This is a genomic window from Dysosmobacter sp. HCP28S3_G4 (genome assembly GCF_052065175.1).
In the GTDB taxonomy this organism is placed as follows: domain Bacteria; phylum Bacillota; class Clostridia; order Oscillospirales; family Oscillospiraceae; genus Oscillibacter.
In genome coordinates, this window is sequence record NZ_JBQHUP010000001.1 from 1 (window position 1) to 113,797 (window position 113,797).

Consider the following 113,797-nt stretch of genomic DNA (forward strand, 5'->3'; position numbering starts at 1 on the left):
CTTCGTGGGCGGCCGGTTCCGGCGTATGCTTCGCCAGTCTGCCAGTGTGTAGTATGCGATGCCGAGCTGGTTGGCAGCGTTCTTCACCCCAATCTCATCAGACAGCTTGAGCGCCTCTTCCTTGAATTCCTTGCTGTACTTTCCCATTGTGATCCCCTCCATCTTTGTTTTTCACTTTAACAGATTTTTGGGGAATTTGCGACTGCACTTAAAGGGTACCACTCCAGGGAGACATCTCCGGCGAAGCCGCCTTGTGCCGCTTTGCGGAGAAGGTCATTGCGGAGTATGGCCATGTGGACTTCCTCGTAAACAACGCCAAGCCCCTGTTCAAGGGCATCGACAGCTGCACTTGGGAGGAGTTCAACTATGCCCTACGGGTGGGCGTCTCGGCGCCCTTCCGGCTGACACAGCTGTTCCTGCCGCACTTCGCGGAGGGAGCCAGCGTCGTGAACATCTCCTCCAGCCGGGACCGTATGAGTCAGCCCTTCAGCGAGAGCTACACCGCTGCCAAGGGCGGGATCGCTGCTCTGACCCACGCCATGGCGGTGAGCCTTGCCGGAAAGGTGCGGGTCAATTCCATCTCTCCCGGCTGGATCGACACGGATTTTACCGTCTATCATGGTCCTGACGCCGTCCAGCACCCAGCGGGCCGGGTGGGGAACCTATGGACATCGCCAATATGGTACTGTTTCTATGCTCAGACAAGGCGGGCTTCATCACCGGCGAAAACGTCTGCATTGACGGCGGGATGACGCGCCAGATGATCTACCACAATGACTGCGGCTGGCAGTATCAGTTGGAACATGAGGAGCTTTGATCGATATGAAAAGAAGATATCTCTGCTGTCTGCTGACAGCACTTCTGGCTGTTGGCCTGACCGGATGCGGCGGGGCGAACGGGGCAGGGAAGTCTGCTTCGTATCAGCAGATCACTGCCGAAGAAGCAAAGTCCATGATGGAGGAACAGGCGGATGCCGTGGTGCTGGACGTCCGGGAGCAGGACGAGTACGACGGCGGACACATCCCCGGCGCGGTGCTGCTGCCGGTGGGCACCATCAATGAGGATACCGCCGCGGCCGTCATTCCGAAGAAGGACACCGCGGTGCTGGTGTACTGCCGCAGCGGAAATCGCAGCAAAACGGCCTCCCAGGCGCTGGCTGACCTGGGCTATACTCAAATCTATGAGTTCGGCGGCATCAGGGACTGGCCTTATGAGGTGGAGCGGTAATCGGAAAATGTAAAATATTGGCGCTATTTGATTATCCAGAAATTGACAAAATTCGATCTTTGGAGTATAATAGAGTCAAAGTCAGATAAAGTTGGGTCAGGCTGTCTAAAGCGGTCCCGGAGTCTGAAACAGCCCTGCGGGTCCGCAGGGCTGTTTTATCTAAAAGGAGAAAGACTATGATGCAAATTCTTAAGAAACAGGAGGGAGTCCATGGAACGATATCTGGCACATATCGCGGAAAACGGCCGGGAGCAGACGGTAAAAGAGCATTTGGACGGAACGGCGAAACTGTGCGGCGGATTCGCCGAAGCCTTCGGCGCGGGCCGCCTGGGCTGGATGGTGGGGGAGGCCCATGACATCGGAAAATACTCAGCCCCATTTCAAAGGCGCATCCGTGAAAAAGATGTGGCAACAGACCATTCCACCGCAGGCGCGCAGCAGGCCGCAGGCATTTGGGGTCCTCCAGCGGCCTATTGCATTGCCGGACACCACGGCGGGCTTCCCGACGGCGGCTGCCGTACGGATGTCCCGGGCCAGCCGACGCTGTCCGGCAGGCTGAAAAAGCAGGTGGCACCTTACAATGCGTTTTCTACTGAGGTCACGCTGTCCCGGGTCCCGGTTCAGATCCCGCACGTCATGGGGCGGGGCGGCTTTACGGTCTCCTTCTGGACACGGATGCTGTTTTCCTGTCTGGTGGACGCGGATTATCTGGACACGGAGGCGTTCATGCAGGGCAGCCCGCCGCCGCGGGGCCGTAGGCTGGAGGCCGATGTTCTTCTGGAGCGGCTGAAGACCTATGTCGCCCCGTGGTGGGACGCCAAAACGGAGCTGAACCAGGTGCGCTGCCAGATCCTGCGGGCGTGCCTGGACGTGGGCACACAGCCGCCCGGACTGTTTACCCTCACCGTGCCCACCGGCGGCGGAAAGACGGTGTCGTCTCTGGCCTTTGCGCTGCGTCACGCCAGAGAACACGGGAAAAAACGCATTGTATATGTGATCCCCTTTACCAGCATCATCGAGCAGACCGCGGACAAATTCCGGGAGATCCTCGGAGATGAGATGGTGCTGGAGCATCACTCCAATGTGGACTATGACGACACCGAGGAGGCGGACGCGGAGACACGCCGCAAGAAGCTGGCTACGGAGAACTGGGATATGCCGGTCATCGTGACCACGGCGGTACAGTTCTTCGAGTCGCTGTTCTCCAACAAGCCGTCCCGCTGCCGCAAGCTCCACAATCTGGCGGACAGCGTCATCATCTTCGACGAAGCCCAGACCATCCCACTGCCGTATCTGAAGCCGTGCGTGCGGGCCATCGCCGAACTGACCGTCAATTACGGCGCGTCCTGCGTGCTCTGCACGGCGACGCAGCCGGCGCTGGGGCCGCTGTTCCGGGAGGTTTCGCCCCAGCTGACCCTCCGCGAGATCGCACCGGAGATTGACCCGGCGGTGTTCCGGAGAGTGACCTATCACCATATTGGAAAACTCAGCGACGAAGACCTGGCCGCGCGGCTGAACGGCCATACACAGGCGCTTTGCATCGTCGGCACCCGCAAGCGGGCCCAGGCGGTCTATGACCTTCTGGAGCGGGAGGGGAGCTTCCACCTCTCCACACTGATGACGCCCAATCACCGCCGGTCTGTCCTGGCGGAGATCCGCAGGCGGCTGAAAGCGGGACAGCCCTGCCGGGTGGTCTCGACTAGCCTGATCGAAGCTGGAGTCGACGTGGACTTTCCGGTGGTCTACCGGTCGGAAGCGGGTTTGGATTCGGAGATCCAGGCCGCGGGCCGCTGCAACCGGGAGGGAAGGCGTCCTGCCGGGGAGAGCATGGTGTATCTCTTCCAGCCGGACGGAACATACACCGCGCAACTGCCCCACGCGCTGAAACGCCCATTGGAGACGGCGCGGCAGGTCACACGGGACTGTGCCGCGCTGGACGATCCTGAGATCATCGAGCGATATTTTTCTACGCTGTACCAATATGAGGGCGAGGCGTTAGACCAGAAGAACATCGTTCCGCGACTGGAAGCGGGCGCACAGGACAATAGCTATCCGTTCCGTACCGTGGCGGAGAAGTTCCGGTTGATCGAGAATGACACCCGCACGGTGCTGATTCCCCGCAGCGATGACGCCCGTGCACTGGCTGACCGTCTCCGCGAAGGAGAGCGCAGCCGCGCTCTGCTGCGGCAGGCCGCGCAGGAGTCGGTGAACATTTACCCGCAGCATTTTGATACCCTGAACGCACTGGGCGCGCTGGAGATACTTGATGAGAATGTCACCATTTTGAGAGACTGCACACGCTACAATGAGCAGACCGGTCTTGCGCTGCTGTCCGACAGTGGCGTGGGGATATTCCTGTGATGAAAAGGCCGCAGGGCAGATGCCGTAACATCTGCCCTGCAGCCTGAATGCACTATCCGTTATTTCCTGATTTCAACCCACGCTTCTTTTGATTGAAGCGACGCTGACAGTATGCCCTAAATGCAGTTATGATAATACGATAGTAGAAAAAATGCGCTCTATCTGTTATATCCTGAAATTGACGCTGATATCCGGGTTATAATCGGTTAAGCTATGTCCAAACCAAGGAAAGGAGGTCCTGTCTGATGGTGGAGGTGCGCGGGACAGGCAGCCGGAGTATCCGGCTGCCGCCCTTTCAAATATTTTTAAGTGAGGTGATTTTCGTATGAGCCAGGGGATCCAAGTGGAGGTATGGGGCGACTATGCGCTGTTCAGTCGTCCGGAACTGAAAGTGGAGCGCGTCAGCTACGACGTCATGACGCCCTCCGCCGCCCGGGGCCTGATCGAAGCCATCTACTGGCATCCGGGGCTGCGGTGGCACATTGACCGCATCCATGTTCTGAATCCCATCGCCTTTACAAACATCCGCCGGAACGAGGTCAAGGACAAGATCGTGTCCTCCAATGTGCGCTCGGTGATGATGGGCGCGGACAAGCCCCTTGCCATCTATACCAGCGAGAGCATTCAGCAGAGGGCGTCCATGGTGCTGACGGATGTGCGCTACGTCATCGACGCCCATTTCACCATGACCGACAAGGCGAATCCCACGGACAATCCAGGAAAATTCATCGACATTGCCCGCCGCCGTCTGGAACGGGGACAGTGCTACCACCAGCCCTGCTTCGGCTGCCGGGAATTTCCCGCTAATTTCCGTCCCTGGGAGGGCGGACCTGTTCCCACCATCGGCGAGACCCGTTCCCTGGGCCTGATGCTGTATGACATGGACTATTCCGACTCCCGCAGTATCCAGCCCACGTTTTTCCGGGCGGAGCTGGTGAACGGCGTGCTGGAGGTGGCCGGAAAGGAGGTGCTGCGATGATCCTGCAGGCGCTGTACCAATACTATGACGCGCTGGCCGCCCGGGGCGAGATCTCTCCGCCCGGATGGTGCGATGCCAAGGTGTCCTTCGCCCTGGATATCGACGAGAGCGGCACCCTGCGCGGCGTCATTCCGCTGAAAAGAGTCCCGGACGGAGGCAAGAAGGAGATCCCGCAGACGATGCGGGTGCCTGAGCAGGTGAAAAAGACCTCCGGCGTGGCGGCGAATTTCCTGTGCGAGAACAGCTCTTACTTTCTGGGCGTGGACGGCAAGGGCAATCCGACCCGTTCCCGCCAGTGCTTTGAAGCGGCCAAAACCCTTCACGGAGCCATTCTGTCCGGCGTGGACAGCCCCGCCGCCCGGGGCGTGCTGGGATTCTTTGACCGATGGCAGCCGGAAAACGCCGAGGCGCATCCGGCACTGGCGGACTACCTGGAGGAGATCAAAAAGGGCGCGAATCTGGTCTTTTCAGTCAACGGGCAGTACGCCCAGCAGGACCCGGCCATCCGGGAGGCCTGGCAGAACCACTGTGCCGCCAAATCAGACGGCGCCGTCGTGGGCCGCTGTCTGGTGACAGGGCAGACTGCTCCCATCGCCCGGCTTCACCCAGCCATCAAGGGCGTCCAGGGGGCGCAGTCCAGCGGCGCGTCACTGGTGGCGTTCAACGCCACGGCGTTCGAGTCCTATGGCCATGAGCTGGCGGACAAAACCGGCCAGGGCCTGAACGCCCCGGTCTCCGAATCCGCCGCCTTTGCCTACGGCACGGTGCTGAACCGTCTGCTGGCGGACCGGGAGCATGTCCAGTATATCGGAGACACCGCTGTCCTCTGCTGGGCGGAGGATGCGGAACCCCTCTGCCAGGACCTGTTCTGCGGCGCCATGTTCGGCAGCGCGTATGAACGCATCACGCAGAAAGACCTTTGGGGCACGGTGAAAGCCCTTGCGGACGGCGCTCCCGTGGATCTTGACGGCATCCCGCTCCATCCGGAGAACCACTTCTATGTGCTGGGCCTCGCTCCCAGCGCGGCCCGTCTGAGCGTGCGGTTCTTTTTGCAGGACACCTTCGGCAATATGCTGAAGCATCTGCTGGAGCATTACCAGCGGCTGGAGATCGCGAAGCCCTCTTACGTCGAAAACGGCGCGCTGCCGCTGTGGAGGCTGCTCGGCGAGACTGTGAACCCTAACAGCCGCGAGAAAAAAGCCTCGCCGCCCATGGCAGGGGCGGTGGCCCGGTCTGTCCTGACAGGCGGGATGTATCCGGTCTCCCTGTTTGAACAGACGATGATGCGGATCCGGGCGGAGCAGACCGTTTCCTATGGCCGCGCCGCCATCATCAAGGCGTTTCTGACGAAGAATGACCAATTCCGTGTTCCAAAGGAGGTTTTGACCGTGGAACTCAATGAACAGAGCGCGTATCTGCCCTATGTGCTGGGACGGCTGTTTGCCGTGCTGGAGCGGGTGCAGCTGGATGCGAACCCCAACATCAAAGCGACCATCAAGGACAAGTACTTCAACAGCGCCTCGTCCTCTCCCGCCACTGTTTTCCCGCTGCTGACCAAGCTGTCCCAGAGCCATCTTCACAAGCTGAACACCAGCCTGCGGATCTCCTATGAAAAGCGGATCACAGAGCTGGAGGGCCGCATTTGCCAGACGCTGCCCGCCCATATGTCCCTGCCCGAGCAGGGCGCGTTCCATCTGGGATATTACCATCAGGTACAAAAACTGTATGAAAAGAAAGTGAAGGAGGACGCTGATCATGTCTGAGCCGATCAAGAACCGCTATGAATTCGTCATTCTCTTCGATGTGGAGAACGGGAATCCCAACGGAGACCCCGACGCCGGCAATATGCCCCGCCTCGATCCTGAGAGCGGTTACGGCCTGGTGACCGACGTCTGTCTGAAGCGCAAGATCCGCAATTTCGTGGAGACCGTCAAGGAGGATGCGCCGGGCTACCGCATCTACATCAAGGACGGCGTGCCCCTGAACCGCTCGGACGCGGAGGCCCTGGCCCACTGGGATGTCGACGAGAAGACCATCAAGGAGGCCAAGAAGAAGGACGAGCATCTGGATGAGAAGATCCGGGACTTCATGTGCCAGCAGTTCTTCGACATCCGGACCTTCGGCGCCGTCATGACCACCTTCGTCAAGAACAATCTCAACTGCGGCCAGGTGCGGGGACCGGTGCAGCTGGGCTTCGCCCGGTCCATCGACCCGATCATCCCCCAGGAGGTCACCATCACCCGCGTTGCCATCACCACGGAGGCGGACGCGGAAAAGAAGGGCACCGAAATGGGCCGCAAGTATATTGTCCCCTACGCCCTCTACCGCTGCGAGGGCTATGTCTCCGCGAATCTGGCCCGCAAGACCACCGGTTTTTCCCAGGAGGACCTGGAACTGCTGTGGCAGGCCATCCTGAATATGTTCGAGTACGACCGGTCCGCCGCCCGGGGCAAAATGGCGGTGCGGGAGCTGATCGTCTTCAAACACGACAGCGAGCTTGGCAATGCGCCGGCCCACAAGCTGTTCGATCTGGTGAAGGTCCAGAAAAAGGAGGGCGTGGATACGCCGCACGGTTACAGCGACTACACCGTTGCGGTGGACGAGTCCCGCCTGCCGGACGGCGTCTCCTGCACGCGGATGGGATGATCTACGCGGAGGAGGACTTCCTCCAGCTGTCCGGCTTGCAGCACTTTAAATTCTGCCGCCGGCAGTGGGCACTGATCCACATTGAAGACCAGTGGCATGAGAACTATTTCACGGTGGACGGTTCCCTGCTGCACGAGACCGCCCACAACGCAGAAGCGCGGGAGAGCAGGGGAGACCTGCTGATCCTCCGGGGACTGCCGGTGTTCTCCCGGACGCTGGGCGTCTCCGGCCAGTGCGATGTGGTGGAATTTCACAGAGACCCGGAGGGTGTCCCATTGCAGGGCCGGGAGGGGCTTTGGCGGCCCTTCCCGGTGGAGTACAAGCGCGGCAAGCCCAAGGCACACTCAGCCGACGAGCTTCAGCTCTGTGCCCAGGCCATGTGTCTGGAGGAGATGCTGTGCTGTGACATTCCCAGGGGTGCCCTGTTTTACGGGGAGCCCCGCCGCCGGACCGCGGTGGACTTCACGCCGGAGCTGCGTCAGGAGGTGCGGGACTGTCTGGAGGAGATGCACCGGCTCTATGACCGGGGGTATACGCCGAAGGTCAGGCAGGGGAGCATGTGCCGCGCCTGTTCCCTGAAGGATCTGTGCCTGCCGTCCCTGACCCGCAGACGGTCCGTGGCGGAATACCTCAGCGCCGGAAAGGAGGATACCCCGTGAAGCCTCTTTTGAACACCCTGTTTGTCACCTCTGAGGACCTCTATCTGACGTTGGACGGTGAAAATGTCGTCGCCAACCGTGGTAAGGAAATGGTGGCCCGGTATCCGCTCCATACGCTGCAAAATATCGTCTCTTTTTCCTACGCCGGGGCGTCTCCCGCCCTGATGGGCGCCTGCGCCAAGCGGGACGTGGGGCTGGCGTTCTGTTCGCCCCGCGGGCGGTTTCTGGCCAGAGTCGGCGGTGAGAGCCGCGGAAACGTCCTGCTGCGCCGGGCTCAGTACCGGGCGGCGGACGATCCGTCCCAGAGCTGCCGCATCGCCCGGAGCATGATCTTCGGCAAGCTCCACAATGCCCGCTGGAGCATTGAGCGGACCAAGCGGGACCATGGCCTTCGGGTGGACTGCGGCAGGCTGGACGCCGCCTCCCGACGCATACAGGGCCTGCTGGAGCCGGTATTGGAGGAGACGGATCTTGACAGCCTCCGGGGGCTGGAGGGGATCGGCGCCGCCGCCTACTTTGAGGTGCTGGATGAAATGATCCTCAGCGGCAAGGAGGACTTTTTCTTCCATGAGCGAAGCCGCCGTCCGCCGCTGGATCGGGTAAACGCGCTGTTGTCCTTCGCGTACAGTCTGCTTGCCCATGACTGCGCCTCCGCACTGGAGGCGGTAGGACTGGATTCCTATGTCGGCTTCCTGCATCGGGACAGGCCGGGGCGGACCTCTCTGGCGCTGGACCTGATGGAGGAGCTGCGGCCCTGTCTGGCGGACCGGTTCGTCCTGACGCTGATCAACAACCGGGTGGTGAAGGCATCGGATTTTCTCTCTGCCGAGAATGGTGCGGTTCTGCTGACAGATGACGGACGGAAAGCCTTCCTGCAGCGTTGGCAGGAGCGAAAGCGGGAGCAGTTGACCCACCCCTATCTGGAGGAGAAGCTGCCCTGGGGAATGGTCCCCTATGCGCAGGCCCTGCTGCTGGCCCGGTATCTGCGGGGTGATCTGGACGGCTATCCGCCGTTCTTATGGAAGTAGGTGGTTTTCTTGCTGGTGTTGATCACATATGACGTGAACACGGAGAACGCCGCCGGGCGGAAACGGCTGCGGCAGATCGCCAAACAGTGTGTGAACTATGGCCAGCGGGTCCAGAATTCGGTGTTTGAGTGTCTTCTGGATCCCGGCCAATGCCGGAGCCTGCAGGCAAAGCTGCTGAAGATCATGGATCAGGAGCGGGACAGTCTGCGGTTTTATTATCTGGGCAGCAAATACGAAAATAAGATCGAGCATTTCGGGGCGAAGATGACGTATTTGCCGGAGGAACCGCTTATGATTTGAGTCTGTGCGAACCGGAAGCGAACGGAAGAAGCGGACAGGTTCGCACCGGAAAAGCCTTTGAGATTTGAGAAATTTTTTGAAAAATACGTGTGTTTTGACAGAAGCGAATGAGACTCAGCATTTGCTTTGTCATATGTGTCAAAAGCAGCGAAAATTTTTAGCTGTTTTTGCTGTCGCCCTCCGCGAGGAGGGCGTGGGTTGAAATATCCGGCCTTCTGCGGCGATGCGGATATAAAGACGTCGCCCTCCGCGAGGAGGGCGTGGGTTGAAATAATTTGCACGATGTCTGTCCTCCTGGCCCTGTGCGGTCGCCCTCCGCGAGGAGGGCGTGGGTTGAAATATAGGATGAGTAAACGCCTTGACCTTTTCCAACGTCGCCCTCCGCGAGGAGGGCGTGGGTTGAAATTTTGCCTTTCTCACGGAAAACCGACCATGCCTCCGGGTCGCCCTCCGCGAGGAGGGCGTGGGTTGAAATGCTCACACCTTGCAAAACAAGCAAATCGCGGATGTCGCCCTCCGCGAGGAGGGCGTGGGTTGAAATAACAAAGCCACATCTTACTATGCTGACAAGTACAGTCGCCCTCCGCGAGGAGGGCGTGGGTTGAAATGCATATGCCATCGATATATATGGAATCACCAGATGTCGCCCTCCGCGAGGAGGGCGTGGGTTGAAATCCTTTGCGCCGCCGTCTCCGGTTCCAGGTTGCGGAGTCGCCCTCCGCGAGGAGGGCGTGGGTTGAAATCAGGCTCGTTATCGTTGAACCGGCTCAAATCAGTCGCCCTCCGCGAGGAGGGCGTGGGTTGAAATCGACAAGGACAAGGAATGGCAGGGAAAGCTGGACGTCGCCCTCCGCGAGGAGGGCGTGGGTTGAAATGACGAGTGGACGGCCTATGTGACGCGGGCAGAGGCGTCGCCCTCCGCGAGGAGGGCGTGGGTTGAAATAATGAAAACGACAAGCCTTATCTGGTAGATAAAGGTCGCCCTCCGCGAGGAGGGCGTGGGTTGAAATCAGAAGCCCGCCCAATGGGAGACGCTCAAAAAGGTCGCCCTCCGCGAGGAGGGCGTGGGTTGAAATATCCACTTTACATTGTAGGTCCGGGGAGTTTCCAGTCGCCCTCCGCGAGGAGGGCGTGGATTAAAATATCCGCACCTATTTCCAGAGAAAGTTGACAAGCTCAGACGCCCTCCGCGCATGGCGTCCAAACGACTCGTTGACCAATGGTTCCGAAGGATCTATAATAGCAGCATCGGTACACGGCCTTTGGACTCCATTCTCAATGGGCCGTCATGCCCTGAATCCGACCGGCGGCTGTCCGTCACTGTCCCCGGACAGCATCCCGACGGCCGCAATTCATCTACAGGAGGAACAACCATGCTGGAAACTGGCATCAAAGCACCGGATTTTACCCTGCCGGACAAGGACGGAAACTCCGTCAGCCTGTCTGACTTCACCGGAAGAAAAGTGGTACTCTATTTCTATCCCAAGGACAACACCCCCGGCTGCACCCGGCAGGCCTGTGCCTTTGCGTCGGCCTATGAGGGCTTCAAGGCGAAGAACGTGGCAGTCATCGGCGTCAGCAAGGACTCCGTGGCCTCCCACCAGAAGTTCACGGCCAAGTATAGCCTGCCCTTTATCCTGCTGTCCGACCCGGAGCTGCAGGCCATCCAGGCATATGACGTCTGGCAGGAGAAAAAGCTCTATGGAAAGGTCAGCATGGGCGTCGTGCGCTCCACCTATATCATCGATGAGAATGGCATCATCGAAAAGGCCATGCCCAAGGTAAAGCCGGACACCAATGCGGCGGAGATCCTGGAATACCTGAATGGAGCAGAGGAGTAACAGTCCATGCAGCTGGGTCTGACCTGGCCGCTTCAGCGGCTGCTTCATCAGGCGGTTCCCTACGGGGAGCCGGTCTCCAGGCTGATCTGCTGGGACCTGCACTGCATCACCCTCCACGGCCGCAGCAGTCTGCTGCTGGTCCACTGTGCCAGCCGGTATACCTGTGTGCGGTTCGACATGACCGCCGCTGATTGGGCGGATCTGCCCCACACGGCCATGGAGGAGATCCGTCTCGGACTGCTGGACGCGGGACTGGATGCCCTAAAGGTAGACCGCTGGCTGTCCTTCGCCGGCGGGCCGGAGCTGACCCGCACCCATGGCCGCAGGGAAGTGGCCTTTTTGAACCGGGCCTGGGAGGACGTCCTGGCCGCTGATGTGCTGACGGATCCGTCCTGCCAGCGCCAGCCCGCCCTGAACAGCGCCGTCAACAGTTTGCTCTGCCGCTGCGCCGGATTTGAGGGAACGGACAGCGCCTTCGCCTTTCTGCGGCGCTGCTTTGACGGGCTGTCATGAAACACCACACAACAGGAGGGGACATGATGAAGATCCGTCTGGAACAGGAAGCGGATTTCCGGGAGGTGGAGAACCTGACCCGGGAGGCGTTCTGGAACGTCTACCGCCCCGGCTGCATGGAGCATCTGGTGCTGCATGTCCTTCGCCGGGACCCGTGCTTTGTCCGGGAATTGGACTATCTGGCGGAGGAGGACGGGAGGATCGTCGCCCATATTGCCTACGCCAGAGGGCGTCTGGAGACGGAGGACGGCAGGACGGCGGATTCCCTGCTGTTCGGCCCGGTCAGTGTGCTGCCGGAATGTCAGGGCAGGGGATACGGCAGTAAACTCATCGAATTCACCTTGGAGAAAGCAAGGGAGATGGGCTTTCCCACTGTGGTCATCACCGGCGCCCCGGAGTATTACAGCCGCTTTGGCTTCGTGCCTGCCGCCAGCCGCGGCATCTATCTCAACGGCCTGGACAAATCCATGGATGCTCCTTTCTTCATGGTCAAGGTCCTGGACGAGGCCGCAGCAAAGGAACTGCGGGGCGTCCACTACGATCCGGATTGCTACGAGGTGGACGAACAGGCTCTGGAGGAATTCGACCGGGGATTCCCGCCCAAGGTGAAAGAGAAACGCCCGGGCCAGTTAGTCTGAAACTACTAGCGAACGCGAAATGTAAACAGAAGAAGGGGAGACTGCCATGCTGGCCTATACCTATCTGGAACAGGGAAAATTCGCCCTGCTGGACAAGCCGAAGCCCGTTTTGCAGAGTGACCGGGATGCCATCGTGCGGGTGACGCTGGCCAGCATCTGCACCAGCGACCTGCACATCAAGCACGGCTGCGTACCCAGGGCGGTGCCCGGCATCACCGTGGGCCATGAGATGGTGGGCGTGGTGGTGGAGACGGGCGCCGCCGTCACCACGGTCAAGCCCGGCGACAGGGTGACGGTGAACGTGGAGACCTTCTGCGGCGAGTGCTTCTTCTGCCGCCACGGATGGGTGAACAACTGCACCGATCCCAACGGCGGCTGGGCGCTGGGCTGCCGCATCGACGGCGGACAGGCTGAATATGTCCGGGTTCCCTACGCGGATCGGGGGTTGAATAAAATTCCGGATGGCGTCACGGACCGGCAGGCCCTGTTTGTGGGCGACGTGCTGGCCACTGGCTTCTGGGCGGCCCGCATCTCGGAGATCAAGCCGGAGGACACGGTAATGATCATCGGAGCAGGGCCGACAGGGATTTGTGCTTTACTGTGCGTGCTGCTTAAGGGACCAAAGCGGATCATCGTCTGCGAAAAAGACCCGCAGAGGCGGCGGTTCGTGGAGGAGCACTATCCCCAGGTGCTGACAGTGGCTCCGGAGGGCGCCTTGGAGTTCATCCGGCGGAACAGTGATCACGGCGGGGCGGATGTGGTGCTGGAAGTGGCCGGTACGGAGGTCACCTTCCGCATGGCCTGGCGGTGCGCCCGGCCCAACGCCGTCGTCACCATCGTGGCGCTGTACGACAGTCCCCAGACCCTGCCCCTGCCGGACATGTATGGCAAGAATCTGACCTTCAAAACCGGCGGCGTGGACGGCTGCGACTGCGCCGGGATCCTGGATCTGATCGCGGCTGGGAAGATCGACACCACGCCGCTGATCACCCACACCTTCCCGCTGAGGGACATCGAAGCGGCCTATGATCTGTTTGAGAACCGGCGGGACGGTGTCATCAAGGTCGCCGTGGAAGGGGGAGCACCACATCATCCGGCCCATTATGAAAGACCCGGTGTTCCTGGTCCAGAAGTCCGCTCCGGCCATGGAGGCGGATCTGGAGACGGCGCAGGACCTGCTGGACACCCTGATAGCCCACAGGGACGGTTGCGTGGGAATGGCGGCCAATATGATTGGCGTCGCCCGGTGCGTCATCGCCTTTGACAACGAAGGGGAGTACATGGTGATGTTCAATCCGGAGATCGTCAAGTGCGCGGGACCCTATGAGACGGAGGAGGGGTGCCTGTCCCTGACCGGGACCCGGAAGACGAAACGATACCGCTCCATCAAGGTGCGGTATCAGAATGACCGCTTCCAGATTCGGCTCAAAACCTTCACCGGCTGGACGGCCCAGATCATCCAGCATGAGATCGACCACTGCCGCGGCATCCTGATCTGAACGGGAGGCCGCGTTTCCCTTTGCAATTTTCCAAGGGTGTGGTATACTGCTGTCAAGACAGTGCGGCAGCTGTGCCGCTTTGATTCTCAACTTACTGGGAGGAGGCTCTCCATGCAGGCAGAAGAACGCCGACAGACCATCTGTGAACAACTGCAAACAGCGGACCACCCGGTCAGCGCTGCGGCGCTGGCGGCCCGGTTCTCCGTCAGCCGTCAGGTCATCGTGGGCGACATCGCCCTGCTGCGGGCGGCAGGCGCCAATATCTCCGCCACGCCCCGGGGCTATGTCATCCAGAAGTCCCCGGCGGGACTGATCCGCCGGATCGCCTGCCGTCACAGCGCCGCGGGCATGAAGGAGGAACTGAACGCCGTGGTGGATCAGGGCTGTACAGTGCTGGACGTCATTGTGGACCATCCCATCTACGGCCAGCTTACCGGACCGCTCCAGCTCTCCAGCCGGTACGACGTGGAGCAGTTTATGCTCCGCTGCGCCCAGGCCGACGCCCAGCCCCTGTCCGCTCTGACGGAGGGTATCCATCTCCATACGCTGTCCTGTCCCGGTGAGGACGCCTTCCAACGGGTCCAGGCGGCCCTGCGGGAGATGGGAATTCTGATTGAGGGCTGAAAGTTTCTGTTGACAACTTCGCAATTTGTGGGTATAGTGTGGTAGACATGTGTCAAGACATATGTCTACCACACTTGTTATACAAGGGGAAAAGGGTGCTTCACATGGAAACTGTCAAAGCCTTTCTGAAACGTAAAAACATCGTATTTTCCGCCCGGCGATACGGCATCGACGCCCTGGGCGCCATGGCCCAGGGACTGTTCTGTACCCTGCTCATCGGTACCATCCTCAACACATTGGGCAGTCAGTTCCACATCGGCTTCCTGACGGCTGAAGTGGTTACTATCAACGGGACCGCCTATACCATCGGCGGCATGGCGTCCTTTATGAGCGGCGCCGCCATGGCGGTGGCCATCGGCTACGCCCTTCAGGCGCCGCCGCTGGTGCTGTTCTCTCTGGCCACTGTGGGATACGCCTGCAACAGCCTGGGCAAGGCCGGGGGACCGCTGGCAGTGCTGTTTGTGGCCATTATCGCCGCGGAGTGCGGCAAGGCCATCAGTAAGGAGACCAAGGTGGATATCCTGGTGACGCCCATCGTCACCACCCTCATCGGCATCGGGGCCGCCTGGGTCATCGCGCCGCCCATCGGTCAGGCGGCCAGCGCCTTCGGACAGCTCATCATGCGGGCAACAGAGCTGCAGCCCTTCCTGATGGGCATTCTGGTGTCCGTGCTGGTGGGCGTCGCTCTGACGCTGCCCATCTCCTCCGCCGCCATCTGCTCCGTGCTGGGCCTGACGGGTCTGGCCGGCGGCGCCGCCGTGGCGGGCTGCTGTGCCCAGATGGTGGGCTTCGCCGTTATGAGCTTCCGGGAAAACGGCTGGGGCGGCTTGGTGAGTCAGGGCATCGGCACCTCCATGCTGCAAATGCCCAACATCGTGAAGAATCCCCGGATTTGGATCGCCCCCACGCTGGCCTCCGCCATCACCGGCCCCATCGCCACCTGCGTCTTCCAGCTGCAGATGAACGGCGCCGCCATCAACTCCGGCATGGGCACCTGCGGCCTCTGCGGACAGCTGGGCGTGTGGACCGGCTGGGTGTCGCCCAGTGAAGCGGCCATCGCCAACGGCGCCGCCGCCATCGCTCCCACGGCCTTCGACTGGCTGGGGCTCATCCTCATCTCCTTTGTCCTTCCCGCCATTCTGGCCCCGGCCATCAATCAGGTGTGCCGCAGACTGGGCTGGGTCAAGGACGGAGATTTGACGCTGGACTGAGCGCGTTTCCATATTGCGTGTCAAGCACCGTTCACACGATGTGGGCGGTGCTTTTCGCTGTCCGCAGGGGCTTGGAGAATAAAGACCCCGTTAAGAAGTGCGGCGCCGGGAATTGACATTGCGGGTGGGCATGGTATGATTAGGGATGGAAATAAACGAACTGCGCAGGCAGCTGCGCGGACGAAGAAACAGAGGAGAGCGTATGCTGAATTTTTTAAGGCGTGAGGGGATCGATCCCGGGATCATCGGGGAGGTGCAGGCCTTCCGGAACAAATACCCGACGGCAGAGGAGCTGACCGGCCGTGTTCCGGTGCCCCGGTATCTCTATTACGGCAGAGAGGTCTGGGAGGAGGCGATCACAGCCCTTCTCAGCGGAGAGAATCTGCTGCTGGTGGGGCCGAAGGCCACCGGTAAGAATGTGCTGGCGGAGAATCTGGCCGCCGCCTTCGGCCGTCCCAGCTGGGATGTGTCCTTCTACATCAACACGGACGCCGCCACCCTGCTGGGGACGGACACCTTCCACGACAACCGGGTGACGCTGCGGAAGGGCCCCATCTACCAGTGCGCGGAGTTCGGCGGCTTCGGCGTGCTGGACGAGATCAACATGGCCAAGAACGAATCCCTGGCGGTACTCCATGCCACGCTGGATTTCCGCCGCAGCATCGACATGCCTGGCTACGACCGCATCCGGCTCCATGAGGCCACCCGGTTCATCGCCACCATGAACTATGGATACGCCGGCACCCGGGACCTGAACGAGGCGCTGGCCTCCCGCTTTGTGGTCATCGACATGCCCGCCATCACCCAGGAGGGGCTGGTGAAGCTGTTGCGCCGGGAATTCCCGGACCTGCGGAGCAATTACGCGGAGCAGTTCGCGGGACTCTTTCAGGATCTCCAGAAAAAGTGCGACGGCGGCGAGTTGTCCACCAAGCCCCTGGACCTCCGGGGCCTGCTGGCCGCCGTGCGGCTGATGCACACCGGCCTGGAGGGCAACCGCGCGCTGGAGATGGGGCTTGTCAACAAATCCTTCGATGACTTTGAGCGCCAGCTGGTAAAGGACGTCATCCAGACCCGTCTGCCGGAGGAGATCGCCTACGGGGATGTGTTCGCCTGATGGACGTGCTGGACAGTGAAAAGCGGCGGGCCCGGAATCTGATCTGGAACGCCGCAGGGGAGTACGGCTTTGAGCCGGAGTTCAAGGTCTATGACGAGAAGGGCAGAGCGGACCTGTACTGGAACTGCGTCATCGGCGCGGTCCGCAGGAACTACGGAGCGGACACCATCGACAGGCTGTTCGCGTCTTTCCGGGGCAGCGAACAGGAGGACCTGTACGAACAACTGGTATGGCTTGGCCTGGAGAACGCGGTCTATCAGTGGGAGGCGGCCCATCGTCCGGCGCTGCCCGCTCTGCGAAGAAGCTATGCCAGGCGTGTCTTGGCCCACAGCGGGCCGGTCCCCCATGAGGAGCTTCCGCTTCTTCTGGAGGAGGCCCATTTCCGCCGTGCGCTGGGGGAAGATCCCCATCTGATGCCCCGGGAGCGGGCCATGCTGGATGCCCTGGAATTCTCCGGTGATCTGGACGGTCCCGCGCTTTTTCAGGAGACACTGAATTTCCTGAGAAAGTACTGCCATTTCACTCCCAGTGAGGGACAGGAAGGCAATGGGCAGTCCCTCAAAAAGCCGCCGCTCCTGCACCGGCTCTTCCGGAAAGTCTCCGCGGGACATCCCTCCGTCCGCAGCTTCGGTCATGGCTATGGCGAACACACAATGATAGGGATGGCCAGCGGGCAGGCCCCCGCGGAGTTTCAGCGGCGCCTGAGCGACCAGACGCTGGCCCAATCGGAGGCGACCCTTCGGAAATACGTCCGGGACTATTTCGGACCGCCGCTGTATCAGGAAGGGCAGATGGCGGAGCTGGAGCATGAACTCTGCACCGGTGCGCACCAGTTCTGCCGCCTGTATTACGCCAGGGGCGAGGACACCTGGGACAGCAGCATCCGCGGATACGTGGGCGCACGGCGTAAAGAAGCCCTGAAACAGATGGCGCGGAACAGAGCCGCCTACGATGCCGACGCCGTCCGGAACCGGGCCAGCATCCTCCGCCTGACGGCCCGTATCCGGAACGCCATGATGGCGTATTTGCAGCCCATCGCGGTCCATTCCGTGTCCGGTTCTTTGGACGGCGGACGGGTGTGGCGTGGATTGTATCTAGAGGACGACAAGGTCTTTACCAGGATCCAGCGGTCTGATCCCGGCGGCCTTTCTGTGGACATCCTGCTGGATGGCTCCACCTCGCAGAAGGAGCGTCAAGAAGCAGTGGCCGCTCAGGGATACATGATCGCCGAGGCCCTGACCCGCTGCCGGATCCCCGTACGGGTCTCCTCCTTCTGCTCTCTCAGCGGATACACCATCATCACTCGCTACCGGGATTACCAGGAGACAGACCAGAATCAGCGGATCTTCCACTATTTCACCGCCGGCTGCAACCGGGATGGTCTGGCCATCCGGGCGCTGGGAAAGGAGCTGGAGGATTCGCCCTGTGAGCACAAACTGGTCATCCTGCTGTCCGATGCCGCCCCCAACGATGTGATCAAGATCTCCGTCAACGGCGCCTATCTGGACTATACGGAGCAAAACGCCGTTCAGAATACCGCCATGGAGGTCCGCTCCTTGCTGCACCGGGACATCCCGGTGATCTGCGTGTTCACGGGCACTGACAGGGATTTGCCTGCCGCGCAGAGCATTTACGGCCGGAATTTTACCCGTAGCCGCAATCTGGACCACTTTGCCGACACAGTGGGCACATTGATTCAGAATCAGATTCGGGATCTGTGAGGGGATGACCGGTCTGCTGACAAACAACGCAGCGCAGACTTTCTGAAGAAAGCCTGCGCTGCGTTATTACATGCTGCTGAGTGAGACGCTAGCTTGCTTAGTGCGCACCGGCGGCCTGATAGATATCCCCGTTGCCGATCCAGGTCCCGTCCGGGACGGCGGCGCCTTTCTGCACCATGGAACCAGCGGCCAGATGGACATAGTCGCCCACAGTGGCGCCGCGGTCCACAACGCTGGCACTGGACAGGATCACGCCCTTTCCAATGCGCGCAGAGGCGTTGACAACGGCTTTCGCCCCGAAGATCGTCCCGGCCCCGGCCTGGACCGTGGGGCTGACGGCGGCTGTGGGATGACACGGCACCGGCACGATAAAACCGGCCTCCTCCAGCTGCTCGATCAGTGTCCGGCGCAGATGATTGTCTCCGATGGCCGCAAAGGCAATGGGGAAGACATCCAGATAATTCCAGTAATTGCCGATGACATCCAGAACGCCCGGCAGATTCCGGTCATCATCCAGAAATGCGATCCTCTCAAAAATGCCGATGGCCTCGGCGGTCTCCCGGACCATATGTCCCTGACTGCCAGCGCCCAGGATCAGCAGGTTCATCCGCCGGAGCTGTATCCCGCAGACTTTTTGTGCGGGGGCTGACACCACAAAATTCAGATCCGCTGTCAGATACTCCGCAAAGCGTTTCGCCAGCACATTGGGCTGCTTGATGCCCACATAGGCGCAGAGGCTGTACAGATCCACACCCGCCTGGATCCGGCGGCGGATGAAGGCGTTGCGGAGCTCCATGGCGGACAGCCTGTCCGCCACATGATACTTGTTGCAGATGTTGGTCAGGACATTCTGCATGGGATAGAAGGCGGGCACTTCCGTTCCGCCGGTCATGACGAAGCAATCGCCGCTGGAATAGAGCTTCCGGGCCTGACGCAGATAGGACAACAGCTCTCCCGGCATGGGCAGGTATCTGGGATCGTCGGCAGGGAGGAACTCTGCCGCCCGGTCGGCGGTGCAGCCCTTTGGCCGCCCGATAATGTGGACGATGGAGAGTGTCCCGGCATCCAGATCGATATCACGCCACCGCAGAGCGGAGACCTCAGAGAGCATCAGACCCATACGGAGACAGAGATAGGCTGCGACTTTCCGCGGCTCCACGTCTTCGGTCAGACCACGTTCAACTAAATTGCACTGCTGTTCAGTGAGCATTGGCTCCAACCCTTATTGGATCTGCGCTTTTCAGAAAATAAAAGCGTCGAAATCGAGTACAAATCAATATTCAACCAATCATTCATCCGTGTATTTCGGTACAGCACTGAAATCTGAAGGCCGATAAAAAGCAGAGAATCGGATATTCCCACAGGAGGCAATGCTGCCAGCCGAAAATCACACGAGAGTACACAGCAAATTCCGTGAAATCTTACCATGTCTTACCGCAAAAATCAATATGCAGGCGGCTTAGGATACGGTAACTTTTGTCATTTAATTTGTCAGAATTTCCTAACATGCGGAAGGTGAAGCAGAATAGGTCACCGCTTTCTGTACGGAAAGACAGCGATAACCTGCGCAGCTTTTTCTCTCTGGAACCTGCTGATACCGATTTTCTGCATCCGGCAGGAAAAGAATACCGGAGAGGAACATACCATAGTTGGAGAAGGGGGGACCACCATGGGCGTATCTGTGAAACTGGCACAAATTCTGTATGACCGGGAGATCACGCGAAAGGAGGACGCCCGGTTCCTCTGGGAGTTTCAGCGAGCTGTCCTGCTGGCACTGAATGAAGGCGGCGCTCTCACGGATGTGCAGCTTCGATATGCCGAGGAAAAGCTGAAAGAGCAATACCGCGCGGCTATCCGGGAACAGAATGGAGAACAGCGCTGAGGCGTTCGGAACCGTGCGGTGCCTGTGCGGAGACATATTGGAGGGATGGAATGATTTGGGTGGCAAGCTACTGCCGGGTATCCACCGACAAGGATGATCAGGCCAATTCCTTTGAGAGCCAACAGCGTTATTTCAGGGAGTACATCCAGTGCCAGCCGGACTGGGCGCTGTACGAAATTTACGCGGATGAGGGCATCACGGGCACGTCCACAAAAAAGCGGGCGGCCTTTAACCGGATGATCCGGGACGCCCGCATGGGAAAGTTCCAACTTATCCTCACCAAGGAGGTCAGCCGGTTCTCCCGGAACATCCTGGACACCATCTCCTATACCCGGGAGCTGAGACAGATCGGCGTGGGCGTGCTGTTTATGAACGACGGCATCAGCACATTAGAACCCGATGCGGAACTGCGGCTCAGCATCATGGGCTCCATCGCCCAGGAGGAGAGCCGCAAGACCTCCTCCCGGGTGAAATGGGGCCAGACCCGGCAGATGGAGCGTGGAGTTGTATTCGGAAGGTCCTTGCTCGGCTACTATGTAAAGGGAGGAAGCATTACAGTAGAACCGGAGGGGGCGGAGGTAGTACGGCTGATCTTTTACAAATACGGAGTGGAGAAGAAGGGGACCTCTGTCATTGCGAGAGAGCTTCGGGAGGCGGGGATTCTGACCTGCCGGGGAAATCCAAAATGGAGCAGCAGCCACATCATCAAGATCCTGAAAAACGAGAAGTACGTTGGAGATCTTGTACAGAAGAAAACCTTTACACCGGACTACCTGACGCACGCCAAGAAATACAATCACGGTGAGGAGGCGCTGGTGGTCATCCGGAACCACCACCAGCCTATCATTGACCGGGAGCTGTGGGATACGGTCCAGGAGGAACTGAAGAAACGGAACATCCACGGACAACAGGGGTGCGGCCATTCCAACCGCTATGTGTTCAGCGGGAAAATCAAGTGCGGGGAGTGCGGCGCCAGCTTTGTGGCCCGAAAAAGATATCGCAGAGACAGGACTTTCTACAGGAGATGGAGCTGCTTCACGGCTGTCAGCGAGGGGCGGTATTCGGACGCCCGGAGCGGTCAGCTGGGCTGCGATGTGGGGAAGACGCTGCGGGAGGACGCTGCTATGGACATTCTGCGGCAGGCGATACAGTCCCTCCGGATAGACAGGGAACGGATCATTCAAAATGTAGCAGCGCTGGCGGCGGAGGCTGTCCGGGACGGTGAACAGGAGGGAGAGGACTGTGCCGGAAACCTGGAGGCGGAAATCAGGCGGATCAAGGGAAAAAAGGAGGACGTTCTGGACGCCTTCTTTTCCAAACGCATCACAGAGGACGAGATGCGCATGATGAACGGACGGTACGGCAGCCAGCTGACGTCCCTGCAGCAGCAGTTGGAAGCTGTACAGTCCAGAGAACAGACGTGCTGGGATCCAGACAGGCTCCGGGCAGATCTGGAGAAGCGAGTCGCAGCCATCGTATCCTGCCGGACGGACAGCGAGGTCTTTTACAAAACAGTGTTGGATCATATGACGGTGTACAGGGACGGCCGGATTGAGGTGCGGCTCCATCTGCTGCCCCAGACGTGGGTGCTTCTGCCGGACAATCCGGATGCCTCACCAGGTTCATTTTGACCCCTCGGTACCGATATCGGTCAGTAGCCCCTTCAGTTCCGGATAGGGCATGGAGTACCGCTGGCTCAGATACCGCAGGGAGGCGCCCAGTTCTCCGTCCGGACCGCCATACTGGCTGATGATCAGCGCCGCCAGCCGGGGATTGGTGTTCTTGATGTTGACGGGATACTGCAATTTCTTCTCATAGACAAACATCAGCGTTTCCCTCCTTCATCCCAGGGCCAGGGATCTCTCAGCCAGGCGTAGCCGTCCTCCGGCGTCAGGTCTGTCTGGAGGATGGGGCCGTACATTTTCTGATACTTCTCCCGGCCCTCGTTGGCCAGCTTGATATAGGACCAGTACAGGTCCAGGACCTCCTGGTCGTCGGGATGGGTGGTGAGATACAGCCCCAGCTCATCCACGGCAAAATCCAGGGCCATCAGCTCCGCCAGAGCGGTGTTGTTGATCTTCAGATTCTCCGTGATGGCCGCTTTGAAGGGCAGATTCAGGCCGGGAAACAGGGTTCCGGTCTGAAGCGCCTCTCCGCGGTTGTACCGGGAGGGGTTCTTCTCCTGCATAGCGATATAAGGATAGGCCAGGGAGCCACAGGGGCAGGGCAGGGTGCCTTTGCCGGTCCCACAGCCGGTTTCATTCGGTTTTTCCGTCTGCAATGCGGATTCCTCCTTTAGCATAGTCGCGCAGGGCATTCCCATACGCTCATTCCAGTTTATGTGTCCGCCTGCAGTTCGGTTCTGAGGGTCCGTCACGATTTCACCGCTGGCGCATAAAAGCAGAAGACATTTCCGAGAAATTGTGTTATAATGCAGCATACGGGACCTGCCGGAGCACATAAGCTCTGTGGGGGTGCTGTGTATGGTGATATTTATCGAAAAGAGGCAGCTGCTGGCAGTGGCACTGGCAGTGTCTGTTCTGGGCGGGATGGCCGCCGTGCTGTGGACGGGACATTCCCATCTGCTGGCAGTCTCCGGAACGGCGGAGCTGGCGCAGCGGACGGTCTACATCGTGGACCCGGGTCACGGCGGAGAGGACGGCGGCGCGGTGGCCGGAGACGGCACCGTGGAGAGCGGCGTCAATCTGGCGATTGCCCTGCGGCTGAACGACCTGCTGCGGTTTTGCGGACAGAACACGCGGTTGACCCGGCAGGAGGATGTGTCCATCTACTCGGAGGGCGCGAAGACGCTCCGGGAGAAGAAGGTCTCGGACCTGAAAAACCGGGTGGCCATGGTGAACGGCCAGCCGGGGTCCATTCTGGTGAGCATCCATCAGAACAAGCTGCCGGAGGCGCCCCGCGTCCATGGCGCCCAGGTGTTTTACAACACCGTGGACGGCGCGGATGCGCTGGCGCAGCAGGTGCAGTCCGTCCTGAACCAGACGGTCAACGCCGGGAACGGCAAGGAGAGCAAGCAGATCTCCAGCACCATCTATCTGATGAAAAATGTCACGGCGCCGGCGGTGCTGGTGGAGTGCGGCTTTCTATCCAATCCGGATGAGACGGCGGCCTTACAGCGGCCGGAATATCAGCTGAAGCTGGCGGCGGCCATCACAGGCGGTCTGCTGGAGAGCGCGGGGGAGGGTGAAAACACTCCCGGCGGTATCACGGAAGAAGATGCTTCCGCGATGGAGGGAACATGAAACAGAGAACACCATTTTACTGTACGGAGTGCGGCAATGAGCTGGCGAAATGGGCGGGGAAGTGCCCCGCCTGCGGCGCCTGGAACACCATTGTGGAGCAGCCGGAGACCAAAAGCAGCGGCAAGGGGAAAGGGAAGTCCGCCCTAGGCAATCAGATGACCCGTCGCCGGGCCTGTCCGGTGACAGACCTGGAATCGTCGGAGGAGATCCGCTTTTCCACGGGTATGGGAGAGCTGGACCGGGTGCTGGGCGGGGGAGCCGTGAAGGGCTCCCTGGTGCTGGTGGGCGGCGCCCCCGGCATCGGCAAATCCACTCTAATGCTGCAAATCTGCAGCAAGCTGTGTGAGTTCTCCAAGGTCCTGTATGTATCAGGCGAGGAGTCAGAGCATCAGTTGAAGCTCCGGGCAAAACGACTGCGGGTGGAGAGCGGCCAGCTGTACGTCATCTCCGAGACCAGCCTGTCGGACATTCTGGAGACGGTGGCTGAGGAGAAGCCGGATGTGCTGATCGTGGACTCCATTCAAACGCTGTACAACGATGAACTGGACTCCACAGCAGGCAGTGTCACGCAGGTAAAGGGATGTACCTTGTCGTTGATGCAGCTGGCAAAAGGGCAGAATATCACCGTATTTGTCATCGGACACGTCAACAAGGAGGGCTCCATCGCCGGACCGAAGGTGCTGGAGCACATGGTGGACTGCGTGCTGTATTTCGAGGGAGACCACCACTCCTCCAACCGGATCCTCCGGGCGGCGAAAAACCGCTTCGGTGCCACCAACGAGATCGGCGTCTTCGAGATGGAGAACGAGGGCCTGCGGGAGATCCCCAATCCGTCGGAGGTGCTGCTCTCCGAACGGCCGGAGGACGCCCCGGGGACCTGCGTGGCCTGCGTCATGGAGGGCGTCCGTCCGGTGCTGGCGGAGATCCAGGCGCTGGTGGTGCCCAACGGATACGGAAGTCCCCGGCGCACCAGCAACGGCTTTGACTACAACCGGGCGGCCATGCTGCTGGCGGTGCTGGAAAAGCGCGGGGGGCTGAAGGTGTCCGTCTGCGACGCCTATCTGAACATCATCGGCGGGCTGTATCTGGACGAGCCGTCGGCGGATCTGGCGGCCATGGTAGCCATTGCGTCCAGCTATCTGGACAAGCCTGTGCCCCAGGACCTTCTGGCCATCGGAGAGGTGGGCCTCACCGGGGAGCTGCGCAGCGTCAGTCAGATGGAACAGCGGATCTCCGAGGCCCAGCGGCTTGGTTTTAAAAAATGTCTGATCCCGGCGCGACGGGCGGAGCAGCTTCGGAGCCATTACGCGTTGGAGCTGATCCCGGTCCGAAATATCGGTGACGCTTTACGCGCGGTCTTTCACCAGCGGGGATAAAGTGGACGCAGGCCCCGCCGCTGGTGGGATATCCGGCGGCCGCGGCCCATTCCAGACAGCAGACGCCGTCCTGCTGATAGATACAGCTGCTTGTGCATGGGATCCAGTTCATGTTCATCCATCACTTTCCGTTTGGCGTTGGAGTCTTTGGATCTAGCATGAACCGGACAGCCATGTTTTATGTTGGCGGATTTCACCTGCGCTGTCCGAGTCTGCGGCGCCGCGGATCCGGCACCGCAGATCGTAGAATTTCCTCAGAAGGGAGGTCATTTTTGGGTACGGTAGTTTTTGAACAAAATGTAAATTTTGTTCAAAGTAGGGGAGACAGAATTGCGCTGAAAGGGCCTTTTCCCGGGAAAACCCCTTCTGAACCTCCGGAGCCGTTTCTGATGCCTTGGTCTGGTTCCGGGATGTGACTGTACAGCATCCAGCATGACTGTTATTTCATTTCGGAGTTTTACGTCATCAGTTTGTTTGTCTGTATCAACAGTCCGCGCATTTTGTTTTGCTGACACGTTCAGCGGTTCAGCTGTGATCAATTTCAAATGTCCGCGGTTTTCCAGCGATTTTCGGACGTTCGGGCGATGCTTTCTTCATTCGCTGTTCTTCTGATCGCTCCAGAGCTGTCTCCCGATATCTACAGTCCCAAAATATCCAATCATGAATGATTATCGTACAGAAGCGCCACCGATCCTTCGGGATTTTCTGGCATACCATGAGACCATCCAGGGCCACTCCAAGCGCACGGTGGACGAGTATTTCCTGGATCTGCGGAATTTTTTCCGCTATCTGAAGCAGTCCAGAGATCCATCGCTCCGGAACAAGGAGCTGGATGAGCTCGACATCATGGATGTAGATCTTGAGTTTGTGAAAAATGTAACATTAACAGATATCTACGAATACATGGCCTATCTCAGCCGGGACCGGGTCCAGCATCAGAACAGTCAGAACTCCGGTTACGGTCTCAATGCCGCATCCAGAGCACGCAAGATCGCCACGATCCGGTCGTTCTATAAGTATCTGACGGTGAAGGCGCATCTGTTGACGGAGAATCCTGTGAAGGATATGGACTCCCCTAAGCTGAAAAAGACGCTGCCCAAATATCTGACACTGGATCAGAGCGTCCAGCTTCTGGACTCTGTTCATGGCAAGAATCAGGAGCGGGATTACTGCATCCTGGTCCTGTTCCTGAACTGCGGACTGCGGATCTCGGAGCTGGTGGGACTGAACATCAGCGACATCCAGGGCGAGGCGCTCCATATCCTGGGCAAGGGCAACAAAATGCGGGTGGTTTTTCTCAACGACGCCTGCCAGACCGCGCTGGAGGAATATCTGGCGGTACGGCGTCCCATCACAGGGCAGGATGAAGATGCCCTGTTCCTGTCTTCACAGAATGAGCGGATGAGCCGTTCGGCCGTTCACGCCATGGTAAAAAAGCGGCTCAGCGAGGCCGGGATAGACGCCAGCCAGTATTCCTCCCATAAGCTGCGCCATACGGCAGCCACGCTGATGCTCCGGAACGGCGTGGATATCCGGGCCGTGCAGGAGGTCCTGGGCCATGAGCACCTGAACACCACGGAGATCTACACCCATATCGACAATGAAGACCTGCGAGTAGCTGCCAAGGCAAATCCCTTGTCACATATTAAAAAATCAAAGAAAGCCAACAAAGAGACTGCGGAATAACTGGGTCCTTGGGCCGGTCACGGACGAATCACGCCGGTGATATGAAGATAGCGCACCTTCTGATATTCATAGGTGGACAGCGGACGATTATCCGCGTCATAGCTGTGGGCGGCCACCAGAATCTCCTCTGTGGATTGAGGCTTGTTGGCCCGGACCACCACTGGAGAATGCTGAAACGCAACGCCCTTGAAGCTCAGCTGGACGATATCGCCGGGCATGATCTCCCAAATGGGCACTTCCTCCGCAACGGGTCCCACGGAGGGTGTTTTCCGGGTGAGAAAGTTATACAGATACGGTACGCCGGTCCAGGCCGGTGCCTTCTGATTGGAGTCGATATAGTACCAGCCGAAGGTCGGCGTGAAGTTCATGACACCGCTGCCGGCGAAAATGCATTGAGAGGCGAAATTGGTGCAGTCGCCGCCGATATCCTCATAGTCATAAAACGCCGGATTCCGGCCGAAAGCCCACTCATGGGCATAGAGCACCGCGGCCCGGCGGTCGTAACTTCGGATGAATTCCATGGAGGTCCCCCCTTCCCTGCCAGTGTATGAGGAAATGCGGGCGGGGTGACACGGCTTTTCAAAGAAAAAACGAGGAGACATCCAATGGATATCTCCTCGTTTTTATGTATGATCGCTGTATGGATCCGGAAAATCAGGCCTTATGGTCGCAGCCCAGGACGTCCACGATCTTGTGGGCAACCATAGCCTTGATGGCGGCACGGGCGGGCTTCAGATACTGGCGGGGATCGAAGTCGCCGGGATGCTCCGCCATGTACTCACGGATGGTGGCAGTCATGGCCAGACGCAGGTCGGAGTCGATGTTGATCTTGCAGACGGACAGCTCGGCGGCATGGCGCAGCTGCTCCTCGGGGATACCGACGGCATCGGGCATCTTGCCGCCGTACTCGTTGATCTTCTTCACGAAGTCCTGAGGCACGGAAGAAGAGCCGTGCAGCACGATGGGGAAGCCGGGCAGGCGCTTGGAGACCTCTTCCAGCACGTCGAACCGCAGGGGAGGCGGAACCAGGATGCCCTTCTCGTTGCGGGTGCACTGGTCGGCGGTAAACTTGTAGGCGCCGTGGCTGGTGCCGATGGCGATGGCCAGAGAGTCGCAGCCGGTCTTGGTCACGAACTCCTCGACCTCCTCGGGACGGGTGTAGGAGGAATCAGCGGCGCTGACCTTCACGTCGTCCTCGATGCCGGCCAGGGTGCCCAGCTCAGCCTCGACCACAACACCGTGATCGTGGGCATACTCTACGACCTTCTTGGTGATCTCGATGTTCTCTTCGAAGGGCTTGCTGCTGGCGTCGATCATGACGGAAGTGAAGCCGCCGTCGATGCAGGACTTGCAGGTCTCGAAATCGGGGCCGTGGTCCAGATGCAGGGCGATGGGAATATCGGGGCACTCGATAACAGCGGCCTCCACCAGCTTCACCAGATAGGTGTGGTTAGCATAGGCACGGGCACCCTTGGAAACCTGCAGGATCAGGGGAGCCTTCAGTTCCTGAGCAGCCTCAGTGATGCCCTGAACGATCTCCATGTTGTTGACGTTGAAAGCGCCGACCGCGTAGCCGCCGTCATAGGCTTTCTTGAACATCTCGGTAGTAGTGACCAGTGGCATAGTATCATCTCCAAATTACATCTTATTTCCGTCCAACTCCCCTTTCCGTCGGGTAAAGGTATCCCAATAGAAAAAAGAAGCAAACGATTTTCTTCTATGATAATATCACAATAAAAATAAAATGCAAGTATTTACATTTGAATTTCACAATGTTATGATAGGAAGAACATGGACGATCGCTCCGTGTGAGATTCAGCACCTGCGTATTCAACGATTTTTAGGAGGAGTTTTCTGTTATGAGTGAATTGAAAGGCGCTTGTATTTTCGGCCAGTCCGGCGGCCCCACTTCCGTTATCAACGCCAGCGCCTACGGCGTTTTTGACACTGCGTTGAAGAATCCCAACATCACCCGCGTTCTGGGCGCGGAGCACGGCATCAAGGGCGTACTGAATGACCGGCTGTTCGATATCGGCCAGGAGGATCCCGCGGAGCTGGAACTGCTGAAGTACACTCCCTCCTCTGCCTTGGGTTCCTGCCGCTATAAGATGGCGGATCCGGAGGTGGACGACACCGATTACAAACGGATCCTGGAGATCTTCAAGAAGTACGACGTGCGCTACTTCTTCTACAACGGCGGAAACGACTCCATGGATACCTGCAACAAGATCAGCAAGTACATGCAGAAGGTTGGCTATGAGTGCCGCGTCATGGGCGTGCCCAAGACCATCGACAACGATCTGTTCGGCACCGACCACTGCCCCGGCTTCGCCTCTGCCGCCAAGTATATCGCCACCAGCTGCATGGAGGTCTATCAGGACGCCCGCGTCTATGACACCGGCATGGTCTGCATCATCGAGATTATGGGCCGTCACGCCGGCTGGCTGGCGGGTGCTGCCGCTCTGGCCACCGTCTACGGCGCCGGTCCCGACCTGGTGTACCTGCCCGAGGTGGACTTCGACATGGAGAAGTTCCTGGCCGACGTGGAGCGCATCTATAAAGAGAAGGGCAACTGCATGGTGGCCGTCTCCGAGGGCATCCACTATGCCGACGGCTCCTTCGTCTCCGAGGCCAAGACCTCTGCCACCGACGGCTTCGGCCATGCCCAGCTGGGCGGTCTGGCCACCACTCTGGCCGCCATTGTCAAGGAGCGGACCGGCGCCAAGGTCCGTGGCATCGAGCTGAGCCTGCTGCAGCGCTGCGGCGCCCATCTGGCCTCCGAGACCGATATCGAGGAGTCCTATATGTCCGGTAAGGCCGCCGTGGAGAACGCCGTGGCCGGCATCACCGACAAGATGGTGGGCTTTGAGCGGGATATCCAGGACGGCAAGTACGTCTGCCGCACCAAGCTGCTGCCTCTGACCGATGTGGCCAACACCGAGAAGAAGGTCCCCCTGGAGTGGATCAACGCGGAGCACAACGGTGTGGAGCGTCCCTTCATCGACTACGTGCTGCCCCTGATCCAGGGCGAACCCAAGCTGCCCAAGGAGGATTCCCTGCCCCGCTTTGCCCGCCTGAAGAAGGTCTTGGCGAAGTAAGCCATCCGGGTTTCCTATCATCGAAAATTTTGTCAGATTATCTCCGGCCTTTTAGAGAAACGATAGAGGGAGCGGCGGATCACCGCCACTCCCCTTTCTTATCAGCAGAAATGGAACCGTATACAAAGGAGGCATTTTAAACCATGATACGTATCTGGCTGCGCAGCCTCTCCGCGCTGTGTCTGACCATCGCGCTGTGTGTGAATGGGCTGGCGCTCTGGACGGCAGCAGCCGCCTTTGACGATGTGCCCGAGAGCCACTGGGCCTACAGCGACGTGATGTACCTGCAGGAGCGGGGCATCCTCCAGGGCGACGGCGAGAGCTTCTCGCCGGACGCCGTCACCAGCCGACAGGTCTTTGTGTCCATGCTCTGCCGGGCTGCCGGCCTGGATGACCGGAATTTACAGGGCGGAAGCGACTGGGCGGAGCCCTCCATGGCCTATGCCTCCCTTCGGGGCTGGTTCAGTCCGGATGAGATCACCCGGGACAGCTGGACGGAGCCTGTCACCCGGGAACTGGCGGCGATGCTGGTGCTCCGAAGCCTGCTTCCTGAGGAGAGTACGTTCCTGTTCGCGCCCGCCTTCCGGGACCAGGCGAATGTGGGGGACGAATACAAGCCCTATGTGCGGACGGTCCGGCGGCTGGGCCTGATGGACGGCGACGAAAGTGGGCGCTTCCTGCCACATGACACCATGACCCGAGCGGAATCCGCCGCGCTGATCGCCGGGGCCCTCCGCCTGCGGGACAAAGACCGCGCCGCCGGAGGCGATGGCGTGCAGGTCCCCGTCCTCATGTACCACGACGTATCCTATCTGGGACAGGGCTATTCCAAGACGCCGGAGCAGTTCCGGGCGCAGATGGAGGAGCTGAAAAACGCCGGGTTCCACACGGTCTTCTTCTCCCAGCTCATCGACTACGCGGAGAACGGCACGCCCCTGCCGGACAAGCCCATCGTCATCTCCATCGACGATGGCTACCACAGCAACTACACCTATGTGTATCCCATCCTGCGGGAGCTGGGGATGAAGGCGGAGATTTCCCTCATCGGCGCCGCCATGGAGAGCGCGGAGTGGAGCCTGAGCTGGGATGAGGTGCGGGAGATGCAGTCCAGCGGTCTGGTGTCCTTCCAGGCCCACGCCTCCGATCTCCACGGCGACCATTCCGCCGAGGGCGGACGGCTGGGCGTTCTGAAGCTGGAGGATGAGAGCTGGGAGGATTATATCCGGGTGCTGGACGAGGACACGGAGAAGATCATGGCCGAGGTGAAGAAGCAGACTGGCGTCCGGCCCCAGGTCTATACCTACCCCAGGGGCATGAACAACGCCATGGCTGACGCTGTCATGGCAGACCACGGTGCGAAAGTCACCCTGACCACCCGAAACGGCATCGCGGAAGTGATCCCGGGAAAACCTGAGACTTTGCGGCGGATGGACCGCATCGGAATGGATTTCCAGAACGGCAGTGTGGTGGAGCTGCTGCGGCAGTACGGCTATCAGGGATAACAGAACGTCCGGCGCGGGAGCGATCCCGTGCCGGACGTTTTCTGTCACTTGTTTTTCTGCCAAATGGTCCAAAGACCCTCCATCAGCAGGTATTTGTCATAGATGATCTTGTTGCGGCAGTACTTCACGATCACGGGCGCGTTACCCCCGGTGGCCACCACGGTGATCTCCTGTCCGTGGAACTCCTCCCGGATGCGGTCGATGATGCCGTCCAGCATGCCAGCAGTGCCGTAGACGATGCCGGAGCGCATACAGTCCACGGTGTTCTTGCCGATGAGGGTCTTGGGACGCTGGAACGAGATGTCCGGCAACTGGGCGGTACTGTGGCTCAGGGCCGCCAGCGATACGCTAACGCCGGGCAGCAGCAGTCCGCCCTCATAGTTCCGTCCCTTGGAGATGACGCCGATGGTGGTGGCGGTGCCCATGTCGATGGTGACGATGGGCGGCGAGAACTTCTCCAGCGCCGAGACCGCGTCCGCCACGATGTCCGCGCCCATCTGGGTCTGGTTCTCCATGCGGATATTCAGCCCGGTCTTGACGCCGGGACCCACCACCATGGGCGGACGGCCCAGAAGACGGGTCAGGCCCTTTTCCATCATAAAGTTGCTGGGAGGTACCACGCTGCACAGGATGGCGCCGGTGACATCGTGAAGATCATAGTGATAGAGGGCGAACAGATTCATCAGATCGACGCAGATCTGATCCGCCGTTTTGCGGCTGTCCGTGTCCAGTGTGGCCAAAAATTGCAGTTTCTTCTCCCAGTCGAACAGCCCCACAGAGGTGGTGGAGTTGCCCACATCGATGGCTAACAGCATCTGCCTCTCCCCTTCCATTTTATCATTGTATATGTTATCATTTTTTCCGGGACAGCGCAAGTGCAACTGTATGGCTTGTCCCAAAAGGAAGGGAGCGGAATGATTATGAGCCAGCCAAAAAAGCAGGTTCTTCCCAAGGAAAGAACAGTCATCGGCGGGCCTGACCTGCGCGATGATATCCGGCGTCCGGAGGTGGAGGCAGTTCATGGCCGGTTTCCCTGCCCCTGCTGCGGATGCCGGACGCTGCCCGTTCCGGCAGTGGACGCCATCGCCTATATCTGTCCGGTCTGCTTCTGGGAGAACGACGTGTTCCTCCGCTGTGAAAACGAGCCCAGCGACGAGAACCACGGTCTGACCCTGCTCCAGGGGCAGGAGAATTACCGGCAATACGGCGCCGTCCTCCCGCGCCTGATCCCATATGTCCGCCCGCCTCTGCCGGAGGAAGCGGATGTTGCTGACGAAAGAGAGCGGATCTGAAAAACACCGGGGAGAGACAGGTCATCCCTGTCTCTCCCCGCACTCCTTTTTCCCCTCGTCGATCTGACGGTACAGGTCCTCCAGCGCATCAGCCAGACCGCCGACCTGGTCGATGAGGCCCAGCCGGACAGCCTCCTGTCCATAGATGACGCTGCCCACGTCGGCGGCCATCTCTCCGGTCTTCAGCATCAGATTCAGAAAATCCTTCCGGCTGATGCGGCTGTTGCGGGCAACGAAGTCCACGATACGCTCCTGGAGCCGGTCGAAATAGTTGTAGGTCTGAGGGGCGGCAATGACGGTGCCGCTCATCCGCACCGGATGGATGGTCATGGCCGCTGAGGGCACGGCGAAGCTGGTCTTGGCCGCCACCGCCAGCGGCACGCCGATGGAATGGCTGCCGCCCAGTACCAGGGATACCGTGGGCTTCCGCATCCCGGAGATCAGCTCCGCAATGCCCAGGCCCGCTTCCACGTCCCCGCCCACGGTGTTCAGCAGGAACAGGACCCCTGCGATGTCGTCGTTCTCCTCCAGAGACGCCAGCAGCGGCATGACGTGCTCGTACTTTGTAGTCTTGGTGTTCTGCCCGGCCGTCATGTGGCCCTCGATCTGTCCCACCACGGTGAGACAGTAGATGTTCCCGTGGGCCGTCCGGGTGACGGCGCTCCCCAGGTCAACCAGCTGTTGGGTCCGGGGTGCGGTATTGTCCTGGTCTTTCTCGGCGGGGGTCTCGCCGACTTTCGTCTGTTCTGTCATAGCTGCTCTCCATTTCCTTGATTTTGTTATGTATTTTTAACCCCTCTTCCTGTTTTCATCCGCTTTCCTTTTTCTTTTTCCTGTGGTATAATTTTATCACTATTTATGAATGATGATTCAATCGTTTTCCTGAAAGGAGTTACATATCATGTGGAAGAAAACCTGTTATCGGATCGTGGTGAAGGTGGGCACCTCCACCCTGACCCATGACACCGGATCGCTGAATTTGCAGAGCATGGAGCGTCTCATCCGGGTGCTGGCGGACCTCAGCGGCTACGGCCATGAGGTGATCCTGGTGTCCTCCGGAGCCATCGCTGTGGGCACCGCCAAGCTGTCCCTGCCGGAGCGGCCCAAGGAGTTGCGGATGAAGCAGGCCGCCGCCGCTGTCGGTCAGTGTCGGATCATGCACATCTACGACAAGCTGTTCTCCGAGTACAACCGCTCCGTAGCCCAGATCCTGCTGACGGGCGACGACGTGGATGATCCCGTCCGGGCGGAGCATCTGTCCAACACCTTCTCCGCCCTGCTGGAGATGGGCGTCATCCCGGTGGTGAACGAGAACGACTCCGTCTCCTCGGCGGAGATCGAGACCGGTCGCCACAAGGTGCTGGGCGACAACGACACGCTGTCCGCCATCGTGGCAAAGCTCTGCAATGCGGATCTGCTGATCCTCCTCAGCGACATCGACGGGCTTTACGAGGCGGACCCCCATACCCATCCGGAGGCGCAGCTGATCCACCGGGTCCCGGCCCTGACGCCGGAGATCCTGGAGATGGCCGGCGGCGCCGGTACCTGGCGGGGCACCGGCGGCATGGCCACCAAGCTCTCCGCCGCCCGCATCGCTATGGGAGCCGGATGCGACATGGTTATCACCAACGGTGCACGAATGGATGACCTCTACCGCATCGTGGCGGGCGAGGATATTGGAACGCGGTTCCTGGCGTCCGGCCGGGAGGAGCACTGACGGAAGGCGGACGGTCCGACCGATGAAAGGAATGATTTTATGACAGCATTGCAGCAGCAGGGAGCGGCGGCACGGACCGCCTCCCGGGTACTGGCTACCGCCGGTACGGCAAAGAAGAACGCGGCCCTGGAGGCCATTGCGAAGACGCTGGAAGCCCGGCAGGACGAGTGGCTGGCGGCCAACGCCCAGGATCTGGACGCCGCCAGAGAGGCGGGGCTGCGCCCTGCCCTGCTGGACCGGCTGACCCTGACCCCGGAGCGGGTGGCGGGCATCGTGGCCGGTGTGCGGCAGGTGGCGGCCCTTCCGGACCCCATCGGCAAGGTGGACCGGATGGAGACCCGTCCCAACGGCCTCATCATCGGACGCCGCCGGGTGCCCCTGGGCGTCATCGCCATCATCTTTGAGGCCCGGCCCAACGTCACCGTGGACGCGGCGGCGCTGTGCCTGAAATCCGGCAACGCCTGCATCCTCCGGGGCGGCAAGGAGGCCATCCGCTCCAACCGCTGCGTGACGGAGTTGATGCGCCAGGCCCTGGAGAGCGCCGGGCTTCCGGCGGACTGCGTCTCTCTGGTGCAGGACACCAGCCATGAGAGTGCCAACGAACTGATGCACCTGGACGGCTATGTGGACGTGCTGATCCCCCGGGGAGGCGCCAATCTCATCCGGGCCGTGGCAAAGGAGGCCAGCGTGCCGGTCATCCGCACCGGCGAGGGCGTCTGCCATGTGTATATCGACCGGGAGGCGGACCTGGACATGGGCGCCCGCATTCTCGTGAATGCCAAATGCTCCCGGCCCTCCGTCTGCAACGCGGCGGAATGCGTCCTGATCCAGGAGGATGTGGCGGCGGCGTTTCTGGAAAAGGCCGTCCCCCTGCTGGACGAATACCATGTGGAGCTGCGGTGCGACGAGACGGCGCTGGGCATTCTGGGCAGCCGGGGCGTGCCTGCCGTGGAAGCGGACTGGGACAGCGAGTACGGCGACTACATCCTGGCAGTCCGGATCGTGAAGGACGCGGCAGAGGCCATCGACTTCATCAACGCCCACGGCACGGGCCACTCTGAGGCTATTGTAACAGCAAACTACTTTACAGCTCAGCATTTCCTGGACGCGGTGGACGCAGCGGCGGTGTACGTCAATGCCTCCACCCGGTTCACCGACGGCGGTGAGTTCGGCCTGGGAGCGGAGATCGGCATCTCCACCCAGAAGATGCACGCCCGGGGCCCTATGGGCCTGGAGGAGCTGACCAGCTGCAAATACGTGGTCTACGGCGAGGGCCAGGTGCGGTAAATCTGCTTTGAGACCGCCTCTTCCCTGCTTCCGTGGATCCTGTAAGGAGGAAAATACAGATGGACGATATGCTTCAGCGGATCCAGGCTATGGAGAGAAACAGTATCCGTCTGCATATTGCCGGACCTGTGCCGGATACCCGATCTTTTACCCGCTTCGGCGGTGTGCCGGATGTCCCCGCCGGGTTCCAGTGGCCGGTGTTTGAGACGGCCACCTATGATGACGATGCGGTGAAGTGCCGTCCGCTGGCCTTTCTGGCCCAGTTCGACTGCGGGGAACTGTCGCCTTACGACAAGGATGGCCTGCTGCCAAAGACGGGCCTGCTGTCCTTCTTCTACGAGCTGGGTTCTCAGCGCTGGGGCTTTGACCCGGCGGACGCGGGCTGTGCCCGTGTGTTCTGGTTCCCGGACACCGCCGCCCTCTCTCCTTCCGCACTTCCCGATGATCTGCCGGAGCCGTACCGTCTGCCCGCTCTGGGGATTGATCTGGCTGCGGAGCCGTCCTGGCCCGACGGCGAAGATTTCTTCGCCTTGTCCGGTGGACAGGGAGACTGGGACACATTTGAAGTAGCCCGTGCCATGGCCGGTGGCGATCTGGAGGTCGGAGATCGCTCCTGCCTGCTGGGCTGGCCGGACACCATGCAGGGAAACATAACCGTGGAGTGCGAGCTGGTGAGCCGGGGCATTTACATGGGCGGCACTGAGCCCATCCCGCAGGATGCCCTGGACGAGGCCCGGCGGACCTCCACCCAGGACTGGCAGCTGCTGTTTCAGCTAGATACTGTCCAGGACGGCGAGTTTGAACTGATGTTCGGTGACTGCGGACGCATCTATTTTTATATTCGCAGAGAGGATCTGCTGGCCCGGCGGTTTGACCGGGTATGGCTGGTCCTCCAGTGCGGATGATTTTCATACAAAGGAACGTGATACCAATGGCTGTTTATGGATTTATCGGCACCGGCAACATGGGCGGTGCCCTGGCCCGGGCTGTATCCCGTAAGGTCTCCCCTGCCCAGGTACTGCTGTCCAATCGGACGGCGGAGAAGGCCCAGGCGCTTGCCGCGGAGCTGGGCTGTCAGGCTGTGGACAATCAGACGGCCGCGGCCCAGGCGGACTATCTGTTTCTGGGCGTCAAGCCCCAGATGATGGCGGACATGCTGGCAGGGATCGCGGAGACCCTGGCCAGACGGGAACAGGCCCCTATTCTGGTGACCATGGCGGCGGGTCTGACCATTGAGAGCATCCGGCAGATGGCCGGCGGAGACTATCCTGTGATCCGCATCATGCCCAATACCCCCGCTTCCATCGGCGAGGGCATGATCCTCTACGCCGTTGGGAGTGGTGTCCCGGAGGACGCTGTGGAGACCTTCCTCGCCGACATGTCCGGCGCAGGCAAGTTCTCCCTGCTGCCGGAGCATCTCATCGACGCGGGCAGCGCCGTGTCCGGCTGCGGGCCGGCCTTTGTGGACCTGTTCATCGAGGCGCTGGCGGACGGCGGCGTGGCCTGCGGCCTGCCCCGGGCCAAGGCACTGGAATTCGCCGCTCAGATGGTACTAGGCTCTGCCAAGCTGGTGCTGGAGACTGGAAAGCATCCCGGCGAGCTGAAGGACGCCGTCTGTTCTCCCGGCGGCACCACCATCCAGGGCGTCCGTGTTCTGGAGAAGCAGGGCTTCCGGGCGGCGGCCATGGACGCCGTCATCGCCGCCTACGAGATGACGGTGGCGCTGAAAAAGTAAGAAATACACGCAAAGGAGCCTCCCATCCGAAAAGATGGGAGGCTCCTCATTTTCGCGTTATTGTGTTATTCCGCCTGATAGACGGCCTTCATGCCCTTATAGGTCTCGTAGCAGTCCAGTTTTGCCACCACTTCGAAGGGGGCGTGCATGCTCAGCACCGGCACACCGGCGTCCAGCGTGGTGATGTTCCGGTTGGCCATATACATAGCCACGGTGCCGCCGCCGCCGGCGTCCACCTTGCCCAGTTCGGCGATCTGCCACAGGACATCCGCGTCGTCGAACAGATGGCGGACGTAGGCCACCGTCTCGGCGCTGGCGTCGGAGGCGCCGGACTTGCCCCGGGCGCCGGTGTACTTGCACAGGCCCACGCCGTAGTTCAGATAGGCGGAGTTCCGCTTCTCGTACACGTCGGAGAAGTTGGGATCAAAGGCCGCCGTCACGTCCGCGCTGAGGCAGAAGGACTTCTCAAAGCACACCCGCAGAGGCACGTCCTGGGCGTCGCACAGGTCCTCCATAAAGGTGTCAAAGGCGGCGGACTGCATGCCGGTGACGCCATCGGAGCCAATCTCCTCCTTGTCTGCCAGAATGCAGACAGCGGTCTTCTCCGGCGTCTCCTCCAGATCCAGCAAGGCCCGGAGAGCCGCAAAGGCGCACACCCGGTCGTCGTGGCCGTAGGAGCCGATCATGGAGCGGTCCAGACCGATGTCGCAGGCGTTGGCGGCGGGAACGGCCTCCAGCTCCGCGGAGGTGAAGTCGTCCTCCGTGATGCCGTACTTCTCGTTGAGGATCTGCATGACCGCCAGCTTCACCCGGTCACTGCCCTCATCGTCTCCCACCGGACGGCTGCCCAACAGAATGTTCAGAGTCTCGGCGGGGATTGCCTGGGCCAGGGGCTTCTTGGCCTGCTCCGCGCCCAGATGGGGCAGCAGGTCTGTGATCACCAGTTTGGGGTCCCCGGCGTCGTGGCCGATGTTGACGGTCACATTGGTGCCGTCCTTCAGGGCGATGACACCGTGAAGTTCCAGCGGAATGGTGGGCCACTGGTACTTCCGCAGTCCGCCGTAGTAGTGGGTCTTGAAATAGGCCAGCTCCGTGTCCTCATACAGCGGATTGGGCTTCAGGTCCAGCCGGGGAGAGTCGATATGGGCGGCGGCGATCTGGGCACCCTCCTCCAGGGTCTTGTTTCCCAGATGGGCCAGCATCACGGACTTGCCCCGGTTGCAGACATACACCTTGTCGCCGGACTTCAGGGCCATGCCCCGCTCGTAGGGGACATAGCCCGCCTTCTTTGCCAGCATGATGATCTGCTCCGCGCAGAGCCGCTCCGTCTTGCCGCTGTCCAGAAACCGCTTGTAGTCCTCACAGTAGGCTTCCATGGCCTCCACATCGGCCTTCTTGATCTCATCCCAGCCGTTCTTCTTCCGGGAGAACAGCTTTTTCTTCAGATCCTTGTTCTTGTCAGACATTGTCCATCAAAACCTCCAAATGCGCTTACAGCGCAGAAATTATGGTCCGGTCACACAGCGCCGTGCTGCTGTTCCTCCCGGATCTGCTCCACCAGCTTTTCGAAGAACTTCCTGGCTTCCGCCTGGAATGCCTCCGGTGTGGCCGCGGCGTTTTCCAGTTCGCAGTCACAGTGTTCCCGGTAATAGTCGTCGGACTTCTGGGCACCAATCCGCATCCGGGCATACCGCTCGTCGATGCCGTCCCGTGCCATGATGCGGCGGACCCGCAGCTCCAGCGGCGAGGTCACCGCCACGGTACGGTCGCAGAGCTCATCCAGTCCCGCTTCCACCAGAGAGATGGCGTCGATGGCGCAGATCCTGGCGGAGTTCTCCTGAATGCGGCGCTCCAGCTCCGGCTTCACGAACCGGAGCACGATGGCGTTGAGCCGCTCCAGACGGGTCTTGCTGCTGAACACGATCTCCCCCAGCCGCTGGCGGTCCAGGGTGCCGTCGGGGGCGAAGACGTGGCCGAACTCCGCGGTGATGGCCTGCTGAAGGCCCCGGTCCGTCCGAAGCATCCCATGATAAACCTGGTCGCAGTCCAGCACCTGGCCGCCCATGGACTCAATGGCCCGGAGGGCGCTGGTCTTGCCGGAGCCGGTGCCGCCGGTGATGCCGATGATGACCCGGCCATCGTCGGCGTCCACCACATGGAAGCCCGCGGCCTTTTTCAGCCGGTTGTTGATGGCCAGACCCAACCCACGGTTGTCGGGGCACTGGGCGAAGATTTCGGAGACGCCGCTGCCGTCAAAGGTCCGGAGGGCATCGAAGACCCGCTGGGCCTGGGCCTGTTTGTCGCCGCTGGGGCCCAGGGTGTGGACCTCATGTCCCGGAAACAGCGGGGCGTATTCGTCAAAGCAGATGACGCCCGCGCCCTCCGTGAGACGGCGCTTGATCTCCTGAGCCGACTTCTCCGGCGCGCCTGTGACCACGGTCACAGGCGCCTGGGGCGCGTAGTGGCGGTATTTCATGCCGGGGGCCTTGGGCTTCTCCCCCTCCGTCAGGGGCATGGTGACGGCCTTGTCCACCTCCACTTTGCCCAGCACGTTCTCCAGCTCTTCCAGCGGCAGTCCGCCGGGACGCAGCAGACGGGGCGGATCGCAGGTCAGATCCAGAATGGTGGACTCCACGCCCACGGCGCAGGGACCGCCGTCCACGATGCCGTCGATCTTTCCGTTCATATCCTCCAGCACGTCCGCGGCACAGGTGCAGCTGGGCCGTCCGGAGGTGTTGGCGCTGGGCGCCGCCACAGGCACGCCGGCCTCCCGGATGACCGCCAGTGTGACGGCGTGGTCCGGGCAGCGGACGCCCACGGTGTCCAGTCCGGCGGTGGTCTCGTCGGGCACCACCGGATTCCGCTTCAGGATCATGGTCAGGGGTCCCGGCCAGAACCGTCGGGCCAGCTCATAGGCTAGCGGCGGCACGTCCACGCAGTACCGGGTCAGCCACTGGGGACCGGGAACGTGGATGATCAGGGGATTGTCCTGGGGACGTCCCTTGGCCTCGAAAATCTTCCGGACGGCCTTGCCGTCCAGGGCGTTGGCGCCCAGGCCATACACCGTCTCCGTGGGGATGGCCAGCAGCCCGCCGTGGCGGAGGATGGCCGCAGCCTCCATGATCTGGTCCTCGATCTCTTTTCTGGGACGCTTCGTGTCCCGCAGATCAAATAGTCTCGTTTCCATTGTATCGCCTCTATCTCTCCTCCCCGGCTGTCCCGGGGAGATTCTGTCCCGTTTCCGTGGGTTCAAAACCGGAGGAAGTTACGCTTCTCCCCCGTTTTTCAGCTTCTCCGCCTGGCTGGCGGTGACCAGTGCGTCGATCAGCTCGTCCAGATCGCCGTCCAGAATTGCGTTCAGCTTGTACAGCGTCAGCCCGATGCGGTGGTCCGTCACCCGGCCCTGGGGGAAGTTGTAGGTCCGGATGCGCTGGGAGCGGTCTCCGCTGCCCACCTGGCTCTTTCGCTCCGCGGCCTCCGCGGCCTCCCGTCTCTGCCGTTCCTCCTCATAGAGCTTGGAGGCCAGGATGCGCATGGCCTTGTCCCGGTTCTGGAACTGGCTCCGCTCCTGCTGGCACTCCACCACCGTGCCGGTGGGCTTATGGATCAGCCGGACGGCGGAGGAGGTCTTGTTGACATGCTGTCCGCCGGCGCCGGAGGAACGGAACACCTGCATCTCGATATCCGCCGGATTCAGCTCCATGTCCACTTCTTCCGCCTCCGGCAGCACCGCCACCGTGGCGGCGGAGGTGTGGATGCGGCCGCCGGACTCCGTCTCCGGCACCCGCTGCACCCGATGGACGCCGCTCTCAAACTTCAGCCGGGAGAAGACGTCCGTGCCCTCAACCAGCAAGGAACACTCCTTTACACCGCCCAGCTCCGTTTCACTGAGGCTGACGATATCCAATCCCCAGCCTTTGGACTGGGCGTACATGGTGTACATCCGCAGAAGGGCGGCGGCAAACAGCGCGCCCTCCTCGCCGCCGACGCCGGCCCGGATCTCCATGACCACGTTCCGGCGGTCGTTGGGGTCCCGGGGCAGCAGCAGGATCCGCATCCGGTCCTCCAGCTCCTCCAGACGGCGCTGGGCCTCCGCAAACTCCTCTTTGGCCAGCTCCCCCATCTCCGGGTCGCCCAGCAGGGACCGGGCGGATTCCCGGGCAGCGGAAGCCTCCTCATATTGATGGTACGCCTCCGCCAGCGGCTCCAGCTCCCGCAGCTCCTGATTCAGCGCCCGCAGCTTGTCCGGATTTCCGTAGACGGCGGGATCCGTCAGCTCCTCGCTGCGCAGATCATATTTTTGGGCCAGCTCTCTCAGTTTGTCCAGCATTTTGATTCTCCTTCCTGATCATCAAAATCAGAAAGGGACGCTATTCCGCCGCCAGCAGCTCCTGCACCTGCCGGAGGAAATCCTCCTCCCAGAACACATATCCCACGGAGCCGCTGCGCAGAGAGACTGCCGCCTGATGGGGACGGGCGGTATAGCCGTCCATCTGACGGTAGACGTCCTCGCACTTTTCCTCGCTGCTGCGGGTGACCACATAGGCCACGTTCTTCAGCTTCCTGCCGTAGGCCTTCAGAAAGGCTCGCATGACGGAACTGCACCGTCCGGCCCACACCGGTGTGCCCAGGATCACCAGCCGGTATTCCTCCAGCGGCTTGCAGGTCTCAAAGGAGTTCAGAGGGGCGGTGTTCTTCTTCACGGCGTCCAATCCGCAGCGGATCCAGCCCCGCCAGCCGCCCCGGGCCACGTTGTCGGTGATGCCCACCACCTCGGCGTCCAGGGCCTCGCCGATCTCCTCCATGGCCTTTCCGGTGTGGCCTGTCCGGGAATAGTAAATACACAATACGTCGCTCATATCGGCCTCCAAATGCGCCAGGGGGCGCCGAAAATCAGTCAAATATCACGGTTTTCACAACCGCAAATGCTTCCCGCAGATAGTAGTTCGCGCTGAGGTGCTTCCACGGCAGCTTCGCCGGGATGCCCAGCGTGGCACCATAGCCCGCCTTCTGTGCCGCCAACCGGGCGCGGGCCACGTGGAAGTCGTTGGTCACCACGGCCACGGAGTCCTCCGCCGTGTCAATCCCCCGCGCCTCCAGCAGCGAACTGGAATAGGCGAAATTCTCCGCCGTGTTGGTGGCCTGTTCCTCCAGGATCAGACGATCGCCGTCCACGCCGTGGGCGGTGAGCCAGTCGTACATGCACTGGGCCTCGGTGATGTCCTCGCCGTAGCCCTGACCGCCGGTGAGCACCGCCGGAATGTCCGGGTGCTGCTCCAGATAGTCCAGCGCCGCGTCCAGACGGGTCCGCAGGGCCATGGAGGGCGTGGTGCCGTTGACGCCGGCCCCCAGGACCACCACCGCGTCCGTGGGCAGGACCGACCAGTTCCGCGTTCCCTCCTGGACAACGAACATCTCAATGGAGATCAGCACCGCCAGCGCAAGGGTCAGAACACCGTAAAATACCCGCCGGACGATCTGCCAGCACCGCTCGCCCCCGGCCTGCCGGTCCAGAAAGACGGAGAGCGCCAGCAGCGCCGCCGTGCCCAGCAGGAGGAATCCGGAGAACCGCATTCCCAAGCCGCGCACCAATATCAGAACCAGACCAACAAGGACCAGCACCACCGCCATAACCAGACGGATCTGCCCCGTCTCCCGGCGCTTTCCGCGGTAATTTGCAACTTTAACCCTCTGCCGCCTCACTCAAACTCTCCCACTTCTCGTACAGGGCGTCCAGCTCTGTCTGGGCGTCCTCTTTCTCTTTCAGCAACGCGTTCAGCTTCTCGTAATCGCAGGCCGCGGCCTCCATGTCGGCGTCCAGCTTTTCCAGCCGCTCCTCCGCTTTGGCGATGTCCCTCTCGCAGATGGTCAGCTGCCGCCGGGCCGCCTGCTGGGCCTTGTTTCCACGGGGCTTTTCTGTGATGGTCTTCTCCTTTACAGCAACTGGTTCCGCTTTCTTTTCCGCCGCTTCCTGTGCCTTCACCGCCCGGTACTGGGTGAAGCCCATGGGATAGTCGGTGATGGTGCCGTCCGCCAGCTCCCAGATGCGGGTGGCGAAGCGGTTGATAAAGTAGCGGTCGTGGCTGACGAACAGCAGCGTCCCGTCGTAGGCCTCCACCGCCTCCTCGATCCACTCCCGGGAGTCGATGTCCAGATGGTTGGTGGGCTCGTCCAGGATCAGCAGATTGATCTCATCGTCCATCAGCATACACAGCCGCAGGCGGCTCTGCTCACCGCCGGACAGGACGGACACCGGCTTCAGCACATCCTCGCCCCGGAAGTCATAGGCCGCCAGACGGTTCCGGGCGGACTGGGCCGACAGGCCCTTTTTGGCGGCCATCATGTTCTCCACCAGATTCCAGTCCGGATGGTCGAAATGGATGATCTGGGGCAGATACGCCGCCTTCACCTGGGGACCAATGCGGATGCGGCCGTCGTCGGGGTACTCCTCGTCCATGATCATCTTGATGAGGGTGGACTTGCCGGTGCCGTTGTCGCCGATGAGGGCAATGCGCTCGCCACCCTCGATCTTCAGGCTGATGTGGTCGAACAGATGCTTGTCCCCGAAGGATTTGGCCAGATTCCGGAGGGACAGAACCTCGTCTCCGTGGAACTCCGCCGCGTTGAACCGGGCATCCATCTTCCGGGCCTTGGTGGGCTTGGAGGTGGTGCGCATCCGCTCGATGCGCTTTTCCATGGAGATGGCCCGGCGGTAAGTCTTGTCCATGCCCTGAAATGCCCACAGCCGTAGCTGTTCCGCTGATTTTTCCAACTGCTCGATCTTGGCCTGTTCCTTTTCGTACTGCTTCATCCGCTCCTGATAGCGGCGCTCCTTCTCCACAGCGTAAAAGCTGTAGTTGCCGCTGTAGAACTCCGCCTTGCCGCCGTTGATCTCAATGACCCGGGTGACGATGCGGTCCAGGAAATAGCGGTCGTGGGAGATCACCAGCACCGTTCCCCGGAAGCCCCGGATATACTCCTCCAGCCACTCCGTGGCGTGAAGGTCCAGGTGGTTGGTGGGCTCGTCCAGCAGCAAGATATCCGTGTCCTCCAGAATGAGACGGCCCAGGTTGACCCGGGTCTTCTCGCCGCCGGAGAGACTGGCGAACTCCTGCTGCCGCATGGCCTCGGAGATGGACAGGCCGTTGGCCACCTTGTTGACGGCCACGTCCGTGTCGTATCCGCCGAAGGCCTCGAATCTCTCGTTCAGAGCGCCGTACCGCCGCAGGATGGCCGGGTCGCTCTCCCCCGCCGCCATTCTGGCGGCCAGTTCCTCCATCTCCGCCGCCAAATTGTGGAGCCGGGAGAAGGCGGTGCGCAGCACATCCTCCACCGTATAGCCCTCGGGGTACACGGGGATCTGGGAGATCAGCCCCAGACGGCGGCCCTTTCCCACCATCACGGTGCCCTCGTCCCAGTCCAGCTCCCCGGTCAGGATCTTGAACAGGGTGGTCTTGCCCGCGCCGTTCCGGCCCAGAAGTCCCACCCGCTCGCCCTGGTCGATCTGAAAGGTCAGTCCGTCCAGGATATTCTTTCCGATTTCAAAGGACTTTACCAGCCCTTCGATCTGTATCTCGATCATACTTTCCTACTCAACTGATAAATATTTGTCAGCGGCTGAGCTGCTCCACCAGCCAGCCGAAGTGCATGGCGTGGGATGCCTTGATGAGCATCACCGTATTGTCTCCGAAGCTGTCCCGGATGGAGGCCAGCGCCTCCTCCTTGGTGGCAAAATGCCAGACCTGGCCGCCGCTGTTCTCTGTGCCCTCGGCGATCTTGGCGGCCTTGGCGCCCACGGCGAACACCTGATCGATGCCCAGCATGGCCGCCAGCGCGCCGATGTTGTAATGGGCCTGATCCGTCAGCGCCCCCAGCTCGCCCATGTCGCCCAGCACGGCGATCTTACAGTCGCACTCCGTCTTCGCCAGGATCTCCAACGCCGCGGTCACGGACTGGGGGTTGGCGTTGTAGCAGTCGTCCAGGATGGTCCGGTTCCCCGGCAGGTTCACCAGCCGCATCCGGGAGCCGGTGGGCTCATAGCTGGCCACGCCCCGGATGATCTCCTCCGGCGTCAGCCCCAGCCGTTCGCCCACGGCCACCGCCATGGAGGCTGAATACACCATGTGTTCGCCGGGAGCGGGGATCTCCAGACGGTAGGTGTTGTTCTCCGTCTCCACGTCGCAGGTGATGCCGCCCACGCCGTGGTCCTGAGTGTCCGTCACCCGGACGGAGCAATGGGCGGACCGGCCGCACCGGACGGTCTGGAAGGGCAGCTCCAGCGTATCCAGCAGCGCGTCGTCGCCGTTGAGGACCGCGAGACCGCCGGGCTTCAGATTCTCGAAGATCTCGCTCTTGGCCTGGAGAATGCCATCCCGGCTGCCCAGATACTCGATGTGGGCGTCGCCGATGTTGGTAATGACGGCGATGTCCGGCTGGACCATCTCCCCCAGATAGCGGATCTCGCCGAAGTGGTTCATGCCCGTCTCGATGACCGCCGCCTGATGCTCCGGTGTCAGCTGGAACAGCGTCAGGGGCGTGCCGATGTCGTTGTTGAAGTTCTCCGGCGTTTTCAGCGTCCGATACCGGGCAGACAGCACCGCCGCGATCATCTCCTTGGTGGTGGTCTTCCCCACGCTGCCGGTGATCTGGACGAAGGGGATGTCGAACCGCTCCCGGTACGCCTTCGCCAGGGCCTTCAGAGCCAGACGGGTGTCCTCCACCTGAATGTAGAATTTGTCCGGGCGCAGCGTCTCCGGAAGTCTGGCGCACAGACAGCCCGCCGCGCCGGCGTCCAGCGCCATGTCGATGAAGCGGTGTCCGTCGAAATTCTCGCCCGCCAGCGGGATGAACAGGCATCCCTGCCGGATCTTCCGGCTGTCAGTGGACACCTCCGTCACAGCGGGAAGCCCCTCCTGCGGATTCTGCCACACACCGCCCACCGCGGTCTCGATCTCTTTTACTGTAAACGGCTGCATATTGCCCTCCACGCGCCACGCAGGCACTGAAATGAAATCATCCCGGTCATGCTTATCCTCTCCGCCGGATATGGGCGGACAGCTCCAGAATCTCCTGGCAGACGTCGGCGTAGCTCATGCCAACGGCGGCGGCCTCCTTGGGGACGAAGCTGGTGGGCGTCATCCCCGGCAGGGAGTTGGCCTCCAGGCACCAGAGCCGTCCCTCCTGATCCAGGATCATGTCCGTCCGGGAGTAGACCTCCAGTCCCAGACAGCGGTGGACCCGCAGGGCCAGCTCTCCCGCCGCGGCCATCTGCTCCGGCGTCAGATCCGCCGGGCAGGTCTCCAGCGCGGCGCCCGCCTGATATTTGGCAGTGTAGTCGAATTCCTTCCCGGCAGGCACGGTCTCCACCGCAGGCAGCCACCGGTCGCCCAGCACGGCCACCGTCAGCTCCCGGCCGTAGATGCGCTCCTCCACCAGCGCCTTGCTGCCGTAGCGCAGGACCTCCAGAAGCGCCGCTTTCAGCGCCGCCCGGTCCTCCGGCAGATAGACGCCCAGAGACGAGCCGCCGCCGGGAGTCTTCACCACACAGGGCATGGGCAGCTCCTCCGCCAGACGGTCCACGTCCTCGGCATAATCGGCAAGCAGCCGCCACTTGGGGGTGGGAATGCCCGCCGCGTCCATCAGCTGCTTGGAGACCGTCTTATCCATGGCCACGGCGGAGGCCAGATGGCCGGAACCGGTATAGGGCACGCCCAGCAGGTCCAGCGCCGCCTGAATGCGGCCGTCCTCGCCGTCCTCGCCGTGGAGGCCCAGGAACACCATGTCCGCCGCCGCGCAGACGTCCAGCACGTGGGGCCCCAGATGGCTGGGGCCCTGGTCCGGACGGCTCCGGCGCACGGCCTCCAGGTCCGGTGCCTCCGTTCGGATGGCCGCGTCGGGGCACAGTCCGTCCGGCGCGTCAAACAGCGTCTCCAGATTCGCGGGGACCGTGTTCAGTCCCAGGAACATATCCACCAAAATGGCCCGGTGGCCCTTCTCCCGCAGCGCCCGGCAGATGCCGGTGCCTGATACCAGGGAGACCTCCCGCTCTGTTGAGATGCCGCCGGCCAATACAACGATCTTCATGCGATTCCTCTTTTCTCACACTCTGTGCAGTCTCTATCCAAGGCTATGTCAGTCTCACACAGTTTAGCACAGCTATCCCCGAAATACAACCAAAAACGGCTGAAATGTGCGTATTACATGGCAATGTAGGGCAGGACCATGGACGCCAGCAGGGCGAATATCATGACCGCCACCAGGATCAGGGCCATGATCCGGGTCTTCTTGTTCATCGATTCGGTTCCTCCTCCCGTGTCAGAATCTTGCGGATGCTCTTCTCCGCTTTGCTGCGGGGAAGCATCAGCTCATGGCCGCAGCCCAGGCAGCGGAGCTTGATATCCATGCCCACCCGCAGGATCTCCCATTGGGTGCTGCCACAGGGATGGGGCTTTTTCAGTTCCACATGGTCGTGAAGATGCAGGTCCATGGTCGTTCCTCCTGTCAAACTGCCGCGCTGCGGCGCATAAGATGGTCTGTAACCGCGCCGGACGCGAACTGTGATCACTTGATCAATGATGGATCATAAAAGGTGTGTGATGAAATAATGCCGGAAAACAACATCTATCTCCCGGAGGGGCTGCGGCCCCAGACGGCTCTGACGCTCCCGGCTCTGCGGGAGGCCATGGCGGAGCGGACAATCCTGGAGGGACCGGTGGTCCGCTGTGACAGCCGCCGGGACCTGTATATCGATCTGGGCGGCATCCGGGGGCTCCTGCCCCGGGAGGAGGCCGTGGCCCCGTGGATCAGCGGCTCCGGACGGGACATTGCCCTTCTGAGCCGGGTGGGAAAGCCCGTTTGCTTCTTTGTGACGGACATCAGCGCCGACGAAAAGGGCGCCCCTGTGGTCCGGCTCTCCCGCCGGGCCGTACAGGAACAGGCGAAGGAATGGTTCCTCTCCGCCCTGGGGCCCGGTTCGGTGGTCTCCGCCGTGGTGACGCATCTGGAGTCCTTCGGCGCTTTCCTGGACATCGGCTGCGGCATCGTCGCCATGCTGCCCATTGAGAACATCTCCGTCTCCCGCATCCCACATCCCGCTGTCCGGTTCCGGACAGGGCAGCGGATCCTGGCGGCGGTGGCCGACGTGGACCCCGCCGTTCCCCGGTTCACCATGACCCATAAGGAGCTGCTGGGCACCTGGATGGAGAATGCCAGCCGCTTCCATCCCGGTGACACGGTTCCGGGGGTGGTCCGGTCCGTCAAGGACTACGGCTGCTTTGTGGAGCTGACGCCCAATCTCTCCGGTCTGGCAGACCGGAAGGCCGGTGTGCGGGAGGGCGACCGGGTCTCCGTCTATATCAAGAGCATCCGGCCGGAGCGGATGAAGATCAAGCTACACATCATCGAGACGCTGCCGCCGGAGACGGCCATCCCGCCCCTGCGCTATCAGATCACCGACGGCCAGCTGGAGCGGTGGGTCTACTCCCCGCCAGGCTATGAAAAGGAACCTGTGGAGACGGTGTTTACTGATCCGTCCCCTTGATCTTCTCCCAGTAGGCCCTGGCGGCCTGCTCGTTCTTGTTGGGGCCGTACTCATAGTACCGCGCGTTCCGGATGGCGTCCGGAAGATACTGCTGGCGGACCCAGTGGTTGGGATAGTCGTGGGGATAGAGATAGTGCTGCTTATTGTCAAAGCCCGTGGTGTCGGCGTGGACGTTCTGGAGCTGTCGGGGAATGTCCCCGGTGCGCCCCGCCCGGACGTCCGCCATGGCGCGGTCGATGCCCGCCTCCACGCTGTTGGACTTGGGGGCCGTGGCCAGCAGAATGGCCGCCTGGGCCAGCGGCAGCCGCGCCTCCGGAAGGCCCAGCTGCATGGCCGTGTCCACGCAGGCCTTCACGATGGAGACGGCCTGGGGATAGGCCATGCCCACGTCCTCACTGGCGGAGCACAGCAGACGGCGGCAGGGCGTCACCAGATCGCCCGCCTCCAGGAACCGGGCCAGATAGTGCAGCGCCGCGTCCGGGTCGCTGCCCCGCAGGGACTTCATCAGGGCGGAGGCGATGTCGTACATGGCGTCGCCGCCCTTGTCGTACCGCATGGCGCTCCGCTGGGCCACCTGCTCCGCGTCCGCCATGGTCAGGGTCAGCGTTCCGTTCTCCGGCGACGCCGCCCGGCACAGCAGCTCCACGGCGTTGATGGCCTTCCGCACGTCTCCGCCGCAAGCCGTGGCGATCTGGAGCGGGACTTTCTCCTCCCACTCCAGGGGCAGGGGCGACCGCTCCTGCTCGATGCGCAGTGCCCGCTCCACGGCGGGCAGCGCCTCCTCCGGCATCACCTGCTTGAACTCAAACACCGTGCTGCGGGACAGCAGGGCGCTGTATACGTAGAAATAGGGGTTCTCCGTGGTGGAGGCGATGAGCGTCAGGGAGCCGTTCTCCATGAACTCCAACAGGCTCTGCTGCTGCTTCTTGTTGAAATACTGGATCTCGTCCAGATACAGCAGAATGCCGCCGGGGGCCAGCAGGGTCCCCACGTCGGCGATGATGTCCTTGATGTCCTGCAAGGACGCCGTGGTGGCGTTGAGCCGGTGGAGGGTCTTGTTGGTCTGTCGGGCGATGATATTGGCAATGGTGGTCTTCCCGGTGCCGGAGGGGCCGTAAAACACCATATTGGCGTCAGCGCCGCTCTCAATGAGCCGGCGCAGTACCGCGCCGGGGGCCAGCAGGTGCCGCTGTCCCACCACCTCGTCCAAAGTCTTGGGACGGATCTCATCCGCCAGGGGACGCTGCATGGCGTGCCCTCCTTTCCTGTTCTCCCGGCAATACTTACCGAGGGTAATCATATATTATAGCACAACCGTTCTGTGGATTCTACAGAAAAATCAAAGGTTTTTCCATATCCCGCTGCCTTTTGGTTTTGCTGCATTTTCCTCTCGCAAACTGTCGGATTTTGTGGTATCCTGTCCCTTGAGGTGACCGCCATGAAATCGAAAGCCGCGCTGAACCGTATTATTGAAACGCTGAAAGAACTCTATCCCGACAGTCTCTGCTCCCTGCAATACGAAAAGGACTACGAGCTGCTGTTCGCCGTCCGTCTGGCCGCACAGTGTACCGACGAGCGGGTGAACAAAGTGACGCCCGCCCTGTACGCCCGGTTCCCCTCCCTGGAGAGCTTTGCGGAAGCCGATCCCGAGGAGGTGGGCGAGTACATCCACTCCTGCGGCTTTTTCAACGGCAAGGCCCGGGACATCGTGGCCTGCTCCAAAATGCTGCTGGAGCAGTTCGGCGGCAAGGTCCCCGGCACCATGGAGGAGCTGACGTCCCTCCCCGGTGTGGGCCGCAAGACCGCCAACCTGATCCTGGGCGACGTATACGGCCAGCCCGCCTACGTCTGCGACACCCACTGCATCCGCATCACCGGCCGTCTGGGCATCACCGACGGCTCCAAAGACCCCGTCCAGGTGGAGCGACAGCTGCGGGAGGTCCTTCCGCCCAAGGAGTCCAACAACTTCTGCCACCGCATGGTGCTGTTCGGCCGGGACACCTGCACCGCCCGCAGCCCCAAATGCGAGGGCTGTCCGCTGGCAAAGGACTGCGACACCCGGAAAGCGGCAAAAAAAGCATAGGGGATCGGAAACGTGCCTGCGCGCGGCCCACGCAGGCACGTTTTTTGCGCCCGGCACATATACTGCAATGAAGCGCCGGCGGGGCGGACGATGTCTGCCGGCGCGGGGGATGCTAACATTTCTGCTGGCGCATGGAGGCTTCATATGGACGAAAAGACGAAACAGCTCATTGAGACACTGAAAAACAATCCGGGCACCGTTCAGGCGCTGTTCCGCACCCAGGACGGACAGAATCTGATGCGGATGCTGACCCAGGAGGATCACGGCGCGGCCCTCCAGCGGGCGGCCCAGAGCGCCGCCCGGGGCGACACCTCCGAGATGGCCCGGATGGTGTCCCAGATCATGCGCAGCCCCGAGGGGGTGGCGCTGGTCCAGCGCATCAACAAGGCGGTCCAGAAATAACCGGAAGGAGGGACGGCGGCGTGTCGGAATTTGATGAGAAACTGAATGCGCTGCTGTCCAATCCCGACAGCATGGCGCAGATCATGCAGCTGGCCCAGTCCCTGTCCGGACAGGGCGGCGGACCCGCGCCCCAGCAGCAGGCGGCGCCCCCTCCCCCACCGCCTCCGCCGCAGACACCGCCGTCGCCGCCTTCCGGCGGAAACGGGGATATCCTGTCCGCGCTCTCCGGCGGACTGGACCCGCAGATGCTGACCCGCCTGATCCCGGTGATCCAGGAGTTGGGCCGCAGCGACAACAGCAGCGCCAGACAGCTGCTGGGCGCCCTGCGCCCCTATCTGCGCCAGGACCGTCAGGAGAAGATCGAGCGGGCGCTCCAGCTGGCCCGCATCATCCATATCGGAAAGAAATTCTTGTCCAGCTGGGAGGGATGACAGGTGTATAACCGCTATATCCGCAACGACCGGGGGTCCTACACCCGCGTCCCGGAGGAGCCTGAGCGCCCTCAGAAGCCGCCGAAAAACGGTCCGGACACCCCCCCGCCGCCTCCACCGTCGAAAGCGGACCCGCCCCGCGGCGGGCATCCCCATCCGGAGGGAACCGGCGGACCCGCCGGCGGACCGCCGCCCGGCGACTTCGGGCCGGATGGGCCGGGCGCATGGGATACCAGCGGTCCATCCTCCCAGCGGGACACCAGCGACATCATCAGCCGGCTTCTGCGGCATCTGCTGGACCGGTTCCATCTGGAAAGCGTGGACACCGGGGATCTTCTGCTGCTGATCCTGCTGTTTCTCCTGTACGAGGAGAAGGCGGATGAGGAGGTCCTGTTCGCCCTGGGATTGCTGCTGATCCTGTAAAATGGACTGTTCATACGAAAACACCGGACTCCTTCTTCCGGCGCGGCGCGCCGCGTTGGGAAGGGAGTCCGGTGTTTGATTGTTCTATAGGCTTATTTCCGGCGCTCCGCCAGCACATCCGCCAGCGTGCGGAGAAACTCCGTATCACCCTGCCAGTTCCCCTGGTCCAGGGCGGCTTTGGCCTTTTCCGTATAGTCCAGCACCCGGCGCTCGCACTCCTCCGTGCCCAACAGCGTCACATAGGTGGTCTTCTCGTTGGAGGCGTCGGAGCCGATTGGCTTGCCGAACTCCGCGGCGTCGCCGATCACGTCCAGGATGTCGTCCCGGATCTGGAAGGCCAATCCCAGGTTGGTGGCGTAGTCCCTGGCGGCATTGAAGCAGGACTCGTCCACCGCCCGACGGCCCATGGAGGCCGCAACGCCCATGAGACAGGCCGCCCGCAGCAGTGCGCCGGTCTTCTTATCGTTGATGGCCGTCAGTTCCGCCTCCGTGTGGGACTGCCCGTCCCCCAGGGTGTCCTCATACTGACCGCCGCACATGCCCTGCTCTCCGGCGGCCTCCGCCAGAACGCGGGCCGCCAAGGCTTTGGACATGGCCCCGCCGCCGTGCCGCCAGGTCCCGTCGGCGGACAGCACCGTCTGAAAGGCCGCCGCCTGTAAGGCGTCGCCCGCCAGCGTAGCCGCGCACTCGCCGTAGACCTTATGATTGGTGGGCCGTCCGCGGCGCAGATCGTCGTTGTCCATACAGGGCAGGTCGTCGTGGATGAGAGAATAGGTGTGAAGCATTTCTACTCCACAGCCAAAGTCCAGAGCCTCCTCCGGCGTTCCGCCCGCCGCTTCACAGAACTTCATGGCCAGCACGGGCCGGATGCGCTTGCCGCCGGCCAGCAAACTGTACCGCATGGCCTCCTGCAATCCGCCGCCGGGAAAGAACTCCGCCAGACGGCGCTCCACCATCTGCCGCGCCTCATCCATCTGCCGCTGAAATTCCAGCTGTTCCATAGTAACCACCTGTTCCGCCGCTGTGCGCGGCATCCTTCAAAATCAAAATTTTCCCCGAAACGGGAACACTTCTTTATCCAATCCGGCCCGGAGACTGCTCAGCCCTCGCTGTCAAAGGGCAGCTCCACCGGCGCGCCGTCGGGGCCCTTCATCAGCTTGACCACCTTCTGCTCCGCCTGATCCAATTCTTTCGAGCAGGACGCGATGAGCTTCGTCCCCTCCTCAAACAGGGTCAGAGAATCCGCCAGCTGGGCGTCCCCCGCCTCCAGCAGAGAGACGATCTCCTCCAGACGGGCGATCTGTTCCTCAAAGGTCTTTTTCTTCTGTGCGCTCATGGCTTGTCCTCCGTCTCTTATTTCCGCTATCCGCAAAGGCGCGGTCCACCGTGCAGGACAGTCCGCCCTCGCCCAGGACCACAGTCACCGGCGTGCCGGAGGGCGCGTCCTGCCAGCTCCGGACCAATGCACCGTCCTCCTTCTGCACCATGGCGTAGCCCCGGCCCAGGACCTTCAGGGGGCTCATGGCGTCCAGAGACGCCGCCAGAGCAGAAAACTTCTGCCGCCGCAGAGACAGCGTGTGGTTTTCCAGATCCCCCAGCCGCTGCTGCAAATGGGTCAGCAGCATCCGCTTGTCCTGGACATAGGCCAGCTGGTCCCGCATCACCCTGCGGGAGGACAGGGTTTCCACCCGCTCCCGCAGGGCTTTCAGACGCTTTGTCTCCGCCTGCTCCATCCGTTCGCCGGCACCGTGGAGCCACCGTAGCAGCTCCGCCTGATCCGGCACGGCGATCTCCGCCGCGTTGGAGGGCGTGGACGCTCTGGCGTCCGCCACAAAGTCCGCGATGGTCACGTCCGGCTCATGGCCTACGGCGGAGATAACGGGAATCTCCGATTCATAGATGGCCCGGGCCACCCGCTCGTCGTTGAAGGCCCATAGGTCCTCCATGGAGCCGCCGCCCCGTCCGGTGATGAGGACGTCTCCCACCTTCCAGCGGTTGGCGTAGCGGATGGCGCCCACGATCTCCGGCGGGGCCTCCGCGCCCTGTACCCGCACCGGCAGCAGGACCACCTTGGCCAGGGGGTACCGACGCCCCAGGATGCGGATCATGTCGTGGACCGCTGCTCCGGCGGAGGACGTGACCACGGCGATCCGTTCCGGATAGGCGGGCAGCGGCTTCTTGTGGGCCGGGTCGAACAGCCCCTCGGCATACAGCTTCTGCTTCAGCTGCTCAAAGGCCAGGGCCAGATCCCCCACGCCCTCCGGCGAGAGGGAATTGCAGTACAGCTGATAGGCGCCGTCCCGCGGGAACACCGTGATGCGGCCCTGGGCGATGACCTTCATGCCGTTCTCCGGCCGGAACCGCAGCCAGGATGCCTGTCCCCGGAACATGACGCACCGAAGGGCGCCGCCAGTGTCCTTCAGCGTGAAGTAGTGGTGTCCCGAGGGGTATATTTTGTAGTTGGACAGCTCTCCCCGGACGTAGATGTCCTGTAAGGCGGGCACACCGTCCAGCAGGGACTTGACGAACTCGTTGACCTGGGAGACGTCATAAATGGTCTGTTCCAAAGGGATCCTCCTTCCTGCGCCCGGTGCGGGAGACGCTTATGCCAGCCGCTCGATCAGCGCCACGGCCTGGGCGGACATTCCGGAGCCGTCGCCGGTGAAGCCCAGATGCTCCTCAGTGGTGGCCTTCACGTTCACCTGCTCCTCCGGGATGCCCAGACACTCCGCCATGTTCCGGGCCATCTGCGCCTTGTAGGGCGCGATCTTCGGGGCCTGGGCCACCAGCGTGGCGTCGATGTTCACCACGGCCCAGCCCTGCTCCCGGAGACGCTCCCCCACCCGGCGAAGCAGTTCCAGACTGGAGATGCCTTTATAGCGGTCATCGGTGTCCGGAAACAGCTTGCCGATGTCCCCCAGCTTTGCCGCGCCCAGCAGCGCGTCCATGACGGCGTGAGTCAGCACGTCGGCGTCCGAGTGGCCGTCCAGGCCGCGGTCATAGGGTACCCGGACGCCGCCCAGGATCAGGTCCCGGCCGGATATCAGCCGGTGGACGTCGTATCCCTGTCCGATCCGCAGAGTTGTCATATTGCGTAAAACCTCCCGTTTGTTGACCCGCAGCCGTTTACCGGCTTTGCAGGAGCGCCGCCGCGATGGTCATGTCCAGCGGCGTGGTGATCTTCAGATTGGCTTCGTCGCCCTCCACCAGATAGACCACCTTGCCCAGACGCTCCACGGCGGAGCAGTCGTCCGTCAGCTCCGCGCCGGCTTCCAGCGCGGACTGCAAGGCCGCCTTCAGCAGATCCGCCTCAAAGATCTGGGGCGTCTGGATCGCCCGCAGCGTACTGCGGTCCAGCGTCTCCCGGACGGTGCCGTCCGCTGCCACCTTGATAGTGTCCTTCACAGGAATGGCGGGAGCGGCGGCGTTGCACCGGGCGGCCTTCTCCGCCACGGCGTCGATGAGGGCCGGCGTCACCAGCGGACGGGCACCGTCCTGCACCGCCAGCAGCTCCGTGCGGGGATCGGCCTCCAGAGCCGCCCGGAGGACCGATTCCTCCCGGCTGTCTCCGCCCCGGACCACTTTCACCGGCTTTTGGATGCCGTAAGTACGGCACAGTTCGGAGAACGGCAGGATGTCCTCCTCCCGGGCGGCGATGACGATGGCATCCACCCGGGAGGCCAGATCCAGCGCCGTCAGTGTGCGGGCCAGCACCGGCACGCCCTCCAGCGGCAGCAGCAGCTTGTTGACCTCCCCGCCCATGCGTGTGGAGCTGCCTGCCGCCGCCACGATGGCCGTGCAGAAAGGCCGCTGCGCCTCCTGGAACCGTCTGAAAAAGCCCATGTCCATCCTCCCTCTCCGATGATCTCATAATACCGGTATTATACCGCCTGACGGCGCACTTGGCAAGGGAAATCGGGGTTCCGGCATCGAAGGGAAAATCATCTCTATAACGAAAGACGGAACGGCCCTGCCGTTCCGTCTTTTATCCAGTCGTTCAATCAGTCGTTGTCCCAGTTGTGCCAGACGTTCTGCACGTCGTCGTTGTCCTCCAGGAAGTCGATGAGACGCTCCATATTGTGGACATCGCCCTCGGAGGTGAGGGTCACGTAATTCTGAGGCACCATCTCGATGTCAGCGTTGACGAAGGTATAGCCCTTGGCCTCCAGTGCCTTGACCACGTCGTTGAAAGCGTCGGGCTCTGTGGTGATCTCCAGTGCGGAACCGTCGGCCTCGAAATCAGAGGCGCCGGAGTCCAGCGCGTCCATCATGACGGCGTCCTCGTCCAGCTCGCCGTCCTCGTTGTCGATGACGATGACGCCCTTGCGGTCAAAGGACCAGGACACGCAGCCCTGGGCGCCCAGGTTGCCGTTGCACTTGTCAAAATAGTGCCGGACCTCGGGAGCGGTGCGCTGACGGTTGTCCGTCAGGGCCTCCACGATGACGGCCACGCCGCCGGGGCCGTAGCCCTCATAAGTAACGGACTCGTAGTTGTCGGTGTTGCCGGCGCCAAGAGCACGGTCGATGGTGCGCTTGATGTTGTCGTTGGGCATGTTGACGGCCTTGGCCTTGGCAATGACCGTGGCCAGGCGGGAGTTGTTGGCGGGATCGCCGCTGCCGCCGCCCTCTTTCACCGCCACGATGATCTCCTTGGCGATCTTGGTGAAGGCGGCGCTGCGCTTGGCGTCAGCGGCACCCTTGGTCTTCTGAATATTATGCCATTTGGAATGTCCGGACATAGTTGATTACTCTCCTTCTACATAGTACTGAATGACTTCCCGATGGGAGGCCGATTTTTCGAGATACAGCGCCGGAAACAGTTTCCGCAGCTCCGACAGGATGACAGGGCACACCACATCTTCCGTGGGGAAGTGCCCGGCGTCGATGACGTTGATGCCTTTGGGTTTCGCGTCCAGGAACTGGTGATAGCTCAGATCCGCCGTGACAAAGGTGTCGCAGCCGGCGGCGATGGCCAGATCCATGTACTCCCCGCAGGCGCCGCCGCCTACCGCCACCCGGTGGACGGGCTTTCCGGCGTCGGCATACCGCAGGCCGTTGCAGCTCAAGGCTGCGGAGACGCGCTTTACAAATTTGCCGAGTGGAACGGGGCCGCAGGACAGGGTGCCCGTCCGTCCGATGCTATCGGGCGTCAATGGCCCAGGATCGACCACCCCCAGTGCCTCTGCCAGGGCATCGTTGACACCGCCCATGGCGGCATCCAGATTGGTATGCATGCAAATTCCCGCCAGGTCCTCCCGCACCATACGGCGCAGCAGACGGCCCTGGGGCGTATCCTCTCGGAGGGTCTGCACCGGCAGCCATTTGCAGTTCATCACCGGATGATGAGCCACGATCAGCTGGCAGTGCTTTTCCAGTGCCTCCGCCGCCACATCCTCCGTGATGTCGAGGGCCACCAGGACCCGGGAGACCTCCCGGTCGGGATCTCCCACCAAAAGGCCCACATTGTCCCAGTCCATGGCCAGTTCTTTCGGGGCAAAATCAAACAGTGACTGTTCGATTTCACGGACAGTTGGCATGCCGCCACTCCTCTCTCATTTCCATCAGCGCGGTGATCTCCGCCCGGAGACGGTCCGCTTTTTCCCTGCCGGCCGGATCCGTTGAGCGGTTCATCCCCGCCACAGCGCTCAGCAGACGGACGATCTTCTCAATCAGATACCGGTCTCCCAGCGGGTCCTCCAGCAGCCGGACGCCGCCCAGAAGCTGGCCAAGAGACAGGTCCATCTCCCCTGCCCGGACCTCCATCACCGGATACAGCGTCCCACGGTCCAGGACCAGGGCCTCCCGGACGATGGCGTAGTGATGCTCCATCAGGAATCGCCGTAGCGTTTCCGCATGGGTCATGGGCTGGAGCAGCAACATGTGGCGGCCGTCTGCCGTCCAAGGAGCGGCGGTCAGAATGGAGGCGATGTTCTCCCCTCCCATCCCAGCGATGGCCACCGTGTCGCACTCCTCCGGCGTGATGGCGGAGAGACCGTCGCACAGCCGGTAGTCGATGCCCTCCGCGCCATAGACGCGGCCCGTCTCCCGGGCACGGTCCAGCGGGCCGGGGCGCAGGTCGCTGGCAATGGCATGGACCACGCGGCCATGGAGCCGCAGCCACACGGGCAGATAGCCGTGATCCGTGCCAACGTCAGCGAGCTTTGCGCCCTGGGGCACCCAATCCGCCAGCAGACGCAGCCGGGGAGAGAGTTCCAGTTGTCTTGCCATAGTCCCTCCTCGTCTGCCAGTGCGCAGACAAAGCCGAAATTTCTGTGTTCTGCGGGTGTTTTTTACACGACAAGAGCGCATACAGGCATCTGCCTGTATGCGTCCTGTGTGAGATGGATTTACTGCACCTTGTTGGCTTCCTCGTTCACCAGGGCCAGCAGCTTGTCCACGTCGATGCCGTGGACCATGCAGGCCTCCTCCACGGTCTCGCCGCGGGAAGAGGGGCAGCCCAGGCAGTGCATGCCGATGGACAGGAAAATAGGCGCGGTCTGAGGAGCCACGTCCAGAATATCACCGATGATGGTGTCCTTCTTGATCTCGATCATGAGGGATTCCTCCAAATTATAATAATTCCGTCATTTCTTCTGAAAATGAACGCAGATATTATACCCCACTTCTTTTCAGAATTCAATAGAAATCCGCAGGTTTCTGCAAAAGATTGGGCGCACGAAGTGCGGAATCGGATAAAAAGAAAGGACACCCGGAGGCGTCCTTTCTTTTTGATGGCTTGTTATCTCTGCTGCTCGCGCATCTTGGCGAAGCACTCGCTACAGTAGACGGGACGATCGCTCTTGGGCTCAAAGGGAACCCGAGCCTCGCCGCCGCAGGCAGCGCAGACAGCGGTGAAGTACTCCCGGGGACCACGGGCAGCGGCCTTGCGGGCGTCACGGCAGGCCTTGCAGCGCTGGGGCTCGTTCTGGAAGCCGCGCTCAGCGTAGAACTCCTGCTCACCAGCGGTAAACACGAACTCCTTGCCGCACTCTTTGCAAACTAAGGTCTTGTCTTCGAACATGATTTTACCCTCTCTTCGACAGAAAAAATATATGCGTTCAGCGCTTGCTGAAATCGCCGGAAAGTAACTGCTGTGCCATTTTACGACGGATCCGCTGCACAGCGTTGTCCACGGATTTTGGGGGTCTGCCGACTGTCTCGGCAATCTCCCGACAAGAAAGGCCGTCTAAATAGTACCCCAAAATCTTCGCTTCAAATTCGGACAACTGTTTCCGGACACCAGTCAAGAGACTTTGGGCGTGTTCCCTGTCGATGAGAAAATCTTCAGGGTTCCGCTCTGCCAGATTACCGGTTCCAGAGGTGTAGGAATTACTATCAAAGAAGGGCGTATCCAGAGGAACTGACTGATTCAGGGGAAGGTGCTTATCACCCGCCGCAGAGCGGAGGGCTGAATATAGCCGGTTGCGAATGCAGGTTTCCGCGAATGTCCGGAAGGAGGCGGCTTTGGAGGCGTCGTATTCCCGGACCGCGTTCATAAGCCCAATCATCCCCTCCTGGGTCAGATCTTCGCTGTCCCCGCCGATGAGAAAATACGGACGGGCGCAGGTACGGACCAGACGGCTGTACCTCGTGACCAGAAGCTCTTCGGCCAGACGGTCTTCCTGACTGACCAGACGGCAGAGCTCCTCATCTGAGAGCAGACGCAGGCGATCAAATTGGGTCTCACCACGATTTCGCATATGTTATTATACCTGTCTTTTATCGGAATTGTCAAGCAAAATATCAAAAATATTCAGGGGAACCGTCAGATTTTTAGTGATTTTATAAAATCCGCCAGACGCTCTGCTGTTTTTTCGGCGATTTCCGTGGTCTTTGCCTCCACCATGACCCGGATCAGGGACTCGGTTCCGGAGGCGCGGACCAGAACGCGGCCCTCGCCGTGAAGGGCGCTCTCCTCCCTGTCAATCGCTTCCTTCAGCGCCGGAGACGCCATGATGCTCTCCTTCACGCCCCGGTCGTGGGGCACTTCTACATTGACCAGCACCTGGGGATAGACCGCGCAGACAGAGACCAGCTCGCTGGCCTTCTTTCCGGACCGGGCCAGGACCTGCAGGAACTGCAGGGCGGTCACTTCGCCGTCACCGGTGGTTTCCAGCTCCGTGAAGATGGTGTGGCCGGACTGCTCGCCGCCGATTCGGTAGTCGTGGCGCAGCATCTCCTCCAGCACGTTCCGGTCGCCCACGCTGGTGCAGACCAGCTCAATGCCGTGGTTCCGGCAGAATTCGTGGAGGCCCAGATTGCTCATGACTGTGGCCACGATGGTGTTGCCGTTGAGCTTGCCCCGGCGCTTCATGTCCAGAGCGCAGACGGCCATGACCTTGTCGCCGTCGATGGTGTTTCCCTGCTCATCCACCAGCAGGCAGCGGTCGGCGTCGCCGTCAAAGGCCACGCCGATGTCGTAGCCGCCCTTCACCACCGCGTCCGCCAGACTCTCCAGATGGGTGGAGCCGCAGCGGCTGTTGATGTTCACGCCGTCCGGGTCCTTGTGGATGAAGTCCGTGTGGGCCTTGAACCGGCCGAACAGCTCCGGCGCCGTGGCGCTGGCCGCGCCGTTGGCGCAGTCCGCCAGAATCCGCAGGCCAGCCAGGTCGCTGTCCGCCGTGGAGGCGGCGAAGTTGATGTAGTCCTGCTTCAGCTGGCGCATGCCGTGGTGCCGCCGCCCGATCTCCTCCCGGGTGCGGAGCTTCATGGGCTCTGGGGAGAGGATCTTCTCTTCAATGCGGCCCTCCACCTCGTCGGAGAGCTTGTAGCCCTGGCCGCTGAAGACCTTGATGCCGTTATGCTCATAGGGATTGTGGCTGGCGGAAATGACGATGCCCGCGTCCGCCTTCTCCTGCCGGGTCAGATACGCCACCGCAGGCGTGGGGATGGTACCCAGGGGCTTCACGTCGCCGCCCACGGAGCAGATGCCCGCCATCAGGGCGGACTCCAGCATATCGGAGGAGATGCGGGTGTCCTTGCCGATCATGATGACAGGCCGGCGGCCCGTCTCCTCTGCCAGCACTGTGGCCACTGCCTGGCCCACGCGGAACGCCTGCTCCGCCGTCAGATTTTCGCCCACGACGCCGCGGATGCCGTCGGTCCCAAATAATTTACCCATAGATTCAATTTCCCTTCTATTCATGTTCATGCCAAAGCGCATGATAGCGCTGCGTTACAGTGACAGCTGCTCTCCCTCCGGGGCGAAGCCGCCGGGCAGGGACAGATGGAGGTGCTGGTACGCCTTCTGGGTCACGCACCGGCCCCGGGGCGTCCTGGTCAGGAAGCCCAGCTGCATCAGATACGGCTCGTAGACGTCCTCCAGCGTGACGGACTCCTCGCCGATGGTGGCGGCCAGGGTCTCCAGGCCCACGGGGCCGCCGTTGTAGTTCTCGATGATGGCCCCCAGCATCCGCCGGTCCACCGGGTCCAGACCCAGATGGTCGATCTCCAGGGCGCACAGGGCCTCGTCCGCCACCGCCTTCGTGATGACACCGTCGGCCTTCACCTGGGCGAAGTCCCGGACGCGACGCAGCATCCGGTTGGCGATACGGGGCGTGCCCCGGCTGCGCCGGGCAATCTCATAGGCGCCCTCTGGCACGATGTCCACGTTCAGGATGCCGGCGGAGCGGGTGACGATCTTCGCCAACTCCTCCGGCGTGTACAGCTCCAGCCGCAGGGTCACGCCGAACCGGTCCCGCAGGGGCGCGGACAGCTGTCCCGCCCGGGTGGTGGCGCCGATGAGGGTGAACTTGGGCAAGTCCAGACGGATGGAGTTGGCGCTGGGGCCCTTGCCCACGATGATGTCCAGGGCATAGTCCTCCATGGCAGGGTACAGGATCTCCTCCACGGACCGGTTCAGCCGGTGGATCTCGTCCACGAACAGGATGTCGTTCTCGTTGAGGTTCGTCAGCAGCGCCGCCAGATCGCCGGGCTTCTCAATGGCCGGGCCGGAGGTGATGCGGATGTTGACGCCCATTTCCTGGGCGATGATGCCCGCCAGGGTGGTCTTGCCCAGGCCCGGAGGGCCGTGGAGCAGCACATGGTCCAGCGGCTCCGTCCGCTTCCGGGCGGCCTCGATGAAAATGGCCAGATTGTTCTTGGCCTTCTCCTGGCCAATGTACTCCCGCAGCGTCTTGGGCCGCAGGGAGCCCTCCTGGGCGTCCTCCTGCAGGAAGGTCTTGGCCACGATGGGCTCCTCGTAAATGTCGTTTCCGAAGTCGATGCTCAAAATGTCACTTCCTTAGGTTTCCATATCCCCTGCGCCGGGAGAGCTTTAAAACCGGCAGTCCCGGCTCCCGAAGGACTCCAGGATATCCCGGACACTTTCCAGAAACATCTCCTCACCCCAGGTGTTGACCTTGAAAAACACGGCCTGACTGCCGCCGGAGGTGATGGCGGAGAGGAACAGCTCCTCTCCCCTGCCCGCCAGCGTCAGGTTCAGACTCACCCGGTTGCCGCCGGCAAAGCTGTACCGCTCGTAAACCCGGACGGCGCAGCGGACGTCCCCGGCGGCGTAGTCGCTGCCGTCCTCATAGGTGGCGGAGGCGCTGCCGCTGAGGATGCCGTTGTGCAGGCGCTGCAATACGGCATCGAAGTCTCCCGTGATGGTGCACTCGAATTTTGCCATGTCACTTCACCATCTTTTTCAGACTCTGACGGATGATCTCCTCCAGAGGCAGTCCTTCCACGTCCACGCCCTTCATGGCCTGAGCGGCCTCCTGACTGGAATAGCCCAGCACCGCCAGCGCCTGTGCGGCCTCGGCGGCCTTGCTGGTGAACACGGTTGCCGCCGGAATGCCCTGACCGCCGGAGAAGTCCAGACCGGCGGCGGTCTCCTTGCTCATCTTATCCTTCAGCTCCAGGATGATGCGCTGGGCGATCTTCTTGCCGATGCCCGGCGCCGCCGTCAGGGTCTTGGCGTCCTCCGTCACGATGGCCATGGCCAGGGATTCCGGCGTTGTGGAGGACAGAATGGCCAGCGCCGCCTTGGGCCCCACGCCGGAGACGCTGATGAGCAGCTTGAAGCTGTTCAGCTCGTTCTGGGTGGCGAAGCCGTACAACTCGAAGATGCCATCGCCCACGTTGAGATAGGTGTAGAGCTTCCCCTTCTGGCCCTTTTTCAGACGGCTCAGGGTGTTGTTGGTAGTCTTGCAGGCGTAGCCCACGCCGCCGCAGTCGATGACGGCCAGATACGGAAGAATCTCGGCAACCGTGCCGTCCAGATAGTAGAACATATGTATCCTCCAGCGTGTCTCCAACCGAGAAATCAGGCGTTGATGTGGTTACAGAAAATTTCTGATTCCTCATTTTTGATTTCTGATTCGTTAAATAGTTTCCTTCACATCCGTGACCTGGGGCAGACGGGATGTGGCGCTTCTGGCGTGGCAGATGGCCAGGGCCAGCGCGTCGGCGGCGTCGTCCGGACGGGGCACCGACTTCAGCTTCAGCAGACGGCGGGTCATGTCCATCACCTGGCGCTTCTCCGCCTTGCCGTAGCCCACCACCGCCATCTTCACCTGCGACGGCGTGTACTCATGGAGCGGGATGCCGCATTTCTCGGCGGCGTACAGGATGACGCCCCGGCCGTGGGCCACGGCGATGCCGGTGGTGATATTGTTGTTGAAGAACAGCTCCTCAATGGCGATGGCGTCCGGCTTCGTCTGGCCGATGAGGTCCTCCATGTCCGTGGCGATCTGGTACAGCCGCTTGGAGAGAGGCAGCCCCGCCGGGGTGGTGATGGCCCCGTAGGTCAGCATATGGACTTGTGCCCTCTCCGCCTCCACCAGACCGAAGCCGATGGTGGCCACGCCGGGATCAATGCCTAAAATGCGCATGGGCCTCCCCTTCCAGGTTACATTCTATGTCAGTATAGCAAATTTGAAGGCGGAGCGCAACAGGGAAAACACGTCGAAATTCTCTGCTGAAACCCGCAGAAAAGCCGGAGAGAATGCGCACGGCGCATTCTCTCCGGCTTGTTGACACAGAGAATTGTCTGACCGTCCATCACGGCAGGGGGATCACTATGTTGATCTGGAAGGCGCTGAAGGGCATTTCCGGCACCATTTTACCGGCACATACAGAAATTGATGAGCGTCATTCTGCACGAATCATTTGATGGGAACGGCCACAGGGATCGTCTCGGTGGTGACATGGCTGTAGTTGGGGCACAGCCACACCTCGCCGCCGTCGTATCCGCTGAGGGGCAGCACCACGTAGAGCCGGCCCTCCGATTCCTCCAACGGCTCTGTGATGGGACCTTCGATGTAGGGCGAGCCGGTGGTCATGGAGATGCCGTTGCCCTCGTGTTGGTTTCCCTCCGCGTCATAATAGGTCATGCCGAAGGGCGAAAAATGGTGGCCCTCCTTTTCCAGAACGCTGAACTGGACAAGCCAGCCGTTGTCACGGCGCTCCGCGCTGTACAGCTCCACGCCCTCCGGCAGCCAGTCCGCCGTTCCGTTTTCCAGGTCGATGCGCACCCGCTCCCGGTCTTTGTCCAGCCATTTGGCGCCGGTGATGCGGAGCGTCAGATGTTCGCTGCTGCTGAAGTAGGGGCTGTTCAGCCAGTAGGACAGCATGGCGGGACTGCCCTCCGGGTCACCAGTAGCGCTGATGCCGTTGGTGATGGATGCAAATGTCTCGCCCCGCTCGTTCTCCAGACAGAAGTCCAGGCTCTTCAGCCAGGCTGTGTTGTCCGGGTCCCCGGTCACGTTCATTCGCACATGGGTGGGATAGACCTCCGCCTCCGTCACCGTGACGGTCTGGCCGTCCAGCGGAAAGGTCCGGTTCACCGGGATCAGCTCTCCTTTGGCGGTGTAGTCCGGGTCAAAGGTCATATCGAAGGTGAACTGCGCCAGGATGTCCGGCTCCTCCGGCTGAGGTTCGTCCAGCATGGAGTACTCCGTGGGTTCCTCTGTGTGGGTCATGTCCTCGGTATAGGTCGTCGCGCCGAAGGTCATGGTGAAGCCCTCCGGGACGTCGCCGTCCATGTAGTCCAGGGTGAATTGCAGCAGGCTTCCGGGAGGCTGGCGGTAGTCGGCGCCCATGATGGAGCAGTGCTGATCCGGGGTGAATTCCGGCATCTCGGCGGAGAGGTTGTCGTAGTCCCCCTCCAGGGTGAAGAAGATGTTCACCTGCTTCCGGTCCACGATAATGTACTGGATCGTGGCGGTGATGCCGTTCACCGTCTGGGACTGTCCCACGGGCTGAACGTAGTCATTTTCCACGGCGGCGCTGAGGGACGGCGACCAGGCCACGGCCTTCGCCAGTTCCCGCAGCACCGGCACGGAGCCGCAGGCCCGGGCAAAGGGCGGGAACAGGTTCACCAGCAGGACGAATCCGGCAAAGCAGGCCGCCAGACTGACGGCGGGAATGCCGAAGATCCGCCGTTTCTTCTGTGAATGATAATCCCTTGACAGTGTTTTTTGAACAACGGTTTTCAGTTCTTCCGGGGTGTTTTCCAGCTCCGCCAGCAGGGCTTCGTATTCCGGATTGCGGTTCATGGCTTCGCCTCCTCTCCCAATTCCAATCGCAGCAGCTGCAGCGCCCGGCGCTGTCGGGTGGACGCCGTCCCCTGGGGAATATCCAGCGCCGCGGCGGTCTCTGACAGGGTGTATCCGCCGAAGTACCGCAGCACCACCACCTGACGCAGCTCCTCCGGCAGGCGGCGGATGGCCTCCTTCAACGGCAGGGCGTCATAATCATCGGGACCGGCGGTGTCCGGCAGGGCTTCCTCCCCTTCCGGGGCGAACCGTTTCCGGCGACGCAGCTCCCGGTGGCACTGGTTGATGAGGATGCGGGTGATCCAGGTGTCGAAGAACTCCGGCTGACGGAGCTGCTTCAGGTGGCGCAGGGCCTGATACACCGTCTCATCCACCGCCTCCAGGGCGTCGGCCTCGCTGCCCAGGTACAGATACGCCGTGCGGTACAGGCGGACTTTGACGGCGTCTGTCCGGCGGACGAATTCCTGGCGGTCCATGGCGTCCCTCCTCTCTCTTTCTGATGATTAGAGTCTCTGGAAGCGGATTTTGATTGCGGACGGGAAAAATTTTTTTCATAGCGCCGGACATGCAAAAACGGAGCCGCCGCAAACGCGGTGGCTCCGCCATCCGGCATATGTAATGCGCTGTCACGCCCTGGGATGGGCCTTCTGATAAACGTCCTTCAACTGGTTCTTGATGACGTGGGTGTAGATCTGGGTGGAGGAGATGTCCGCGTGGCCCAGCATCTCCTGGATGGAGTGCAGGTCCGCACCGTTCTCCAGCAGATGGACGGCAAAGGAGTGGCGCAGCGTGTGGGGCGTGATGTCCTTCTGGATGCCCGCCTTCTCCTGATAGAATTTGATGATCTTCCAGAATCCCTGACGGCTCATCCGCTCGCCGTTCATATTGACGAACAGAGCCGGTTCCTCGGTGTCGGCGATGATCTGTGGCCGGACGTTCCGGACATAGTCCTGCAGCGCCTTGACGGCGGTGCGGTACATGGGGATGATCCGCTCCCGACCTTTGCTTCGGCAGCGGATGAAGCCTGCGGACAGATTCAGGTCGTCCAGGTCCAGGGAGATCAGCTCGCTGACCCGAATGCCGGTGGCGTACAGCAGCTCCAGCATGGCGTGGTCCCGGCAGCCCTTGGCGTCCACGCACTGGGGCTGCTCCAGAAACAGCTCCACCTCTTTGGAGGTAAGGATCTCCGGGTATTTCCGCTCCGCCTTGGCGGCGGAGATACCCTTGGTGGGATTCGTCTTCACCACACCTTCAGACATCAGATAATTGTAGAAAGACTTGAGGGAGGCCAGAAACCGGGTAATGGAGGCGGTGGACTTCCCCCGCGCCTGCATCCAGGCCATACAGCTCTTCACCATGTCGGGCGCGGCGTCCTCCGGTGTGCAGTCCTCCTGGGCGTGCAGATAATCCGCAAACTGATGGACGTCCCGCAAATAGGAACTCACCGTATTGGCGGAGGCATGCTTCTCTCCGGACAGATATGCCTCGTAAGCCACAATATGATCCGTCATCAGCACGCCTCCTCCCTCTTGATGATTTTCATTCAGGTCAAAATATGCTCCAGTACCAGTTCCAGTAGCGCTGGACTCAGAAACAGATCCAGCAGGACTCCGGCCAACAGGATGCCTGCGGCGATCCCCGAACGGAGCCACCACTCGCTGCCGTACCGGACCGGCTGTGTTCTTCTGCCGCTGCGTCCGAAGGACAGGGTTGCCAGCGCCGCGGCGTTCTGCACGGACGGCACCGCCAGTGCGAAATAGCACGGCAGCGTCACGAAGCACCGCAGACCGAACACGGCCAGCGCCAGCAGCACTCCTCCGCCGCCAAAGGACGCCGTGAAGCAGCAGACGGAGAAGGACAGGAAAAAACCATACGCCACGGTCACGACCGGCAGCAGCACCACCCCTGCTGACGCAAAGCCCAACAGAAACGCCAGCACCGGATACCGGAAGTAAATCAGCAGTGTGGACAACAGGACCTTCCGATCCGGGCTCCGGTCGCGGCTCAGGGAGAAATAGCCGGTCAGATACCGCTCCAACTCCTCACCTGTGCCTGCCGGGACCCGCTCTGACAGGACCTGTCCCAGAACGATCCCCGCCGAAAAGAACAGGGCCAGCAGCACCAGTCCCAGAAGAAAGCTCCGTTCCTGCCGCTGCACGGCCTGTCTCTGCTCTGTTCGTACCGTCACTCCGCCTCACCTCGGGAAAGCCTATGCGCTTTCATCGCTGATTATGAGGCGGTTGACGTAAATCCTGATGCATTCATCATATTCCAAAAACCTGGTTTTCGCAAGGAATTCCCGGGAGATTTTTTCTTTTTGTAAATTATGCTAAATATTATGTTAACTATATTATGTTAACTTCGTAAAATAGTGATGGGAGGGGCGGAATTCGCCCAAAAAGAGGCCCAGATATGGTGCCGCTGTGTCAACTGCCGCACCATATCTTCGAAAACCGTCCCCCCTCCCCTCTTCCGCCGGACCGCCGGCAGTGCGGAAGAGAGTTTGTGATGAATTTGTCAGGATTGTGCGTTTTGTCAATGGGGCTGACGGCGGCGTCAGCTCCGCCGCCGGACCGCGGGACGTTTTTTCCGTTTCTTCTTCCCGCCGCCTCCCAGCAGGCCTGCCAGAAGCCCGCCTGCGGCTACGGCCAGCAGCAGGACCACCGTCTGTCCGGTCTGTGCGACGCCGTCGTAGACCAGCAGTCCCGCAAGGGACAGCAGAACGGCAAAGCTCAGCGCAGTGAGCATCGCCGACGGCAACGCTCCCAGGCCGGACCGCCGCGCGGCATACAGTCCCCCAGGAAGCATCGCCAGCACGGCAGTGACCGCCTGGGCCGGGAAAAGCCGTTTTTCCGGCAGCGCCCCTTTTACCGCCAACAACGCCAGCAGCATTTGCAGCAGAATGTACAGGAGCAGGGTCATTCCCGTCCCCTTCAGAAATGCCGCAGCCGATTCCTTCTGTTTTGACATAGTGATCCCCCATTCCGCCGCTGTGCGCGGCACATATCATGAAATGTCCGGTAAAGCGGATCTGTGCAAAAAGGGCCTCCCCTGCCGTATGCCCTGTTGGAGCATATGACAAGGGAGGCCCTTCTTATGATGGAGTTTTCAGAAAATCAGGACGCCTTACTTCTCAGAGGGCTCCTCGGTCTTCTCGACGGGAGCAGGAGCGGCGGGCTCCTCGGGGACCGCGTCAGAGATCTCCTTCTTTTCCTTCTTCTTGGCCTCCGGCTGATCGGTAGCCTGGATGCCAGTGGTGGAGACAGCCCACTTGGTCAGCTCCATGCGGACGCGGTCCTCACTGGTCTCAATGATGATAGTTGCGTCGTTGACCTGGACGATGGTGCCCACAATGCCGCCGATGGTGGTGACCTTGTCGCCCTTCTTCAGGCTGTTCCGCAGCTCCTCAGCTGCCTTCTTCCGCTTGTTCTCCGGACGGATGAGCATGAAGTAGAACAGGACCAGCAGCAGAACGAGCATTACGATAGATTCCATAGTGCAAAAAACTCCTTTGTAAAAATCAGAATGGAAATATTATATCAAATACAGCAGGTTTTGCAAGACCTTTCTTTGGAGATGGCGTGCCTGTCAGACCCGCTCCTCCAGCCGTCCGCTGTACCGGGCCCGGAAGTCGTCGAAGGTGCCGTCATCCAGGGTCTGGCGGATGCGGGCCGCCAGTTCATTATAAAAGTACAGATTGTGCAGCACCGCGAAGCGCAGGGCCAGCACCTCGTCCGCCTTGAACAGGTGGCGCAGATACGCCCGGGAGAAGCTGCGGCATACAGGGCAATGGCAGCTCTCGCTGATGGGCCGGTCGTCGGTGGCATACTTCTCGTTGAGAATGTTGACAGTCCCCTCCCAGGTAAACAGCTTGCCGTGGCGGCCATTGCGGGAGGGCATGACGCAGTCGAAGAAATCCACGCCCCGGCTTACCGCCTCGATGATGTTGCTGGGCGTCCCCACACCCATGAGATAGCGGGGCTTGTCCTTGGGCATATGGGGCTCCACCGCGTCGATGATGTCGTACATCACCTGGGTGGGCTCCCCCACCGCCAGTCCGCCGATGGCGTAGCCGTCGCAGTCGATCTTGGCGATCTGCTGCATGTGCCACACCCGCAGGTCCGGGAAGGTGGCTCCCTGGTTGATGCCGAACAGCAGCTGGCCGGGATTGATGGTGTCCGGCAGGCTGTTGAGCCGGTCGTGCTCCGCCTTGCACCGCTCCAGCCATCGCAGGGTCCGCTCGCAGCTGGCCTTGGCGTACTCGTGGGTGGCGGGATTCTCCACGCACTCGTCAAAGGCCATGGCGATGTCGCTGCCCAGGTTGGACTGGATCTGCATGGACTCCTCCGGACCCATGAAGATCTTGTGGCCGTCGATGTGGGAGGCGAAATGGACGCCCTCCTCCTTGATCTTCCGCAGGCTGGCCAGGGAGAACACCTGGAATCCGCCGGAGTCCGTCAGGATGGGGCCGTCCCAATCCATGAATTTGTGAAGTCCTCCCAGCTGGCGGACGATCTTGTCACCGGGCCGCAGGTGAAGGTGATAGGTGTTGCTGAGTTCGATCTGGCAGCCCACCTCTTTCAGATCGTGGGCAGAGACGCCGCCCTTGATGGCCCCCTGGGTGCCCACGTTCATGAACACCGGCGTCTGGACCACGCCGCCGTGGGCACAGGAAAACTCGCCGCGCCGCGCGCGGCCCTGGGTCTTGAGCACTTTAAACATGAATTTCTCCTAAAACGTATAACGTATATTGATATTCTGGGATAGCCCGCGGTCAATGGAGGAACATGGCGTCCCCGAAGCTGAAGAACCGGTACTTCTCCTTCACGGCTTCGTTGTACGCCGCCAGAACATGCTCCCGTCCGGCGAAGGCGGACACCAGCATGATGAGGGTGCTCTCCGGCAGATGGAAGTTGGTCACCAGCGCATCCATGACCTTGAATTTGTAGCCGGGATAGATATAGATGTTCGTCCACCCGGCTTTGGCCTCCATGTGGCCGTCCTCCGCCGCCCAGCTCTCCAGCGTCCGGCAGGAGGTGGTGCCCACGCAGATGCACCGGCCGCCGTGGGCCTTCGTCCGGTTGATGAGGTCCGCCGTCTCCTGAGGGATGGTGCAGAACTCACTGTGCATCTCATGGCTCTCGATGTCGTCCTCCTTCACGGGACGGAACGTGCCCAGGCCCACATGCAGGGTGACGTAGCCGACGCCCACGCCCTTGGCCGCGATCTTCTCCAGCAGTTCCTTCGTGAAATGGAGGCCCGCGGTGGGGGCGGCGGCGCTGCCAAGGACCTTGGAGTACACAGTCTGATACCGCTCCTGATCCTGTAATTCCTCCTTGATATAGGGCGGCAGAGGCATCTTGCCCAGATGCTCCAGTACCTCCAGGAAAATGCCGTCGTAGTCGAACCGTACCAGTCGGTTGCCGCCCTCCAGCTCTGCCGTCACTTCAGCGGTGAGCTCGCCGTTTCCAAAGGACAGCCTGGCGCCGGTGCGCATTTTCCGTCCGGGCCGCACCAGGCACTCCCAGGTCTTCTCCCCCCGGTCGATGAGAAGCAGCACCTCGCAGGCGCCGCCGCCCAGCAGCCGCTGGCCCAGAAGCCGGGCTGGCAGCACCCGGGAGTCGTTCAGGATCAGGCAGTCGCCGGGGTTCAGAAAGTCCGGCAGCTCATAGAAATGGTGATGCTCCACCGCGCCGGTGGCCCGGTCCAGGGTCATGAGGCGGGAGCCGTCCCGCTTTTCAATAGGGGTCTGGGCGATGAGTTCCTTTGGTAAGTCGTAGTAGAAATCGCTTGTTTTCATAGTCTTCCTGTTCCCGTCACCGGATGGTGACGTCTGTGTAATAGAAATGCAGAATGCCCTCGTAATCATAGCCCTGCTTGGCCATGGCATTGGCGCCGTACTGGCTCATACCCACGTTGTGGCCGTTGCCGGTGCCTGTGACGACGATGGTATCGCTCTTGGATGCGTTCTGAACGCTGCTGCCAGTGAGAGGCAGCGCCCTGGTGCCGCCGGAGGTGACGACATAGGGCGTGCCGCCGCTGTAAGAATTGACCGTTCCGCCGCCGGAGATAACGCTGACGCCCTCCAGCGAGCTCAGCAGCGTGCCGCTTCCATTGATCGTATAGCCGGAGGCGTTTCCGGTGCTGCCGCCGGGGGTGACAGCGCCGCCGTCCTGTCCGTTGATGGTAAAGCGCATGCTGCGGACGTTTTTGTTATAGGAGGTGCTGCAGAAGGCGTAGCGGGCCTTCTCCCCTTTTACCGTCAGTGTCTTGCCGGAGGTGTCCACAAACGTCACCTTGCCGACGTTGCCCATCTGGGTGAACTCCGATACATAGGCGTCCGCAATGGTGCCGATGGAATAGCCGCTGTTCCGGAGAATGGCGGTCAACTCCGACGGCGTGAACGTCACGGTGTAAGAGTAGTCCGGAATGGAGATGGTGGACTCGTAGGGGTCTTCCTTGCCCACCAGATAGGTGGTGACGCCGCCGAACACGTTTTCAGAGTCCTCCGTGGCGCCGCCGTCGGAGGAGAAATACAGCGCCTCGATGAGCTGGCCATCGGCATACAGGCACTCCCCCGCCGTGGCCTCCACGGCACGGTCTGTGGCGTCGGCGGCGCCGGAGCGGCCATTGTAGACCTGACAGTCCGTGGTGTTGCAGACGTCAAAGCCGTAGAGGGACAAGTGCTTCGTGTTCCGGCAGGCGAAGGTCCGGGCACACACCGCCTGGGCCTTCAGCGCCTCCTCCGGCCAGCTGCCGCCCATCTCGTGGGGCAGGACGCCCTTCACGTAGTCCTCCAGATCCACCACGTTGATGACGTTGATGTTTCCGCCGGTGACCCGGTCGTACTGGAAGCCGCCGTTGTACTTGTAGCCCTTGAACCAGGTGACGGCGTCCATCCGCCCGTCGGGCAGGACGCCCAGGCTCTCTGCGCCCTGGCAGTCAAACTCAAACAGCACCTCCGTGGTTTTGGTGACGGTGACCACCACGCCGGTGGAGCTGCCGGACACCACTTCGCCGGAGACGTCCAGTTCATCCAGCGCGTCCTCCGCGTCGTCCTCAGACGTCCAGCAGCCGATCCGCACCACGAAGTTTCCGGCGATGTAGGCGGGATAGCCGCCGTCGTACTCCGACGCCGTGTCCTCCGCCTCCTCGTAATCGTCAAAGACATCGTCCAGCTGGACGTGATACTTTCCGATGACGCCTTTGCTGCCGGAGGTGCCCGCGGAATAGGCGCCGTCGCTTCCGACGGCGATGTTCCCCGCCGCCGTCATGGAGATGGCGGTCTCCCGGGTGCTGCCCAGATACTGAAACTCCCGGTCGCTGTCGAACCAGCCGAACTCGTAGCCCTCGCCTTCCTCGTTCAGCAGATTGGCCGAATACAGCGCGCCGGAACCGTATTTCAGGCCCACCTTGATGGTGTCCTTCTCCGCCGCGGAGGCACCGGCGGCGCCGCAGAGGAAAAATGTCACAACAAACAGCATCGTTACCAGGTACTTTTTCATGCAGCCTCCCAAATCGTCTTTCTTGACGAAATACCAGAAATGTGTTAGTATACATACAAATGTCCGTGGTGGAGAAACAGATGCTTCTTTCCCACCAACGGAGAAAATTCGGCGGTTCTATTATAGTACATGGAAGCGGCCTTTTGCAACCTCAATCGCCAAAAGCCGCCTCTGAAATCCGCAATAACAGGAGGAAGAAATCATGGAAAAGTTCAAGGTCGGTATCATCGGCGGCACGGGTATGGTGGGCCAGCGGTTCGTCACCCTGATGGAGAATCACCCCTGGTTCCAGCTCACCGCCATCGCGGCCAGCGGCCGCAGCGCCGGCAAGCCCTACGAGGAGGCTCTGGCCGGCCGCTGGGCGCTGGATGTTCCCATGCCCGAGGAGGCCAAGAAGCTGGTGGTGCTGGACGCTGAGGCGGACGCTGAGAAGCTGGCCTCTATGGTGGACTTTGTGTTCTGCGCCGTCAACATGAAGAAAGACGAGATCCGCGCCCTGGAGGAGAAGTACGCCAAGCTGGAGTGCCCGGTGGTCTCCAATAACTCCGCCAACCGCTGGACCGACGATGTGCCCATGGTAGTGCCCGAGATCAACGCCGACCACATCGCCATCATCGACGCGCAGCGCAAGCGTCTGGGCACCAAGCGGGGCTTCATTGCCGTGAAGTCCAACTGCTCTCTCCAGAGCTATGTGCCCGCCCTGCATCCCCTGCGGAAGTATGGTCTGGAGCAGGCGCTGGTATGCACCTATCAGGCCATCTCCGGCGCGGGCAAGACCTTCGAGCGTTGGCCCGAGATGGTGGACAACTGCATCCCCTACATCGGCGGCGAGGAGGAGAAGAGTGAGCAGGAGCCTCTGAAGCTGTGGGGCCATATCGACGGCGACAAGATCGTCAAGGCCGAGGGTCCCTCCATCACCGCGCAGTGCTTCCGCGTGGCCTGTCAGGACGGCCACATGGCCGCCGTGTTCATGAAGTTCGCCGAGGGTCAGAAGCCCTCCATCGAGCAGATCCGCGAGGACTGGGCCAACTTCCGCGGTCCCGCCCAGGAGCTGGAACTGCCCTCCGCTCCCAAGCAGTTCCTCCACTATTTTGAGGAGGCCGACCGTCCCCAGACCCGTCTGGACCGGAATCTGGAGCACGGCATGGCCGTGTCCATCGGCCGTCTGCGGCCCGACACCCAGTACGACTATAAGTTCGTCTGCCTGAGCCACAACACCCTCCGCGGGGCCGCCGGCGGCGCTGTCCTGCTGGCCGAGCTGCTGTGCAAAAAGGGCTACATCACCAAGAAGTAATTTCGGACATATGACGCAGGCCCGCCCCAAAAGGGCGGGCCTGCTGTTTTATTGCCTGGCAAGTTCAGTCATCACCGCGTCAAACCGCTGGAGATTTTCCTCCAGAGAGCATGTTTCGTCATACGCATAGCCGGTCTCGTCCGCCGAAAGACAGACGTCGTTCCCTGTCAGCCACCAGAGATCGTCCCGGGGATGCGCCGGGTCGATGCCTTCCAGCGCGTCGTCGGTGGTGAGCAGCAGGCGGCTGTGGGACAAAAGCCCGTTAATGTCCTCCATAAACGACGCGATGGCCGCCGGGTCGAAGTCATGGCCCAGAGGACTGCCCCAGTTGATGTCGAACGCTACGCCGTTTTGCTGAAGCACAGATTCCCCGCCGCTGCCGTCCAGAGAGAACAACTGATAATTGTACCCGCAGCAGCCCTGATACATGGTGGGATGATACCGGAGCAGATTGTCTTCCCCGTCCAGCGTGCAGGCAAAGATGGAATTCCAGCCCACATGCTGGGGCGCCGCCCAGTCCGACCACAGCGGCGTTCCGTCCGCCTTCCGGACGTGCAGCTCATACCAGGAGACCTGTTCGCCGTCACCGTCCGGTGCCCACAGCGTCACAAGCTCCGTGACTTCCGGCTCCCCGTCGTGGTCGAAGTCGTATGCTTCGGACAGCACCTCCGTGGTTTGTTCTAAGGTATTGCCAGCCAGCTGACCGCCGTCCATCAGGAGAGAGCAGCGGTAAGTATGTTGTTCACCTTCGTCGCCGCCCCGGCCTACCGTCAGCAGCAGGTCATAGTCCTCCTCCGGAACGTCCTTCCCGATCCAGGTCCCCCAGGGCTGATCCGCGGGCAGAAAGGTGTACTCCGGGATGGGTGAGCCGTCCGGCAAGGTGAAGTCCCAGGATGTCCAGGTGTCTGTCTCGATGAATTTTACCGCCTGCCAGGTACGGGCGCCGTATGTCAGCGCCAAATACCGGCTGTCCGGCGACCACAGGACCGACTGGGTGACCCAGCCTTGCTCCTCCCACAGCACCTCTCCGGTTTCCCGATTTACGAATTGAATACTCTCGGGCGGCACCACGCCGCTGACATAGTTGTCCGTCTTCCCCACCGTCCGGGCCTCAAACCGGCCGTCCGGGGAGACAGACTCCCCCTCCAGCTCCGCCACCGGCGTGTTTGACAGCAGCTCCTCATAGCCGTTCTCCCCTTCCTGCAAGGCGTCTCTCGTGCCCCAGAGGGCGTCCGCCCCGATGACCGCCGCCGTAAACGCCAGCAACAGCAGCACACCCAGAATCTGTTTTCTCTCCAATGAAACCGCCCCCAGCACCGTTTTTCTTTCAGTTTATGGGCGGTTCTGGAGAAAGTCAATGCCAGTCCGGTTACAGCCAGTTACAATCCGGACAGGGCCGCCGGCTCATCTTCGGCGGGGGTTTTATGCAGGGTGCGGGAAAATATCACAAAATGGGCAAATGGTCTTTCCATTTCCTGCTGTTTATGATACACTTTAAATCGCAACAATACTTGTCCAAAGAAACGGAGAATGCCCGCATGGAGACCCGCACAGACAAACGCGCAAAAGGATTTCACCTCCCCACGGTGGGGCTTCGGAACATCAAGACCGCCGTCGCCGTCACGCTCTGCGCGTTGGTCTATTATTTTCTGGACCGTGGCCCGGCCTTCGCCTGCATCGGCGCCATTTTCGGCATGGGCAGCGACTACGGGACCAGCAGGCTTCATGGCGGTAACCGATTTTTCGGCACGCTGGTGGGCGGCTTCATCGGTATGGGCCTGTTCGCATTCTACATGTTCCTGTTCCCGGACGGCAGCAACCGCTGGCTTTTGATCCCGCTGTCCTTTATCGGTGTAGTGGTTCTCATTGTAGCCTGTCAGTATATCTGGGTGGGCGGCGTCCAGCCCGGCGGCGTGATCCTGTGCATCATCCTGTTCAATACCCCCACGGAGACCTATATCTCCTACGCCCTGAACCGCATTCTCGACACAGGCGTCGGCGTGCTGGCGGCCCTGTTTATCAATGGGATGCTCCCCGGCGGTTTCACCTTCGGTTTCATGCACCGCTTTTATCTCCGCGTCGGCATCAAGGATGATATCTGATCCGGCAAGGGACTCCGCTCCGGCGGGGTCTCTTTTTATGCAGCGAGTGCTGCATACTCCAAAAAACGTGCGCCTGAACATGTTCAGGCGCACGTCTGTGCGGATCATTCCGGCCTGTCTCAGCAGGTCTTCTTCCACTCGATATATTCGTCGTAGGTGCAGGGCTTGTCGATGACGCCGTTGGGCGTGAACTCGATGATGCGGTTGGCCACGGTCTGGACAAACTCATGGTCGTGGGACGCGAACAGCACCACGCCCTTGAAGTCGATGAGGCCGTTGTTGACGGCGGTGATGGACTCCAGATCCAGGTGGTTGGTGGGCTGGTCCAGCACCAGCACGTTGGAGCCGTACAGCATCATCCGGGACAGCATGCACCGCACCTTCTCGCCGCCGGACAGGACCTTCACCGGCTTGTACACGTCGTCGCCGGAGAACAGCATCCGGCCCAGGAAGGACCGCTTAAAGGACTCCGTACTCTCCTCCGCCGTATCCGCCGTGTACTGGGCTAGCCAGTCCAGCAGATTCAGGTCGCAGCCGTTGAAGAAATCGGAGTTATCCAGGGGGAAGTAACTGGTGGTGATGGTGGTGCCCCACTTGTAGGTGCCCTCGTCCGGCTCCTCCTCCCCCATGATGATCTTGAACAGGGTGGTCTTGGCCAGCTCGTTCTCACCCACAAAGGCGATCTTGTCGCCCCTGCTCACCCGGAAGGAGACGTTATCCAGCACCTTCACGCCGTCCAGGGTCTTGGACAGGCCCTCCACGGTGAGGATCTCCTTGCCGGGCTCCCGGTCCATCTTGAAGCCCACGAAGGGATACCGGCGGGAGGATGCAGGCATCTCCTCGATGCTCAGCTTGTCCAGCAGCTTCCGGCGGGCGGTGGCCTGCTTGGACTTGGACTTGTTGGCGGAGAACCGGGAGACGAATTCCTGCAATTCCTTGATCTTCTCTTCCTTCTTCCGGTTCTGGTCCCGCATCATCTTCTGCATCAGCTGGCTGGACTGATACCAGAAGTCGTAGTTGCCAACGTACATCTTGATCTGGCCGTAGTCCACGTCCACGATGTTGGTGCAGACAGTATTCAGGAAGTAGCGGTCATGGCTCACCACGATAATGAGGCCCTCGTAGGACATGAGAAAGTCCTCCAGCCACTCAATGGCCGCCAGGTCCAGATGGTTGGTGGGCTCGTCCAGCAGGATGATGTCCGGCTTGCCGAACAGTGCCTGGGCCAGCAGCACCTTCACCTTCTCCTTGGCGGTGAGGGAGGACATCTCACTGTACAGGATGTCGTTGGAGAGGCCCAGGCCCTGGATCAGCCGGGAGACGTCGCTCTCGGCCTCCCAGCCTCCCATCTCCGCGAACTCTCCCTCCAGCTCGGAGGCCCGGACGCCGTCCTCATCGCTGAAGTCCTCTTTTTCGTAGAGGGCGTCCTTCTCCTTCATGACGTCGTAGAGGTGCTGGTTGCCCATAATGACCGTGTCCAGTACCGTGTACTGGTCATACTGGAAGTGGTCCTGCTTCAGGACGGACATCCGCTCGTTGGCCGGGATGATGACCTCGCCGCTGGAGGGCTCCAGGTCGCCGGAGAGGATGCGGAGGAAGGTGGTCTTCCCCGCGCCGTTGGCTCCGATGATGCCGTAGCAGTTGCCGGGGGTGAATTTCAGGTCCACATGCTTGAACAGGGACTGGCCGGTGAAGTTGACGCTGACGTCGCTGACTGTGATCATAGCAGTTCCTTTCTATTGGGTGATAGATTCAATTGGTAGACAACGCGCGGCAGGCGCGGCGTGGAAACGCCGCGTCTGCCTGCTGCATTATTCTTTCACGATGGCTCTGTGGTAGACCTTCTTGCCCTTTTTGATGATGACGCCCTCGCCCCGGAAGTCGTTCTCGTCAAAGGCCGCGTCGATGGCCGCGATCTTCTTGTCGCTGACGGTGACGCCGCCCTGCTGGATCAGACGGCGGGCCTCACCGTTGGAGGCGCAGAGACCGCAGGCCACCAGCAGGTTCATAGCGCCGATCTTGCCGTCGGTGAACTTGTCCGCCGTCAGTTCTGTGGTGGGCATGTGCTCCGCGGAGCCAGCGCCGGAGAACAGACCCCGGGCGGTCTCCTGGGCCTTCTCGGCCTCGGCCTCGCCATGGACCAGCTTGGTCAGCTCGTAGGCCAGGATCTCCTTGGCCCGGTTCAGCTGGCTGCCCTCCCACTTGTCCATCTCGTCGATCTGCTCCAGAGGCAGGAAGGTCAGCATCCGGATGCACTTGAGGACGTCGGCGTCGCCCACGTTCCGCCAGTACTGATAGAACTCGAAGGGAGAGGTCTTGTTGGGGTCCAGCCACACGGCGCCGCTGGCGGTCTTGCCCATCTTCTTGCCCTCGCTGTTCAGCAGCAGGGTGATGGTCATGGCGTAGGCGTCCTTGCCCAGCTTCTTCCGGATCAGCTCCGTGCCGCCCAGCATATTGCTCCACTGGTCGTCGCCGCCGAACTGCATGTTGCAGCCCACGGTCTGGAACATATGATAGAAGTCGTAAGACTGCATGATCATATAGTTGAACTCCAGGAAGCTGAGGCCCTTCTCCATCCGCTGCTTGTAGCACTCGGCACGGAGCATGTTATTGACGGAGAAGCAGGCGCCCACCTCGCGGAGCACGTCCACATAGTTCAGCTTCAGCAGCCAGTCGGCGTTGTTCAGCATCATGGCCTTGCCCTCGCCGAAGTCGATGAACCGCTCCATCTGCTTCTTGAAGCAGTCGCAGTTGTGCTGGATGGTCTCCGGGGTCAGCATCTGGCGCATATCCGTCCGGCCGGAGGGGTCGCCGATCATGCCGGTGCCGCCGCCGATGAGGGCGATGGGCTTGTTGCCGGCCATCTGTAGCCGCTTCATCAGGCACAGGGCCATGAAGTGGCCCACGTGCAGGGAGTCGGCGGTGGGGTCGAAGCCAATATAGAAGATGGCCTTTCCGTTGTTGATGAGGTTCTTGATCTCCTCCTCATCCGTCACCTGGGCGATGAGCCCGCGGGCTACCAGTTCGTCATAGCAAGTCATGATTTTGTCTCCTTTATTCTTATAATCTCATGGAAAACGCCCTCCGTCCCGGGCTGGGACAGAGGGCGAACAACATTCGCGGTACCACCTCTGGTTCGCCGTTGTCTCACGAAAACGGCCTCATGGAGTGCCATCACACTCCCGCGCGGTAACGGGCGCTCCCGGAGCACGCCTACTAGGCCCCTTTCGAAAAGCCGTTTGGGTGCCGGCTCCGCGGTGTATTCACCGGATGGCCCTCTCCCCTTTCCACCAGCCAGGGGCTCTCTTGACAGGTCCGGTCCGGATACTCCTCCGCATCATCGTCGTATACGGGTGGTATTCTATCCGATTTCACGGAAAATGTCAACCATTCCGCCGATTTTTTACAGGGGAATAGGTACGGAGATACAGAAACTCAAAAGCGGCTTGTAAGCACGGCAGAACGCCGTCCCGCCGGTGATGATCCGGTGTTTTTATACCAGCGTCTTCCGGTAGGCCTCTGCCTCGTCCAGCAGCTCTCCGGCGCTCTCCAGCAATGCGTCCGTCACCTTGCTGCCGCCGGTGATGCGGGCCAGCTCCGCCTTCCGCTGCTCCCGGTCCATGCGGATCACATGTGTAAAGGTTCTACCCTTTACTTCTCCCTTGGCAACGGAGAAGTGGGTGTCCGCCATGGCCGCCAGCTGGGGCAGATGGGTGACGCACAGCACCTGCTTCCGGCGGGAGACCTGAGCCAGCTTCTGAGCCACCTTCTGGGCGGCCCGCCCGGAGACGCCGGTGTCCACCTCGTCGAAAACCAGCGTGCCGATGGCCTCCTGCTCCGCCAGCACATTTTTCAGTGCCAGCATAATGCGGGCCAGCTCGCCGCCGGAGGCGATCTTCGCAATGGGCTTCAGATCCTCGCCGGCATTGGCGGACATCAGGAACCGGATGGTATCACATCCGTCGGGAGACGGCTCCTTCTCCTCGAACTGGATACTGAACCGCACCTTGTTCATGTCCAGGTCCCGCAGTTCCTTCTGGATGCGGTCCTCCAGGGCTTTCGCCGCCGCTTTCCGGACCTTCGTCAGTTCGGCGCCCGCCGCCCGGACGGCCTTGTCGGACTTCGTCAGCTTTTCCTGAAGCTGTATGAGGGTGTCGTCCGCCGTTTGGATGGCGTCCAGCTCCGCACGGCACTTGTCCAGATAGGCCAGCATGTCCTCCACTGTGGCGCCGTACTTCTTTTTCAGGCGGTACAGTAGATCGCAGCGGCCCTCCACCTGGTCCAGCTCCGCCGGAGAGAAGTCGAACTCCTCCCGTTTGTCCTGTACAATACTGGCAAGGTCATACACTTCACATCTGGCTTGTTCCAGACGCTGATACAGTTCTCCCATCTCATCACTGAGATAGCGGATGGCGGACAGGGCCTCCTCCGCCTCCCGGAGCGCCTGAACAGCGCCGCCGCCCTCGTCGCCGCCGTTGAGACAGTAGTCCGCACCCTGAAGGGCAGACAGATATTTCTCGCCGTTCCGCAGCAGATTCCGGCGGTCCCGCAGTTCCTCTTCCTCGCCGGGCTGAAGCTCCGCCCGCTCCAGCTCATTGATCTGGAACTGAAGGGAATCCATCCGCCGGGCCTTTTCCGCCTCATCCATCTGAAGGGCTTTGATCTGCGACCGGAGCGCGGCCATGGTCCCGTATTCCCTCTGATAGGCGGCGAGGACGCCCTCTGTCCGGCCGAAGCGGTCCAGATAGGCGCCGTGCTGCTCCTCGTCCAGAAGCTGCTGGCCGTCGTGCTGGCCGTGGATGTTCAGCAGCTGACTGCCGATCTCCCGCAGTTGGGCCACGGTGACGGGACGCCCGTTCACCCGGCAGAGGTTCTTGCCGTCGGAGAGGATCTCTCTCTGCAGCAGAAGCTCCCCGTTTTCATCCGGCGTCACGCCGTTTTCCCGCAGACCGGGCAGCTCCGGCGGCACCTGGCTGAACTCTGCGCTGACAAAGGCCTTGTCCGCGCCGGTGCGGATCAGATCCCGGGAGGTCCGTCCCCCCAGCACCGCGCCCATGGCGTCGATGACGATGGATTTGCCGGCACCGGTCTCGCCGGTCAGCGCGTTGAAGCCGGAGCGGAAGCGGATGTCCGCCTCCTCGATCACGGCGATATTCTCAATGTGCAGAAGCTCCAGCATAAGCTGTCCTCCTCTGTTACAGCATGGATTTCAGTTCCTCACAGAAATCCAGGGCGGCCTCCCGGTCCCGCATCACAAGAACGGCGGTGTCGTCTCCCGCGATGGAGCCAACCATTTCGTTGATGTTCATATTGTCCAGAGCGGAACAGGCACCGCTGGCCAGACCGGGCATCGTCTTCAGCACCACGATGTTCTGAGCGGTGTCGATGCTGGTGACGCTCTCCCGGAAGATGGTCCGCAGCTTCTCCGCAAAGTTCAGCTTGGTGCGGTTGCTGGAGACGGCGTATTTATAGGCCCCCCGGCCCACCGGCTCCTTGATGAGGTGGAGCTGCTTGATATCACGGGAGATGGTGGCCTGGGTGCTGCTGATGCCGCAGGCCTGGAGCCGCATGAGAAGCTGCTCCTGGGTCTCGATATTCTCCTGGGAAATGATCTCTAAAATTTTCTCCTGCCGGTTATTTTTCATCTTCCTGCCCTCCCGGTAGCATCTTTTTTGCGAAAACCTCGCAGAAACTCTTTTCTGACAAACGAACCAGTCTTGTCACATATTTGGAACGCCGCACGATCACCTGATCGTCCTGCTTCAGGGAAAAGGCGCGGCTCTCGTCCACGCAGAGATACACCGGCTTGCGTCCATTGCGCACCAGTTCCACCGTCAGCGTGTGATTCGGTGACAGTACGTAGGAGGAAAACCGCATGTTGTGGGTGCAGATGGGACAGACCACCATGGCCTCCGCCATGGGTTCCACCACAGGTCCGCCGGCAGACAGCGAGTAGGCCGTGGAGCCGGTGGGTGTGGCGATGATGACGCCGTCTCCGTCGATATCCGCCAGATGGCGGCCGTCAGAGGCGATGCTGAGATGGATGACGTGGGAGATGGGACCCTCCCGGATGACTGCGTCATTGAGACCCAGGTTCTGATACACCTGCTTTCCGTCCCGCATGACGGTGACGTCCAGCATCATCCTGGGCTCGATCTGAAAATCCCAGTCCTTCAGTTTCCGCAGAGCACCCAGCTCCGACGCTTCCAGCTCCGCGATAAAGCCCAGGCTGCCCATGTTGATGCCCAGCACCGGGATCTTGTTCAGGGCCGCCAGCTTCGCCAGATGAAGGATGGTACCGTCTCCGCCGAAGGTGATCAGCAGACAGGCGGTGCGCAGCTCCTGGGTCAGGGGACGCGCGGGAATGCTACCGAACAGCTCCGTCCGCTGCTCCCGGAAGGGGGAGCAGACCACGGTCTGAAATCCCATCTCCCCCAGGATCGCCATGGCCTCCCGGGTGGACTCCATATCCCTGTCCCGGCTGGGATTGGGACAGAGAATGATCTTTTTGGGGCTCACTGTCCCTCACCTCCGTGTTCCTTCAGGTCGGCGTGGGACGCCGCCACCAGTGCCGCCAGGTCAAAGCTCCGCTCCGGCAGCTGTCCTTTCTCCAGATAGCCCAGGTACTCGATGTTTCCCTCCGGGCCCCGGATGGGGGAATAGGTCATGTCCAGCACCGTGAAGCCGGAGGACTTCGCGTGCTCCAGGAAGTGCTCCAGCACCTCCAGATGGACCGCGGGGTCCCGGACGACCCCCTTCTTCCCCACCTTTTCTTTCCCGGCCTCGAACTGGGGCTTTACCAGACAGGCCACATGGCCGCCGTCCCGGAGGATGCCGCAGACCGCGGGCAGGATCAGCTTCAGGGAGATGAAGCTGACGTCGATGGAGGCAAAGTCCAGTTCATCGGGGATCTGCTCATGGGTGAGATACCGGGCGTTGGTCCGCTCCAGACAGTTCACCCGGGGATCACTGCGGAGCTTCCAGGCCAGCTGTCCGTAGCCCACGTCCACGGCATAGACTTTCGACGCTCCGTTTTGCAGCATGCAGTCCGTAAAGCCGCCGGTAGAGGCACCGATGTCGCCGCAGACGGCGCCCTCCAAGGAGATGGGGAACGTGGCCATGGCCTTTTCCAGCTTCAGACCGCCCCGGCTGACGTACCGCAGCGTATTGCCGCGGATCTCGATCTCCGCGTCGTTTGCCACCGCCGTGCCGGGCTTGTCCACTTTCTGGCCCTTCACAAATACGATGCCGCTCATGATGTCGGCCTGGGCCCGCTGGCGGCTCTCCTCCATGCCCCGCTCCACCAGCAGAACGTCCAGCCGCGTCTTATTGCTCATGTTTCATCGCCTCCATGACGGCCACGGCAATGCCCTCGCCGTCCACTCCGGCGCTGCGGCGCAACTGCGCCACGGTGCCGGCGGGAGCGAAGTCTCCTCCGAGGTTTTTCAGGATCAAGCGTCTGGGGGCCGCGCCGTGCTCCGCCAGAATGGCGGAGATCCGCTGGCCTGCACACCCGGCGCCGAAGCAATCCTCCGCCACCGTCAGACAATTCTTGGTTTGCCCCAGAAAGGGTTCCAGCTCCTCCCAGCTCAGGGGCGCAATGCGGTTGAGCTTCAGCACCTCCGCAGAGATGTGCTGCTCTTTCAGCAGCTCGGCCGCCTTCAGGATCTCCTCCAGCATGGTGCCGTAGGCCATCAGGGTCACGTCCGTGCCCTCCCGGAGACGCACCACAGGCTTGTCCCAGGTGTCCTCCCGGAAGGAGCCCTCTCCGCCTCTTGGATATCGCACCGCCACCGGGCCTTCACATTGGAAGATGGCCCAGCGGAGCATGCTGCGCTCCTCCGCGAAGTTGGCGGGACACAGCACTGTAAAGCCGGGGATCTCCGGCAGGAACAGCGCGTCGAAACAGCCGTGGTGGGTCTCGCCGTCGGCGCCCACCAGTCCCGCGCGGTCCACCGCCAGCACCACATGGAGCTTTTGCAGCGCCACGTCGTGGATCAGCATGTCGTAGCTCCGCTGCAAAAAGGTGGAGTACAGGGCCACCACGGGGATCATCCCCTGCTTGGCCATTCCCGCGGCCATGGCCACCGCGTGGCCCTCCGCAATGGCCACGTCAAAGAAGCGGTCCGGATACGCGCGGGCGAAGTCTGTCAGGCCGGTGCCGTCCTCCATGGCCGCCGTCATGGCGCAGACCCGATCATCCCGGGCGGCGCAGTCTATCAGCGTCTTCCCGAAGACGGCGGAGAAATCCTCCGAAGCGGGCTTTTTCGTCAGTCCCGTGACGGGATCGAAGGGCGACACGCCGTGGAACTTGTCCGGATTCCGCTCGGCATAGGAGTAGCCCTTTCCCTTGATGGTGTTCACATGGACCACCACCGGGCCATGCAGCTCCTTCGCCCACTCCAGCACGTTGCAGAGCCTGTCCACATCGTGGCCGTCAATGGGGCCCAGATAGGTGAAGCCCATGCGCTCAAACAGGGAGCTGCCGGGCCACAGCGTCTTTTTCAGAGATGTCTTCACATGATGATTGAAGCGGTACAGCCGGTTCTCCGCCGGATGGGATCCGAACAGGCTGCGATACCACTTCTTAAAATGATAATAGGCCGGCTTTGACCGCAGCCGGGACAGATGCTGGCTCACCGCTCCCACGTTGGGATTGATGGACATACCGTTGTCGTTGAGAATGACGATCAGCGGCTCACCGGAGGCTCCGGCATTGTTCAGGCCCTCGTAGGCCAGGCCGCCGGACAATGCGCCGTCGCCGATGAGGGCCAGGACGTCGTAATCCGCGTGCCGCAGCGTCCGGGCCCGGGCCATGCCCAGCGCCACGGAGACGGAGTTGGAGGCATGGCCGGCGATGAAGGCGTCGTGCTCGCTCTCGTAGGGCTTCGGGAAGCCAGACAGCCCACCGAACTGCCGGAGGGTGGAAAACAGCTCCCGCCGTCCCGTCAGGGCCTTGTGGACGTAGCACTGGTGGCCCACGTCAAAGACCAGACGGTCCTTCTCCGTGTCAAATACCCGGTGGATGGCCACCGTCAGCTCCACCGTTCCCAGATTGGAGGCCAGATGGCCTCCGGTTTTGGATATGCTTTCCACCAGAAATTTCCGCAGCTCCCGGCACAGCTGGGGCAGCTCCTCTTTTCGGAGCGCCTTCACGTCCGCCGGGGACTGAATGCTCTCTAATATCACAGAATGCTCCCCCTCTGTCATTTTCTTCCGCGGCGGAAGAAATGCAGGAATCGTCCGGCCATGAATACCACCTTTGTGCTCTTTTCAATGGCGAAATTCTTGCCGATGGCCTTGCCGCCGATGGTCAGGCCGGAAATCAGCGCCGTGATGCCCACGGAGATCAGCACGGAATGCCAGTTCAGCGCCGTCTGGAGCCGCACCACAATGACGGCGCCGGTGGTGCCGCTGACGATGCCGCAGATATCGCCCACCACGTCGTTGCAGAAGCTGCTGACGTGGCTGGCGTTGTGCAGCAGGCTCAGGGCCTCCGTGGCCCCCTTCTCCTTGTGGGCAGCCATGGAGTGAAAGGGCTTCTCGTCCGCCGCCGTCACCGCCACGCCCACAATGTCAAACAGGATGCCCAGCAGGATGAACAGCACCAGTATCAAAAGCGCCACCGCGATCCCGGCGCCCGCCAGCATCGTTTCCGACGCCAGGCTCAGGGCCGCGGACAAAGCGATGGCGATGAGGAAGACCCGCAGCGCCCATTGATAAGGGGACAATTCCGTCTTCCTTCCCTTGTTTTTTGTGGATCTGTTTTTACTCAAGAGATCAAACCTCTGTCAAATCATAGTCACTAAGCAGGCGGCGGCAGAAAAAGTAAATCTTACGGCTTAGGTACGGGTTGGATTTCCCCACGGTACACCCCTCGTTGCCGATGGGGGCGGTTTCCCTTTCAGCACCGCGGCGCGGCGTCGCCTTCCGCGCGACCCGACTGCCACTTAGTCCGCACTGCAATCCTTTTTCTGCCTCATATGAACAGCCTAGGTGATTTCCACCACAGTCTGTCCGTCTCTTAGCCTCTTTTGCAGGAATGGTTTCAGGGAGCAGGGGGCCGCAGACCGCTCCGGCCGGAGCATCACGGCCTGACCTCTCATTCACCACACCCACGCAAGGCAGGCTACGTCTGCACACAGCATTTGGGGCAAAATGCCCTTCCACACCGCCTTGCAGGTTCACAATCTGCTTCGTACACAGGCCGGAAATACCACGATGGGAGTACGTCTGTGCACAAGAGCAGGTCTCCACGGAAACAGGGTCGGGTTGACCATGCCATTGGAAATCGCCCTGAGTCCGCAAGCGCAGAGATGCGCTTCCCCCCAGCACCCACCCAAAACTGGGCGTAATAAGCAGGCACCAGAGGTTTCACAGGTATGCCCTTTAGAGGATTTTTAGGCCCTCCTTCGGAGGCGGCAGTACTGACTAGAATACTGCGCCGCCGCTTAGCAGCTCTCAGTATAGCACGGTTTTAATAAATATACAACATATTCCGTATATACAAAATGTGAATTTTTCGCTCCCGGAAACAGGCTGTTTCCACGAAACGCAAAAAAACACCCTTTCAGAGTGTGTCAGAACGGCCGGAACAGATGCTGTTCCGGCCGTTTCCATTTTATTTTGTCAGCCTTTGCCCCAGAGGGTGGTTCCGTCCGGCAGCGTGAAATCCGCCTGAGTAGGCTGCACATCTGATACAGGCTGCGCCGTCATCTGGTAGATACGCTCTCCGCTCTGGAGTTTTTCTGCGCCGATGAGCAGGCCTGAGTCCACGCTGACCCAATAGCGCAGGGCGTAGCCGTACTGGTCCTCCCCGGTCTCCACATAAATGCAGTCCTCATCGGAGAACTGCCGGTAGTCGGCCACGGTGATCTGATTGGCGTCCAGCGTCAGAATGTCCTCGTAGGTTGGGATGCTCTGTTCCTGGTCCGCCGAGATGTCCCCGGCGGCGCCGGTGTAGAGGCTCCGGTCATTGTCGTACCAGATATAGGTGGTCTCGCCGTCGGTGATGGTATGACGGATATGCCCGTCCACCTCCGCGGTGTCCACCCGGGTCAGATTGCCCCGGACGATGACGGTGACACGGACAGTCCCGCTGCCGCCGCTCCAGAAGCGCTCCACCGTCATCATCCGGATGTAGGCCTCCGGCCGGTGCAGCGTCTCCACCGCCGCCTGGACCGTCTCCGGCGTCACCTCCACGCGGATGACCGCGTCCACCGCGGCCTCTCCGCTGCTGTCAGCGGGAGACAGGGACGCTGACGGCGAGGGCAGGGTGATGTGGCTGGTGCGCCGCAGCCCGTTGGCCGTCACCAGCACCACCATCAGGACGATGAGGACCAGGAACGCGCCGGCGATGCTGTTGCGGCTACCCCTGCGCTTTCCCCTTCCCATGATCCGTCCTCCCTTTCCTTATTTTCCGGTATAGTCCTCCGGACCGCTGTCCCGTCTGCCGAAGTGCCAGAGGATGGCGTCGGCGATGCGGCGGCAGGCCTGGCCGTCGCCGTAGGGATTCACGGCGTGAGCCATCCGGTGGTAGGCGTCCTTGCCCCGGATGAGACGCTCCGCCATGGTGACGATGTCGTCCTGTACCACACCGGCCAGCTTCACCGTTCCGGCGGCCACGGCCTCGGGCCGCTCCGTCTCCCGGCGCAGCACGAGCACGGGCTTTCCCAGCGCCGGTGCTTCCTCCTGCAAGCCGCCGGAGTCCGTCAGCACCAGATAGCACCGAGCCATGAGGTTGTGCATCTCGTCGGCGGGCAGCGGGTCAATGAGATGGACCCGAGGCGCGCCCCGCAGGTACTTGTCCACCGCCTCCCGGACCACCGGGCTCAGGTGGACGGGATACACCAGCTCCACGTCCGGGTTTTCCTCAGCGATCTGCCGCAGGGCCAGCATGATGTTCTTCATGGGCTCGCCGTAGTTCTCCCGCCGGTGGCAGGTGACGAGAAGTATCTTCTTCTCCCCGTAGGGCAGGCGGTTCAGTTCCTCGGTGCTGAAGCGGTAATCGTCCCGGACGGTGGTCTTCAGGGCGTCGATGACCGTGTTTCCGGTGACGAACAGACCCTGGGTGATGCCCTCCTTTTCCAGATTGCGCCGGTTGTTCTCCGTGGGGCAGAAATACAGGTCCGCAATGGCGGATACCAGCTTCCGGTTCATCTCCTCCGGGAAGGGTGAATACTTGTCATAGGTCCGCAGGCCCGCCTCCACATGGCCTACCGGCACCTGATGGTAGAAGGCCGACAGGGCTCCGGCGAAGGTGGTGGAGGTGTCGCCATGGACCAGGATCATGTCCGGCTTCAGGGCGTCGATGGCCTCGTCCATGCCGGTAAGGCACTTGCTGGTGATGGTGGAGAGGGTCTGACGGGGCGTCATGATGTCCAGATCCCAGTCCGGCTTCAGATCAAAGACCTCCAGCACACTGTCCAGCATCTGGCGGTGCTGGGCGGTGACGCAGCACAGGCTTTCGATCTCGGAGCGGGAGGCCAGCTCCTTTACCAGCGGGCACATCTTGATGGCCTCCGGCCGGGTGCCGAAGACGCTCATGATTCGCAGCTTTTCCATTTAAGACTCCTCTCCCTTCTCCGGTTCCTCCGGCTTGGAGGGCTTGTCCTCCTCGTGGCGGCCGTGGTCCTTCAGCTCCTCCAGTTCCTCGTGCAGTTCCTCCTTGATCTCCTTCGGGAAAGCCACCCGGGCGGCCACGACGGCCACCACGCACAAGGTCAGGAAGAACAGCATGGCCTTCAGCTCGTTGCTGGTGGTCAGCACCACAGCGGAGAGGCCCAGAATGGCGGAGATGACGTACAGCGTTGCCACCGCCTGCTTCTGGTTCAGGCCCATGTCGATGAGCCGGTGATGGATATGGCCCCGGTCGGCGTGCATGGGACTCTGGCCGTGGGCGATGCGCCGGATGAAGGCGAAGGCCGTGTCAAAGATGGGCAGACCCAGGATCAGGAACGGCACGGCGAAGGAGATCACTGCGTAGAACTTGAACAGGCCCTGGATGGACATGGTGGCCAGGATATAGCCCAGGAAGGTGGCGCCGGTGTCCCCCATGAACATCTTGGCGGGGTTCATGTTGTAGGGCATGAACCCCACGCAGGCGCCCACCAGAGCGGCCATGACCACCGCCACCTGTCCCTCGGAGACCAGGATGGCGATGACCAGCATGGTGGTGGCGGAGATGGCGGACACGCCGTTGGCCAGGCCGTCCAATCCGTCGATGAGGTTCACGGAGTTGGTGATAGCCACGATCCACAGCACCGTAAAGGGAATGGACAGCTTGCCCAGCACCCAGTACAGGTTGTCAGAGAAGATGTTGGGGTTGGAGAACGCCTGGATCACCACGCCGTTGAGGGCCGGGATCAGGGCCGCGGCGATCTGCACCACGAATTTGAACATGGCGGGCAGGGCCATGATGTCGTCCACCACGCCCAGTACCACAATGACCACGGCACCCAGCAGGATGCTCTGCATCTGAGCGTCCCGGCGGACGTCCACGAACAGCAGGATGCTGACGATGAAGCCGATGAAAATGGCCAGTCCGCCCAGCCGGGGGATGGGAACGTGGTGCATCCGCCGGGCGTCCTTGGGCACGTCGATGGCGCCCACCTTATAGGCGAAGGACTTCACCACCGGCGTCGTCAGGAAGCTGACGATGAGCGCCGCCATCAGCGCCATCATGACGCAGACGATCAGCTGATTATCAATGTTCATGCTTCCCTCCGCTCAACGGTCGATGAAGCCGACCTTCTTATAGACCTTGCCCAGCGTGCGGTTGGCCACACGGGCGGCCTTCTCGGCGCCGGCGCGGTACACGCCCTGGAGATAGGCCTTGTCCGCCAGGATCCGGGCGGTCTCCTCCTGGATGGGACGGAGCAGCTCCACCACGGACTCGCCCACGGCGGCCTTGAAGTCGCCGTAGCCATGGCCGGCGAATTCCCGCTCAATCTCCTCAAAGGACTTGCCGGTGGTGACGGCGTAGATCTGCATCAGGTTGGACACGCCGGGCTTTGCCGCCGGATCGTAACGGACGCAGGCCTCGGAGTCAGTGACGGCCTTCTTGAACTTCCGCATGATGTCCTCCGGACGCTCCAGCATGTAGACGCAGCCGTTCTGGTCCTTATCGGACTTGGACATCTTGTTCTCCGGAGAGGTCAGGGACATGACCCGGGCGCCCACCTTGGGGATATAGGGCTCCGGCAGTTTAAACACGTCGCCGTAGATGCCGTTGAAGCGGGTGGCGATGTCCCGGCAGATCTCCACGTGCTGCTTCTGGTCGCCGCCCACGGGCACCAGGTCCGCCTGATACAGCAGAATGTCGGCGGCCATGAGGGCGGGATAGGTGAACAGGCCGGCGTTGATGTTGTCGGCGTTCTTGGCGGACTTGTCCTTGAACTGCGTCATTCGGGACAGCTCGCCGAACATGGTGTAACAGTCCAGCACCCAGCCCAGCTGAGCGTGGGCGGGCACGTGGGACTGGACGAACAGCACGTTCTTCTCCGGGTCCAGACCGCAGGCGATATAGGCCGCCAGCTGGGTCATGGTGCGGCGGCGCAGGTCCGCCGGCACCTGCCGGACGGTGATGGTGTGCATATCCGCCAGCATGTAATAGCAGTCATATTCGTCGGCCAGAGCCGCCCAGTTCCGGATGGCGCCCAGATAAGAACCCAGGGTCAGATCGCCGGAGGGCTGGATGCCGCTGAGAATACGCTTTTTCTGCACTTCATTTTCCATAGTCGGAACACCTCAAATCTTTCTATTTGAAAGCACCCGCGCAAAAGGGCGCAATTTAACCTGTATAGTATAGCATAAGTCGTCAAAAAGCGCAATGTCTTTTGCCCGCAATCTCTTGTTCTGTCGAAACAAGCGCTTTTCCGCCGGGGCCTTTACACGTTCTCTGCGGCCTCTCCCGCTTTCTTTATAAACTTCAAACGTGCAGGATAATCTTTCCAATTATATAATAAGAGCAGGAAGAAATCCCGTCACAATGGACAAATCTGTATCGTTTAGGAAGGGAGCGTGCATTCACTTGACAGAGATCAACCTTAATATGTACCACGCCGTGGCCCTGGGTGCCGTCATGTACTGGCTGGGAAATGTACTGACGCGCAAAATCACCATTTTGAGCAGATTCTGTATCCCCGCCCCGCTGGTAGGCGGCCTGACATTCGCCATCCTGAATACGATCCTCTACGCCTCCGGCATCGCATTCGTCACCTTTGACAATACATTGGAGACAGTCTTCATGGTGATGTTCTTCACCACTGTGGGCTTCACCGTCAGCATTCCTCTACTTATGAAAGGCGGAAAGGCCGTCTTGCTCCTGCTGGGGCTGAGCATCGTCATGATCGTGCTGCAGAACGGTCTGGGCGGCGCCGTCATGGCCCTCATGGGAAAGAGCCCCCTGTACGGCATCGGCTGCGGATCTGTGGCTCTGGTGGGCGGCCCCGGCACGGCGGCAGCCATCGGACCGGATCTGGAGGCCGCAGGCGCCGTGGGTGCACGGGCGGTCAGCATCGCCGCTGCCACCTTCGGACTGGCAGCAGGCTCTCTGATGGGCGGACCTACCGCCCGGCTTCTTATCAACAAAAACCATCTTCAGTGCAAGACCGTTGCCGCCTCCGACGGAGAGATGGCGGAGCTGGAGCCGGAGCACTTTACCTCCACCAGCAACCGCTTCATCAAGGGCTTCATGTTCATCGTGCTCTGCGTGGGCATCGGCAACTGGGTCAGCGCCCGTCTGACGGAGTTCTGCGGATTCAGCTTCCCCGCTTACATCGGCGCCATGCTGGTGGCAGTCGTGGTGCGTAACGTGGCCGACGGTATCCACACTGAGTATCCCGGCGAGGAAATCGAGACCATGGGCAATATGTTCCTGTCCATCTTCCTGTCCATGGCCCTGTCGGGACTGAAGCTGTGGCAGCTGGTGGATCTGGCCCTGCCCATGATCGTGTGCCTTGCCCTCCAGGTGGTGCTGATGTTCCTGTTCTGCTACTTCCTGGTGTTCCGCTTTATGGGCCGGGACTACGACGCCGCCGTCATGACCGCCGGCTTCATCGGCTTCGGTATGGGTGCCACCTCCAACGCCATGGCCAATATGCAGACCCTCACAAAGCGGTATGGCCCCTCCCCCACTGCCTTTTTCGCCGTTCCCATGGTGGGCGGTTTGTTCATCGACTTCTTCAACGCCGCCATGATTGCCTTCAACATCGGGCTATGGTCGTAGCAACTGAACCATGGAAATGCACCCCGGCATCGCGGATGCGGTGCCGGGGCGCTTCTTTGCTGGCGGACCGTCCGATTTCCTGGGCGGGGCGGCAGATCAGATGGCTGAAATGGAGAAAAGTACAGATTCCGGGACAGTCTTCCTTGACAATTTTCTCGGAAACGGCCATAATGCTATTTGTTGAATTACGCAAATTTCCAGTATGGAGGTCATCACATGGCGCTTGATATGAAGTTTTTCGATGATATGGAGGCCCGCATCCCCAAGGGAAAGGTCCGGACCCGGTTCGCCCCTTCTCCCACAGGTTATATGCACGTGGGCAATCTCCGCACCGCGCTGTACACCTGGCTCATCGCCCGGAAGGCCGGCGGCACGTTCATCTTCCGGCTGGAGGACACGGACCAGAGCCGTCAGGTAGAGGGCGCGACGGAGATCATTTACCGCACCATGGCCGAATGCGGCCTGACTCACGACGAGGGTCCCGATGTGGGAGGCCCCGTGGGTCCCTATATCCAGACGGAGCGCCGCGACCTGTACGGCAAGTACGCGGAGCTGCTGGTGGAAAAGGGCGCGGCCTATTACTGCTTCTGCGAAAAGACGGAATCCGAGGAGGACTCCGGCAACTTTGAACGGCCTGACGATCCCTGCCGGGACCTGAGTCCGGAGGAGGTCCGGGCCAATCTGGCGGCGGGCAAGCCCTACGTCATCCGCCAGCGGGTCCCCCACGAGGGCACCACTACCTTCCACGACGTCAGCTTCGGCGACATCACCGTGGAGAATAAGACCCTGGACGACCAGGTCCTGCTGAAGCGGGACGGCCTGCCCACCTACAACTTCGCCAACGTGGTGGACGACCATCTGATGGGCATTACCCACGTGGTCCGGGGCAGCGAGTACCTCAGTTCCGCCCCCAAGTACGATCTGCTGTACAAGGCCTTCGGCTGGGAGATCCCCACCTATGTCCACTGCTCTCCCGTCATGCGGGACCAGCAGCACAAGATGAGCAAGCGCCACGGCGATCCCTCCTACGAGGATCTGCGGTCCATGGGCTATCTGACGGAGGCCATCCTCAACTACGTGGCCCTGCTGGGCTGGGCCCCCAAGGGCGAGCTGGCGGAGCGGGAGTTCTTCACCCTGTCCGAGCTGGTGGACGTCTTCGACATCGCCGGTATCTCCAAGTCCCCCGCTATCTTCGATATGGAGAAGCTGACCTACTTCAACGCCAACTATCTCCGGGCCATGGCCCCCGCCGATTTTTCCAGGGCGGCGGAGCCCTATATCCGGCAGGCGGTAAAGAATCCGGCCTACGACGCGGCGGAGATCGCCGGTCTGCTCCAGGCCCGGTGCGAGAAGCTGACCGACATCCCCGAGAAGCTGGACTTCTTCGACCAGCTGCCGGAGTATGACGTGGAGTACTTCACCAACAAGAAGTCCAAGACCAATCCCGAGGTCTCCCGGAACATGCTGGAGCAGGCCATTCCCGCGCTGGAGGCCATGCCCGCCTGGACCACGGACGCCATCCACGACACCCTCATCAATCTGGCAGCCACTCTGGGCGTGAAGAACGCCACCCTCATGTGGCCCGTGCGCATCGCGGCGGCGGGCAAGCTGGTGACGCCCGGCGGCGCCGTGGAGATCTGCCACATCCTGGGCCGGGAGGAGACCCTGCGCCGCCTGCGGCTGGGTCTGGAGAAGCTGGGCGCGTGATACGGCGCCATTGACCACATTTCATTCATAAAAGGACGGTAGCGACATGAGTAAGGTTTTCATCCCCCAGGGGTATCGGATGCCCCTGTCCAACAACGAGCTCCAGCGTGCCATCGAGCTGATCCACAAGGAGTTCCAGCACAGCCTGACGGTGCGGCTGAACCTCCACCGGGTCTCCGCTCCCCTGTTTGTGGACGGCAATACCGGTCTCAACGATGACCTCAATGGCGTGGAGCGCCCGGTGTCCTTCAACATCCCCGATGTGGGCACGGACGGACAGGTGGTCCACTCCCTGGCCAAGTGGAAGCGTCTGGCTCTGAAGCGGTACGAGTTCCCCGTGGGCACCGGCCTGTATACGGATATGAACGCCATCCGCCGGGATGAGGTGGTGGACAACCTCCACTCCATCTACGTAGACCAGTGGGACTGGGAGAAGAACATCCACCCCGAGGATCGGAACGAAGAGTATCTGAAGGAGACCGTGCGGGACATCGTGGGCGCTATCTGCGACACCGCCGCCGCCCTGCGGAACGCCTTCCCCGTGCTGACCTTTACGCCGGACCGTGAGGTGTACTTCCTCACTACCCAGGAGCTGGAGGACCGCTACCCCGATCTGACGCCCAGTCAGCGGGAGGCGGAGATCTGCCGGGAGCATCCCACGGTGTTTTTGATGCAGATCGGCGGAAACCTGCGTTCCGGCAAGCCCCATGACGGCCGCGCCCCGGACTATGACGACTGGACCCTCAACGGCGACATCCTCATGTGGGACCCGGTGCTGGGCCGCAGCTTCGAGCTGTCTTCCATGGGCATCCGGGTGGACGCCGCCGCCCTGGACCGTCAGCTGATGGAGCGGGGCTGCGATGAGCGCCGGAAGCTGCCCTTCCACCAGATGCTCCTGAACGGCCAGCTGCCCCAGTCCATCGGCGGCGGCATCGGCCAGTCCCGGCTGTGCATGCTGCTCCTGGGCGCCTGCCACATCGGCGAGGTCCAGGTCAGCCTGTGGGACAGCGAGACCATCCGCGTCTGCGAGGAGGCCGGCGTCACGCTGCTGTGACCGGCCACGACTACTGCACAACGACTATACAACGACGAGAGGCACCCCGTCCAGGGTGCCTCTTTCTTGTTCTTTTGCGGGGATCATACGAAAACTGATGAAAACGGTTGAAACCGTTTGATAGCGCGAAGCGCATTGAGTTTTTATGAGACGCCGAATTGTGCCTCTGCACAATTCGCGCGTGCGCAGCACGCGGGATTCTTGATGAAACTTTTTCATCAAGAATCAGTACCCTCAGTAGACAAAGAGCAATACGGTTTTTCAGGACATCTTCGGCGACTGGCGGCGTTATCCTCGTTGCCGGGCGACAGCCCGGCTGCCTCATCTGCCTTGCTAGCCACCAAATCTGCTCCTGAAAAACTCCTCCGGACCTGCCAGTGAGATAAAACCGGCACTGGCAAGGAAGAGGACGAAGGTGGGCTGCCGCCCACCGAGGACAAGGTGAATTGCCCGGAACGGGCAAGAGAGGGCGGCCTGGGCCGCGATGACGCCACCAGCGTTGATTTTAGCCGCTGGCAGGCGTGTCGCCCTTTGTCTACTGAGAGTATCAGAGGATGATGCAGATCAGTCCGCCGCTACCCTCGTTGATGATGCGGGTCAGGGTCTCCTGGAGCTTCTTCCGGGCGTCCTCCGGCATCCGGCGGAGCTTACTCTGGAGGTCGTCGTTCACCAGCTCATGGAAGCTGCGGCCAAAGATGTTGGACTGCCAGATCTTGCTGGTGTCCCCCTCAAACTCCTGGAGCAGATAGTTCACCATGTCCTCGGACTGCTTCTCGTTGCCCACGATGGGGGACACGGCGGTCTCGATATCCGCACGGATCATATGTATGGACGGGGCGCTTGCTTTCAGACGGACGCCGTACCGTCCGCCCTGGCGCACGATCTCCGGCTCCTCCAGCTTCAGCTCGTCGATGCCGGGGATCACGATGCCGTAGCCCGACTCCCTCACATCCTTCAGGGCGCCGGAGACCTTGTCGTACTCCGCCTTCACCCCGGCCAGGGTGGTCAGCAGGCTCATCAGATCCCCGTCGTCTCCCACTGTGAAGCCGGACTGCTCCGACAACGTCTGGTAAAACAGCTCCCGGGGCAGGCGCAGTTCCACCGTCGCCACGCCGGTGCCCAGATCGATGCCCGTCACACTGGCGTCGCTGATGTGCTCGCTGCTGCCCAGCGCCCCCACCACGGAGTCCACCTCCCGAATGTGGCGAAGCTCCGCCGTGCTGTCCCGCACCGCCGTGTACAGGCCGGATTTGATGGGATGGTCTGCCGGCAGGGCGTCCACCCAAGGCGGCAGAAACAGGTCCAGCTCCTGCATGGGGAATTCGTACAGCACCGCTTTCAGAATGTCTGCCACGTCCTGCTCCCCCAGTTCCAGGCAGTTCACCGGCATGCAGTTCACCGTGTACCGGGAGGCGATGTCATTGGCAATGGCCTCCGCCCGCTGGGAGTGGGGATCCGAGGAGTTCAGCAGAACGATGAAGGGCTTTCCCAACTCCTGGAGCTCCCGGATGACCCGTTCTTCTGCCTCCAGATAGTCCTCCCGGGGGATATCCGCCACGGAGCCGTCGGTGGTGATGACGATGCCGATGGTGGAGTGCTCCGTGATGACCTTCCGGGTGCCGATCTCCGCCGCCTCCGTCATGGGGATCTCATGGTCATACCAGGGCGTGGTGACCATGCGGGGGGCGTCATTCTCAAACTGTCCGATGGCCCCCTTCACCATGTAGCCTACGCAGTCGATGAGACGCACGGAAAAAGCCGCACCGCCGGGCAGCTGGATCTGGGCCGCCTCCTCCGGCACAAACTTCGGTTCCGCCGTCATGATGGTCCGGCCGGAGCCGCTCTGGGGCAGCTCATCCCTGGCCCGCTCCTTCCGGTAGACGTTGTCGATGTTTGGGATGACCTGGGTCTCCATGAACCGCTTGATGAAGGTGGATTTTCCCGTCCGCACCGGGCCCACCACCCCGATGTAGATATCCCCCGCCGTCCGGGTGGCGATGTTCTGATAAATATCCGTGTTTGTCATTGTCATAGTCTCAAAACCTCCTGCGCCGGTGGCGCTCAATCAGGTATCAAAACCTCCCTCGCACGGAGGTTTTCCGCCGTCTGCCGCGGCTGTCGGCGTATTTGATGGGGACCCCGTCCTTTTTTGCTTCCCCTGTTCGTATGCTACATGTCTATGAGGCTGGACCGGAAAGTATGACAGGCTGTGCTATCCTCAAAACAGGTATGAAAACAGGGACCGGTTTTCCGGTCCCTGTCCGTTTTGCCCCTATGCCCGCTTCTTCGGGATCAGCAGTAGCTTCCCCCGCTGGATATCCGTCTCCGCCTCCAGACTGTTGGCCGCCAGGATATCCGCCATGGTGGTGTTGTACCGCTTGGCCAGCATCCACAGCGTCTCCTCCTTCCCCAGGCCCCGCAGCACCAGGGACGGCGCCTTGCTCAGATCCTTGGGCGTCTCGGAGGCCACCTTCACCGCGGCCAGACACACCTTCTTCTTCCGGGTGGTGACCTGGGCCTGGAACTCCACCGGGAAGCGCACCTCGATGCCCCGGTCCCCCAGACTGCCCTGCACCTCCTCCGGACAGACGGCCCGGGCCGTGACGCGGCAGTCCTCCGGCAGCTCCAGCTGGCAGGAAACGTCGATACACCGCTCCGCCACCAGGGGAACGCCGCCCTCGTCCAGATACAGCGCCCGCACAGTAGCGCCGGTGCGTAGGATCATGCCGTCCCCCTCCCGTGCGGCGGAGACGCTGCCGCAGGCGACGTACAGGGACAGAATGGAGTCCGCCACCACGCCGATCTCCAGCACCTCCCGCACGGTCTGGCGGCGGCTGAGATTTTCGGAGCAGTCGGTGAGCTGCACCGGCTCTGCCTCGTAGCTGAGATCATAGGCGGTGGAGTACAGGTCGCTGAGCAGCGTCACGGTCTGCTCCTGCCGCAGAATGGCCACGGCATGTAAGTACAGTGTCACGGCGATCTGCCGCCCCTCCTGATCGGCGGCGCTGCTCACCTGGATATCGCTGCCGGTGAATTGCAGCTGCACCGAGACGGAGGCGTTCTCCGCCGCCCCCTCCACCTCCATGATCTGGGAGAAGGGCAGCTCCCCTCCGGCGGAGCGGCACTTTCCCTCCGCCGTCCGGTACAGCAGGCTGACGTTGAAGATGCCCTTCAGGATCAGCTTGCTTCCCACGATCTTCGTCTCCGTCACCGAGGCGGCGGTGCGGCTGGTGAGGATCTCCGCGGCGCCCTCCCGGCCTGGGGACAGATCCAGCTCATCGGAAAAGGTGAAGTCCTTCTCCGCGATCTGGGTCAGCAGCGTGGTGTGTTGATTCTCCTGCCGCTTTTCCAGACACAGCGCCGGCTCCGCCTCCACGTCGGAGCAGAAGCTCAGCGGCGCCTTCCGGTAGCCGGTGAGCCGGGTCACCAGCTTGCAGTGGGTGAAGACCTTCCTGGGATTCAGGATACGGGTCTCCAGAAATTCCGGCTCCGTGACGGCGGTAAGGCAGACGCAGTCCGCCATGGCCTTCCCGTCCGTCTCCGCCGAGAAGGGCATGGCAAATTCCAGGGTGCGGATGCCCCCCTCTCCCTCCGGGGTATAGAGCACCGTCACCCGGACGGTACCGGACACCACGCCCTTGCCGTCCCGCAGCTCCCGGCTGTGGAGGAAGATCTTCCCCTCCGTGTCGATGATGCGGGCAATATCCGGACAGTAGTCCGGCACGATCGTCTCCGCGGTCTCCTCCTGTGTCAGCACCTGCTCCGCCCCAATGTCAAAGGCGTCGAAACAGGATTTTTTCAACTCCAGTTCCATGAAATCAACCATCCTTTCCCGGCCGTCCTGATTCTATAGAGAGAGTATGACAGGCCGGGAGGGATTATGCCTCGGCTCATTTTGCCGCCTTGATATGAAACAGCCGGCGCAGAATGCCGCTGAGGGCTTTGGGGGACTTCCAGACCACGATCTGCATAAAGACGCTCCTTTCAGAATTTGCAGCAGGCACAGCCGCAGGCGATCAAGAGGAACGCCACCAGAAACAGCAGCGCTCCCGTGGGAAAGATGGCCGCGATCAGGATGCCGGCGCCCAGCGCCACCGCGAGAATGCCCAGGATCCTACAGCCGCCTCCGCGCCGTCCCATATCCGTCACGCTCCTTTCTTCTAAACCAGTATATACAGAGTGGCGTTGTCCGGGTACAAAAAAAATCAGCGGCCCTTTCAGGCCGCTGATTCGGAAACCTCTTATCGTTTTTTCTGCCACTCCTGCAGGGGCTTCAGCTCCTCGTACAGCCGCAGATAGCTGTCGTGGCGGCTTTTGGGGATCTTCCCCGCCCGCACCGCCTCCAGAACGGCGCAGCCCTTCTCCTTGGTATGGCTGCACCCCACGAAGCGGCAGTCGTCCAGATAGGGGCGGAACTCCAGAAACGTCTCCGGCAGGCGGCGCTTCAGCTCCAGATTCAGCTCCTCCGTCTCAAAGGAGGAAAAGCCCGGCGAGTCCACGATCTCCGCCCCGCCCTCCAGACGGAACAGCTCCACATGGCGGGTGGTGTGGCGCCCGCGGCCCAAGGCCTGGCTCACCTCCCCCACCTTCAGCTGGAAGGCGGGGTACAGGGCATTCAAAATGCTGGATTTCCCAACGCCGGAGTTGCCTGTAAAGGCGGACAGCTTGCCGTTGATCAGGGGCCGCAGCGCGTCGATGCCCTCCCCTGTCTCGGCGCTGACCCGGAGAGTGGGGAAACCGGCGGCGGTATAGATCTCATACAATTCTTCCGCCGGGTCCAGGTCGCACTTGTTCAGCAGGACGATGACGTCGCAGCCCTTCAGGGCGGCGATAGACGCCACCCGGTCGATGAGGTACGGCTCCGTCCTTGGAATGGCGCCGGAGGCGATGATCACCAGCTGGTCGATGTTGGCCACCGCCGGCCGCTCAAAGGCGTTTTTCCGGGGCAGGATGGCCTCCACGAAGCCCTCGCCGTTCCCCAGCTCCCGGACCTCCACCTGATCGCCCACCAGTGGGGATTCCCCGGTCTTCCGGAACTTGCCTCTGGCCCGGCAGGTCAGGACACCGGCCTCGCCGGCGTCCACGTAGTAAAAGCCGCTGAGGGCCTTCTTGATCCGTCCCTGTATCATGAGAACGGTGCCTCAATGCTGGCGTGCAGCTCGCCGTCCCAGTAATAGGAAACGGTGCCGGTGCCGCTGCCCTTCAGGTCCATGGGATAGGAGCCTTGGGAGCACTCCACAGTGTCCTCAAAGACCACTTCCCCGTTGAGTTCCACCCGCAGGAGCACGGTCTCCCGGTCCATGGGCAGCTCAAAGTCGAAGTGCAGCTCCCGCTCGCCGCCGTCCGGGGTGGGACCGGAGCTGATGACGAAGGATATCTCCGTGTTCACCGCAACCTCCGTCTCCGCCTCCAGGGACTGACGCAGGATGGTGCCCGCGGGCTGGTCGCTCTCCTCGGTGGTAGCGCCGCCGAAGGCCAGGTTCCAGGAGCTCTCCAGATAGGGACGGACAGCGTTGATGTCCTGTCCCACGAAGCTGATGACCTTGGTGAACTCCCGGCCGGAGCTGACATACAGAATGACGGTGTCGCCCTTCTTCAGCGTCTCACCGGCCTCGGGCTCCGTGCGGATGACGTTGCCGGAATTGATAGTGTCCGAAGGTTCATCCACTGTCCGGATATCCAGATCATACCGGGCCTTCAGATCTTTCAGCATCACCTTCTCCGCGTTCCGGGCCTCCTCGTTCACCAGATTCGGCATGACGCCAGTGTCCTCTCCGGTGCTGACGGTGACGTAGATCACCAGATCGCCCTTCACCTGGGCATTGGGGGACGGCGACTGGTCCATGATCTGGTCCACTTTGTATTTGTCGCTGGGGGCGGTACCGGACTGCTGGATCTCAAAGATGCCCTTGACGCCCTCCAGCTCCCGAGCCTGCTCGATGGTATACCCCAGGACCTGGGGGACGGTATAGGTGTCGTTGGGCTGCTGGCCGAAGGAACTGAAGATGTTCCGGAACAGCACCAGGGCCACCAGCAGCGCCAGGACCACCACGATGCCTACCAGGATGCCGGTGTGGCTCTTGCGGGGAGCCGGTTCCTCCCAGCGACGCTCCTTCGGCTCCTCATACCGGTCCTGCCGCTCCGGGCGGTAGCCGCCGGAGGCGGAGGACAGATGGGCCGTCTTCAGCAGACGGGTGGGCTCGTCGGGCTCCTCCGGCCGCAGGTCGTTCATGCTGAACTCCAGATCCACGCCGGGGTTCTTCCGGAAGGCCTCCAGATCCGCGATCATCTCGTCGGCAGAGCCGTACCGCCGGTTCAGATCCGGGGCCATGGCCTTCATGCAGATCAGCTCCATCTGCTCCGGAATGTCCTTGTTGATCTCCCTGGGGGCCAGGGGGATGGAGCTGAGATGCTGGATGGCCACGGAGACGGCGGAGTCCCCCTCAAAGGGCAGGCGGCTGGTGAGCATCTCATACAACACCACACCGGCGGAGTAGATGTCGGACCGGGCGTCCGTCCGGTCGCCCCGGGCCTGCTCGGGAGAGATATAGTGGACGGAACCCAGGGCCTCCTGGGTCAGGGTCTGGGCGGAATTCTCCAGGCAGGCGATGCCGAAGTCGGCCACCTTCACGCTGCCGTCCCGCAGGACCATGATATTCTGGGGCTTGATGTCCCGGTGGACGATGCCCCGGCTGTGGGCGTGGGACAGGGCCCGCATGATCTGGGTGATGAAATGGAGGGCCTCCCGCCAGCTGAGCTGGCCCCGTTTCTCCATGTACTGCTTCAGAGTGATGCCGTCGATGAGCTCCATGACGATATACTCCGTGTCGCCGCCCTTTGAGACATCGTAGATGGACACGATGTTGGGGTGGGACAGCTGCGCGACGGCCTGGGACTCGGCATTGAACCGGCGGCGGAAATCCTCGTCCTGGGCCAGATCGCTCTTCAGGATCTTCACGGCCACCAGACGGTTCAGATAGTGGCACTTGGCCTTGTAGACCACGGCCATGCCTCCGGTGCCGATCCGCTCCAGGATCTCGTAGCGGTCGTCCAGCATTTTTCCAATGTACTGATCCATGTCGTTCCCCCCCTTATTCCTGGCGCATCAGCACGGCGGTCACATTGTCCGGCGCGCCGCGGCTCTTGGAGATGTCCATCAGCCGCTGGAGGCAGGTGTCCATGCTGTCACCGTGGAGGACCTCAAAGAGCATCTCCTGGTCCGTCACCGTGTCCACCAGACCGTCGGTGCACAGCAGGATGGCCTCTCCCGGCAGCAGCGGGGTTATGTACCCGTCGCAGATGGGGTTGGCGTCCGGACCCAGGGCCCGGGTGATGAGATTCCGGTTGGGATGGCGGCGGGCCTCCTCCTCAGTGATGTCTCCCCGGTCCACCATGCTCTCCACCAGGGAGTGATCCTTGGTGATGCGGGTGATGCCGTCGGCCGTGATGCGGTAGGCGCGGCTGTCGCCCACGTTGCTGACCACCACCACATGATCGCCGCAGGACACGGCGGCCACCAGCGTGGTGCCCATATTTTTGCAGCTCTCGCTGCGGGCCGCCTCCTCCCGGATGGCCCTGTTGGCCAGGGACACCGCGTAGGACGACGCCTCCCGCAGCTGCTCCGGCGTCATCTCCGGCGTCAGGATGGCTTTCAGCTCCCGCAGATAGGTACCTACCGCGATGGTGCTGGCCAGCTTTCCGCCGGCGGCGCCGCCCATGCCGTCGCAGACGACGCAGACGGTCTTGCCGCACTCCGTCCGCTCCTCGATTCCATAAGCGTCCTGATTGTCCTTCCGGACCAGGCCGATGTCAGTTATTCCCCAGACTTTCACAGGGCATCACTCCTTCCATAGGCGCAGGAAAAAGCTATGCTTTTCCTGCAAAGGACCTTTCCAAATCCCGTTCAATGATCGCTTTGCGGCTGCTCCTCCAGCATGGCCTTCCGCCGCAGCTGGCCGCAGGAGGCGTCGATATCGCCGCCCAGGCTCCGACGGACCGTGGCGGTGAGGCCGTGGGACTCCAGCCGCTTTTGAAACGCCGCGATGCGCTTCGACGGCTTGAAGGGGCTCTCCACCACGTCGTTCAGGGGGATCAGGTTCACATGGCCCGGCATCCCCCGCAGCTTTTTGGCAATCAGGTCCGCCTGCCAGTCATTGTCGTTGACGCCGTCAATCACGGCGTACTCAAAGGAGATGCGGCGGCCCGTCTTCTCGAAATAGCGGTGGCAGGCGTCGAACAGCCTGTCCACGTCGTAGGCCCGGTTCACGGGCATGATCTTCGAACGGGTCTCGCTGTCCGGCGCGTGGAGGGACACGGACAGCGTCAGCTGCAATCCCAGCTCCGCCAGCCGGTCGATGCCGGGGATGACGCCGCAGGTGGACAGGGAGATGTGCCGCATCCCGATGTTCAGCCCGTCGGGGTGGTTCACCAGCTCCAGGAACCGCAGCACCGTGTCCAGATTGTCCATGGGCTCTCCGATGCCCATGAGGACGATGTTGGAGATCTCCAGCCCGGAGTCCTTTTGGGTGAAGATCACCTGGTCCAGCATCTCCGAGGGCGTCAGGTCCCGGACCCGTCCGGCGATGGTGGAGGCGCAGAAGGCGCAGCCCATCCGGCAGCCCACCTGGGAGGAGATGCACACCGTGTTGCCGTGGTGATACTGCATCAGCACGGACTCCACGCAGTTGCCGTCCGCCAGCTCCCAGAGGTATTTGATGGTGCCGTCCAGCTTCGAGACCTGCTTCCGGGCCACCTTCGGCACCGTCAGCGGATACGCCCCGGACAGCTTTTCCCGCAGGGCTTTAGAGAGGTTCGTCATCTCGTCATAGGAGGACACGCCCCGGTGGAGCCAGGTGAAGACCTGCTTTCCCCGGAAGGCCGGCTCGCCCAGTTCCTTCAGGGCGGCGGTCAGCTCCTCCAATGTCATGGATTTTAAATCAGTCATATCGTTCTATCACTCATTCCGCCGCATCCGGCAGATATAAAAGCCATCCACATCATGGCGTTGGGGCCAGAAGGTGATCTGTCCCTCCGTCTCCCCCACCGGCTGCGGCAGGGTAAACGGCTCCCGGGCAAAGCCGGGATGCTCCGCCAGGAAGACGTCCGTCACCTGTTCGTTCTCCTCCGGCAGGATGGTGCAGGTGGAATAGACCAGCGTCCCGCCGGGCCGGACATACCGGGCGGCGTTGTCCAGAATGGCCGTCTGGATCACCGGGAGCGTCAGCAGCTCGTCCGGCTTTTTGTACCGGATCTCCGGCTTCTTCCGGATGATGCCCAGGCCCGAACAGGGGGCATCCACCAGCACCAGGTCAAAGGCGCTCTCCCACTCCGGACGGAACTGCCGTCCGTCCGCGGCGGCGGTGTCCACGGAGGCCAGGCCCAGCCGGGCTGCGCCCTCCCGGACCCGCTTCAACTTGTTTTCATGGAGGTCGCAGGCCAGGACGGAGCCGTTGTCCCCCATGGCCATGGCGGCAGAAAAGGACTTCCCGCCGGGGGCGGCGCAGACGTCCAGCACCCGGTCGCCGGCCTTCGGCCCGGCGGCCAGCGTTACCAGATGGGCGGCGCCGTCCTGTACCAGGAATTTTCCCTCCCGGAAGGATGCCAGCGCCGTCAGATCCCCTGTGCCGGACAGCTCCAGACAGCCGGGGACCCAGGGGTGGCGGGAGACGGCGACGCCTGCGCTCTCCAGCTCCGCCGTCAGGTCCTCCGCCGTGGTCTTTAGGGGATTCACCTGGACCGTCATGGGCGCCGGGGCATTGTCGGCCTTCAGGAACCGCTCCGCCTCCTCCGCGCCCAGCAGAGCGACCAGCCGCTTCACCAACCAGCGGGGATGGGAGTATGTCAAGGATAAATACTGCACAGGATTTCTGCTGTCCGGTTTTGGCAGATTTTCCTTGTTCTGCACGATCTTCCGCAGGACGGCGTTCACCAGTCCCGACGCCTGCGCCCGGCCGGACAGCTTCGTCAGCTTCACGGACTCGTTGACGGCGGCGCTATCGGGAATTTTATCCAGAAACACGATCTGGTAAACGCCCAGCCGCAGAATGTCCAGCAGGGGCACCTGCAGATGGTCCGGCTTCTGGGAGCAGTAGACGGCGATCCAGAAGTCCAGCAGCATCCGGTTCTGCTGGACGCCGTACACCAGCTGGGTGGCCAAGGCCGCATCCTGAGGGGACAGACTGTCCCGACGGAGCTGGGCCTTCAGCGCCGCGTCGGCCCATGCGCCGCTGCGATCCATGGCCCGCAGGACGCTGAGGGCCGTGGAACGGGCATTACCGGCGGCCGTCATCTGCCGCCTCCGTTCCGGCGGTTTCCGCCCCGGCCCAGGAAAATCAGTACGAACCGCAGCAGCTGCAGGGCGGACATCAGCAGCGCCGCCACGTAGGTCAGCGCCGCCGCCGACAGCACCTTCCGGGCGCCGCCGATCTCATCGTCGTCCAGCAACTGGCAGCCCTCGATGGTCTCCAACGCCCGGTGAGAGGCGTTGAACTCCACCGGCAGCGTCACCAGCTGAAACAGGGTGGTCAGGGAGAACAGCAGAATGCCGATAAAGAACAGGGTCTGGCTGTACAGCAGCGTTCCCACGATGAACAGCAGGAACGACAGCTTGGAGCCGATCTGCGTGGCGGGAACGATTGCGCTGCGGATGCGCACCGGCGCGTAGTTCTTCGCGTACTGGACGGCGTGGCCCGCCTCATGGCAAGCGACGCCCACCGCCGCGATGGTAGGGGCATTGTACACGCTCTCCGACAGATAGATGGTGTTGTCCCTGGGGTCGTAGTGGTCCGTCAGCTCACCCCGGCAGGGCCGGATGCCCACATCGTAGACGCCGTGGGCCCGCAGCACCGCCTCCGCCGCCTGAGCGCCGGTGAGACGCCGCCGGTTGTTGACGGCACTATACCGCCGGAAATTGCCGGACACCCGCATCTGTGCCCAGAGGGACAGCAGCAGAATGGGGATCAGCAGCAGACAGTAGATGTTGTTGGCCAGAAAATCGCCGTATCCGCCGTATCCGTAACCATAACCATAATAGTAAGGCATAGGTCTCCTCGATTCAGAAAAAATCTCATTTGCGGATGGGATGGCCCAGCAGATAGGCCCCGGCGGCCATCCGCTTTCCGCCCTGGGCCTGAAGCTCCGTCACACGGAGGAGCTTCCCGTCGCCGCAGGCGATGTCGATGCCCTGCTTTCCCGCCGCCACGATGGCGCCGGGAGCGGCGGAGGTGGTCTCCTCCGTCTCCTTCACGGCGTACAGCTTCATGGGCTCGCCGTTGATGACGTCGGTGGACGCGCAGGGCCAGGGCAGCAGGCCCCGCACCTGGCAGCTGACGGCGTGGGCAGGCCGGGTCCAGTCCACCGGCGAAAGCTCCCGGGACAGCATGGCCGCGTAGGTGGCCTTCGTCCCGTCCTGGGGCGTGGCCACGGCGGTGCCGTCCGCCAGGGTGGGAATGGTCTCCGACAGCGCCTGGGAGCCCAGGGCCGCCAGACGGTCCCACAGCTCCGGGGCGGTCTCCTCCGGCCCGATGGGGGTCTTCGCCACCCGCAGCACGTCACCGGCGTCCAACTCCTTCACCAGGTACATGATGGACACGCCAGTCTCCGTCTCTCCGTCCAGAATGGCCCGGTTGATGGGGGCCGCGCCCCGGTACTTGGGCAGCAGCGAGGCGTGGACGTTGACGGAGCCGTAGGTGGGGATCTTCAGCAGATCCTCCGGCAGGATGCGGCCGTAGGCCACCACCACGATCAGCTCCGGCGCCAACTGCCGCACGGTCTCCAGAGCCGTGCCGTCCTTCAGGGTGACGGGCTGATACACCGGGAGGTCATGGGCCAGGGCGCACTCCTTCACCGGGGAGAAGGTGACTTTGTTCCGGTTGCGGGGCTTATCCGGCTGGGTGAACACGCCGCAGATCTCATGTCCGTCGGCGATAAGACGCTCCAGGGACACCGCCGCAAAGTCCGGGGTGCCCATAAACAGGATCCTCATTCGTCCTCTCCGCCCTCCATATACGTCTCCAGCTCCTCGTCGGTGAGGAAGTGGTCCACATGCTCCACGAACAGATGTCCGTCCAGATGCTCGATCTCGTGGCAGAAGGCGCGGGCCGTCAGGCCCTCCCGCTCCACCTCGAACCAGTTGCCGTCCCGGTCCTGGGCACGGACCTTCACCACGTTGGGCCGGGTGACGATGCCCCACTTGCCGGGGACGCTGAGGCAGCCCTCCACGCCGGTCTGCTCGCCGCTCTCGCCGACGATCTCCGGGTTGATGAGCTCCATGAAGGAGTCATCCCGCTCGTCCAGCACGATGCAGATGCGGCGCAGCACGCCCACCTGGGGCGCGGCCAGGCCGGCGCCGGCGGCGTCCGTCAGGGTCTCCTGCATATCGTCCAGCAGCGCGTGGAGACGGTCGTTGAACTCCGTCACCGGACGGCACTTCTTATTCAGGCACTCGTCGCCTACTTTTACGATCTTTCTCAAAGCCATGTTTGACTCCTCCTCATATCATTCCATCGCATTGCAGTCTGCGAAAACGCTGAGTCCGCGGTGTTCCCGGCGGGACGCGAAAGCCTTCAGCAGCCAGGCCGTCCGTTCCCGGGTGGCCCTGTCGTTCCGGCCCACCAGCGTGACCCGGTAGCGGTAACGGTTATTGACCTTCACCACCGGCGCCGGGGTGGGACCAAGCACCTCCGGCTGGCTCTCCGCCATCTCCGGCGACGACGCCAGTCGATGCAGCTCCTCCCGAAGCCAAACGGCGCTCCGCAGCACCGCGCCCTCGTCGGTGCCGGAGACAGTAAAGGTGAATAAGTCCGCAAAGGGCGGATACCGGCGGATCCGCCGCAGACGGATCTCGCTGTCGTAAAACCGGTCGTAATCCTGGTCCGCGGCGGCCCGGATGACGTCGTTGCCCGGCGTATAGGTCTGGATCACGGCCCGGCCCGTTTTGGAGCCGCGGCCCGCCCGGCCCACCACCTGGGTCAGCAGACTGAAGGTCCGCTCCGCGGCCCGGTAGTTGTCCACGTACAGGGACAGATCGGCGGACAGAACGCCCACCAGCGTCACATTCTCAAAGTCCAGGCCCTTGGCCACCATCTGGGTCCCCAGCAGAATGGGGATCTTCTCCTCTGCGAACCTGCGCAGCAGCTTTTCGTGCCCGCCTCCGGCGGTGTCGGCGTCCATCCGCAGGACTCCGGCGTCCGGAAACAGGGTGTGCAGCTCCTCCTCTACCTTCTGGGTTCCGGTTCCGACATGCTTCATCCGGCCGCCGCAGTCGGGACAGATGTCATAGGCCCGCTCCGAGTGGCCACAGTAGTGGCACATCAGCCGCCCGTTGGCGGAGTGATAGGTCAAGGGCACGCTGCACCGGGGACACTCCGGCACCCTTCCGCACTCGCCGCACAGCAGCATCCGGCTGTTTCCCCGGCGGTTCAGAAACAGGATGCTCTGCTCTCCCACCGCCAGATTCCGCTCCAGCTCCTGCCGCAGGATCTCGCTGACGGCTCCGGCGTTGCCGTTCCGGATCTCCCGTCGCATGTCGGCGATGGTGACCTGGGGCAGGGCCTTTTCATTGTAGCGCCGCCGGAGCAGTTCCTGGTGATAAATGCCCTCCCGGGCGGCCCAGGCGCTCTCCACGGCGGGAGTGGCGGAGCCCAGCAGCAGCACGGCGCCGCTCTGGGCGCAGCGGAATTTCGCCACGTCCCGGGCGTGATACCGGGGCGGATTTTCCGACTGGTAGCTGCTCTCCTGCTCCTCGTCCATGATAATGATGCCCAGATCCTTCAGCGGGGCAAACACGGCGGACCGGGTGCCCAGCACCACGTCCACCTCTCCCCTGCGGATGCGCTTCCACTGGTCGTACCGCTCCGACAGGCACAGTCCGCTGTGGAGCATCACCACCCGGGCGCCGAAATAGGAGGTGAACTTCCGCATCATCTGGGGCGTCAGCACGATCTCCGGCACCAGGACGATGGCCCGCCGTCCCTGGCACAGCACCTCCTGCACCAGACGGATGTAGACCTCCGTCTTGCCGGAGCCGGTGACGCCCTGGAGCAGCACCGCCGCCGCTCTTTTCTCCTCCGTCAGCGTCCTGACGCGACGGAACGCCGCCTCCTGCTCCGGATTCAGCACGATGGGCGACCCCACCGGCACGGTCTTCGGCTCCGGGACCCGCAACTCCTCCTCCTGGGAGAGCGTCACGAAGCCCGCTTTTTCCAGCGACTTCAATGTCCGGAGGGTGGCGCCGGTGAAATAGCACAGATCTCTGACAGCTACCCGGCCCGTGGAGGCCAGCAGCCGCAGAACTTCGCTGCGGACAGGGGCGGACCGCTTCTTTCGCTCCGCCTCGTCCAGGGCGTCCTCGGCGTCCACCGTCAGCTCCGCCATCCGGCGGAGCTTGTCGTTGATCTTCCGGCTGGTCTCCGTCTCCAGGACCAGCACTTTTTTCCTGCACAATGCCCGTAGGGTCTCGCCGATGCCGTCACCGCAGGCGGCCTTCAGCGTCTTCAGCTCCGCGCTGCCGCCGCTGGCAAGCAGGACATCCAGAACGCCGGGGGCGCCTCTGACGTTTCCCGCCAGCTCCTCCGCCTGCGCCCGGTCCAGCCCCTCCGCCAGACGCCAGACCTCCCGGACCTGATACCACAGTCCCGCCGGCAGGATGGTCCGCGCCGCCTCGTACATGGTGCAGAAATACCGCTGGCGCAGGAACAGCGCCAGGGCGATGCCCTCGCCGTCCAGCACCGGCTCGCTGTCCAGCGCGGCGGCAATGGCCTTCACTCCTGGAGTCTTCTCCCCATCCTCCCGTGTCAGAACGATTCCCTCCGAGCCGCGATTGCCGCGTCCGAAGGGAACGGTGACCCGGACACCGGGCCGCACTGTCTCCAGCAGCGGCTCCGGGATGAGGTAATCATAGGGCTTGTCGATAGAATAGGGGGCGGCGGCTACCGCCACCTTGGCGATCACGGCGCGTTCCATGCAAGGCTCCCCCTTTGTTCAGGCAGTCTTCCGGGAAACGGTCACACGTTGCCCCGGTCCTCCTCAATGGTCAGATCCATGCCGGTGGCGTCGATCTTTCCCAGCGCCACCTCGTCGATGGCCAGGGTGACGGGCTTCTCATCCAGATGCTCGCCGATCTCCTCGGCCTCGTCGGCAATCTGGCGGGCCCGGCGGGCCACCACATCCACCAGCATATAGCGGTTGGGGATGCGGGCGTTGAGCTTGCTCATGGCGGGATAGATCATACCCTTTTTCTCATTCGGAATGCTGGACATATAAGAACCTCCTTGCGCATTTCGCGCTGATGAAAAAATGACTGGGACCGGCGCAAGGAGGTTCTTCGCCATCGGCCGCGGTTGCCGCGCAGCGGCGAGCGGCCGGGCATTTCCCGTTTCCGTGTGCCTACACACGGAAACCTCCTTGCGCGTATTGCGCTGATGAAAAATTACGGATTACCGTTGATGATGTCGATGCGCTCGGCGGGCTTGCAGTGCTCCGCCGTCATGATAGCATCCAGCTCCGCCACAGCCTCCTCCACCGTGTCGTTGATGACAAAGTAGTCGTAGGTGTGGGCCGTCTGGAACTCCACTTTGGCCCGGAGCAGCCGCTTCTGGACCTTCTCCGGACTGTCGGTGCCCCGCTCCGTGAGCCGCCGCTCCAGTTCCTCCCAGGAGGGCGGAGCGATGAAGATGCGGACCGCCTCTGGTCGCTTGCTGCACACCTGGATGGCGCCCTGGACCTCGATGTCCAGAATGACGTCCTTCCCCTGCTCCATGGCCTCATCCACATACTTCTTGGGGGTGCCGTAGAAATTGCCCACGTACTCCGCGTACTCCAGGAATTCGTCCGCGGCGATCCGCTGGCGGAAGCTGTTGGCGTCCATAAAGTGATAGTGGACACCGTCCTCCTCGCCGGGACGGGGAGAGCGGGTGGTGGCGGAGACGGAGAAGTAGACGTCGCTCCGTTTTTCCAGCAGGGCCTTCAGCACCGTGCTCTTTCCCACTCCGGACGGACCGGAGATGATAAAGGTCTTTCCTTTTCGCATATCGTTCAGTGTTCCTCCTCTGTGCCGTCTGTCTGAAACCGGGCCGCCAGCTTTTCCGGCGTTAGGGCCGACAGAACGACGTGGTCGCTGTCCATAATGAGGATGGCCGCGGTCTTGCGGCCATAGGTGGCGTCGATGAGCATGCCCCGCTCCCGGGACTCCTGCACCAGCCGCTTGATGGGCGCGGAATCCGGGCTGACCACCGCCAACAGGCGCTCCTCCGACACCAGATTGCCGAATCCGATGTTGATGAGCTTCATGGCGTCACTCGACGTTCTGGACCTGCTCGCGGATCTTCTCGACCTCCGCTTTCAGGTTCACCACCACCTGGGCAATGGCTACGTCGCAGCACTTGGAGCCGATGGTGTTGGACTCCCGGTTGACCTCCTGGATCAGGAAGTCCATCTTCCGGCCCATGGGCTGGTCGGACTCCAGCATCCCACGGAGCTGGGCCACATGGCTGCGCAGGCGCACCGTCTCCTCGTCCACGGCCACCTTGTCGGCGAAAATGGCGGCCTCCGTCAGGATGCGCTGCTCGTCGATGGTGGTGGACTGGAGGACCTCCTCCATCCGGGCGGTGAGCTTTTTGCGGTACTCCGCCACAGTCTCCGGAGAGCGCTTCTCCACCTCGCCCGTTAGGGTCTCGATGGTGGTGAGACGGCCGCCGATGTCCTGGGCCAGCTTTTCGCCCTCCACGGCTCTCATCTGATTATACGCCGCCAGCGCCTCATCCAATACCCGGCACAGATCGGCGCTGACGGTCTCCAGATCCTCGTCCTCCTTGGTGACGGTGAGGACGTCCGGGAACCGGGACAGCGTCTCCGGCGTCGCCTGATAGTCCGCGGTGCCGCAGACCTCTGACAGCTCCTTCAGCGCGGCGGCGTAGCTGGCGGCCAGTTCCCGGTTCACATTCACCTTGGCCACGTCGGCGGCGGAGGCGTCGACGGTGATGAACACGTCCACCTTTCCCCGGGACACGGCCTTCTGCACACAGGACTTGACGCTGTCCTCCGCGAAGGAATACATCCGGGGCATCTTCACCGAGCAGTCCAGATACCGGTTGTTGACGGACCGGACTTCCACCGTGATATCCCGCTTGTTCAGCGTCTCCCTCGCCCGGCCATAGCCGGTCATACTTTTAATCAATCTTTTCTCCTCCCTCGAATCGGACCAGCGAAGCATCTCCCCGCCCGTCCGCTTAAAAACTCAGCAGCACAGCGGCAGTACGCAGCACCATAGCGGCAGGCACATGCTGTTGGCGGCGCAGACCTCCGTGCCGAAGGGACTTCCGCTGGGCCGGTAGGCGCCGGAGGCGCCGCTCTCCATATAGTCCAGCGCCTGACGGTACTCGGCGTTGCCGGGCTCCATCTGGCAGGCGGTCTGATAGTACCGCTTCGCCTCGTCCATCCAGCCACGCCGGTAGCACACGGCCCCCCGCAGGAAATTCCACTCGGCGTTGTGGTCCGTGTAGTTGGCCAGCAGCGCCTCCGCCCTGCTCAGGTCTCCGGAGTTGATGGCCATCCGCACCTGCTGAAGGACCGAGGAGGACGAGGACCGTCCGTACCCCTGCTGATAGCCGCCGTAGCCCTGCCGGTAGGACGTCCCTCCCTGATAGGAGGAGCCGCCATATCCGTAGCCGTAGGCGGAGCCTCCGGCGCCGCCGGCACTTCCCCGGCCGCTCCGCCGCTTGTTGATCTCCTCGTAGGCGGCGTTGATCTCCTTCATCTTCTCCTGGGCCAGGTCCGCCAGCGGATTGTCGTGGTAGTTATCCGGATGGTACTTCCGCGCCAGATTCAGATATGCCTTTTTCACTTCTGCGTCTGTTGCCGTCTCGGGAACGCCCAAGACCTGATAGGGATCATTCATGTGGCATCCTCTACATTCTTGCGTTTCTTTCTATTGCGGACAGCCGTCTGAAATGTGCCGTCCAGCACCGCCCCGCCCACATAGAACAGGCCAGTATAAAACGTGCTCTCCAATATGGTGCGCCAGCACCCGAAATCCCACAGCTCGAAGGCCGTGGCCATCATGTGGATGGAGTGGTCCAGCGTCTGGGCGAAGTCGTGGCGGCTCTCCGGCGTCCAGGCCCCGTCCTTCAGGCCGTAGCGCAGGGCCACCGGATTGTAATTTCCGGATCTGGCGTCCTTTTTCAGATCGTCTGCTGCATCCACCAGATAGATCCACCGGCCCAGATGGTACAAAAGCTGCTCCAGCACCCTCTGTCGGACGGGGTCGTCCACCTCTTTGGCGGCGCCTGCCAGCAGGGCGGCAAAGGCGTCCGCCGCCCGGTCCATGGAGGCA

112 protein-coding genes, 3 pseudogenes, 1 CRISPR repeat array and 1 other annotated feature (1 of these 117 cut by a window edge) are annotated in these 113,797 nt (G+C 61.7%); of the genes and pseudogenes, 41 read left to right on the forward strand and 74 right to left on the reverse strand.

Features of this window, described 5'->3' with window-relative positions:
- Positions 1–162 (reverse strand): transposase (locus ACTNBU_RS00005; protein ID WP_441029779.1); only part of this gene is annotated, 162 nt, incomplete at its 3' end.
- An 89-nt stretch (positions 163–251) separates the two neighbouring features.
- Here ACTNBU_RS00005 and ACTNBU_RS00010 point away from each other — a divergent pair.
- The 18 genes and pseudogenes from ACTNBU_RS00010 to ACTNBU_RS00095 form a co-directional block, all read left to right on the forward strand.
- Positions 252–817 (forward strand): annotated as a pseudogene (locus tag ACTNBU_RS00010) (SDR family oxidoreductase); the annotation flags it as partial.
- A 5-nt stretch (positions 818–822) separates the two neighbouring features.
- The gene (locus ACTNBU_RS00015; protein ID WP_441029343.1) at positions 823–1,227 is read left to right on the forward strand and encodes a rhodanese-like domain-containing protein; all 405 of its coding nucleotides are present in this window, start codon (positions 823–825) and stop codon (positions 1,225–1,227) included.
- Positions 1,228–1,437: 210 nt separating this feature from the next.
- Positions 1,438–3,588 (forward strand): CRISPR-associated helicase Cas3', encoded by a 2,151-nt coding sequence (cas3, locus tag ACTNBU_RS00020; protein WP_441029345.1) that lies wholly within the window; start codon positions 1,438–1,440, stop codon positions 3,586–3,588.
- 325 nt (positions 3,589–3,913) lie between these two features.
- A complete protein-coding gene (cas5c, locus tag ACTNBU_RS00025; protein ID WP_441029347.1) occupies positions 3,914–4,567 on the forward strand; it encodes a type I-C CRISPR-associated protein Cas5c in 654 nt (217 codons plus the stop codon).
- Positions 4,564–6,330 (forward strand): type I-C CRISPR-associated protein Cas8c/Csd1, encoded by a 1,767-nt coding sequence (cas8c, locus tag ACTNBU_RS00030; protein WP_441029350.1) that lies wholly within the window; start codon positions 4,564–4,566, stop codon positions 6,328–6,330. The genes cas5c and cas8c overlap by 4 nt, the downstream gene beginning before the upstream one ends.
- Positions 6,323–7,213, forward strand: a complete 891-nt coding sequence (gene cas7c / locus ACTNBU_RS00035; protein ID WP_441029353.1) for a type I-C CRISPR-associated protein Cas7/Csd2 — start codon at positions 6,323–6,325, stop codon at positions 7,211–7,213. The genes cas8c and cas7c overlap by 8 nt, the downstream gene beginning before the upstream one ends.
- On the forward strand, positions 7,210–7,872 hold the full coding sequence (cas4, locus tag ACTNBU_RS00040; protein WP_441029356.1) for a CRISPR-associated protein Cas4: 663 nt from the start codon (positions 7,210–7,212) through the stop codon (positions 7,870–7,872). Before cas7c ends, cas4 begins: the two co-directional genes overlap by 4 nt.
- A complete protein-coding gene (gene cas1c, locus ACTNBU_RS00045; protein ID WP_441029359.1) occupies positions 7,869–8,900 on the forward strand; it encodes a type I-C CRISPR-associated endonuclease Cas1c in 1,032 nt (343 codons plus the stop codon). Before cas4 ends, cas1c begins: the two co-directional genes overlap by 4 nt.
- A 9-nt stretch (positions 8,901–8,909) precedes the next feature.
- On the forward strand, positions 8,910–9,200 hold the full coding sequence (gene cas2, locus ACTNBU_RS00050) for a CRISPR-associated endonuclease Cas2 (RefSeq protein WP_441029366.1): 291 nt from the start codon (positions 8,910–8,912) through the stop codon (positions 9,198–9,200).
- A gap of 172 nt (positions 9,201–9,372) precedes the next feature.
- A CRISPR array of direct repeats spans positions 9,373–10,343; the repeat unit is 33 nt; unit sequence GTCGCCCTCCGCGAGGAGGGCGTGGGTTGAAAT.
- A gap of 230 nt (positions 10,344–10,573) precedes the next feature.
- Entirely contained in the window at positions 10,574–11,041 is a 468-nt protein-coding gene (gene bcp / locus ACTNBU_RS00055; protein ID WP_441029369.1) for a thioredoxin-dependent thiol peroxidase, read from the forward strand.
- A gap of 6 nt (positions 11,042–11,047) precedes the next feature.
- Positions 11,048–11,554 (forward strand): DUF6933 domain-containing protein, encoded by a 507-nt coding sequence (locus tag ACTNBU_RS00060; RefSeq protein WP_441029372.1) that lies wholly within the window; start codon positions 11,048–11,050, stop codon positions 11,552–11,554.
- A 23-nt stretch (positions 11,555–11,577) separates the two neighbouring features.
- Positions 11,578–12,192, forward strand: a complete 615-nt coding sequence (locus ACTNBU_RS00065; protein WP_441029375.1) for a GNAT family N-acetyltransferase — start codon at positions 11,578–11,580, stop codon at positions 12,190–12,192.
- 46 nt (positions 12,193–12,238) lie between these two features.
- Positions 12,239–13,267, forward strand: a pseudogene (locus ACTNBU_RS00070) (alcohol dehydrogenase); the annotation flags it as partial.
- A gap of 13 nt (positions 13,268–13,280) precedes the next feature.
- Entirely contained in the window at positions 13,281–13,691 is a 411-nt protein-coding gene (locus tag ACTNBU_RS00075; RefSeq protein WP_441029781.1) for a peptide deformylase, read from the forward strand.
- A gap of 111 nt (positions 13,692–13,802) precedes the next feature.
- A complete protein-coding gene (locus tag ACTNBU_RS00080) occupies positions 13,803–14,315 on the forward strand; it encodes a transcription repressor NadR (protein WP_441029378.1) in 513 nt (170 codons plus the stop codon).
- 104 nt (positions 14,316–14,419) lie between these two features.
- Positions 14,420–15,526 (forward strand): PTS transporter subunit IIC, encoded by a 1,107-nt coding sequence (locus tag ACTNBU_RS00085; RefSeq protein ID WP_441029381.1) that lies wholly within the window; start codon positions 14,420–14,422, stop codon positions 15,524–15,526.
- 202 nt (positions 15,527–15,728) lie between these two features.
- Positions 15,729–16,640 carry an AAA family ATPase gene (locus tag ACTNBU_RS00090; RefSeq protein ID WP_441029384.1) on the forward strand — a complete coding sequence of 304 codons (912 nt, stop codon included), beginning with the start codon at positions 15,729–15,731 and terminating at the stop codon, positions 16,638–16,640.
- Positions 16,640–18,361, forward strand: coding sequence for a hypothetical protein (locus ACTNBU_RS00095; RefSeq protein ID WP_441029387.1), 1,722 nt, complete (start codon positions 16,640–16,642; stop codon positions 18,359–18,361). The genes ACTNBU_RS00090 and ACTNBU_RS00095 overlap by 1 nt, the downstream gene beginning before the upstream one ends.
- 97 nt (positions 18,362–18,458) lie before the next feature.
- Here the strand turns inward: ACTNBU_RS00095 and ACTNBU_RS00100 are convergent, their stop codons facing one another.
- The gene (locus ACTNBU_RS00100) at positions 18,459–19,571 is read right to left on the reverse strand and encodes a PglD-related sugar-binding protein (RefSeq protein ID WP_441029390.1); all 1,113 of its coding nucleotides are present in this window, start codon (positions 19,569–19,571) and stop codon (positions 18,459–18,461) included.
- A 459-nt stretch (positions 19,572–20,030) separates the two neighbouring features.
- On the opposite strand from ACTNBU_RS00100, the gene ACTNBU_RS00105 reads away from it, so the two are divergent.
- Together ACTNBU_RS00105 and ACTNBU_RS00110 are read left to right on the forward strand one after the other, a co-directional pair.
- Positions 20,031–20,243: a hypothetical protein gene (locus ACTNBU_RS00105; RefSeq protein ID WP_441029393.1), complete on the forward strand. Its 213-nt coding sequence runs from the start codon at positions 20,031–20,033 to the stop codon at positions 20,241–20,243.
- A gap of 50 nt (positions 20,244–20,293) precedes the next feature.
- On the forward strand, positions 20,294–21,874 hold the full coding sequence (locus ACTNBU_RS00110; protein ID WP_441029396.1) for a recombinase family protein: 1,581 nt from the start codon (positions 20,294–20,296) through the stop codon (positions 21,872–21,874).
- A 3-nt stretch (positions 21,875–21,877) separates the two neighbouring features.
- Here the strand turns inward: ACTNBU_RS00110 and ACTNBU_RS00115 are convergent.
- Both ACTNBU_RS00115 and ACTNBU_RS00120 read right to left on the reverse strand, forming a co-directional pair.
- A pseudogene (locus tag ACTNBU_RS00115) lies at positions 21,878–22,069 on the reverse strand (manganese catalase family protein); the annotation flags it as partial.
- The gene (locus tag ACTNBU_RS00120) at positions 22,069–22,524 is read right to left on the reverse strand and encodes a spore coat protein CotJB (RefSeq protein ID WP_441029399.1); all 456 of its coding nucleotides are present in this window, start codon (positions 22,522–22,524) and stop codon (positions 22,069–22,071) included. The gene ACTNBU_RS00120 and the pseudogene ACTNBU_RS00115, both read right to left, overlap by 1 nt.
- Positions 22,525–22,726: 202 nt before the next feature.
- On the opposite strand from ACTNBU_RS00120, the gene ACTNBU_RS00125 reads away from it, so the two are divergent.
- From ACTNBU_RS00125 to ACTNBU_RS00135, 3 genes are all read left to right on the forward strand, one after another.
- The gene (locus ACTNBU_RS00125) at positions 22,727–23,506 is read left to right on the forward strand and encodes an N-acetylmuramoyl-L-alanine amidase (protein ID WP_441029403.1); all 780 of its coding nucleotides are present in this window, start codon (positions 22,727–22,729) and stop codon (positions 23,504–23,506) included.
- Positions 23,503–24,882 carry a DNA repair protein RadA gene (gene radA, locus ACTNBU_RS00130; RefSeq protein WP_441029406.1) on the forward strand — a complete coding sequence of 460 codons (1,380 nt, stop codon included), beginning with the start codon at positions 23,503–23,505 and terminating at the stop codon, positions 24,880–24,882. Before ACTNBU_RS00125 ends, radA begins: the two co-directional genes overlap by 4 nt.
- 660 nt (positions 24,883–25,542) lie before the next feature.
- Entirely contained in the window at positions 25,543–26,568 is a 1,026-nt protein-coding gene (locus ACTNBU_RS00135) for a tyrosine recombinase XerC (RefSeq protein ID WP_441029409.1), read from the forward strand.
- Positions 26,569–26,585: 17 nt separating this feature from the next.
- Here the strand turns inward: ACTNBU_RS00135 and ACTNBU_RS00140 are convergent, their stop codons facing one another.
- The gene (locus tag ACTNBU_RS00140; protein ID WP_441029412.1) at positions 26,586–27,089 is read right to left on the reverse strand and encodes an amidase domain-containing protein; all 504 of its coding nucleotides are present in this window, start codon (positions 27,087–27,089) and stop codon (positions 26,586–26,588) included.
- Positions 27,090–27,222: 133 nt separating this feature from the next.
- Positions 27,223–28,191 carry a class II fructose-1,6-bisphosphate aldolase gene (gene fba, locus ACTNBU_RS00145; RefSeq protein WP_441029415.1) on the reverse strand — a complete coding sequence of 323 codons (969 nt, stop codon included), beginning with the start codon at positions 28,189–28,191 and terminating at the stop codon, positions 27,223–27,225.
- Between the two features lie 236 nt (positions 28,192–28,427).
- Between fba and ACTNBU_RS00150 the strand changes: the two genes are divergently transcribed.
- Both ACTNBU_RS00150 and ACTNBU_RS00155 read left to right on the forward strand, forming a co-directional pair.
- Positions 28,428–29,666 (forward strand): 6-phosphofructokinase, encoded by a 1,239-nt coding sequence (locus ACTNBU_RS00150; RefSeq protein WP_441029418.1) that lies wholly within the window; start codon positions 28,428–28,430, stop codon positions 29,664–29,666.
- 143 nt (positions 29,667–29,809) lie between these two features.
- Positions 29,810–31,168, forward strand: coding sequence for an S-layer homology domain-containing protein (locus ACTNBU_RS00155; RefSeq protein ID WP_441029421.1), 1,359 nt, complete (start codon positions 29,810–29,812; stop codon positions 31,166–31,168).
- Positions 31,169–31,212: 44 nt separating this feature from the next.
- Here ACTNBU_RS00155 and ACTNBU_RS00160 read toward each other — a convergent pair whose 3' ends face one another.
- On the reverse strand, positions 31,213–31,983 hold the full coding sequence (locus ACTNBU_RS00160) for a type III pantothenate kinase (RefSeq protein WP_441029424.1): 771 nt from the start codon (positions 31,981–31,983) through the stop codon (positions 31,213–31,215).
- A 105-nt stretch (positions 31,984–32,088) separates the two neighbouring features.
- On the opposite strand from ACTNBU_RS00160, the gene ACTNBU_RS00165 reads away from it, so the two are divergent.
- Positions 32,089–32,460 carry a CPCC family cysteine-rich protein gene (locus ACTNBU_RS00165; protein ID WP_441029427.1) on the forward strand — a complete coding sequence of 124 codons (372 nt, stop codon included), beginning with the start codon at positions 32,089–32,091 and terminating at the stop codon, positions 32,458–32,460.
- A 21-nt stretch (positions 32,461–32,481) separates the two neighbouring features.
- Here ACTNBU_RS00165 and ACTNBU_RS00170 read toward each other — a convergent pair whose 3' ends face one another.
- On the reverse strand, positions 32,482–33,213 hold the full coding sequence (locus ACTNBU_RS00170; protein ID WP_441029430.1) for a ClpP family protease: 732 nt from the start codon (positions 33,211–33,213) through the stop codon (positions 32,482–32,484).
- 148 nt (positions 33,214–33,361) lie between these two features.
- On the opposite strand from ACTNBU_RS00170, the gene proB reads away from it, so the two are divergent.
- The 4 genes from proB to proC are packed head-to-tail and all read left to right on the forward strand — an operon-like array spanning position 33,362 to position 37,199.
- On the forward strand, positions 33,362–34,177 hold the full coding sequence (proB, locus tag ACTNBU_RS00175) for a glutamate 5-kinase (RefSeq protein WP_441029433.1): 816 nt from the start codon (positions 33,362–33,364) through the stop codon (positions 34,175–34,177).
- Positions 34,178–34,216: 39 nt separating this feature from the next.
- A complete protein-coding gene (locus ACTNBU_RS00180; protein ID WP_441029436.1) occupies positions 34,217–35,464 on the forward strand; it encodes a glutamate-5-semialdehyde dehydrogenase in 1,248 nt (415 codons plus the stop codon).
- A gap of 59 nt (positions 35,465–35,523) precedes the next feature.
- Complete coding sequence (locus ACTNBU_RS00185) at positions 35,524–36,369, forward strand: YwqG family protein (RefSeq protein WP_441029439.1); 846 nt, start codon at positions 35,524–35,526, stop codon at positions 36,367–36,369.
- A 26-nt stretch (positions 36,370–36,395) separates the two neighbouring features.
- Positions 36,396–37,199 carry a pyrroline-5-carboxylate reductase gene (proC, locus tag ACTNBU_RS00190; RefSeq protein WP_441029442.1) on the forward strand — a complete coding sequence of 268 codons (804 nt, stop codon included), beginning with the start codon at positions 36,396–36,398 and terminating at the stop codon, positions 37,197–37,199.
- A gap of 65 nt (positions 37,200–37,264) precedes the next feature.
- Here the strand turns inward: proC and ACTNBU_RS00195 are convergent, their stop codons facing one another.
- The 9 genes from ACTNBU_RS00195 to ACTNBU_RS00235 all read right to left on the reverse strand — a co-directional run bounded on the left by ACTNBU_RS00195 (position 37,265) and on the right by ACTNBU_RS00235 (position 47,685).
- Positions 37,265–38,665, reverse strand: coding sequence for an aminopeptidase (locus tag ACTNBU_RS00195; protein ID WP_441029445.1), 1,401 nt, complete (start codon positions 38,663–38,665; stop codon positions 37,265–37,267).
- 50 nt (positions 38,666–38,715) lie between these two features.
- Positions 38,716–40,386 (reverse strand): L-threonylcarbamoyladenylate synthase, encoded by a 1,671-nt coding sequence (locus ACTNBU_RS00200; RefSeq protein ID WP_441029448.1) that lies wholly within the window; start codon positions 40,384–40,386, stop codon positions 38,716–38,718.
- Between the two features lie 78 nt (positions 40,387–40,464).
- Complete coding sequence (gene prfA, locus ACTNBU_RS00205) at positions 40,465–41,529, reverse strand: peptide chain release factor 1 (protein ID WP_441029451.1); 1,065 nt, start codon at positions 41,527–41,529, stop codon at positions 40,465–40,467.
- A 40-nt stretch (positions 41,530–41,569) separates the two neighbouring features.
- The gene (locus tag ACTNBU_RS00210) at positions 41,570–42,058 is read right to left on the reverse strand and encodes a flavodoxin family protein (RefSeq protein ID WP_441029454.1); all 489 of its coding nucleotides are present in this window, start codon (positions 42,056–42,058) and stop codon (positions 41,570–41,572) included.
- A 34-nt stretch (positions 42,059–42,092) separates the two neighbouring features.
- Complete coding sequence (locus ACTNBU_RS00215; protein ID WP_441029457.1) at positions 42,093–42,902, reverse strand: YdcF family protein; 810 nt, start codon at positions 42,900–42,902, stop codon at positions 42,093–42,095.
- Positions 42,883–44,781 (reverse strand): ribosomal protection-like ABC-F family protein, encoded by a 1,899-nt coding sequence (gene abc-f / locus ACTNBU_RS00220; protein WP_441029460.1) that lies wholly within the window; start codon positions 44,779–44,781, stop codon positions 42,883–42,885. The genes ACTNBU_RS00215 and abc-f overlap by 20 nt, the downstream gene beginning before the upstream one ends.
- A gap of 28 nt (positions 44,782–44,809) precedes the next feature.
- Complete coding sequence (locus tag ACTNBU_RS00225) at positions 44,810–46,174, reverse strand: UDP-N-acetylmuramoyl-tripeptide--D-alanyl-D-alanine ligase (RefSeq protein WP_441029463.1); 1,365 nt, start codon at positions 46,172–46,174, stop codon at positions 44,810–44,812.
- A 52-nt stretch (positions 46,175–46,226) separates the two neighbouring features.
- The gene (locus ACTNBU_RS00230; protein WP_441029466.1) at positions 46,227–47,282 is read right to left on the reverse strand and encodes a D-alanine--D-alanine ligase family protein; all 1,056 of its coding nucleotides are present in this window, start codon (positions 47,280–47,282) and stop codon (positions 46,227–46,229) included.
- 205 nt (positions 47,283–47,487) lie between these two features.
- Positions 47,488–47,685: a DUF951 domain-containing protein gene (locus ACTNBU_RS00235; protein WP_441029469.1), complete on the reverse strand. Its 198-nt coding sequence runs from the start codon at positions 47,683–47,685 to the stop codon at positions 47,488–47,490.
- A gap of 117 nt (positions 47,686–47,802) precedes the next feature.
- Here ACTNBU_RS00235 and ACTNBU_RS00240 point away from each other — a divergent pair, with 117 nt between their 5' ends.
- Complete coding sequence (locus ACTNBU_RS00240) at positions 47,803–48,738, forward strand: S1 RNA-binding domain-containing protein (RefSeq protein ID WP_441029472.1); 936 nt, start codon at positions 47,803–47,805, stop codon at positions 48,736–48,738.
- Here the strand turns inward: ACTNBU_RS00240 and ACTNBU_RS00245 are convergent.
- Positions 48,719–49,987 carry a replication-associated recombination protein A gene (locus ACTNBU_RS00245; RefSeq protein WP_441029475.1) on the reverse strand — a complete coding sequence of 423 codons (1,269 nt, stop codon included), beginning with the start codon at positions 49,985–49,987 and terminating at the stop codon, positions 48,719–48,721. The two genes, ACTNBU_RS00240 and ACTNBU_RS00245, sit on opposite strands and share 20 nt — an antisense overlap.
- Before the next feature lie 189 nt (positions 49,988–50,176).
- Between ACTNBU_RS00245 and nth the strand changes: the two genes are divergently transcribed.
- The 4 genes from nth (at position 50,177) to ACTNBU_RS00265 (ending at position 52,077) form a co-directional block, all read left to right on the forward strand.
- Positions 50,177–50,821, forward strand: coding sequence for an endonuclease III (gene nth, locus ACTNBU_RS00250; RefSeq protein WP_441029478.1), 645 nt, complete (start codon positions 50,177–50,179; stop codon positions 50,819–50,821).
- Positions 50,822–50,965: 144 nt separating this feature from the next.
- Positions 50,966–51,223 carry a hypothetical protein gene (locus ACTNBU_RS00255; RefSeq protein WP_441029481.1) on the forward strand — a complete coding sequence of 86 codons (258 nt, stop codon included), beginning with the start codon at positions 50,966–50,968 and terminating at the stop codon, positions 51,221–51,223.
- 20 nt (positions 51,224–51,243) lie between these two features.
- Positions 51,244–51,654 carry a hypothetical protein gene (locus ACTNBU_RS00260; RefSeq protein WP_441029484.1) on the forward strand — a complete coding sequence of 137 codons (411 nt, stop codon included), beginning with the start codon at positions 51,244–51,246 and terminating at the stop codon, positions 51,652–51,654.
- A 3-nt stretch (positions 51,655–51,657) separates the two neighbouring features.
- Positions 51,658–52,077 carry a hypothetical protein gene (locus ACTNBU_RS00265; protein WP_441029487.1) on the forward strand — a complete coding sequence of 140 codons (420 nt, stop codon included), beginning with the start codon at positions 51,658–51,660 and terminating at the stop codon, positions 52,075–52,077.
- A gap of 92 nt (positions 52,078–52,169) precedes the next feature.
- Here ACTNBU_RS00265 and ACTNBU_RS00270 read toward each other — a convergent pair whose 3' ends face one another.
- The 25 genes from ACTNBU_RS00270 to ACTNBU_RS00390 form a co-directional block, all read right to left on the reverse strand.
- Positions 52,170–53,078: a polyprenyl synthetase family protein gene (locus ACTNBU_RS00270; protein WP_441029490.1), complete on the reverse strand. Its 909-nt coding sequence runs from the start codon at positions 53,076–53,078 to the stop codon at positions 52,170–52,172.
- Positions 53,079–53,176: 98 nt separating this feature from the next.
- Complete coding sequence (xseB, locus tag ACTNBU_RS00275; protein ID WP_441029493.1) at positions 53,177–53,413, reverse strand: exodeoxyribonuclease VII small subunit; 237 nt, start codon at positions 53,411–53,413, stop codon at positions 53,177–53,179.
- On the reverse strand, positions 53,385–54,644 hold the full coding sequence (xseA, locus tag ACTNBU_RS00280) for an exodeoxyribonuclease VII large subunit (protein WP_441029496.1): 1,260 nt from the start codon (positions 54,642–54,644) through the stop codon (positions 53,385–53,387). Before xseA ends, xseB begins: the two co-directional genes overlap by 29 nt.
- A 36-nt stretch (positions 54,645–54,680) precedes the next feature.
- Positions 54,681–55,157 (reverse strand): 2-C-methyl-D-erythritol 2,4-cyclodiphosphate synthase, encoded by a 477-nt coding sequence (ispF, locus tag ACTNBU_RS00285; protein WP_441029783.1) that lies wholly within the window; start codon positions 55,155–55,157, stop codon positions 54,681–54,683.
- Between the two features lie 46 nt (positions 55,158–55,203).
- Positions 55,204–55,920: a 2-C-methyl-D-erythritol 4-phosphate cytidylyltransferase gene (ispD, locus tag ACTNBU_RS00290; protein ID WP_441029499.1), complete on the reverse strand. Its 717-nt coding sequence runs from the start codon at positions 55,918–55,920 to the stop codon at positions 55,204–55,206.
- Positions 55,921–56,078: 158 nt separating this feature from the next.
- Positions 56,079–56,816: a YebC/PmpR family DNA-binding transcriptional regulator gene (locus ACTNBU_RS00295; RefSeq protein WP_441029502.1), complete on the reverse strand. Its 738-nt coding sequence runs from the start codon at positions 56,814–56,816 to the stop codon at positions 56,079–56,081.
- Positions 56,817–56,822: 6 nt separating this feature from the next.
- Positions 56,823–57,614 carry a Nif3-like dinuclear metal center hexameric protein gene (locus ACTNBU_RS00300; RefSeq protein ID WP_441029505.1) on the reverse strand — a complete coding sequence of 264 codons (792 nt, stop codon included), beginning with the start codon at positions 57,612–57,614 and terminating at the stop codon, positions 56,823–56,825.
- Entirely contained in the window at positions 57,598–58,305 is a 708-nt protein-coding gene (locus ACTNBU_RS00305) for a tRNA (adenine(22)-N(1))-methyltransferase (protein WP_441029508.1), read from the reverse strand. The genes ACTNBU_RS00300 and ACTNBU_RS00305 overlap by 17 nt, the downstream gene beginning before the upstream one ends.
- A gap of 119 nt (positions 58,306–58,424) precedes the next feature.
- Positions 58,425–58,631 (reverse strand): DUF1858 domain-containing protein, encoded by a 207-nt coding sequence (locus ACTNBU_RS00310; RefSeq protein WP_441029511.1) that lies wholly within the window; start codon positions 58,629–58,631, stop codon positions 58,425–58,427.
- Positions 58,632–58,816: 185 nt separating this feature from the next.
- Entirely contained in the window at positions 58,817–59,098 is a 282-nt protein-coding gene (locus tag ACTNBU_RS00315) for a zinc-ribbon domain containing protein (protein ID WP_441029514.1), read from the reverse strand.
- A gap of 37 nt (positions 59,099–59,135) precedes the next feature.
- Complete coding sequence (locus ACTNBU_RS00320) at positions 59,136–59,777, reverse strand: sigma-70 family RNA polymerase sigma factor (protein WP_441029517.1); 642 nt, start codon at positions 59,775–59,777, stop codon at positions 59,136–59,138.
- A 65-nt stretch (positions 59,778–59,842) separates the two neighbouring features.
- Positions 59,843–61,198: a phosphoglucosamine mutase gene (gene glmM / locus ACTNBU_RS00325; protein WP_441029520.1), complete on the reverse strand. Its 1,356-nt coding sequence runs from the start codon at positions 61,196–61,198 to the stop codon at positions 59,843–59,845.
- 54 nt (positions 61,199–61,252) lie between these two features.
- Positions 61,253–62,308 (reverse strand): Holliday junction branch migration DNA helicase RuvB, encoded by a 1,056-nt coding sequence (ruvB, locus tag ACTNBU_RS00330; protein WP_441029523.1) that lies wholly within the window; start codon positions 62,306–62,308, stop codon positions 61,253–61,255.
- A 45-nt stretch (positions 62,309–62,353) separates the two neighbouring features.
- The gene (locus tag ACTNBU_RS00335; protein ID WP_441029526.1) at positions 62,354–62,707 is read right to left on the reverse strand and encodes a DUF6054 family protein; all 354 of its coding nucleotides are present in this window, start codon (positions 62,705–62,707) and stop codon (positions 62,354–62,356) included.
- Position 62,708: 1 nt separating this feature from the next.
- Entirely contained in the window at positions 62,709–63,314 is a 606-nt protein-coding gene (gene ruvA / locus ACTNBU_RS00340) for a Holliday junction branch migration protein RuvA (RefSeq protein ID WP_441029529.1), read from the reverse strand.
- A gap of 90 nt (positions 63,315–63,404) precedes the next feature.
- Positions 63,405–63,914, reverse strand: coding sequence for a crossover junction endodeoxyribonuclease RuvC (ruvC, locus tag ACTNBU_RS00345; RefSeq protein ID WP_441029532.1), 510 nt, complete (start codon positions 63,912–63,914; stop codon positions 63,405–63,407).
- 273 nt (positions 63,915–64,187) lie between these two features.
- Positions 64,188–65,579, reverse strand: coding sequence for a DUF4179 domain-containing protein (locus tag ACTNBU_RS00350; RefSeq protein ID WP_441029535.1), 1,392 nt, complete (start codon positions 65,577–65,579; stop codon positions 64,188–64,190).
- Positions 65,576–66,055, reverse strand: a complete 480-nt coding sequence (locus ACTNBU_RS00355; protein WP_441029538.1) for a sigma-70 family RNA polymerase sigma factor — start codon at positions 66,053–66,055, stop codon at positions 65,576–65,578. The genes ACTNBU_RS00350 and ACTNBU_RS00355 overlap by 4 nt, the downstream gene beginning before the upstream one ends.
- A gap of 150 nt (positions 66,056–66,205) precedes the next feature.
- Positions 66,206–67,090 carry a site-specific tyrosine recombinase XerD gene (gene xerD / locus ACTNBU_RS00360; RefSeq protein WP_441029541.1) on the reverse strand — a complete coding sequence of 295 codons (885 nt, stop codon included), beginning with the start codon at positions 67,088–67,090 and terminating at the stop codon, positions 66,206–66,208.
- Positions 67,091–67,122: 32 nt separating this feature from the next.
- Positions 67,123–67,767: a hypothetical protein gene (locus tag ACTNBU_RS00365; RefSeq protein ID WP_441029544.1), complete on the reverse strand. Its 645-nt coding sequence runs from the start codon at positions 67,765–67,767 to the stop codon at positions 67,123–67,125.
- 368 nt (positions 67,768–68,135) lie between these two features.
- Positions 68,136–68,549, reverse strand: a complete 414-nt coding sequence (locus tag ACTNBU_RS00370; RefSeq protein WP_441029546.1) for a TIGR04086 family membrane protein — start codon at positions 68,547–68,549, stop codon at positions 68,136–68,138.
- A 156-nt stretch (positions 68,550–68,705) separates the two neighbouring features.
- Complete coding sequence (gene yajC / locus ACTNBU_RS00375) at positions 68,706–69,074, reverse strand: preprotein translocase subunit YajC (protein ID WP_441029549.1); 369 nt, start codon at positions 69,072–69,074, stop codon at positions 68,706–68,708.
- 93 nt (positions 69,075–69,167) lie between these two features.
- Entirely contained in the window at positions 69,168–70,301 is a 1,134-nt protein-coding gene (gene tgt / locus ACTNBU_RS00380; RefSeq protein WP_441029551.1) for a tRNA guanosine(34) transglycosylase Tgt, read from the reverse strand.
- Between the two features lie 52 nt (positions 70,302–70,353).
- Entirely contained in the window at positions 70,354–71,379 is a 1,026-nt protein-coding gene (gene queA / locus ACTNBU_RS00385) for a tRNA preQ1(34) S-adenosylmethionine ribosyltransferase-isomerase QueA (protein ID WP_441029553.1), read from the reverse strand.
- 16 nt (positions 71,380–71,395) lie between these two features.
- Entirely contained in the window at positions 71,396–73,084 is a 1,689-nt protein-coding gene (locus tag ACTNBU_RS00390; RefSeq protein WP_441029556.1) for a SpoIID/LytB domain-containing protein, read from the reverse strand.
- Positions 73,085–73,286: 202 nt separating this feature from the next.
- On the opposite strand from ACTNBU_RS00390, the gene asd reads away from it, so the two are divergent.
- Positions 73,287–74,378, forward strand: coding sequence for an aspartate-semialdehyde dehydrogenase (asd, locus tag ACTNBU_RS00395; protein WP_441029559.1), 1,092 nt, complete (start codon positions 73,287–73,289; stop codon positions 74,376–74,378).
- 48 nt (positions 74,379–74,426) lie between these two features.
- Here the strand turns inward: asd and ACTNBU_RS00400 are convergent, their stop codons facing one another.
- Positions 74,427–75,677, reverse strand: a complete 1,251-nt coding sequence (locus tag ACTNBU_RS00400) for a hypothetical protein (RefSeq protein ID WP_441029562.1) — start codon at positions 75,675–75,677, stop codon at positions 74,427–74,429.
- Positions 75,678–75,916: 239 nt separating this feature from the next.
- On the opposite strand from ACTNBU_RS00400, the gene ACTNBU_RS00405 reads away from it, so the two are divergent.
- Positions 75,917–76,480, forward strand: a complete 564-nt coding sequence (locus ACTNBU_RS00405) for an FUSC family protein (protein ID WP_441029565.1) — start codon at positions 75,917–75,919, stop codon at positions 76,478–76,480.
- Positions 76,481–76,599: 119 nt separating this feature from the next.
- Here ACTNBU_RS00405 and ACTNBU_RS00410 read toward each other — a convergent pair whose 3' ends face one another.
- The 12 genes from ACTNBU_RS00410 to trpS form a co-directional block, all read right to left on the reverse strand.
- Positions 76,600–78,204, reverse strand: coding sequence for an ABC-F family ATP-binding cassette domain-containing protein (locus ACTNBU_RS00410; protein ID WP_441029568.1), 1,605 nt, complete (start codon positions 78,202–78,204; stop codon positions 76,600–76,602).
- A gap of 87 nt (positions 78,205–78,291) precedes the next feature.
- Positions 78,292–79,521: a tyrosine--tRNA ligase gene (gene tyrS, locus ACTNBU_RS00415; protein ID WP_441029571.1), complete on the reverse strand. Its 1,230-nt coding sequence runs from the start codon at positions 79,519–79,521 to the stop codon at positions 78,292–78,294.
- Between the two features lie 58 nt (positions 79,522–79,579).
- Positions 79,580–79,830 (reverse strand) — a binding site (T-box leader).
- Positions 79,831–79,973: 143 nt separating this feature from the next.
- Positions 79,974–81,659 (reverse strand): DNA repair protein RecN, encoded by a 1,686-nt coding sequence (recN, locus tag ACTNBU_RS00420; protein WP_441029574.1) that lies wholly within the window; start codon positions 81,657–81,659, stop codon positions 79,974–79,976.
- A 16-nt stretch (positions 81,660–81,675) separates the two neighbouring features.
- Positions 81,676–82,125 carry an arginine repressor gene (argR, locus tag ACTNBU_RS00425; protein ID WP_441029577.1) on the reverse strand — a complete coding sequence of 150 codons (450 nt, stop codon included), beginning with the start codon at positions 82,123–82,125 and terminating at the stop codon, positions 81,676–81,678.
- The gene (locus ACTNBU_RS00430; protein WP_441029580.1) at positions 82,115–82,999 is read right to left on the reverse strand and encodes an NAD(+)/NADH kinase; all 885 of its coding nucleotides are present in this window, start codon (positions 82,997–82,999) and stop codon (positions 82,115–82,117) included. Before ACTNBU_RS00430 ends, argR begins: the two co-directional genes overlap by 11 nt.
- Complete coding sequence (locus ACTNBU_RS00435; RefSeq protein ID WP_441029583.1) at positions 82,996–83,817, reverse strand: TlyA family RNA methyltransferase; 822 nt, start codon at positions 83,815–83,817, stop codon at positions 82,996–82,998. The genes ACTNBU_RS00430 and ACTNBU_RS00435 overlap by 4 nt, the downstream gene beginning before the upstream one ends.
- Positions 83,807–85,669, reverse strand: coding sequence for a 1-deoxy-D-xylulose-5-phosphate synthase (gene dxs / locus ACTNBU_RS00440; protein WP_441029586.1), 1,863 nt, complete (start codon positions 85,667–85,669; stop codon positions 83,807–83,809). The genes ACTNBU_RS00435 and dxs overlap by 11 nt, the downstream gene beginning before the upstream one ends.
- 17 nt (positions 85,670–85,686) lie before the next feature.
- Entirely contained in the window at positions 85,687–86,211 is a 525-nt protein-coding gene (locus tag ACTNBU_RS00445) for a hypothetical protein (protein WP_441029589.1), read from the reverse strand.
- Between the two features lie 898 nt (positions 86,212–87,109).
- Entirely contained in the window at positions 87,110–87,874 is a 765-nt protein-coding gene (locus ACTNBU_RS00450) for a hypothetical protein (protein ID WP_441029592.1), read from the reverse strand.
- 18 nt (positions 87,875–87,892) lie between these two features.
- On the reverse strand, positions 87,893–89,044 hold the full coding sequence (wecB, locus tag ACTNBU_RS00455) for a non-hydrolyzing UDP-N-acetylglucosamine 2-epimerase (RefSeq protein ID WP_441029595.1): 1,152 nt from the start codon (positions 89,042–89,044) through the stop codon (positions 87,893–87,895).
- Entirely contained in the window at positions 89,045–90,196 is a 1,152-nt protein-coding gene (locus ACTNBU_RS00460) for an MraY family glycosyltransferase (protein ID WP_441029598.1), read from the reverse strand. It lies immediately after the preceding gene.
- A 12-nt stretch (positions 90,197–90,208) separates the two neighbouring features.
- Positions 90,209–91,216, reverse strand: coding sequence for a tryptophan--tRNA ligase (gene trpS, locus ACTNBU_RS00465; protein WP_441029601.1), 1,008 nt, complete (start codon positions 91,214–91,216; stop codon positions 90,209–90,211).
- 295 nt (positions 91,217–91,511) lie between these two features.
- Between trpS and gltS the strand changes: the two genes are divergently transcribed.
- Genes gltS through asnA form a run of 4 tightly spaced genes read left to right on the forward strand, consistent with a single transcriptional unit; the run spans position 91,512 to position 95,469 of the window.
- Positions 91,512–92,708: a sodium/glutamate symporter gene (gene gltS, locus ACTNBU_RS00470; protein WP_441029604.1), complete on the forward strand. Its 1,197-nt coding sequence runs from the start codon at positions 91,512–91,514 to the stop codon at positions 92,706–92,708.
- A 10-nt stretch (positions 92,709–92,718) separates the two neighbouring features.
- Entirely contained in the window at positions 92,719–92,892 is a 174-nt protein-coding gene (locus ACTNBU_RS00475; protein ID WP_441029607.1) for a hypothetical protein, read from the forward strand.
- 32 nt (positions 92,893–92,924) lie between these two features.
- Positions 92,925–94,415: a glutamate--tRNA ligase gene (gene gltX / locus ACTNBU_RS00480; protein WP_441029610.1), complete on the forward strand. Its 1,491-nt coding sequence runs from the start codon at positions 92,925–92,927 to the stop codon at positions 94,413–94,415.
- Between the two features lie 46 nt (positions 94,416–94,461).
- The gene (gene asnA / locus ACTNBU_RS00485; protein WP_441029613.1) at positions 94,462–95,469 is read left to right on the forward strand and encodes an aspartate--ammonia ligase; all 1,008 of its coding nucleotides are present in this window, start codon (positions 94,462–94,464) and stop codon (positions 95,467–95,469) included.
- Positions 95,470–96,016: 547 nt separating this feature from the next.
- Here asnA and spoIVA read toward each other — a convergent pair.
- From spoIVA to ACTNBU_RS00575, 18 genes are all read right to left on the reverse strand, one after another.
- The gene (spoIVA, locus tag ACTNBU_RS00490) at positions 96,017–97,495 is read right to left on the reverse strand and encodes a stage IV sporulation protein A (protein ID WP_441029785.1); all 1,479 of its coding nucleotides are present in this window, start codon (positions 97,493–97,495) and stop codon (positions 96,017–96,019) included.
- 246 nt (positions 97,496–97,741) lie between these two features.
- Positions 97,742–99,283, reverse strand: a complete 1,542-nt coding sequence (locus ACTNBU_RS00495; RefSeq protein ID WP_441029616.1) for a DUF3794 and LysM peptidoglycan-binding domain-containing protein — start codon at positions 99,281–99,283, stop codon at positions 97,742–97,744.
- A gap of 170 nt (positions 99,284–99,453) precedes the next feature.
- Positions 99,454–99,609, reverse strand: coding sequence for a hypothetical protein (locus ACTNBU_RS00500; RefSeq protein WP_441029618.1), 156 nt, complete (start codon positions 99,607–99,609; stop codon positions 99,454–99,456).
- Between the two features lie 101 nt (positions 99,610–99,710).
- Complete coding sequence (rsgA, locus tag ACTNBU_RS00505) at positions 99,711–100,598, reverse strand: ribosome small subunit-dependent GTPase A (protein ID WP_441029621.1); 888 nt, start codon at positions 100,596–100,598, stop codon at positions 99,711–99,713.
- Positions 100,595–102,547, reverse strand: coding sequence for a Stk1 family PASTA domain-containing Ser/Thr kinase (gene pknB / locus ACTNBU_RS00510; RefSeq protein ID WP_441029624.1), 1,953 nt, complete (start codon positions 102,545–102,547; stop codon positions 100,595–100,597). Before pknB ends, rsgA begins: the two co-directional genes overlap by 4 nt.
- A 13-nt stretch (positions 102,548–102,560) precedes the next feature.
- Entirely contained in the window at positions 102,561–103,301 is a 741-nt protein-coding gene (locus ACTNBU_RS00515) for a Stp1/IreP family PP2C-type Ser/Thr phosphatase (protein WP_441029627.1), read from the reverse strand.
- Positions 103,302–103,372: 71 nt separating this feature from the next.
- Positions 103,373–104,413, reverse strand: a complete 1,041-nt coding sequence (rlmN, locus tag ACTNBU_RS00520; RefSeq protein ID WP_441029630.1) for a 23S rRNA (adenine(2503)-C(2))-methyltransferase RlmN — start codon at positions 104,411–104,413, stop codon at positions 103,373–103,375.
- Positions 104,414–104,422: 9 nt separating this feature from the next.
- A complete protein-coding gene (rsmB, locus tag ACTNBU_RS00525; RefSeq protein ID WP_441029633.1) occupies positions 104,423–105,757 on the reverse strand; it encodes a 16S rRNA (cytosine(967)-C(5))-methyltransferase RsmB in 1,335 nt (444 codons plus the stop codon).
- On the reverse strand, positions 105,754–106,509 hold the full coding sequence (locus ACTNBU_RS00530; protein WP_441029636.1) for a zinc metallopeptidase: 756 nt from the start codon (positions 106,507–106,509) through the stop codon (positions 105,754–105,756). Before ACTNBU_RS00530 ends, rsmB begins: the two co-directional genes overlap by 4 nt.
- A gap of 25 nt (positions 106,510–106,534) precedes the next feature.
- Positions 106,535–107,452, reverse strand: a complete 918-nt coding sequence (fmt, locus tag ACTNBU_RS00535; RefSeq protein WP_441029639.1) for a methionyl-tRNA formyltransferase — start codon at positions 107,450–107,452, stop codon at positions 106,535–106,537.
- A complete protein-coding gene (gene def / locus ACTNBU_RS00540) occupies positions 107,449–107,946 on the reverse strand; it encodes a peptide deformylase (RefSeq protein ID WP_441029642.1) in 498 nt (165 codons plus the stop codon). The genes fmt and def overlap by 4 nt, the downstream gene beginning before the upstream one ends.
- Before the next feature lie 18 nt (positions 107,947–107,964).
- A complete protein-coding gene (gene priA, locus ACTNBU_RS00545) occupies positions 107,965–110,430 on the reverse strand; it encodes a replication restart helicase PriA (RefSeq protein WP_441029644.1) in 2,466 nt (821 codons plus the stop codon).
- Positions 110,431–110,471: 41 nt separating this feature from the next.
- Positions 110,472–110,726 (reverse strand): DNA-directed RNA polymerase subunit omega, encoded by a 255-nt coding sequence (rpoZ, locus tag ACTNBU_RS00550; protein WP_441029647.1) that lies wholly within the window; start codon positions 110,724–110,726, stop codon positions 110,472–110,474.
- A gap of 170 nt (positions 110,727–110,896) precedes the next feature.
- A complete protein-coding gene (gmk, locus tag ACTNBU_RS00555) occupies positions 110,897–111,496 on the reverse strand; it encodes a guanylate kinase (RefSeq protein ID WP_441029650.1) in 600 nt (199 codons plus the stop codon).
- 5 nt (positions 111,497–111,501) lie between these two features.
- Positions 111,502–111,756 (reverse strand): DUF370 domain-containing protein, encoded by a 255-nt coding sequence (locus ACTNBU_RS00560; protein WP_441029653.1) that lies wholly within the window; start codon positions 111,754–111,756, stop codon positions 111,502–111,504.
- A gap of 4 nt (positions 111,757–111,760) precedes the next feature.
- Positions 111,761–112,642 carry a YicC/YloC family endoribonuclease gene (locus ACTNBU_RS00565; RefSeq protein WP_441029656.1) on the reverse strand — a complete coding sequence of 294 codons (882 nt, stop codon included), beginning with the start codon at positions 112,640–112,642 and terminating at the stop codon, positions 111,761–111,763.
- A 60-nt stretch (positions 112,643–112,702) separates the two neighbouring features.
- Positions 112,703–113,362 (reverse strand): J domain-containing protein, encoded by a 660-nt coding sequence (locus tag ACTNBU_RS00570; protein ID WP_441029659.1) that lies wholly within the window; start codon positions 113,360–113,362, stop codon positions 112,703–112,705.
- Positions 113,359–113,797, reverse strand: partial view of a DUF5685 family protein gene (locus tag ACTNBU_RS00575; RefSeq protein ID WP_441029662.1) — the 3' portion only. It continues 428 nt past the right edge of the window; 439 of the gene's 867 nt are visible here — the last part of the coding sequence; the start codon falls outside the window, past its right edge; its stop codon occupies positions 113,359–113,361. Before ACTNBU_RS00575 ends, ACTNBU_RS00570 begins: the two co-directional genes overlap by 4 nt.

Coding starts and splice junctions, on each gene's coding strand:
- ACTNBU_RS00200 (WP_441029448.1), bottom strand. CDS start 40,386: ATGGAAACGAGACTATTTGATCTGCGGGACACGAAGCGTCCCAGAAAA.
- ACTNBU_RS00240 (WP_441029472.1), top strand. CDS start 47,803: ATGCCGGAAAACAACATCTATCTCCCGGAGGGGCTGCGGCCCCAGACG.
- ACTNBU_RS00210 (WP_441029454.1), bottom strand. CDS start 42,058: ATGAGCGACGTATTGTGTATTTACTATTCCCGGACAGGCCACACCGGA.
- queA (WP_441029553.1), bottom strand. CDS start 71,379: ATGAAAACAAGCGATTTCTACTACGACTTACCAAAGGAACTCATCGCC.
- rsmB (WP_441029633.1), bottom strand. CDS start 105,757: ATGACGGCCGCCGGTAATGCCCGTTCCACGGCCCTCAGCGTCCTGCGG.
- ACTNBU_RS00195 (WP_441029445.1), bottom strand. CDS start 38,665: ATGTCTGACAAGAACAAGGATCTGAAGAAAAAGCTGTTCTCCCGGAAG.
- rsgA (WP_441029621.1), bottom strand. CDS start 100,598: ATGATACAGGGACGGATCAAGAAGGCCCTCAGCGGCTTTTACTACGTG.
- ACTNBU_RS00255 (WP_441029481.1), top strand. CDS start 50,966: ATGGACGAAAAGACGAAACAGCTCATTGAGACACTGAAAAACAATCCG.
- recN (WP_441029574.1), bottom strand. CDS start 81,659: ATGCTGGAGCTTCTGCACATTGAGAATATCGCCGTGATCGAGGAGGCG.
- ACTNBU_RS00170 (WP_441029430.1), bottom strand. CDS start 33,213: ATGACAGAACAGACGAAAGTCGGCGAGACCCCCGCCGAGAAAGACCAG.
- asd (WP_441029559.1), top strand. CDS start 73,287: ATGGAAAAGTTCAAGGTCGGTATCATCGGCGGCACGGGTATGGTGGGC.
- ACTNBU_RS00495 (WP_441029616.1), bottom strand. CDS start 99,283: ATGGAACTGGAGTTGAAAAAATCCTGTTTCGACGCCTTTGACATTGGG.
- proB (WP_441029433.1), top strand. CDS start 33,362: ATGTGGAAGAAAACCTGTTATCGGATCGTGGTGAAGGTGGGCACCTCC.
- radA (WP_441029406.1), top strand. CDS start 23,503: ATGAAACAGAGAACACCATTTTACTGTACGGAGTGCGGCAATGAGCTG.
- ACTNBU_RS00140 (WP_441029412.1), bottom strand. CDS start 27,089: ATGGAATTCATCCGAAGTTACGACCGCCGGGCCGCGGTGCTCTATGCC.
- spoIVA (WP_441029785.1), bottom strand. CDS start 97,495: ATGACAAACACGGATATTTATCAGAACATCGCCACCCGGACGGCGGGG.
- ACTNBU_RS00560 (WP_441029653.1), bottom strand. CDS start 111,756: ATGAAGCTCATCAACATCGGATTCGGCAATCTGGTGTCGGAGGAGCGC.
- bcp (WP_441029369.1), top strand. CDS start 10,574: ATGCTGGAAACTGGCATCAAAGCACCGGATTTTACCCTGCCGGACAAG.
- ACTNBU_RS00305 (WP_441029508.1), bottom strand. CDS start 58,305: ATGGCAAGACAACTGGAACTCTCTCCCCGGCTGCGTCTGCTGGCGGAT.
- ACTNBU_RS00110 (WP_441029396.1), top strand. CDS start 20,294: ATGATTTGGGTGGCAAGCTACTGCCGGGTATCCACCGACAAGGATGAT.
- def (WP_441029642.1), bottom strand. CDS start 107,946: ATGGCTTTGAGAAAGATCGTAAAAGTAGGCGACGAGTGCCTGAATAAG.
- cas5c (WP_441029347.1), top strand. CDS start 3,914: ATGAGCCAGGGGATCCAAGTGGAGGTATGGGGCGACTATGCGCTGTTC.
- ACTNBU_RS00235 (WP_441029469.1), bottom strand. CDS start 47,685: ATGGACCTGCATCTTCACGACCATGTGGAACTGAAAAAGCCCCATCCC.
- ACTNBU_RS00150 (WP_441029418.1), top strand. CDS start 28,428: ATGAGTGAATTGAAAGGCGCTTGTATTTTCGGCCAGTCCGGCGGCCCC.
- glmM (WP_441029520.1), bottom strand. CDS start 61,198: ATGGGTAAATTATTTGGGACCGACGGCATCCGCGGCGTCGTGGGCGAA.
- fba (WP_441029415.1), bottom strand. CDS start 28,191: ATGCCACTGGTCACTACTACCGAGATGTTCAAGAAAGCCTATGACGGC.
- ACTNBU_RS00335 (WP_441029526.1), bottom strand. CDS start 62,707: ATGGCAAAATTCGAGTGCACCATCACGGGAGACTTCGATGCCGTATTG.
- ACTNBU_RS00160 (WP_441029424.1), bottom strand. CDS start 31,983: ATGCTGTTAGCCATCGATGTGGGCAACTCCACCACCTCTGTGGGGCTG.
- ACTNBU_RS00300 (WP_441029505.1), bottom strand. CDS start 57,614: ATGCCAACTGTCCGTGAAATCGAACAGTCACTGTTTGATTTTGCCCCG.
- nth (WP_441029478.1), top strand. CDS start 50,177: ATGAAATCGAAAGCCGCGCTGAACCGTATTATTGAAACGCTGAAAGAA.
- asnA (WP_441029613.1), top strand. CDS start 94,462: ATGAGTAAGGTTTTCATCCCCCAGGGGTATCGGATGCCCCTGTCCAAC.
- ACTNBU_RS00080 (WP_441029378.1), top strand. CDS start 13,803: ATGCAGGCAGAAGAACGCCGACAGACCATCTGTGAACAACTGCAAACA.
- trpS (WP_441029601.1), bottom strand. CDS start 91,216: ATGGAAAATGAAGTGCAGAAAAAGCGTATTCTCAGCGGCATCCAGCCC.
- pknB (WP_441029624.1), bottom strand. CDS start 102,547: ATGGATCAGTACATTGGAAAAATGCTGGACGACCGCTACGAGATCCTG.
- ACTNBU_RS00095 (WP_441029387.1), top strand. CDS start 16,640: ATGGACGTGCTGGACAGTGAAAAGCGGCGGGCCCGGAATCTGATCTGG.
- proC (WP_441029442.1), top strand. CDS start 36,396: ATGGCTGTTTATGGATTTATCGGCACCGGCAACATGGGCGGTGCCCTG.
- xerD (WP_441029541.1), bottom strand. CDS start 67,090: ATGACGGATCATATTGTGGCTTACGAGGCATATCTGTCCGGAGAGAAG.
- ACTNBU_RS00015 (WP_441029343.1), top strand. CDS start 823: ATGAAAAGAAGATATCTCTGCTGTCTGCTGACAGCACTTCTGGCTGTT.
- rlmN (WP_441029630.1), bottom strand. CDS start 104,413: ATGACTGATTTAAAATCCATGACATTGGAGGAGCTGACCGCCGCCCTG.
- ruvC (WP_441029532.1), bottom strand. CDS start 63,914: ATGCGCATTTTAGGCATTGATCCCGGCGTGGCCACCATCGGCTTCGGT.
- xseB (WP_441029493.1), bottom strand. CDS start 53,413: ATGAGCGCACAGAAGAAAAAGACCTTTGAGGAACAGATCGCCCGTCTG.
- ACTNBU_RS00230 (WP_441029466.1), bottom strand. CDS start 47,282: ATGAAGATCGTTGTATTGGCCGGCGGCATCTCAACAGAGCGGGAGGTC.
- ACTNBU_RS00320 (WP_441029517.1), bottom strand. CDS start 59,777: ATGCGAAATCGTGGTGAGACCCAATTTGATCGCCTGCGTCTGCTCTCA.
- ACTNBU_RS00060 (WP_441029372.1), top strand. CDS start 11,048: ATGCAGCTGGGTCTGACCTGGCCGCTTCAGCGGCTGCTTCATCAGGCG.
- prfA (WP_441029451.1), bottom strand. CDS start 41,529: ATGCTGGACAAACTGAGAGAGCTGGCCCAAAAATATGATCTGCGCAGC.
- ACTNBU_RS00450 (WP_441029592.1), bottom strand. CDS start 87,874: ATGGGAAGGGGAAAGCGCAGGGGTAGCCGCAACAGCATCGCCGGCGCG.
- ACTNBU_RS00180 (WP_441029436.1), top strand. CDS start 34,217: ATGACAGCATTGCAGCAGCAGGGAGCGGCGGCACGGACCGCCTCCCGG.
- ACTNBU_RS00090 (WP_441029384.1), top strand. CDS start 15,729: ATGCTGAATTTTTTAAGGCGTGAGGGGATCGATCCCGGGATCATCGGG.
- gmk (WP_441029650.1), bottom strand. CDS start 111,496: ATGCGAAAAGGAAAGACCTTTATCATCTCCGGTCCGTCCGGAGTGGGA.
- cas4 (WP_441029356.1), top strand. CDS start 7,210: ATGATCTACGCGGAGGAGGACTTCCTCCAGCTGTCCGGCTTGCAGCAC.
- ACTNBU_RS00135 (WP_441029409.1), top strand. CDS start 25,543: ATGAATGATTATCGTACAGAAGCGCCACCGATCCTTCGGGATTTTCTG.
- ACTNBU_RS00475 (WP_441029607.1), top strand. CDS start 92,719: ATGGAAATGCACCCCGGCATCGCGGATGCGGTGCCGGGGCGCTTCTTT.
- ACTNBU_RS00155 (WP_441029421.1), top strand. CDS start 29,810: ATGATACGTATCTGGCTGCGCAGCCTCTCCGCGCTGTGTCTGACCATC.
- ACTNBU_RS00570 (WP_441029659.1), bottom strand. CDS start 113,362: ATGAATGATCCCTATCAGGTCTTGGGCGTTCCCGAGACGGCAACAGAC.
- cas8c (WP_441029350.1), top strand. CDS start 4,564: ATGATCCTGCAGGCGCTGTACCAATACTATGACGCGCTGGCCGCCCGG.
- ACTNBU_RS00350 (WP_441029535.1), bottom strand. CDS start 65,579: ATGAACCGCAATCCGGAATACGAAGCCCTGCTGGCGGAGCTGGAAAAC.
- ACTNBU_RS00405 (WP_441029565.1), top strand. CDS start 75,917: ATGGAGACCCGCACAGACAAACGCGCAAAAGGATTTCACCTCCCCACG.
- ACTNBU_RS00245 (WP_441029475.1), bottom strand. CDS start 49,987: ATGCAGCGTCCCCTGGCGGATGAGATCCGTCCCAAGACTTTGGACGAG.
- cas3 (WP_441029345.1), top strand. CDS start 1,438: ATGGAACGATATCTGGCACATATCGCGGAAAACGGCCGGGAGCAGACG.
- ACTNBU_RS00225 (WP_441029463.1), bottom strand. CDS start 46,174: ATGCAGCCGTTTACAGTAAAAGAGATCGAGACCGCGGTGGGCGGTGTG.
- ACTNBU_RS00125 (WP_441029403.1), top strand. CDS start 22,727: ATGGTGATATTTATCGAAAAGAGGCAGCTGCTGGCAGTGGCACTGGCA.
- priA (WP_441029644.1), bottom strand. CDS start 110,430: ATGGAACGCGCCGTGATCGCCAAGGTGGCGGTAGCCGCCGCCCCCTAT.
- tgt (WP_441029551.1), bottom strand. CDS start 70,301: ATGTTTAAAGTGCTCAAGACCCAGGGCCGCGCGCGGCGCGGCGAGTTT.
- ACTNBU_RS00065 (WP_441029375.1), top strand. CDS start 11,578: ATGATGAAGATCCGTCTGGAACAGGAAGCGGATTTCCGGGAGGTGGAG.
- tyrS (WP_441029571.1), bottom strand. CDS start 79,521: ATGACTTGCTATGACGAACTGGTAGCCCGCGGGCTCATCGCCCAGGTG.
- ACTNBU_RS00530 (WP_441029636.1), bottom strand. CDS start 106,509: ATGCCTTACTATTATGGTTATGGTTACGGATACGGCGGATACGGCGAT.
- ACTNBU_RS00100 (WP_441029390.1), bottom strand. CDS start 19,571: ATGCTCACTGAACAGCAGTGCAATTTAGTTGAACGTGGTCTGACCGAA.
- ACTNBU_RS00500 (WP_441029618.1), bottom strand. CDS start 99,609: ATGGGACGGCGCGGAGGCGGCTGTAGGATCCTGGGCATTCTCGCGGTG.
- ACTNBU_RS00270 (WP_441029490.1), bottom strand. CDS start 53,078: ATGGAACAGCTGGAATTTCAGCGGCAGATGGATGAGGCGCGGCAGATG.
- ACTNBU_RS00410 (WP_441029568.1), bottom strand. CDS start 78,204: ATGATCACAGTCAGCGACGTCAGCGTCAACTTCACCGGCCAGTCCCTG.
- ACTNBU_RS00370 (WP_441029546.1), bottom strand. CDS start 68,549: ATGTCAAAACAGAAGGAATCGGCTGCGGCATTTCTGAAGGGGACGGGA.
- argR (WP_441029577.1), bottom strand. CDS start 82,125: ATGAAAAATAACCGGCAGGAGAAAATTTTAGAGATCATTTCCCAGGAG.
- fmt (WP_441029639.1), bottom strand. CDS start 107,452: ATGAGGATCCTGTTTATGGGCACCCCGGACTTTGCGGCGGTGTCCCTG.
- ACTNBU_RS00185 (WP_441029439.1), top strand. CDS start 35,524: ATGGACGATATGCTTCAGCGGATCCAGGCTATGGAGAGAAACAGTATC.
- ACTNBU_RS00310 (WP_441029511.1), bottom strand. CDS start 58,631: ATGATCGAGATCAAGAAGGACACCATCATCGGTGATATTCTGGACGTG.
- ACTNBU_RS00435 (WP_441029583.1), bottom strand. CDS start 83,817: ATGAGCAATAAGACGCGGCTGGACGTTCTGCTGGTGGAGCGGGGCATG.
- cas7c (WP_441029353.1), top strand. CDS start 6,323: ATGTCTGAGCCGATCAAGAACCGCTATGAATTCGTCATTCTCTTCGAT.
- ispD (WP_441029499.1), bottom strand. CDS start 55,920: ATGGGCTTTTTCAGACGGTTCCAGGAGGCGCAGCGGCCTTTCTGCACG.
- wecB (WP_441029595.1), bottom strand. CDS start 89,044: ATGGAAAAGCTGCGAATCATGAGCGTCTTCGGCACCCGGCCGGAGGCC.
- ACTNBU_RS00315 (WP_441029514.1), bottom strand. CDS start 59,098: ATGTTCGAAGACAAGACCTTAGTTTGCAAAGAGTGCGGCAAGGAGTTC.
- ACTNBU_RS00295 (WP_441029502.1), bottom strand. CDS start 56,816: ATGTCCGGACATTCCAAATGGCATAATATTCAGAAGACCAAGGGTGCC.
- abc-f (WP_441029460.1), bottom strand. CDS start 44,781: ATGATCGAGATACAGATCGAAGGGCTGGTAAAGTCCTTTGAAATCGGA.
- yajC (WP_441029549.1), bottom strand. CDS start 69,074: ATGGAATCTATCGTAATGCTCGTTCTGCTGCTGGTCCTGTTCTACTTC.
- ACTNBU_RS00085 (WP_441029381.1), top strand. CDS start 14,420: ATGGAAACTGTCAAAGCCTTTCTGAAACGTAAAAACATCGTATTTTCC.
- ACTNBU_RS00165 (WP_441029427.1), top strand. CDS start 32,089: ATGAGCCAGCCAAAAAAGCAGGTTCTTCCCAAGGAAAGAACAGTCATC.
- ACTNBU_RS00460 (WP_441029598.1), bottom strand. CDS start 90,196: ATGAACATTGATAATCAGCTGATCGTCTGCGTCATGATGGCGCTGATG.
- ACTNBU_RS00355 (WP_441029538.1), bottom strand. CDS start 66,055: ATGGACCGCCAGGAATTCGTCCGCCGGACAGACGCCGTCAAAGTCCGC.
- gltX (WP_441029610.1), top strand. CDS start 92,925: ATGGCGCTTGATATGAAGTTTTTCGATGATATGGAGGCCCGCATCCCC.
- ACTNBU_RS00390 (WP_441029556.1), bottom strand. CDS start 73,084: ATGAAAAAGTACCTGGTAACGATGCTGTTTGTTGTGACATTTTTCCTC.
- rpoZ (WP_441029647.1), bottom strand. CDS start 110,726: ATGTCCAGCATTCCGAATGAGAAAAAGGGTATGATCTATCCCGCCATG.
- ACTNBU_RS00105 (WP_441029393.1), top strand. CDS start 20,031: ATGGGCGTATCTGTGAAACTGGCACAAATTCTGTATGACCGGGAGATC.
- ruvA (WP_441029529.1), bottom strand. CDS start 63,314: ATGTTCTACTATCTGGACGGCACGGTTGCCGAGATTCTTCCGTATCTG.